Below are 112,952 nucleotides of genomic sequence, written 5' to 3' on the forward strand. Positions count from 1 at the left end.
GGCAATCACCCTCCTCAATCAGGCGGTGGTCGCCGCCGGCGGCCCGGAAAATCTGCTGGTCACCGTGGCGAACCCGGATATCGAAACCGCCCAGCGGTTGTTCAAATATCCCGGTATTGGCCTGCTGGTGGTGACTGGCGGCGAAGCGGTGGTGGACGCGGCGCGTAAACATACTAATAAACGCCTGATCGCCGCCGGTGCCGGCAATCCCCCGGTGGTGGTGGATGAGACCGCCGACCTGCCGCGCGCTGCACAATCCATCGTCAAAGGCGCGTCGTTTGATAACAACATCATCTGTGCCGACGAAAAAGTGCTGATTGTGGTGGATAGCGTCGCCGACGAGCTGATGCGTCTGATGGAAGGTCAGCACGCGGTGAAACTGACCGCCGCTCAGGCCGAACAGCTCCAGCCGGTGCTGCTGAAGAATATTGATGAGCGCGGCAAAGGCACCGTCAGCCGTGACTGGGTCGGTCGTGACGCGGGCAAGATTGCCGCAGCCATCGGCCTGAACGTCCCGGATCAAACGCGCCTGCTGTTTGTTGAAACCTCTGCCAACCATCCGTTCGCGGTGACCGAACTGATGATGCCGGTGCTTCCTGTCGTACGCGTTGCCAACGTTGAAGAAGCCATTGCGCTGGCGGTCCAGCTTGAGGGCGGCTGCCACCACACCGCGGCAATGCACTCGCGCAATATCGACAATATGAACCAGATGGCGAACGCCATTGATACCAGTATTTTCGTCAAAAACGGTCCGTGCATTGCTGGTCTCGGACTGGGCGGTGAAGGCTGGACCACCATGACCATCACCACGCCAACCGGCGAAGGGGTGACCAGCGCGCGTACCTTTGTGCGGCTGCGTCGATGCGTGCTGGTGGATGCGTTTCGCATTGTATAAGGGATGACTCATGGCGCACGACGAACAACTCTGGCTCACCCCAAGACTGCAAAAAGCGGCGGCCCTGTGTAACCAGACGCCCGCCGCCAGCGATACACCGCTGTGGCTGGGCGTCGATTTGGGCACCTGCGACGTGGTGTCGATGGTGGTCGACGGCAACGCCCAGCCGGTGGCGGTATGCCTTGACTGGGCCGACGTTGTGCGTGACGGCATCGTCTGGGATTTCTTCGGCGCCGTCACCCTCGTGCGCCGCCATCTCGACACCCTTGAACAGCAGCTCGGCTGCCGCTTTACCCACGCGGCGACCTCGTTCCCGCCGGGCACCGACCCGCGTATTTCGATCAACGTGCTGGAGTCTGCCGGGTTAGAAGTCAGCCACGTACTGGATGAGCCGACGGCGGTAGCGGATCTGCTGGCGCTTGATAATGCAGGCGTGGTGGATATTGGCGGCGGCACTACCGGCATTGCCATCGTCAAACAGGGCAAGGTGACTTACTCCGCCGATGAAGCCACTGGCGGGCACCATATCTCCCTGACGCTGGCGGGCAACCGCCGTATTCCCCTGGAAGAGGCGGAACAGTACAAGCGCAGCAATGCGCAGGAGATTTGGCCGGTAGTGAAGCCGGTGTACGAAAAGATGGCGGAGATCGTTGCTCGCCACATTGAAGGGCAAGGAATTGCTGATTTATGGCTGGCGGGCGGTTCCTGTATGCAGCCGGGCGTGGAGGCGTTATTTCGCCAGCGTTTCCCGGAGTTACAGGTGCATTTACCGCAGCACAGCCTGTTTATGACCCCGCTGGCGATAGCTAACAGCGGGAGAGCGAAAGCGGAGGGACTCTATGCAAGCTGAACTACAGACGGCGCTGTTTCAGGCATTCGACACCCTGAATCTACAACGGGTGAAAACGTTCAGCGTACCGCCGGTCACGCTATGCGGGCTTGGGGCGCTCGGCGCCTGCGGCCAGGAAGCGCAAGCGCGAGGCGTAAGCCATTTGTTTGTGATGGTCGACAGCTTCCTGCATCAGGCGGGAATGACCGCGCCGCTGGCACGCAGCCTGGCGATGAAAGGCGTGGCGATGACGGTCTGGCCGTGTCCGCCAGGCGAGCCGTGCATCACCGATGTCTGCGCGGCGGTGGCGCAACTGCGTGAGGCGGCGTGCGACGGCGTAGTGGCCTTTGGCGGCGGTTCGGTGCTGGACGCGGCGAAAGCGGTCGCCCTGCTGGTGACTAACCCTGACCAGACGCTGAGCGCCATGACCGAGCGCAGTACATTACGCCCGCGTCTGCCGCTGATTGCGGTGCCGACCACCGCCGGAACCGGTTCAGAAACCACCAACGTGACGGTGATTATCGACGCGGTCAGCGGGCGCAAGCAGGTGCTGGCACACGCGTCACTAATGCCGGATGTGGCGATTCTTGATGCTGCCGTGACCGAAGGCGTTCCGCCAAATGTGACGGCAATGACCGGTATCGATGCGTTGACGCATGCGATTGAGGCCTACAGCGCGCTCAACGCCACGCCGTTTACCGACAGCCTGGCGATTGGCGCGATAGCGATGATTGGCAAATCGCTGCCGAAAGCCGTGGGTTACGGCCACGATCTGGCGGCGCGTGAAAATATGTTACTGGCCTCCTGTATGGCGGGAATGGCCTTTTCCAGCGCCGGTCTGGGGCTGTGTCATGCGATGGCGCACCAGCCAGGGGCGGCGCTGCATATTCCGCACGGCCAGGCCAACGCTATGCTGCTGCCAACGGTCATGGGCTTTAACCGGATGGTATGCCGCGAACGCTTCAGTCAAATCGGCCGGGCGCTAACCAATAAGAAATCGGACGATCGCGATGCGATTGCGGCGGTGAGCGAGCTGATTGCCGAAGTGGGGCAGAGCAAACGGCTGGCTGACGCTGGCGCCAAACCCGAACACTACAGCGCGTGGGCGCAAGCCGCGCTGGAGGATATTTGTCTGCGCAGTAACCCACGCACCGCCACACAGGCACAGATTATCGACCTGTACGTGGCTGCCGGGTAATGCCTGTAGGCCGGATAAGGTGCTCGCACCGCCATCCGGCAATAACACGGCGTTAATGCCGGAGGCGACGTAAACGTCTTATCCGGCCTACAAATCATAAATGGCAGGGAGTAAGGGCTATGGGAATTAACGAAATCATCATGTACATCATGATGTTCTTTATGCTGATTGCCGCCGTGGACAGAATCCTGTCGCAGTTCGGCGGGTCGGCGCGCTTCCTCGGTAAATTCGGCAAGAGTATCGAGGGGTCTGGCGGCCAGTTTGAAGAGGGCTTTATGGCGATGGGCGCGCTGGGACTGGCGATGGTCGGTATGACCGCGCTGGCGCCGGTGCTGGCGCATGTACTGGGGCCGGTTATTATCCCGGTATACGAAATGCTGGGCGCGAACCCATCCATGTTCGCGGGTACGCTACTGGCTTGTGATATGGGCGGGTTCTTCCTCGCCAAAGAGCTGGCCGGCGGTGATATCGCGGCGTGGCTATACTCAGGGTTAATACTTGGGTCGATGATGGGGCCGACCATTGTGTTCTCCATTCCGGTGGCGCTCGGCATTATCGAACCGTCTGACCGCCGCTACCTGGCGCTTGGCGTACTGGCGGGTATCGTCACCATTCCCATTGGCTGCATTGCGGGGGGACTGATCGCCATGTACTCAGGCGTGCAGATCAATGGTCAGCCAGTGGAGTTTACCTTCGCGCTGATCCTGATGAACATGATCCCGGTATTGATTGTCGCGGTGCTGGTAGCGCTGGGGCTGAAGTTCATCCCGGAAAAAATGATCAACGGTTTCCAGATTTTCGCCAAATTTCTGGTGGCGCTGATCACCATCGGTCTGGCGGCTGCGGTGGTTAAATTCCTGTTGGGCTGGGAGTTGATTCCGGGGCTCGACCCGATCTTTATGGCGCCAGGCGACAAACCCGGCGAAGTGATGCGCGCCATTGAAGTGATCGGCTCTATCTCCTGCGTGCTGCTCGGCGCGTATCCGATGGTGCTGTTACTGACCCGCTGGTTTGAAAAACCGTTGATGAATGTCGGTAAACTGCTGAACGTAAATAATATTGCGGCGGCAGGCATGGTAGCGACCCTGGCGAACAATATCCCCATGTTCGGCATGATGAAGCAGATGGATACCCGCGGCAAAGTGATTAACTGCGCATTTGCCGTCTCTGCGGCGTTCGCGCTGGGCGACCATTTAGGCTTCGCCGCTGCCAACATGAACGCCATGATCTTCCCGATGATTGTCGGCAAGCTGATCGGCGGCGTGACGGCGATTGGCGTGGCGATGATGCTGGTGCCGAAAGATGACGCCGCCCAGGTGAAAACCGAAGCGGAGGCGCAATCGTGAACACTCGCCAGCTACTGAGCGTCGGTATCGATATCGGCACCACCACCACGCAGGTGATCTTCTCGCGCCTGGAGTTGGTTAACCGTGCGGCGGTGTCGCAGGTGCCGCGCTACGAATTCATCAAACGCGACATTAGCTGGCAAAGCCCGGTCTTCTTTACGCCCGTGGATAAGCAGGGCGGTCTGAAAGAGGCCGAACTTAAAGCGCTGATTCTGGCCCAGTATCAGGCCGCAGGCATCGCGCCTGAATCGGTGGACTCAGGGGCTATCATTATCACCGGCGAAAGCGCCAAAACCCGCAACGCCCGTCCGGCGGTCATGACGCTCTCGCAGTCGCTGGGCGACTTTGTGGTCGCCAGCGCCGGGCCGCATCTGGAATCAGTCATTGCCGGTCACGGCGCCGGAGCGCAAAGCTTGTCTGAGCAGCGGATGTGTCGGGTGCTGAATATTGATATCGGCGGCGGCACGTCTAACTACGCGCTGTTTGACGCGGGAAAAGTCAGCGGCACCGCCTGCCTTAACGTCGGTGGTCGCCTGCTGGAAACCGACGCTCAGGGGCGCGTGGTTTATGCCCATCAGCCGGGGCAGATGATTATCGATGAGGTATTCGGTTCGGGTACTGATGCTCGCGCCTTAGCTGCCGCACAGTTGGGGCAGGTGGCGCGGCGGATGGCGGATCTCATCGTCGAGGTTATCACCGGCGCGCTTTCGCCGCTGGCGCAATCGCTGATGCAAACCGGGCTGCTGCCCGCCGATATTACGCCGGAGGTGATCACTCTTTCCGGCGGGGTGGGCGAGTGCTATCGCCATCAGCCTGCCGATCCGTTCTGCTTTTCTGACATTGGACCGCTGCTCGCCACGGCGTTGCATGAACACCCGCGTCTGCGCGAGATGAACGTGCAGTTTCCGGCGCAAACCGTGCGTGCCACGGTGATTGGCGCGGGGGCCCATACGCTCTCGCTTTCCGGCAGTACTATCTGGCTGGAAGACGTCCAACTGCCGCTGCGCAACCTGCCGGTGGCGATCCCGCAGGATGACGCCGATCTGGTGAACGCCTGGCGGCAGGCGCTTCTCCAGCTTGATCTCGACCCGCAAACCGACGCTTACGTGCTGGCGCTTCCCGCCACGCTTCCGGTGCGTTACGCCGCATTACTCACGGTCATCAACGCGCTGACGGCTTTTGTCGCGCGTTATCCCAATCCACATCCCCTGCTGGTGGTGGCCGAGCAGGATTTTGGTAAAGCGCTGGGCATGTTATTGCGCCCACAGTTACCGCAACTTCCGCTGGCGGTCATCGATGAGGTGGTCGTGCGGGCGGGAGACTATATCGACATTGGTACGCCTCTTTTTGGCGGATCGGTTGTGCCGGTGACGGTGAAATCACTCGCATTTCCTTCCTGAGGGAACGACTTATGAAACTAAAGACCACATTGTTCGGCAATGTTTATCAGTTTAAGGATGTAAAAGAGGTACTGGCCAAAGCCAACGAACTGCGTTCGGGGGATGTGCTGGCCGGGGTTGCCGCGGCAAGTTCGCAGGAGCGCGTAGCGGCAAAACAGGTACTGTCGGAAATGACGGTGGCGGATATCCGCAACAATCCGGTGATTGCCTATGAAGAGGACTGCGTGACGCGCCTGATTCAGGACGACGTCAACGAAACGGCCTATAACCGGATTAAAAACTGGAGCATCAGCGAACTGCGTGAATACGTGCTGAGCGATGAAACCTCCGTGGACGACATCGCGTTTACCCGCAAAGGCCTGACCTCCGAAGTGGTGGCGGCAGTAGCGAAAATCTGCTCCAACGCTGACCTGATCTACGGCGGCAAGAAAATGCCGGTGATCAAAAAAGCCAATACCACCATCGGTATTCCGGGCACCTTTAGCTGCCGTTTGCAGCCGAACGATACCCGTGACGATGTACAGAGTATCGCCGCGCAAATCTACGAAGGGCTTTCTTTCGGCGCAGGCGATGCGGTGATCGGCGTTAACCCGGTGACCGATGACGTGGAGAACCTGACCCGCGTGCTCGACACCGTTTACGGCGTTATCGATAAATTCAATATTCCGACCCAGGGCTGCGTGCTGGCGCACGTCACCACCCAGATCGAAGCGATTCGTCGCGGCGCGCCGGGCGGACTGATTTTCCAGAGCATTTGCGGCAGCGAGAAGGGCTTAAAAGAGTTCGGCGTGGAACTGGCGATGCTCGACGAAGCGCGGGCTGTGGGGGCGGAGTTCAACCGCATCGCCGGGGAAAACTGCCTGTACTTTGAAACCGGGCAAGGGTCTGCGCTGTCGGCTGGTGCGAACTTTGGTGCCGACCAGGTGACGATGGAAGCGCGTAACTACGGGCTGGCGCGCCACTACGATCCGTTCCTGGTGAACACCGTGGTGGGCTTTATCGGGCCGGAGTATCTCTACAACGACAGGCAGATTATCCGCGCCGGTCTCGAAGATCACTTTATGGGCAAGCTGAGCGGCATCTCGATGGGCTGCGACTGCTGCTATACCAACCATGCCGACGCCGACCAGAACCTTAACGAAAACCTGATGATTCTGCTCGCCACTGCCGGCTGTAACTACATCATGGGGATGCCGCTCGGCGACGACATCATGCTCAACTACCAGACCACCGCTTTCCACGATACCGCCACCGTCCGTCAGTTGCTGAATTTACGGCCATCGCCGGAGTTTGAACGCTGGCTGGAAACGATGGGCATTATGGCAAATGGTCGTCTGACCAAACGGGCGGGCGATCCGTCACTGTTCTTCTGATGACGCGGGGATAACACCATGGATCAAAAACAGATTGAAGAAATTGTACGTAGCGTGATGGCGTCAATGGGACAGGACGTACCGCAGCCCGTCGCGCCGTCAACGCAGGCAGGCGCAAAGCCGCAGTGCGCCGCGCCGACGGTGACCGAAAGCTGCGCGCTGGATTTAGGTTCCGCAGAGGCAAAAGCCTGGATTGGCGTCGAGAACCCACATCGTGCGGACGTGCTGACCGAACTGCGTCGCAGTACCGCTGCTCGTGTATGTACCGGGCGCGCTGGCCCACGTCCACGTACCCAGGCGCTGTTGCGCTTCCTGGCGGATCACTCCCGTTCGAAAGACACCGTGCTCAAAGAAGTGCCGGAAGAGTGGGTAAAAGCGCAAGGGCTGCTGGAAGTGCGTTCGGAGATCAGCGACAAAAACCTGTACCTGACGCGCCCGGATATGGGGCGTCGCCTGAGCCCGGAAGCCATTGACGCGCTGAAGTCGCAGTGCGTGATGAACCCGGATGTGCAGGTAGTGGTCTCCGATGGCCTCTCTACGGATGCGATCACCGCCAACTATGAAGAGATCCTGCCGCCGCTGCTTGCCGGTCTGAAGCAGGCCGGGCTGAACGTCGGCACGCCGTTCTTTGTGCGCTATGGCCGCGTGAAGATTGAAGATCAGATTGGCGAAATTCTCGGCGCGAAGGTCGTCATCCTGCTGGTGGGCGAACGTCCGGGGCTGGGGCAGTCGGAAAGCCTCTCCTGCTACGCCGTCTATTCCCCGCGTGTGGCGACCACCGTCGAGGCCGACAGAACCTGTATTTCAAACATTCATCAGGGCGGCACGCCGCCAGTAGAAGCCGCCGCCGTGATTGTGGATTTGGCCAAACGGATGCTGGAGCAGAAAGCGTCCGGCATCAACATGACCCGTTAAGGAGACATCATGCCTGCATTAGATTTGATTCGACCTTCAGTGACTGCCATGCGCGTGATTGCCTCCGTGAATGACGGCTTTGCGCGGGAACTTAAATTACCGCCACATATACGTAGCCTCGGACTCATCACGGCAGATTCTGATGATGTGACCTATATTGCCGCTGACGAAGCGACAAAACAGGCGATGGTGGAAGTAGTCTATGGCCGCTCCCTCTATGCCGGGGCGGCTCACGGGCCGTCGCCTACCGCCGGTGAGGTGTTGATTATGCTGGGCGGACCGAACCCGGCGGAAGTGCGCGCCGGTCTGGATGCAATGGTCGCCAGCATTGAAAACGGCGCGGCGTTCCAGTGGGCGAACGATGCGGAAAATACCGCGTTCCTGGCGCATGTGGTTTCGCGTACCGGCTCGTACCTCTCGTCTACCGCAGGTATCGCGCTGGGCGATCCAATGGCCTACCTGGTGGCGCCGCCGCTGGAAGCGACATTCGGCATTGACGCGGCGATGAAATCCGCTGACGTTCAACTGGTGACTTACGTGCCGCCGCCGTCGGAAACCAACTATTCGGCCGCGTTCTTAACGGGAAGCCAGGCCGCGTGTAAAGCCGCCTGCAACGCCTTTACCGACGCCGTGCTGGATATTGCTCGTAACCCTGTCCAGCGTGCGTAACGGAGGTTGCCAATGATCAATGCCCTGGGATTACTGGAAGTGGACGGAATGGTCGCCGCCGTCGATGCGGCGGATGCCATGCTGAAAGCGGCCAACGTGCGTTTGCTCAGTCATCAAGTGCTCGACCCTGGCAGGCTCACGCTGGTGGTGGAGGGCGATCTGGCGGCGTGTCGTGCGGCGTTGGATGCCGGAAGCGCCGCCGCGCAGCGCACAGGCCGTGTGATTAGCCGCAAAGAAATTGGTCGTCCGGAAGAGGACACCCAGTGGCTGATTGGCGGGTTTGCGCGTGCGACAACGCCGACTGAGAAAGCGCCCCAGGTACCCGCAACGCCTGAGTTCGCTGAAGCGTTACTGGCGCTGCTGGCATCAGTACGCCAGGGAATGACGGCGGGAGAGGTTGCCGCGCATTTTGGCTGGCCGCTGGAGCAGGCCAGAAACGTGCTGGAACAACTCTTTTCTGACGGAGCGTTGCGTAAACGCAGTAGTCGCTATCGCATCAAAAATTAATCTGTCGGAGGGCCGGGCGTCCTGGCGGGCGTCCGGCATAGAAGATCATGAAAAAGACCCGTACAGCGAATTTGCACCATCTTTATCATGAAGCGTTACCCGAAGACGTTAAACTTACGCCCAGAGTCGAGGTGGACAATGTTCATCAGCGACGGACGACGGATGTCTATGAACATGCTCTGACTATCACCGCCTGGCAGCAGATCTACGATCAGTTACACCCGGGTAAATTTCATGGCGAGTTCACGGAAATCCTGCTTGATGAGATTCAGGTGTTCCGTGAATACACCGGCCTGGCGCTGCGTCAGTCGTGTCTGGTTTGGCCAAACTCTTTCTGGTTTGGTATTCCGGCGACGCGCGGCGAACAGGGATTTATCGGCGCGCAGGGGCTCGGCAGCGCCGAGATTGCCACCCGACCGGGAGGCACCGAGTTTGAACTGAGCACGCCGGATGATTACACTATTCTGGGCGTCGTTATCTCGGAAGATGTTATTTCCCGTCAGGCCACGTTTTTGCATAACCCGGAAAGGGTGCTGCATATGCTACGTAACCAGTTAGCGCTGGAGGTAAAAGAGCAGCATAAAGCGGCGCTGTGGGGCTTTGTGCAGCAGGCGCTGGCCACCTTCAGCGAGAGTCCTGAAACCCTGCATCAACCTGCGGTGCGTAAGGTCTTGAGTGATAATTTATTGCTGGCGATGGGCACGATGCTGGAAGAGGCGAAGCCGATTCATAGCGCTGAGAGCATCAGCCATCAGGGATATCGTAGGCTACTGTCGCGGGCGCGGGAATATGTGCTGGAAAATATGTCGGAGCCGCTGACGGTGCTCGACTTATGTAACCAGCTACACGTAAGCCGTCGCACGCTGCAAAATGCGTTTCACGCCATTTTGGGCATTGGCCCCAATGCGTGGCTGAAACGTATTCGTTTAAACGCAGTACGCCGGGAACTGATTAGCCCGTGGTCGCAGAGCACCACGGTCAAAGATGCCGCGATGCAGTGGGGATTCTGGCATCTGGGGCAATTTGCCACCGATTATCAGCAATTATTTGCTGAAAAACCGTCGTTGACGCTGCATCAACGGATGCGGCAATGGGCTTGATATTGATGGGTAGGCTCTCCGGTTGCTGATAACGTGCGCGTGTCGGGAATTGCCCGGTGGCGGTTGGCACCTTACCGGGCCTACGGATTCGCTGCTGTCTGTGGTTGGTAGCCCGGACAAGGCGCGCCAGCGCCGCCTCCGGGGAACCGCGCGCACAACGTGCAAAACAGTTTTGTCATCAGATCATGAGGATGAGCGTTTATGTTTGCTGATAAGACGTTGCCGTTGTTTGGCAGGAGGGGCAGATAAACCCATAAAGCATTCCTTCCGCATATTCCTCTTCCTCGATATCTTCATAGCTTAGCTGCGCAAGAAACATCATCGTTTGCGCGCACGTTGGGCACGTGGGATAGTCTGCATCCTGAACCCATGCGGGATGGCCGCCGAGCTGTGAGAAGGTGGTGGGTAAAAATATTTCAGCAGCGAATAGCGGCAAACGGGATTCCCCGGGGTGCAGAACATCAAGCGGTAGCGTTATCCAGTCAGAGGAATTCTCCACCGCCAGCGTCGAGAGCGCATTTTTTTCGCACCATCGCGGCTGGCCTTGTGGATCGACGGTGGCGAAAACGGTGTTATATGCCGTACAACACTGACAGGTCAGAATACGAATTTGACCGGGCCAACCCTGCGTGCTGAGGCCGACGGCGCTCGGCGCAACCTCAAACAGATTGATTAGCGGCAGGGAACAGTGTGGGCAGTTTTCACCATATTCTGCGACGGCGCGAAAAACGGCAGGCTGTTCAGGTGCCTGTTTTACCAGATGGGTACATTGCGTAAAGTAAAGATCGCGCCTGCGGCCATTTTCAGTGAGCTCCCATCCCGCCTGGTGAGCATAGCGATGAGGGAGGATATGAAGTGAAGCACTCCACGCAGGTGGTTCCTGGCGCCAGCGGTTAAAATGCTCAACGACAACCTCATCGCCAATCCAGGCCAGGGCGCAAAGAATGCCGTCACGGTTTTCGTCATCGGTTTCCACCTTCTGCAAAAGCGCGTCGCGTACGTCAGGCGGCGCACGGTGAAAAGGTAGGGGTGAAGAGAGCTCCAGTTCCTCTTCATTTATTACCTGGCGCAGGAAATTATCCAGATTGGCCCGGGTAAATGCCGCCAGGCACAGCGCAATTTCCTGAGCTTCCTCCTGCCATCCGGAATCAAATAATTCTTCTGCATAATCGACCATGTCGCGGCTTTCATCATCGGAGAGCTTTTTGTAAAGCTCATCGGTCGGAATGGGACAGGGAATCCACTCGATTAACGGATCGTGTTCCCGGGGTTCATGAACGAGTTTAAGCATTTCAACAGGGTTGGTAATGCCACTGAACGCGTCGATCGTTTTTCTGTTTTTCCGGATATATTCTTCCTGCTCTTGCCGATAGCGCGCCTGGACGCAGGGCATGCAATAGCCCTCCGTGCGGGCAGCCGTTGCTGGCAGGATGAAATGTGAGCATTGCGGGTTTTTACAAGGAATACGCTCGTCCATGCGGTAGTGCTCCACTGCAAATTCTACGAGTGCTTACTGTACTGTTTTACTAATGATAACGGCAGCGGGCGGTTATCCGAATTCTTTATCTACAATGAACTCGTTTATTTCTACGAGCCTGCTTTTATTCAACGGCCAACCGGATAGGCGATAAACAAACCGGCTATCGTCAGAATACATGCCAGTATGCATAGCAAGATACAGTTAACGCTTTTACGCGGAATATGAATAATAAAGCAGAGTAATGCTATCAGGGCCATGACCACAGGGATGGTCACCATATTGATAACCAGAAGCACGATCAGACCGAAGCTCACCCCTCCGCTATGAGGGATGAATATTCTTTCTTCAAAATATATTTCTAGCGTAATGGCAAGCAGGCAGCCAATAAAACTTATACCCAGATGGGGATGCCATTTGGCGTCACTGGTTACTACTTTCCGTGTATTTGTTTGCATTGTTTTACTTTATAAATAAGTTAAATCCAGTCGCGTACCTGAATAAACTCGCTCAGCGCCGCTTCCGGGCTACCCGCTTCCGGCTGCCAGTCGTACTCCCAGCGCACCAGCGGCGGCATCGACATCAGGATAGATTCAGTGCGCCCGCCGGTTTGCAGACCAAACAGGGTGCCTCTGTCCCACACCAGGTTGAACTCCACGTAGCGCCCGCGGCGATAAAGTTGAAAATTACGCTCCCGCTCTCCCCAGACCATCGCTTTGCGTCGTTCGACAATCGGTAAATACGCCTCGGTGTAGCCGTTACCGACCGCCTGCATAAAAGCAAAACAGTGGTCGAAATCCGGCGTATTCAAATCGTCAAAAAACAGGCCGCCGATACCGCGCTGCTCGTTACGATGCTTGAGGAAAAAGTAGTCGTCGCACCACTTTTTATAGCGCGGATACACATCGTCGCCAAACGGCTGACACAGGTCGCGGGCGGTGCGGTGCCAGTGAACGGCATCCTCTTCAAAGCCGTAGTAGGGCGTTAAATCGAACCCGCCGCCAAACCACCACACCGGATCGGCGCCCGGTTTTTCGGCAATAAAAAAGCGCACGTTAGCATGGCTGGTGGGAATATACGGATTGTGCGGATGCACCACCAGCGATACGCCCATCGCTTCAAAGCTACGCCCGGCGAGTTCTGGCCGATGCGCGGTGGCGGACGCGGGCATTGCATCGCCGTGAACGTGAGAGAAATTAACGCCCGCCTGTTCGAAAATCCCGCCGTTGCGTAATACCCGGCTGCGTCCGCCGCCGCCCGCTTCGCGTCGCCAGCTATCTTCGACAAAGTTTGCGCCATCCACAGCGGATAACGTTTGGCAAATATCATCCTGCAGGCGTAGCAGAAACTGTTTTACGTGATGTGCATCGGGTTTCATGATTACCGTTTCTTCGTGTGTGCTTTCTGATTATCAAACCAGTGAAAATAACTGATGATGCCGTTGGCGATCGCCGTAGCGATTTTCTGGCGAAACGCCGTCGTGCCCAGCAGGCGTTCTTCTTCCGGATTGGTAATAAACGAGGTTTCGACCAGTACCGACGGAATTGACGGTGATTTTAGCACCACGAAAGCCGCTTGTTCGGTAGTGCGGCTGTGTAATTTATGTATGGGTTTGATTTTCTTGAGAATATGCGAACCCAGCGTCAGACTGTTTTTAATCGTATCGGTTTGCACCAGATCAAACAAAACTTGTTGTAATAGATGATCCCGGTCAGTGGCTTTTTTACCCGCCACTTCGTCCGCGCGGTTTTCACGCTCGGAGAGATACTTCGCCATGGCGCTACTGGCCCCGCGGTTGGAAAGCGCAAAAACGGAAGCGCCCGCCGCTTTCGGATTGGTAAAACCATCGGCATGAATGGACATAAACAGATCCGCGCCGTGCTTATGGGCGATTTCCACCCGATCGTACAGCGGAATAAAGGTATCCCCTGTCCGGGTTAAACGCGCATCGATTCCGTGATTTCGCAAAATAGCGCGTACGTTTTTGGCAATTGCCAGTACGACGTGTTTTTCCTGAGAACCGTTGCGGCCAATCGCGCCGGTATCGATGCCGCCGTGTCCGGGGTCGAGCATCACCAACCGTTTACTGCCGGTTTTTTTGGTTTTGGGTTTGCTGTGACCATTACTGGTTTTTAGCGTTTCTTCTTTGGCTATTGCGTGCGACATACCTGACAGCGTCAGGGCCGCCAGACCTGTTTTGAGTACCTGGCGGCGCGAAGTGAGAGTTTTTAGGAGTTTAAAAGTGCTCATACGGCCTGAGTTGTGAAAATTAAGTTCAAGATGTTATATCGTATCGCGTAATCCGTTACGACGGTTGGTGATGAGAATTGTTTTACTTTTCATTTCAATACGTGACACATCGCCATTATGCCATTTTTTCCGCTACATCGCGTCAGATATTGGCTGAATCAGATGTTTGCGCCATAATCTTGGTTTTTCCACCCGAAAAGGCAACGAATACCATGGAAATACGCGTTTTTCGCCAGGAAGATTTCGAAGAGGTGATTACCCTCTGGGAGCGTTGCGACCTGCTGCGTCCATGGAACGATCCTGAAATGGATATTGAACGCAAGGTGAATCACGATGTCAGCTTGTTCCTCGTTGCGGAAGTTAGCGGCGAAGTCGTCGGTACGGTAATGGGCGGTTATGACGGGCATCGCGGCTCGGCGTATTACCTGGGCGTTCACCCGGAGTTCCGCGGGCGCGGCATTGCGAATGCGTTGCTTAACCGGCTGGAAAAAAAACTCATCGCCCGCGGGTGTCCGAAAATCCAAATTATGGTGCGCGATGATAACGACGTTGTGCTGGGCATGTATGAACGTCTGGGGTATGAGCATTCTGACGCCCTAAGTTTGGGTAAACGCCTGATTGAAGATGAAGAGTACTGAGTTTCATCCAGCCGATTATGATGTACACGGACGTTTACGCCTGCCGTTTCTGTTCTGGTGCGTACTGCTACTTCAGGCGCGCGCCTGGGTACTCTTTGTCATTGCCGGTTCATCCCGTGGACAGGGTAATACTTTGTTAAACTTTTTTTATCCCGACCATGACAATTTTTGGCTGGGGCTGTTGCCCGGCGTTCCGGCGGTAGTGGCGTTTTTACTCAGCGGGCGGCGTGAAGCGGTTCCTGGTGTGTGGCGCTGGCTGCGCGGACTCCTGATCCTCGCTCAACTGGTGTCGTTGTGCTGGCTGCCGGTGATGTGGCTGGGTGGCGACCCGGTCACCGGCGTCGGGCTGGCGCTGCTGCTGGCGGACATCGTCGCGCTGATCTGGCTGTTAACCAATCAACGTTTGCGTGCCTGTTTTTCCCTTGAGAAAGAATAACGGCACTTTTTGGCGAACCCGTACTCCAACCAACGTTAATTAATAAAAGAAAGGAAGTGAGATGAAATCGCTGCGTTTGACTTTACTCGCACTGCCGCTGGCGCTGACCGGCTGCTCGACGCTCTCCTCGGTCAACTGGTCTGCCGCAAATCCATGGAACTGGTTTGGTTCCTCGACAGAAGTCACTGAGCAAGGCGTGGGAGCGCTGACCGCCGCCACGCCGCTGGAAGAGCCGGCTATTGCAGAGGCATTAGATGGCGATTATCGCCTGCGTAGCGGTATGAAAACCGATAACGGCAACGTGGTGCGCTTTTTCGAAGCGATGAAGGGCGACAGCGTCGCGATGGTGATCAACGGCGAGCAGGGAACCGTGAGCCGTATTGATGTGCTGGACAGCGATATCCCAACCGCCGCGGGGGGCAAAATCGGTACGCCGTTTAGCGACCTTTACAGCAAAGCGTTTGGTCACTGCGAGCCGGTTTCCAGCGATAGCCATACCAGCGTCGAATGTAAAGCCGAGGGAAGTCAGCATATTAGCTATGTTTTCTCCGGCGAGTGGAGCGGACCGGAAGGCTTAATGCCTCCTGATGACGTCTTAAAAAACTGGGACGTGCGCAAAATTATCTGGCGTCGTTAATTTGCGCCTGAACAAACCGCTTCGCTTAAAAACAAGGTAAAATAGCCTCCATTAATGCCACGACTGCGTGGCATTCTCATTTTCAGGAGGAATCATGTCTCAGGTTCAAAGTGGCATTTTGCCGGAACATTGCCGTGCGGCAATTTGGATTGAAGCCAATGTAAAAGGCGACCTGGACGCCCTGCGCGCGGCCAGCAGAACATTTGCCGATAAACTGGCGACCTTCGAAGTCAAATTTCCGGACGCCCATCTTGGGGCCGTTGTGGCGTTTGGCAACAATACCTGGCGTGCCCTGAGTGGCGGCGTCGGGGCGGAAGAACTGAAAGATTTTATTCCTTATGGTAAAGGGCTGGCGCCAGCCACGCAGTATGACGTGCTGATCCATATCCTTTCCCTGCGCCACGATGTGAATTTTTCTGTTGCTCAGGCGGCGATGGAAGCCTTCGGCGACTGTATCGACGTGAAAGAAGAAGTTCACGGCTTCCGTTGGGTGGAAGAACGCGATCTGAGCGGCTTTGTCGACGGGACAGAGAACCCGGCGGGCGAAGAGACGCGTCGTGAAGTGGCGGTGATCAAAGATGGCGTGGATGCCGGCGGCAGTTATGTGTTCGTGCAGCGTTGGGAACACAATCTCAAGCAACTTAACCGGATGAGTATTCACGATCAGGAGATGATGATCGGGCGTACCAAAGAAGCCAATGAAGAGATTGACGGCGATGCGCGTCCGGCAACGTCTCACCTGAGCCGCGTCGATCTCAAAGAAGATGGCAAAGGGCTGAAGATTGTGCGCCAGAGCCTGCCATACGGCACCGCCAGCGGTACTCATGGTCTCTATTTCTGCGCTTACTGCGCACGTCTGCACAATATCGAACAGCAGCTTCTGAGTATGTTCGGCGATACCGACGGTAAACGCGACGCAATGCTGCGCTTCACCAAGCCGGTGACTGGCGGCTACTATTTTGCGCCGTCGCTGGATCGCCTGTTAGCGCTATAAGGTAAAACCCTGTTGGATGGCAGCGCAAACGCTTTATTCGACCTACGATTGGTAGGCCTGATAAGCGCAGCGCCATCAGGCAGAACAGCATAAAAATGCCCATCCCCGCCTCCGCGGGGATTTTTTTACCTAATATTTACCTGAATTAGTGAGCTATTCCTCAGCACTTATTTGTTATTACTGTATTTTCAGTGTTAATGGAGTGTAAGACTCCATATTCAAAAGGAGACATTGAAAATGGGTAAACTCACGGGCAAGACAGCATTGATTACGGGCGCATCGCAGGGCATTGGCGAAGGGATCGCTCGCGTATTCGCACGCCACGGCGCGAACTTAATCTTGCTGGATATCTCCGATGAGATTGAAAAGCTGGCGGATGAGCTGGGCGGGCGCGGGCATCGCTGCACTGCCGTTAAGGCTGACGTCAGAGATTTTGCTTCGGTGCAGGCGGCGGTTGCGCGCGCCAAAGAGACTGAAGGTAGAATTGATATTTTGGTGAATAACGCTGGCGTGTGCCGTCTGGGCAACTTCCTCGATATGAGTGAAGAAGATCGCGATTTCCACATTGATATTAATATTAAAGGTGTCTGGAACGTCACCAAAGCCGTCCTGCCGGAGATGATCAAACGTAAAGATGGCCGCATTGTGATGATGTCTTCCGTCACGGGAGATATGGTGGCGGACCCGGGTGAAACGGCCTATGCGCTGTCAAAAGCCGCCATTGTCGGTTTAACCAAATCGCTGGCGGTAGAGTACGCGCAGTCCGGTATTCGTGTGAATGCCATTTGCCCCGGTTATGTAAGAACGCCGATGGCGGAAAGCATTGCCCGTCAGTCTAACCCTGACGATCCGGAATCGGTATTAACGGAAATGGCAAAAGCCATTCCGCTACGCCGTCTTGCCGATCCGCTGGAAGTAGGGGAACTGGCGGCATTTCTGGCTTCCGATGAGTCCAGCTATCTTACCGGAACGCAAAACGTCATTGATGGCGGCAGTACCCTGCCTGAAAGCGTAAGCGTAGGCGTCTGATTGATGCCGGTCTCCTCCCCGCGCCGCGTGGGGAGGGATTCTCTTATTCCCTTTTCAACTTTCAAATCATCAAACGGTATATAAAACCGTTACTCCTTTAGCGCTGGTTATAAATATGATGACCATAAGAAAGTCATTAAATTTATAAGGGTGCGCAATGGCCGTTAACTTACTGAAAAAGAGACCCCTGACGCTGGCAGCAATGCTGTTACTGGCAGGGCAGGCGCAGGCAACGGAGCTGCTGAACAGCTCATACGATGTCTCCCGCGAGCTGTTTGCCGCCCTTAACCCACCGTTTGAGCAACAATGGGCGAAGGATAACGGCGGCGATAAGCTGACGATTAAGCAGTCTCATGCCGGGTCATCAAAACAGGCGCTGGCGATTTTGCAGGGACTGAAGGCAGACGTCGTCACCTACAATCAGGTGACCGACGTACAGATTCTCCATGATAAAGGCAAACTGATCCCTGCCGACTGGCAAAGCCGTCTGCCGAACAACAGTTCGCCATTCTATTCCACGATGGGCTTCCTGGTGCGCAAGGGGAACCCGAAAAATATTCACGACTGGAGCGATCTTGTACGTTCCGACGTGAAGCTGATTTTCCCTAACCCGAAAACCTCCGGCAACGCCCGTTACACGTATCTGGCGGCATGGGGCGCGGCGGATAACGCTGACGGCGGCGATAAAGCCAAAACCGAACAGTTTATGACCCAGTTCCTGAAAAACGTCGAAGTGTTTGATACCGGCGGTCGCGGCGCTACGACTACGTTTGCCGAGCGTGGTCTGGGCGATGTGTTGATTAGTTTTGAATCGGAAGTGAACAACATCCGCAAACAATATGAAGCCCAGGGATTTGAAGTGGTGATCCCGAAAACGAACATTCTTGCTGAATTCCCGGTTGCCTGGGTGGATAAAAACGTGCAGGCCAACGGCACAGAAAAAGCCGCCAAAGCTTACCTGAACTGGCTGTATAGCCCGCAGGCGCAGACCATCATTACCAATTACTACTACCGCGTGAATAACCCGGAAATCATGGGCAAGCAGACAGATAAATTCCCGCAAACCGAACTGTTCCGCGTGGAAGACAAGTTTGGCACGTGGCCTGAGGTGATGAAAACGCACTTTGCCAGCGGCGGCGAGCTGGACAAACTGTTGGCGGCGGGGCGTAAGTAATGCTTGCCGTTTCTTCCCGACGCGTGCTGCCCGGCTTTACGTTAAGCCTCGGCACCAGTTTGCTGTTTGTCTGCCTGATCCTGCTGTTGCCGTTGAGCGCGCTGGTGATGCAGCTCTCACAGATGAGCTGGTCGCAATACTGGGATGTCGTGACCAACCCACAGGTGGTGGCTGCTTATAAAGTGACGCTGCTGGCGGCATTTGTGGCGTCGATTTTTAATGGCGTGTTTGGCCTGCTGATGGCGTGGATTTTAACCCGCTACCGTTTTCCAGGGCGCACGTTACTGGATGCGCTGATGGATCTGCCATTTGCGCTGCCGACAGCGGTGGCGGGGTTAACGCTGGCCTCGCTGTTCTCAGTGAACGGTTTCTACGGTCAGTTTCTTGCGCAGTTTGATATCAAAGTGACCTATACCTGGCTCGGTATTGCGGTGGCGATGGCCTTTACCAGCATTCCATTTGTGGTGCGCACCGTCCAGCCGGTACTGGAAGAGCTGGGGCCGGAATATGAAGAAGCGGCACAAACGCTGGGGGCCACCCGCCTGCAAAGTTTTCGCAAAGTCGTGCTGCCTGAGCTGTCGCCTGCGCTGATTGCCGGCGTGGCGCTCTCTTTTACCCGTAGCCTGGGCGAGTTTGGCGCGGTGATTTTTATCGCCGGAAATATCGCCTGGAAAACAGAAGTGACCTCGCTGATGATTTTTGTGCGTTTGCAGGAGTTTGATTACCCAGCTGCCAGCGCCATTGCCTCGGTGATCCTTGCGGCATCACTGCTGCTGCTGTTCTCAATTAACACTCTGCAAAGTCGCTTTGGTCGACGTGTGGTAGGTCATTAATGGCGGAAGTGACTCAATTGAAGCGATACGACGTCCCCCGTATTAACTGGGGAAAATGGTTTCTGATTGGCGTCGGGATGCTGGTTTCGGCGTTTATCCTGCTGGTGCCGATGATTTACATCTTCGTGCAGGCGTTCAGCAAAGGGTTAATGCCGGTACTGCAAAATCTGGCCGATCCGGACATGCTGCACGCCATCTGGCTGACGGTGTTGATTGCCTTGATCGCAGTGCCGGTGAATCTGGTGTTCGGCATTCTGCTGGCGTGGCTGGTGACGCGCTTTAACTTCCCCGGACGTCAGCTATTGCTGACCCTGCTGGATATTCCCTTTGCCGTCTCACCGGTGGTGGCCGGTCTGGTTTATCTGCTGTTTTATGGTTCCAACGGCCCGTTGGGCGGCTGGCTGGATGAGCATAATTTGCAAATGATGTTCTCCTGGCCGGGGATGGTACTGGTCACTATTTTTGTCACCTGCCCGTTTGTGGTGCGCGAACTGGTGCCAGTGATGCTCAGCCAGGGCAGTCAGGAAGATGAGGCGGCTATTTTGCTGGGCGCATCCGGCTGGCAAATGTTTCGCCGCGTGACGTTGCCGAATATTCGCTGGGCGCTACTCTACGGCGTGGTGTTAACCAACGCCCGCGCGATTGGCGAGTTTGGCGCGGTGTCGGTGGTGTCCGGCTCGATTCGCGGCGAAACGTTATCGCTACCGTTACAGATTGAATTACTGGAGCAGGACTACAACACCGTCGGCTCCTTTACCGCCGCCGCATTGTTGACGCTAATGGCGATTATTACCCTGTTTTTGAAGAGCATGTTGCAATGGCGTCTGGAGAATCAGGAAAAACGCGCGCAACAGGAGGAAAATCATGAGCATTGAGATCGCCAGAATTAAGAAATCGTTTGGTCGTACTCAGGTACTGAATGATATCTCGCTGGATATTCCTTCCGGCCAGATGGTTGCCTTGTTGGGGCCGTCAGGTTCCGGCAAAACGACGCTGCTGCGCATTATTGCTGGGCTGGAACATCAGTCCAGCGGCCATATTCGTTTCCACGGTACGGACGTTAGCCGCCTGCACGCGCGTGAGCGTAAAGTCGGTTTTGTGTTTCAGCACTATGCGCTGTTTCGCCATATGACGGTGTTTGACAACATCGCTTTTGGCCTGACGGTGCTGCCGCGACGCGACCGCCCAACTGCGGCGGCGATTAAAACGAAAGTGACGCAATTGCTGGAGATGGTGCAACTGGCGCACCTCGCGGATCGCTTCCCCGCCCAGCTTTCCGGCGGACAAAAACAGCGCGTGGCGCTGGCGCGCGCGCTTGCCGTAGAACCGCAAATTCTACTGCTGGATGAACCGTTTGGCGCGCTGGATGCCCAGGTACGTAAAGAGTTACGTCGCTGGTTGCGCCAGCTACATGAAGAACTGAAATTCACCAGCGTCTTTGTCACCCACGATCAGGAAGAAGCGACGGAAGTGGCGGATCGGGTGGTGGTAATGAGTCAGGGCAATATCGAACAGGCTGACGCGCCGGATCGGGTGTGGCGTGAACCGGCAACCCGCTTCGTACTGGAGTTTATGGGCGAGGTGAACCGCCTGACAGGCACCGTCCGCGGCGGGCAGTTTCACGTTGGCGCGCATCGCTGGCCGCTGGGTTATACGCCCGCGTACCAGGGGCCGGTCGATCTGTTCCTGCGTCCGTGGGAGGTGGATATTAGCCGCCGCACCAGCCTGGATTCTCCGCTACCAGTACAGGTCATTGAGGCCAGCCCGAAAGGTCACTATACACAGTTAGTGGTACAGCCGCTGGGGTGGTATCACGATCCGCTGACGGTGGTGATGGCGGGTGAGGATGTTCCGGTTCGCGGCGAGCGTTTATTTGTTGGACTGCAAAAAGCGCGTCTGTATAACGGCGACCAGCGTATTGAAACGCGTGAAGAGGAACTTGCTCTGGCGCAATCGGCCTGATAGGTTAATTTGTATAGTTATCGCCCGGTGGCGCTACGCATACCGGGCTTTTTTACGAGCTGAAAACGTGAATACATTAGAACAAACCATCGGTAATACGCCGCTGGTCAAATTACAACGTCTGGCGCCGGATAACGGCAGTGAAATCTGGGTTAAGCTGGAAGGCAATAATCCGGCAGGATCGGTGAAAGATCGCGCGGCGCTATCGATGATTGTCGAGGCGGAAAAGCGCGGGGAAATTAAACCGGGCGATGTCCTGATTGAAGCGACCAGCGGCAACACTGGCATTGCGCTGGCGATGATCGCCGCGTTGAAAGGTTATCGCATGAAGCTGTTGATGCCGGACAACATGAGCCAGGAGCGTCGGGCGGCAATGCGGGCCTATGGCGCGGAACTGATTCTGGTCACTAAAGAGCAGGGAATGGAAGGGGCGCGCGATTTAGCGCTCGCTATGTCTGAACGAGGCGAGGGCAAACTGCTCGATCAGTTTAATAATCCTGATAATCCCTACGCCCACTACACGACCACCGGCCCGGAAATCTGGCGGCAAACGTCAGGTCGCATCACCCATTTTGTCTCCAGTATGGGGACGACCGGTACCATTACCGGCGTGTCGCGTTTTCTGCGCGAGCAGGAAAAGCCGGTCACTATCGTTGGCCTGCAACCGGAAGAGGGCAGCAGTATTCCGGGCATTCGCCGCTGGCCTGCGGAATATATGCCGGGCATTTTTAACGCCTCGCTGGTAGATGAGGTGCTGGATATTCATCAGAATGATGCCGAAAACACCATGCGTGAACTGGCCGTTCGTGAAGGGATTTTCTGCGGCGTGAGTTCCGGCGGCGCGGTAGCGGGCGCGTTACGCGTCGCACGAGCCACGCCCGGCGCGATAGTGGTGGCGATCATCTGCGATCGCGGCGACCGTTACTTGTCTACCGGCGTGTTTGGTGAAGAGCATTTCAGCCAGGGGGCAGGGATTTAAGCTAACAGGTTTAGCTGGTTGGGATATGCACAGGCAACGGCCGCCTTTGACAAGCGGGAATATCCTGCCGATTTTCTATGTGCGCCAGCGCATCACCGCCGTCTTTTATAATAAAAGCTCGTCTGTTGTTTTTATTGTTGTATTTGTTCCTGGCAAAGCGTCATGTAATGCTTGCTGCTTTCTACCAGCCTGGCTGAACCAGGCCGGTAAAGTGACGGCGCTTTAAACATATAAATCAGTTGTACTTGTTGCTGGCAGGCCATCTCTGTCACTGGTACGTGAAATAACGTTAACGCCGCATTTTTCGTACCGTAAACCGCGTTACCCTGCGAATCCCGGCCATAATACGCTTGCGCCAGCATCATGGCATACAGCTCGTCGTCGCGGTACAGGCTGTCCAACCAGAACACCCAGATCGCGGTCCTGAAATGCCCATCCACGCCAGCTTGGGTATAGAGCAAACTGGCAGTATAAGATTTGGGATGTATTTTGGCCGCAGCGCGGCGCAAAAAACGCGTCTGCGGCGATTCGGACAACCAGAAAGAGGCGCTCTGTAATGCGGTCTGGGCTATGGGACGAATTTCCAGATAATAGTAAACGATTAACCCTACAACAAACGCTAACAGAAGCGCGATAACGCCTTTAAAAAACCACAGTAACACGCCTGGCATTATGATTTTTTCTTACTCAACATTCTTATCCGTTTCCGCAATAAGCGCATGTAAATAAGGCTGCGCGTTTTCATCGCTTTTACCGGGAATTTTAACGATATAGGGCTTTCCGGTGATGGACGACGACGACGCGACTTTATCGATAAACTGTTCGGCGGTGTCGATACGATTGCGCGTGTTGCCCAGTTTTAAGCGCAGGTGCGATACGGCTTCCTCGCAGTTATGCGCATCACCGTTACGAACGAATGTCAGATCCTTTTTCTGCGCCAGCGCATTCAGCATGGCGTTAATGCGCGCTTCTTCATGGGCGTTGAGTTTGGCCCAGGCGGGTAGGGTCAGCAGGAGCGCAACGACGGCGCAGACAATTTTCTTCATGGTAAAATCCTTTTTCATGCGATAATCACTGCACCTCAGACCGTTAGCCGGGTAATAAGTTGCACTCCTGGTGTGGTTATTTCTGTGAGTGCGCCAGCGTGAGTTCATCCAGAAAACGCCACAGCTTTTCATTCATCTGCTGGTAATCCCATGCGCGCATCTCGGCAACCGAGCGGATAAAACGCTTCCCTTGCGCGTCGGCCAGCTCCTGCTGCGAATGTTGGATTAATCCTTCAACCGCCTCGACGGTAAATTCCATATGACACTGGAAGCCGTAGACAAAATTGCCGTACTGCACTATCTGACGTGGACAGCCTTCGCTTTCGGCCAGCACGGTCGCCTGATCGGTGAGTCCTGGCATATCGTTGTGCCAGTGGCCGACGGTTAACGGGGAGCCAAAGTGGGTGATAAGCGGATGCCGCAGACCGGCTTCAGTGAGCGTAATAGGGTAGTGACCAATCTCTTTTTCCGGACTTTGGCACACAGCGGCGCCCAGCGCCTCGCCAATGAGCTGCGAACCAAGACAAATGCCGATAACCATTCGCCGGGCCGTAATCGCCTGATTAATTAAGTGCTGTTCGGCGCGAGAGTCAAAGTACGGGCACTCTTCGCGGGTGGTGCGCGGCGACTGCGGACCGCCAAATACCACAAGCATATCGAACTCATCGGCATTGGGCGGTAGCGCTTCTCCGGCATAGACGCGCGACCATGAAATGGCATAACCGCGATCTTCAGCCCATTTCAGATAAGCGCCAGCGGATTCAAACGACTCATGGACAACAAAATGAACTCGCACGTTATTTTCTCCTGTTAGCGATTTAGCGCCTGATGGATATCAGCCGCCAGCGTGTTGATCTCGCCGTCATTTAATGTCGACAGCGTGATACGTAGACCGTGAGACGGCGCGCTTACGCCAAAGGCTTCTCCTTCACGTACCAGCCAGCCGGATTTTGCCAGCGTAAACGCGGTAGCCTGGCTATGGGTGTCCAGTGGGAGCCAGGCATTCACGCCGTCGCCGGGAGAAATGGCGATGCCATATTGCTGTAGGGCGCGGGCCAGTTTTTGTTGCCGGGCGGCGTAAAACAGCCGCGTTTGCGTCAGCCTGTGCTGATACTCAGGGTCGGTCAGGCAGGCGTAGACCAGATCCTGTAACAGATGGCTGACCCACTGACTACCGGCATTTAGTCGCAGCCGAAGTTTTGCCGAGGTCGCGCTGTCGCTGGCGACAATAGCAAGACGTAAATCGGGGCCGAGGGCTTTGGAAACGGAGCGTATCACCGCCCAGTGTTGCGTTGTCTGCGCAATAACCGGCTGCCAGGGCGACGAAGAAAGCAGGGCGAAGTGATCGTCGATAATGACCACTACCTGAGGGTAACGCGCCAGTATATTTTGCAGCGCAGCGGCACGGCGAGCGCTCAGGCTACAGCCGGTAGGGTTGTGTGCGCGCGGCGTTAAGATCACTGCCCGCGCGCCCTGGTTTAGCGCCTGTTCCAGCTTTTCAGGCTGCATTCCTTCGCTATCCACACTGACCGGGCTGGCGCTAAAACCGGCATAGCGCAGCATATTGATACTGCTTAAAAAACAGGGATCTTCCACCGCGACGCTGTCGCCCGGCAGCAGATGCGCGCAAAGCAGTCTTTCGATAGCGTCGATAGCTCCGCTGGTGATATCAATTTCGCCTGCGACGGGGGTGGCATCCCGTAGCCAGCGCGCCGCCCAGGCGTGTAGTTCAGGGGAAATGGGCGCATCGCCGTAGAGATGCGGCGTGCGGCTGAGACGGGCAAAATAACGGCTAAGGTCAGGCAGACGCTGCGGATCGGGATTGCCGCCGGAAAGGTCGTGCAGAGGCGTATGCGGATCGCCGCCTTCCAGCGCTACGGGAGACGGACTGCCTTTAATCACCGTCCCATTGCGGCCTAAACTTTGCGCCAGTCCCGCCGTTATCAGCCGTTTATACGCCGCTGCGACGGTATTGCGGTTCACCTTTAATTCGCTTGCCAGCTCCCGTACCGGCGGGAGCGAATCCTCCGCCCGTAACGTGCCGGCGATAATGTGTTGACGGATACTGTCAAAAATTTCGTTAGCGGTTTTTCCGTCGATCATTATTGACCTATGACAAAATGAATTTTAGCATATGACAATGATAATGAGGCGGTAGCCTGCTGTCCAGCGAGAGGAAAATTTTATGGGACAAGAGAGTGATATTCAGTCAGTGCTCTTCGACGACAACCATCGGGCGTTACAGACCGATATCGTCGCCGTCCAGTCACAGGTCGTGTACGGCAGCGTAGGCAACAGTATCGCTGTTCCGGCCATTAAAGCGCAGGGATTACGCGTGACGGCGGTCCCGACGGTGCTGTTCAGCAATACGCCGCACTATAAAACCTTTTATGGCGGCATTATTCCCGCCGAGTGGTTTGCAGGCTACCTTACGGCGTTGAATGAGCGCGATGCGCTACGTGAATTAAAAGCGATTACCACCGGTTACATGGGCAGCGCAGACCAAATTGTCTTGCTTTCGAAGTGGCTAATGGCGATCCGGGCTTCGCATCCGGAGGTGTGTATTCTTGTCGATCCGGTCATTGGCGATACCGACAGTGGAATGTATGTGCAGGCGGAAATTCCGCAGGCTTATCGCACATATTTACTGCCGCAGGCGCAGGGGCTAACGCCGAACGTATTTGAGCTGGAGATGCTGAGTGGTAAACCGTGTCGCACGCTGGAAGAGGCGGTGGCGGCGGCGCAATCGCTGCTTTCCGATACGCTGAAATGGGTGGTTATCACCAGCGCGCCGGGTGAATCTCTGGAGACCATAACGGTTGCCGTCGTTACCGCGCAGGTCGTGGAGGTCTTTGCTCATCCGCGGGTGGCGACGGAGTTAAAAGGGACGGGAGATCTCTTCTGCGCCGAGCTGGTCAGCGGTATTGTGCAGGGAAAAAAACTGACGACCGCGGCAAAAGATGCGGCGCAGCGCGTGCTGGAGGTGATGACCTGGACACAGCAGTGTGGCTGTGATGAGTTAATTCTGCCGCCGGCAGGGGAGGCGCGATGAAGAGTTATCGGCTGGTGGTTCGCCAGCAGGGGCGTATCGTGGGGTATTTTGAAACGAGCGGGCTGGACGCGCTGGAAGATATCTGCGTGGCGCGAGCGATGTTTGGCATCACTGGCGGCTATCAGTGCGAGTTGCAAGTGTCCGATTCCGAACGCAGGATGCTGGAGAGTGGCCCGGATGGGATGAAGATCCTGATGCGCGAGAAGTGCTTTCGCCCGGTGACCTCGCAGTTGTAACCCGTGGATTGGCGCTGAAATGTTCGCAACCTTGTAGGCCTGATAAGCGTAGCGCCATCAGGCAGTGCGCTGCACCATCGCCGGATGGCGGCGCAAGTACAGGCAAAAAAAATGGCGCCCAAAGGCGCCATTCTTCACTGCGGCAAGAATTACTTCTTAATGCGGATAACCGGAGTTTCACCCACGGTCACGCTACCGGACAGTTTGATCAGTTCTTTGATTTCATCCATGTTGGAGATAACAACCGGAGTCAGGGTAGACTTGGCTTTTTCTTCCAGCAACGGCAGATCGAACTCGATGACCGGATCGCCAACTTTCACGCGCTGACCTTCTTCAGCAATACGCTTGAAGCCTTCGCCTTTCAGCTCAACGGTGTCGATACCGAAGTGAACGAACAGCTCAATGCCGCTATCGGATTCGATAGAGAACGCATGGTTGGTTTCAAAGATTTTGCCGATGGTACCGTCAACAGGGGCGACCATTTTGTTACCGGTTGGTTTGATAGCGATGCCATCACCAACGATTTTTTCAGCAAAAACTACATCCGGCACGTCTTCGATGTTGACGATCTCGCCAGAGAGCGGGGCAACAATCTCAATAGTTCCGGTGTCTTTCTTATCATCAGAAACCAGAGATTTTAGTTTATCGAACAAACCCATGATCTTCTCCTAAGCAGTAAATTGGGCCGCATCTCGTGGATTAGCAGATTGTTTTTTCTTCAATGAACTTGTTAACCAGCGTCATTAACTCGTCCGTTGTCGGTTGAGCAAGAGCCTGCTCTGCTAACACCTTCGCATCTTCGAAGTTCGTGTTACGGATAATCTTCTTAATGCGCGGGATAGAAATGGCGCTCATAGAGAATTCGTCCAGACCCATCCCCAGCAACAGAAGTGTAGCACGTTCGTCGCCTGCAAGCTCACCACACATGCCAGTCCATTTACCTTCTGCATGAGAAGCATCAATAACTTGCTTGATCAAGTTCAGTACGGACGGTGACATTGGCTGGTAAAGGTGTGAAATCATATCATTACCACGGTCAACTGCCAGGGTGTACTGCGTTAAATCATTGGTGCCGATACTAAAGAAATCAACTTCTTTGGCTAAATGACGCGCAATTGTCGCCGCAGCCGGTGTTTCCACCATCACGCCAATCTCAATGCTTTCGTCAAATGCTTTACCTTCGTCACGCAGTTCCTGTTTGTAGATTTCAATCTCTTTGCGCAGCGCGCGAACTTCTTCAACAGAGATGATCATCGGGAACATAATGCGCAATTTACCGAAAGCGGAGGCACGCAGAATCGCGCGAACCTGGTCACGCAGGATCTCTTTGCGATCCATGGCGATACGCACGGCGCGCCAGCCCAGGAACGGGTTCTCTTCTTTCGGGAAGTTCATGTACGGCAGCTCTTTGTCGCCGCCAATGTCCATGGTACGGACGATAACCGCCTGCGAGCCGCACGCTTCAGCGACCGCTTTATAGGCGGCAAACTGCTCTTCTTCCGTCGGCAGCGCGTCGCGATCCATGAACAGGAATTCAGTACGATACAGACCAACGCCTTCCGCGCCGTTACGCTCAGCGCCTTCAACGTCGCGAACGGTACCGATGTTGGCGCAAACTTCAACCTGATGTCCATCCAGCGTGATTGCCGGCAGATCTTTCAGTTTTGCGAGTTCCGCTTTCTCGGTCGCAACCTGCTCCTGGACGGCGCGCAGTTGCTCAATAACATCGTTGGTCGGGTTGACGTAAACCTGGTTGTTTACGGCATCCAGAATCAGATAGTCGCCGTTTTTCACCTGAGAGGTGACGCTACCGGTACCTACGATCGCCGGCAGTTCCAGAGAACGCGCCATGATGGAGGTATGAGACGTACGTCCGCCCGCGTCGGTGATGAAGCCCAGCACTTTCTGCAGGTTCAGCTGTGCGGTTTCTGACGGCGTCAGGTCAGCGGCAACCAGGATAACTTCTTCCTGAATCGCGCTCAGATCGATAATGGCCAGACCCAGGATGTTGCGCAGCAGGCGCTTACCGATATCACGTACGTCAGCCGCACGCTCTTTCAGGTATTCGTCATCCAGTTCTTCCAGGGCAGTGGCCTGACCTTCGATAACTTCATGTGCGGCTGCGTCAGCCGTCATGTGCTTATCTTTAATCAGGGCTATGATTTCCTGCTCCAGCTCCTCATCTTCGAGCAGCATAATATGCCCTTCAAAGATGGCTTCTTTTTCTTCACCGAACGTTTCACCAGCTTTTGTCTTGATCGCTTCCAGTTGCGCAGATGCCTTGGCACGACCGCTCAGAAAACGTTCAACTTCCTGATCAACCTTGTCGGCAGAAATTTTTTTCCGGTCAATGACGATTTCGTCTTCTTTCAGCAGCAGTGCTTTGCCGAAAGCGATACCCGGGGATGCTAAAATGCCTGAAATCATAACCCTACCTTACTTGTGACTGATTTTTAAAAGAACCCGGAAAAAAACTTACTCGAGTTCCGCCATCAGTTTGACCAGATGTTCAACCGCTTTCTGCTCATCTTCACCTTCTGCGGAGATGGTGACGACGGTGCCTTGAGTCAGGCCCAGAGTCTGCAGTTTAAACAGGCTTTTCGCGCTGGCGCTTTTGCCGTTGGAAGTCACAGTAATCTCAGAAGTGAAGCCTTTTGCTTCTTTAACAAACTGAGCAGCAGGGCGGGTGTGCAGACCGTTCGGAGCGGTAATGGTAACTTCTTGCTGGAACATTGTATTTCCCCAACTTATAGGTTTAGTGTTGTGGAACTAAAGTCTAGCCTGGCGGCTCAACTTTAGCCTGTATTGTTAGCGCCGGCGTAAACGGGACGCGACACAAAAGGTGTTCTACGCAATCCGTTGCTGGCAACTTATGGCCGCTGACGTTTCGCTCGTCATTAAACATTATGCCGCGAAAGGAAGATTTGAACCAAATCATAAAATCGATTCAGCTAACGCTTTTCCTGTAACGATTAATTTCGCGCATCAAAATAATTAGTCTGGTTAAATACCAGTTCCGGCAGGGTGAATCAATGCCAGGTGAGGTGAAAGTTTGAAGCAGGCCACAAAAAAGCACCCAAAAAGGTGCTTTTTTACGCGTTTTTAACATGCTGGCATCACTGTTGCAGTTCTTTCTCAGTAAAGAGATCGGCGAACAACGCGGTGCTCAGATAACGCTCACCTGATGAGGGTAGGATAACCACAATATTCTTATTGGTAAAGCTTTCATCTTCCTGCAGCTTAAGCGCTGCAGCAACTGCGGCGCCGGAAGAAATTCCCGCCAGAATACCTTCCTCTTCCATCAGACGGCGCGCGGTAGAAATGGCTTCTTCATTGGTGATGCCAACCACTTTATCAATCAGTTTCAGATCCAGGTTGCCTGGGATGAAGCCTGCGCCGATGCCCTGAATTTTATGCGGGCCCGGTTTGATCTCTTCACCAGCCAGCGCCTGGGCGATAACCGGGGAGTCAGTGGGTTCTACCGCAACGGTGATAAGATCGGTTTTACCCTTCGTCCCTTTGATATAACGCGTGACGCCGGTTAACGTACCGCCAGTGCCGACGCCGGAGATAAACACATCCACCTGACCATCGGTGTCTTCCCAGATTTCCGGGCCGGTGGTTTTTTCATGGATTTCCGGGTTGGCAGGGTTGCTGAACTGCTGGAGCAGGAGATATTTTTGCGGATCGCTGGCGACAATTTCTTCGGCTTTCTGAATAGCGCCTTTCATCCCTTTCGCCCCTTCGGTCAGCACCAGATTCGCGCCTAATGCTTTGAGTAGCTTGCGGCGTTCAATGCTCATGGTTTCCGGCATGGTCAGGGTGAGTTTGTAACCGCGCGCGGCGGCGACATACGCCAGCGCAATACCGGTGTTGCCGCTGGTCGGCTCGACCAGTTCCACGCCAGGTTTCAGTACGCCACGCTTTTCGGCATCCCAAATCATATTGGCGCCGATACGGCACTTGACGCTGAAGCTCGGGTTGCGCGACTCCACCTTCGCCAGAATGCGTCCATTACCGATACGGTTCAGTCGAACCAGCGGCGTATGACCGATAGTCAGCGAGTTATCTTCATAAATCTTACTCATGGCCTGTCCTTAACTGTATGAAATTGGGATACCTTCCCAGCATACCTTCCAGCCAGATATGGGGAAGTAAGGATTTCGCATATCTATATGCTGATGGGAAATAATGGTTATCAGTATGGAATAAGAGACAGCATAAGCCATCTCTTATTTATACATTTTTACGTTATTTCCATAACGCGTGCTTAGCACGCCAGCAATCAACCCACATTGCCGTCGCGCCACAGACGGCGACAGGCATAATGAACAGGTTAAGCACCGGAATCATCGTAAAGAGGCTGGTGAGCGCGCCAAATTGCATATTCGCCACCTTCTGCGTGCGCAACGCGGCGCGCATCGTTTTAAACGGCACTTTGTGGTTATCAAACGGGTAGTCGCAATACTGGATCGCCAGCATCCAGGCGCTGAACAAAAACCACAGCACCGGCGCGATGGTTTGGCCAATGCCAGGAATAAAATAGAGAACCAGCAGCACGATAGCGCGCGGCAGATACCACGCCAGCTTTTGCCATTCACGTTTCATAATGCGCGGTACATCTTTCATGATGCCGAGTATGCCGGTATCTGGCGGCGTTGCGCCGGTTAACCGCGCCTCAAGCTGTTCGGCTAAAAGGCCGTTAAACGGCGCGGCGATCCAGTTGGCGAGGGTAGAGAAAAAATAGCCAAAGACCAGCAGAACAGAGATAACCGCAATCGGCCACAGCAGATAGCTCAGCCATTGCAGCCAGTCCGGCACATGACTCATCAACGAAGGTATCCAGGCGTCAAGCTGGGTAAACAGCCACCAAAATGCGCCGCCCATCAGCACAATGTTGACCAGCAAAGGTAAAATAACAAAGCGGCGGATTCCCGGTAGGGTGACTAACTTCCATCCTTGCGAGAAATAATAGACGCCGCTACGTGGTACGGTTGTGGATGATGAAACCATATTCAGGACATACTCCTTTTTCTTAAAGCCCTGGGTAAACGTGGGATATCTTACCCGGTTATCAGACGGTGGATAGTTCGGAAATGTTCGAAAAAACAGCAAAAAGCACATTTTCCTTCATCTTTATGCTGCGAAAGCCAACAGTACACTTGCACTTGACGTAATCGGCAAATACTCTTAGTGAGTAAATGTTTGCCGTGGTGGCAAGGTGTTAGAACAACAGAGAATATAATGATGCAGGATTTGCGTCTGATATTAATCATTGTTGGCGCGATCGCCATAATCGCTTTACTGGTACATGGTTTCTGGACCAGCCGTAAAGAACGATCTTCTATGTTCCGCGATCGTCCACTAAAACGCATGAAATCGAAACGCGACGACGACTCGTATGACGACGATGTCGAAGAAGACGAAGGCGTGGGTGAAGTTCGTGTTCACCGCGTAAATCATGCCCCCGGCCAGTCGCAGGAGCATGATGCCCCTCGTCAGTCGCCGCAACACCAGTACCAGCCGCCTTATGCGTCTGCGCAACCGCGTCCAGCGGCGCCGCCGCAGCCGCAAGCGCCGATGCAACAGCCGGTTCAGCAACCGGTCCAACCTGCGTCTCAGCCTCAGCAGGTTCAGCCATCTGCGCCGCCGGTACAGCCGCCGCAACAGCAGTCTGCACCGCCGTCGCAAGCGCCGCAGCCTGTTGCGCAGCCCGCGCCGCCGCCATCAGCGCAAACCTTCCAGCCTGCGGAACCTGTGGTTGAGGCGGAACCGGTAGTGGAAGAAGCGCCGGTTGTGGAAAAACCGCAGCGTAAAGAGGCGGTCATCATTATGAACGTCGCGGCCCATCATGGCAGCGAGCTTAATGGTGAAGTGTTACTGAACAGTATTCAGCAGTCAGGCTTTAAATTTGGCGATATGAATATTTTCCATCGTCATTTGAGCCCGGACGGCAGCGGCCCGGCCTTGTTCAGTCTCGCGAATATGGTCAATCCGGGAACGTTCGATCCTGAAATGACGGACTTCACTACGCCTGGCGTCACTATCTTTATGCAGGTACCGTCTTACGGCGATGCGCTGCAGAATTTCAAGCTGATGCTGCAATCCGCGCAGCATATCGCTGATGAGGTCGGTGGCGTCGTGCTGGATGACCAGCGTCGGATGATGACGCCGCAGAAACTGCGCGAATATCAGGACCGCATCCGCGAGGTGATGGACGCTAACGCCTGAGGTTAACGCAGGTGTGACATTTTTAACGTAACCCCCGCCTGTCGGGGGTTTTTTATCATTGATGGTGTGATATGGAACCAATCGAACAACAACTGACAGAACTGCGAACCACGCTTCGCCATCATGAATATCTGTATCATGTGATGGATGCGCCAGAGATTCCCGACGCCGAATATGACCGCCTGATGCGGGAACTGCGAGAGCTGGAGGCGCAACGTCCGGACCTTATCACGCCGGATTCGCCCACGCAGCGCGTTGGCGCGGCGCCGCTGACGGCATTCAACCAGATTCGCCATGAAGTACCGATGCTGTCGCTCGATAACGTATTTGATGAAGAAAGCTTCCTGGCGTTTAACAAGCGAGTGCAGGATCGTCTAAAAAGCACGGAAAATGTCATCTGGTGCTGCGAGCTAAAACTGGATGGCCTGGCGGTCAGCATTCTGTATGAAAACGGCGTGCTGGTGAGCGCTGCGACGCGTGGCGACGGCACCACCGGTGAAGATATCACTTCAAACGTGCGCACGATTCGCGCCATTCCTTTAAAGCTGCACGGCGATAACATTCCGGCGCGTCTTGAAGTTCGCGGAGAGGTATTTTTACCGCAGGCCGGGTTCGAAAAGATCAATGAAGACGCGCGCCGTACTGGCGGCAAAGTGTTTGCTAACCCGCGTAACGCGGCGGCGGGCTCGCTGCGTCAGCTCGATCCGCGTATTACGGCGAAGCGACCACTAACATTTTTCTGCTACGGCGTCGGTATTCTGGAAGGCGGCGAGTTGCCGGATACGCATCTGGGACGTTTGCTGCAATTTAAAGCGTGGGGGTTACCGGTCAGCGATCGCGTGACGCTGTGCGATTCTCCCCAGGCGGTACTGGATTTTTATCGCAACGTCGAAAAAGATCGCCCCACGCTCGGTTTTGATATCGACGGCGTGGTGATTAAGGTCAACTCGCTGGCTTTGCAGGAACAGCTGGGCTTTGTGGCCCGCGCGCCGCGCTGGGCGGTGGCGTTTAAATTTCCTGCTCAGGAGCAGATGACTTTTGTGCGCGACGTTGAGTTTCAGGTCGGGCGCACCGGGGCGATTACGCCGGTGGCGCGTCTGGAACCGGTTCAGGTGGCTGGTGTGCTGGTCAGCAATGCCACGTTGCATAATGCCGATGAAATTGAGCGGCTTGGCTTGCGCATTGGCGATAAGGTGGTTATCCGTCGGGCAGGAGATGTGATCCCTCAGGTGGTCAACGTGGTTCTGTCCGAACGCCCTGAAGAGACGCGTCCGATTGTGTTTCCAACGCACTGTCCGGTGTGCGGATCGGACGTAGAGCGCGTTGAAGGCGAAGCCGTTACCCGTTGTACCGGCGGGCTGATTTGCGGCGCGCAGCGTAAAGAGTCGCTGAAACATTTTGTGTCGCGCCGGGCGATGGATGTAGACGGGATGGGCGATAAGATCATCGACCAACTGGTGGAAAGGGAGTATGTCCATACGCCAGCGGATCTGTTCCGTCTGACGGCGGGTAAACTGACCGGCCTGGACCGAATGGGGCCAAAGTCCGCGCAAAATGTTGTTAACGCGCTGGAAAAAGCCAAAGCGACGACCTTTGCGCGTTTTCTCTATGCGCTGGGCATCCGTGAAGTGGGTGAAGCGACGGCGGCGGGGCTGGCGGCTTATTTCGGCACGCTGGAGGCGCTACAGGCCGCCACCATTGACGAGTTGCAGAAAGTACCTGACGTGGGGATTGTGGTCGCTACGCACGTCTTTAACTTTTTTGCCGAAGAGAGTAATCGTGACGTGATTGGGCAGCTACTGGCGGAAGGGGTTCACTGGCCCGCGCCGGTAGTCATTAATGTGCAAGAGATCGATAGCCCGTTTGCCGGTAAAACCGTGGTACTAACCGGTAGCCTGAGCCAGATGTCCCGCGATGACGCTAAAGCGCGTTTAGTGGCGCTTGGCGCGAAAGTGGCAGGCAGCGTATCGAAGAAAACCGATCTGGTGATTGCCGGTGAAGCCGCGGGTTCCAAACTTGCCAAAGCGCAGGAACTGGGTATTACCGTGATTGATGAAGCGGAAATGATCCGCTTACTGGATGCCTGAGATGGAAAAAGAGCAGCTGGTTGAAATCGCCAACACCGTGATGCCGTTCGGCAAATATCAGGGACGTCGATTGATCGACCTTCCGGAAGAGTATTTGCTGTGGTTTGCCCGTAAAGATCAATTTCCGGCGGGTAAACTGGGGGAGTTGATGCAAATCACGCTGCTGATTAAAACCGAGGGGCTGACGCAACTGGTGCAGCCCCTGAAACGCCCGCTTTAAGCTTTCGCGGCGCGGCTTTCCTGCTGCGCCTGTAACTTCTCGGTCTGGCGTTTGTAGCGCCGCGCCAGCCCTGCGCAGACCATCAGTTGGATCTGGTGGAAGATCATCAGCGGTAATACCATCATACCCAGCACTGACGTCGGAAACAGAATATTGGCCATCGGGATCCCATTGGCCAGGCTTTTTTTCGAACCGCAGAAAACAATAGTGATTTCGTCGGCTTTATTGAAGCCGCATTTACGGGCGACAAAGACGTTAATGGCGATGACGATCGCCAACAGTATGAGGCTGACCACGACGATAAACAGCAGCGATCCCCAGCCGACTTTGTGCCAGATGCCGTTGACCACCGCTTCGCTGAACGCCGAGTAGACCACCAGCAAAATAGAGGTCTGATCTGTTTTCGCGATCCACTTTTTGTTGCGCGCGACCCAGTTGCCGATCCACGGGCGAGACAGGTGTCCCAGCACAAAAGGCAGCAGCAGTTGCAGCATAATTTTGCCCACCTCTTCCAGACTGCCCTGCGCGCCATGAATATTCATTACCAGACCGACCAGCAGCGGCGACAGGAAAATGCCCAGCAGACTGGACGCAGACGCTGAGCACACCGCGGCCGCGACGTTACCGCCCGCGAGTGAAGTAAATGCAATCGCCGACTGCACGGTGGCGGGCAAAATGCACAGATACAGAAAGCCGCTGTAGAGCATAGGGTCGACATTGACAGGCGCCCACCAGGCAAACAGTACGCCGAGGACAGGAAAGAGCACAAAAGTGCTGCACATGACCCACAGATGCAACCGCCAGTGGCTGCCGCCAGCGATGATCGCTTCACGTGAAAGCTTCGCGCCATGCATAAAAAACAGCAGAGCGATGGCCGCTGTCGTAATGCCTTCAACGACAGGCACAAAGCCGCCTTCCGCCGGGAAAAAAGAGGCCAGTAGTACCACGGTGATAAGTGTCAGCGTGAAAGGGTCAAGGATACGAAAAAGTTTCATAAAAACTCCTGAAAGTCGGTGCAGCTATTTTGCGTTTTTCGCTTTGAGAAATAAAATTGATTTATTGCATCTATATATGAATCTAGTCGATGAACTATTCACTGCGTCAACTGCGGATTTTTATTACCGTCGCCCAGGCCAAAAGTTTTAGTCGGGCAGGGGACAGGATTGGACTGAGCCAGTCTGCGGTCAGTCATAGCGTAAAAGAGCTGGAGCGGCAAACCGGCGTCAGACTGCTGGATCGCACTACGCGTGAGGTGGTGCTGACCGAGGCGGGGCAACAACTGGCGACGCGTCTGGAGCGGGTGCTTGATGAACTGAACAGCATACTGCGCGATGCAGGCAGAGTAGGGACACAATTAACCGGCACCGTGCGCGTTGCCGCGAGCCAAACCATTTCTGCGCATCTTATTCCGCAATGCATTGCCCAAAGTAATTCACTTTATCCCGCTATTGATTTTGTATTGCACGATCGTCCGCAGCAGTGGGTGCTGGAGAGCATCCGCCAGGGTGAAGTGGATTTTGGCATCGTTATCGATCCCGGCGCAGCGGTGGATTTACAGTGTGAAGCCATCTTATCAGAGCCTTTTTTACTGTTGTGTCGCCAGGATCATCCGCTGGCGCATCAGGAATGGGTAAGCTGGCAGGATCTTAAACAGGCCTCGCTGGTCTTACAGGATTATGCTTCCGGCAGTCGACCGCTGATTGATGCGGCGCTGGCCCATTTTGCTATTGAGGCGGATATCGTGCAGGAGATTGGTCACCCGGCCACGCTGTTTCCAATGGTGGAAGCGGGAATCGGCATCAGCGTGCTGCCCGCGCTGGCGTTACCGCTCCCGCAGGGCAGCCACTTACAGGTTAAACGGCTGACGCCCGTAGTTGAAAGGCAGCTCATGCTGGCGCGGCGAAAAAACCGATCGCTCTCCACGGCGGCGCAGGCGTTGTGGGACGTGGTGCGTACTCAGGCCAGCGAATTAACCGCCGCGAGGGCGAAAGATCCGCTGTATCAGCTATAAATATCTATCTGTCCGTGTGTGAGGTGCGGTCTTGCCCTGCCATTTTTGACAGGGCAGTGTGTTAAAACAGGTATTTGATGGAATAAATAATGCCATCCTGCAGGAAGGATTCTCCTAACTTATTATCAGCGTAACGATATTGTACTCCTGCGGTCAGGTGAGGAGTCGCATTCCACCACAGCGCTACTGCGCCATTAATGCCATCTTTCCCGCCATTGCCCGCAGCGTAGGACGCATCGCGGTCAAACTCATACTCATTCCAGTTCGTTACGCTGAATTTCTCACTACCCAACGAGAAGCTATAGCCGGCCACCCAACCTAATACATAACCATTATCGCCTGTGTAGTAGGTCTGATCGGTATAACGTTTGGCAAAGAAGGGTTTAAACCAGTAACCGTTACCTGTGAAGTTATAGCCTAAACCATAGAGAAACATGTCATCATGGAAATTAGCGCGATGAGGTGAACCGTACGTCCCGTAGGCATGGAGATAGAGGTTTAATCCTGTATCGCCCAGATAAATACGGTTGGTATTTTTAAAGGTGTAACGCTGTTCGCTGCCTGGTTTAGCGTGGCGGCCATTGTAAAAATTTTCCCAGTCGAAGAACCCGTACATTTCTCCCCAGCTAAAATTCGCTCCGCCTTCCAGTTCCAGGTATCCAAAATCATCTTTATGGGATTTTTTACTGGTTTTTTCCGTGGTGTCTGATGTCCAGTCGAGGTAATGGAGGCCGATATCGGCGAACCCGCCTTTAAATTCCGCATGGGTGAGTGCGGGAATAATGAGTAAAGAAGAAAGCGTCAGAGTAAGAATTTTTTTCATAGCATATTTCCCTATGCCGATAATTATTAATGGGTTAATTAAAAAGAGGCAATTTATAAATATGAAAGCGGCATATTGTTAATATGAAGTGCAAGCAAAAACCAATACTGTTTTCCCTCTGTATTAATACAGAAGCGATCTAAATCTATCGATATTAAATGGCTATTGATGACACGTGAAAAGTGTATTGGTCAGCAAGGGGCGATGGTCGTTATAAAAAGGAGTCAAATTAAATCCGATAGAACAAGGAAACTTATGCCTCACGCTCTTTTTTCTCATAATCCTGAGTATTGTATTGATATTATTCATGCACATAAACCGGCATTTACCCCGCGAGTCGCGTTTATTTTAGGCTCCGGGTTGGGTGCTCTGGCGGATCAAATCGAAGATGCGGTAGCCATTTCTTACGAGAAATTGCCGGGATTTCCCGTCAGCACCGTACACGGCCATGCTGGTGAACTGGTGCTCGGCCATCTGGCGGGTGTTCCGGTGGCCTGTATGAAAGGCCGCGGACATTTTTATGAAGGGCGTGGAATGGCGGTGATGACCGATGCCATTCGCACGTTGAAATTACTGGGCTGTGAAGTGTTGTTCTGCACCAATGCGGCAGGATCTCTGCGTCCGGAAGTGGGGCCGGGTAGCCTGGTTGCGCTTAGCGATCACATTAATACGATGCCCGGTACGCCGATGGTGGGGCCAAACGATGATCGTTATGGCGATCGCTTCTTCTCGCTGGCTAATGCTTATGACGCAGATTATCGCGCCATGCTTCAGTCCGTTGCGGCAGAGGAGGGATTCCCCCTCACTGAAGGCGTATTTGTTTCTTATCCGGGTCCGAACTTCGAAACGGCGGCAGAAATCCGCATGATGCAGATTATTGGCGGCGATGTGGTCGGAATGTCCGTTGTCCCTGAGGTGATTAGCGCACGTCATTGTGGCCTCAAAGTTGTTGCCGTCTCAGCGATCACCAATCTGGCGGAAGGGTTAGGCGATGTAAAACTCTCCCATGCGCAAACGCTGGCGGCGGCTGAACTTTCCCGGCAGAACTTTATCAATCTGATTTGCGGCTTTTTACGTAAGCTGGCCTAAACACAATGACTACGGCCCCGTATTGGGGCTTTATCTCACGGCAAGGAATAAAAAATGGGTATTACGTCCCGCTTAAAAGTCATGTCGTTCTTGCAATATTTTATCTGGGGGAGCTGGCTGGTTACCCTGGGCTCTTACATGATCAACACTCTGGATTTTACCGGCGCGAATGTCGGTATGGTCTACAGCTCAAAAGGACTGGCAGCGATTATCATGCCGGGCATTATGGGGATCATTGCTGATAAATGGCTGCGCGCTGAGCGAGCCTATATGCTTTGCCATCTGGTTTGCGCGGGGGCGTTATTATACGCCACCACCGTTACCGATCCCCAGACGATGTTTTGGGTGATGTTGGTTAATGCGATGGCGTATATGCCAACGATTGCATTATCCAATAGCGTTTCGTACTCCTGTCTGGCGAAAGCAGGTCAGGATCCGGTAACGTCATTTCCGCCTGTGCGCGTTTTCGGCACAATAGGCTTTATTGTTGCGATGTGGACGGTGAGCCTGATGGGGCTGGAACTGAGCAGTGCGCAATTATACATCGCTTCTGGCGCATCGTTATTGCTGGCCCTGTATGCGCTGACGTTACCGAAAATTCCGGTAGCCGAGAAGAAGGCGAACACCACGCTTGTCAGTAAGCTCGGACTGGATGCTTTTGTTCTGTTTAAAAATCCACGCATGGCAATCTTCTTTTTGTTTGCGATGATGTTGGGGGCGGTGCTGCAAATTACCAATGTCTTCGGTAATCCATTCCTGCATGATTTTGCCCGTAATCCTGAGTTTGCCGACAGCTTTGTGGTGAAGTATCCCTCTATCTTGCTTTCAGTTTCGCAGATGGCGGAAGTGGGCTTTATCCTCACCATTCCGTTTTTCCTTAAACGCTTTGGTATTAAAACAGTAATGCTGATGAGCATGCTGGCGTGGACGCTGCGTTTCGGCTTCTTTGCCTTTGGCGATCCATCCCCGTTTGGCTTTGTGCTACTGCTGCTGTCGATGATTGTTTATGGCTGCGCATTTGATTTCTTCAACATCTCAGGGTCAGTATTTGTAGAGCAGGAGGTGGACTCAAGTATTCGCGCCAGCGCGCAGGGGCTATTTATGACCATGGTTAACGGCGTGGGGGCGTGGATTGGGTCTCTTTTAAGCGGTATGGCCGTGGATTATTTTTCTATTGATGGTGTAAAAGATTGGCAAACCATTTGGCTGGTTTTTGCCGCCTACGCTCTGGCATTGGCCGTTATTTTTGCATTGTTCTTTAAATATCAGCACCATCCAGAAAAACTGTCGACCAAATCATTAGCACATTAATTTTATTTGACTGGCGAGAGGATGTTCGCCAGTCCATTTTTATGAACAAGGACACAGCATGAAAGAAATTATTCTCTCCTCCGGTATTGGATTTGGTATTGGCGCATTTTTTACTTTATGCCGAATACCTATTCCTGCACCAAATGTTTTACCCGGGGTTTTATCTATTGTATTTATGTATATTGGGTATCTTGTCGTTAAATCTATTTTTTACTAAGTAATATGGTAAATTCCAGACGTTATCCTTTATTGCTGGAGTGCGATAGTGATGGAACGAGCCCATCGTATTGATCTAAAGCTATTACGTTATTTCCTCGCTGTTGCAGAAGAATTGCATTTTGGCCGGGCTGCTGCCCGGTTAAATATGTCACAACCTCCCTTGAGTATCCATATCAAAGAACTTGAACAGCAACTGGGTACATTGCTGTTTATTCGTCATTCCCGCAGCGTTGCATTAACCCATGCCGGGAAAGTTTTAATGGAGGAGTCACGTCGCTTGTTAGCCAATGCAAATCAGGCGCTGGCGCGAGTGGAGCAGATTGGTCGCGGTGAAGCGGGGCGCATTGAACTGGGTGTGGTTGGTACGGCGCTGTGGGGAAGAATGCGTCCTGCGATGCGTCACTTTTTGAAAGTAAATCCCAATGTTGAAGTACTTTTTCGCGAAAAGTCTCCAGGTATGCAAATGGCGTTGTTAGAGCGTCGGGAACTTGATGCAGGGATCTGGCGTATGGCTATCGAACCGGCAGTCGGTTTTACCAGCATACGTTTGCATGAATCTGCATTCATGGTTGCAGTTCCGGAAGATCACGATCTGGCATCCAGAGATTCTGTGCCGCTGGCGGCGTTGCGCAATGAATATTTTGTTACGTTGCCTTCCGTACATTCTGATTGGGGATTTTTACAACGTGTATGCCAACAGGCGGGTTTCTCGCCAATGATTATTCGGGAAGTGGTTGAGCCGCAAACGGTGTTGGCGATGATCAGTATGGGGATCGGGATTACGTTGATGGCTGATGGCTATGCGCAAATGAGCTGGCCGGGTGTGGTGTTCCGTCCGTTAGAGGAACGTATTCCGGCGGATTTGTATATTGTGTATGACCAGCAGCAGGCAACGCCAGCACTGGAGAAACTGGTGGCGGCGTTGACGGTATGATGTCTGTGCCGGATGGCGACTAACGTCTTATCCGGCCTACGCGTGCGGTGTCGTCTGTGCCGGATGGCGATTAACGTCTTATCCGGCCTACGCGTGCGGTGTCGTCTGTGCCGGATGGCGACTAACGTCTTATCCGGTCTACGCGTGTGGTGTCGTCTGTAGGCCTGATAAGCGCAGCGCATCAGGCAAGACCCGAACCTGCTGCAGGTTCGAATCTTCCATATCGCAGATAGCAAAAAAGCGCCTTTAGGGCGCTTTTTTACATTGGTGGGTCGTGCAGGATTCGAACCTGCGACCAATTGATTAAAAGTCAACTGCTCTACCAACTGAGCTAACGACCCGAAGTGGTGGGTGATGACGGGATCGAACCGCCGACCCCCTCCTTGTAAGGGAGGTGCTCTCCCAGCTGAGCTAATCACCCACTTCGGTACTTCACAATAAGAAATTTAGCTGGCGAGAAAGTGGTGGGTGATGACGGGATCGAACCGCCGACCCCCTCCTTGTAAGGGAGGTGCTCTCCCAGCTGAGCTAATCACCCACTTCTCAATTTCTTATCTACACGGCGGAGACTACATAAAGTAGTTGGTGGGTGATGACGGGATCGAACCGCCGACCCCCTCCTTGTAAGGGAGGTGCTCTCCCAGCTGAGCTAATCACCCCCGCTGTGTGGAGTCGCATTATAGGGAGAGTTGAAAATGAGTCAACGCATTTTCTAAAGTTTTTGTTTGTTCGTCGTAAAATTAAACAAAACGATCGTGAATTACCCCGCACTGCATGATTTCTATACGGAAATAGCAAAGCGCAGCGTTCTGACCGGATCAACATTGAGGAATCAAGCCACAGTGATAGAATACAAGGCTATTCATCTTTCCAGGATTTGCCGGTTGTCGGCATCTTTATAAACGTAAGGCCATTTCATGAAAATCAAAACTCGCTTCGCGCCTAGCCCGACAGGTTATCTGCACGTCGGCGGCGCGCGTACTGCTCTTTATTCCTGGCTTTTCGCACGTCACCACGGCGGTGAATTCGTGCTGCGTATTGAAGACACCGATCTTGAGCGTTCCACGCCGGAAGCCATTGAAGCCATCATGGATGGTATGAACTGGCTGAACCTGGAATGGGACGAAGGCCCATATTTCCAGACCAAACGTTTTGATCGCTATAACGCGGTGATTGACGAGATGCTGGAGGCGGGAACAGCCTATAAATGCTACTGCTCTAAAGAGCGTCTGGAGCAACTGCGTGAAGATCAGATGGCGAAAGGCGAGAAGCCGCGTTATGACGGGCGTTGCCGTCACAGCCACGAACATCATGCCGACGATGAGCCATGCGTGGTGCGCTTTGCCAACCCGCAGGACGGTTCCGTTATTTTTGATGATCAGATCCGTGGCCCGATCGAATTCAGCAATCAGGAGCTGGACGATCTGATCATTCGTCGTACCGATGGTTCGCCGACCTACAACTTCTGTGTGGTGGTGGACGACTGGGATATGGAAATTACCCATGTGATTCGTGGCGAAGACCATATCAACAATACTCCGCGCCAGATTAACATTCTGAAAGCGTTAAACGCGCCGGTGCCGATGTACGCGCATGTGTCGATGATTAACGGCGACGACGGTAAAAAGCTGTCTAAACGTCACGGTGCGGTGAGCGTGATGCAGTATCGCGATGACGGTTATCTGCCGGAAGCGTTGCTGAACTATCTGGTGCGTCTGGGCTGGTCCAGCGGCGATCAGGAAATCTTCACCCGCGAAGAGATGATCAAGCTGTTCTCCCTCGGTGCGGTGAGCAAGTCTGCGAGCGCGTTCAACACCGATAAACTGCTGTGGCTGAACCACCACTATATCAATACGCTGGCGCCGGAATATGTGGCGACGCATTTGCAGTGGCATATCGAGCAGGAAAATATCGACACCCGTAACGGCCCGCAGCTTGCTGAACTGGTGAAACTGCTGGGCGAGCGCTGCAAAACTCTGAAAGAGATGGCGCAGAGCTGCCGCTACTTCTATGAAGACTTCAGCGAGTTTGACGCCGATGCGGCGAAAAAACACCTCCGCCCGGTGGCGCGTCAGCCGCTGGAAGTGGTGCGCGACAAGCTGTCGGCGATTACGGACTGGTCAGCAGAAAACGTCCACCACGCGATTCAGGCCACGGCGGATGAGCTGGAAGTGGGGATGGGTAAAGTAGGGATGCCGCTGCGTGTGGCTGTGACCGGTGCCGGGCAGTCGCCTGCGCTGGATGTCACCGTACATGCGATTGGTAAAACCCGCAGCATTGAGCGTATCAACAAAGCGCTGGGCTTTATCGCCGAGCGTGAAAGTCAGCAGTAACGCCAGCTGAAACAGAATAAACGGCAGGGCAGACGCCTGCCGTTTATTATTTGTTAGTCCGCCTCATTGATACCTAAACGCGTCAGAAATCCGCGAATACCTTCCCGTGATAAAAACAGCGCCAGTTTTTCCTGTTCCTGAGCAGACATATTTTCAACGGCATCAATAATTTGTCGATAAGCGTGACTGTGCGCCGCGTTCGCATATTCTGCGAAAGCCTCTTCCGCCTGATAAAACGCAGGCAGTTTGCGAAAAGCCGGAATATTGAGAATAAACTCCCGCACGCTGGCATCAATATGGATGAGTCTTGCGCGTCCGCCTTTGACGCCGGGAAATTTTTCGGTTTTCCAGTGTTGTTCTCTGATCCAGCGATTGACGGTTTGTCTGGCCACGCCGAGGCATTCAGCCAGCTCTTCAGTGGTCATTTTACTGCGTAATCTTTTCATATTATTTGCTATCGCGTATCCCTAAGCGTTGTAACAAACCGGTAATCCCTTCACGCACGAGGAGAGAGGTAAACTGTTTCTGCTCGGATGAGGTCATCTCTTTGGCGAGCGTCATAAGCAGCGCTTCAAGCGATGCGTTGCTGGCAGGCGTAAATGTGTCTGCGTGATGGTCAACTGAACGTTCAGCGCTGCGGATATATTCACGAACCTGTTCGTTTACATGAACCAGACGGGCTTTACCGCCCTGGACGCCAGGTTTGGGCGATGTTGCCCAGCCTTCTTTCCGTACCCATTTATTGATGGTTTGTCGGCTGTAACCGGTGAGATTAGCGAGTTCTTCTGGCGTCATCCGTTCCTTGAACATAACGATTCCCTGAATAGTCGTGGGGTTAATTAGTGGTTCATTTTATAGCACCATTTTAGTCGAAACCGTGACGTGTTTAACTACTGAATGCGAGTTGTGCCGCAATGTCCTTTATTTGAATGCTTTTTCAGCGATTGAATTCGGCAAGTTCATTTTGCCGTTGACACATGCCTAGGGAATTCATATGATGCCGCCCGTCAACTCGACAAGCTTTACGTAGTGGGGCTATAGCTCAGCTGGGAGAGCGCTTGCATGGCATGCAAGAGGTCAGCGGTTCGATCCCGCTTAGCTCCACCAAATTTACTCCCGATAAATTTGGCGTATACGTAAAAGCACTATGGGGCTATAGCTCAGCTGGGAGAGCGCTTGCATGGCATGCAAGAGGTCAGCGGTTCGATCCCGCTTAGCTCCACCAATATTCGAACCCTCGCTGAAAAGCGGGGGTTTTTGCTTTTTGTCACAAAATTTATGGCCTCTGATCTGCTCTTCAGGTGCGTTTGTTTGCCGCTGCTTTTGCGGTCAATATGAGCTTTTGTTAGATTGCTTCATAATGCGAATATACTTATTATTCATGCGCCTTATATAATGATGTGAGCATTAAAGCAATGCCGGATAAGTGTAACGTATTAAAAAATATAAAAATATTCTTACTGGCCTTCTGCCTGACCGTTCCGGCTATTCTGCTATCTCGTCTCATTTCTCCCCGCGCCACAATTGATTCCAGCTATATCTTTCTGGCCTGGCTACCGCTCTGCGTCATGTTTTCCGTGCTGTTTTTATTTGGCCGCCGTGGCGTCGCGCCGATGGTAGGCGGAATGATGTTGACTAATGAATGGAATTTTCATTTACCTCTGCCACAGGCGATGGTGCTGCTATTTTGCCAGACGTTTCCCGTGTTGCTGGTTTGCGCTATCGTACGCTGGCAGCTGGGCGCGCGCTGGCGCTACGGAATACCCAACCAAGGCATCTGGCTACGCGTTTTCTGGTTAGGGTTAATGACGCCGTTTGGCATAAAAATCAGTATGCATCTGGCGGGGCACTACCTGGCTTTCCCGGTGACAATCTCTACCTTCTTTGGCACCGGCACCGCTATTTTCTCGATTGTTGATTTATTGAGTCTGATTTCTGCCGCGCTTATTTTTACCCTCTTTTTCTATTATCCGCTGCGGATGATAGTCAGCCCGCACTATATGCGTATTTTCTGGCGGAGGGATGTCGCTCCTTATCTCGCCAAAGAAAAACGCCTGTTTACGCTTCTCTGGTTTGCCACTCTGGCGACGCTATTAGCGGTGCTGTGTACGCCTTTCGAGACAAAGTATATTGCTGGCTATCTGGTGCCAGTTCTGTTTATTGGATTTACCATCGGCGTGGGGAAAATCAGCTATCCGCTGTTGAATTTTAGTTGGGCTCTCACTGCGCTATTCCTGCTTAGCTATAACCGCAATTTTCTGCAGGGCGTGGGCTCAGAATATTCGCTGGCATTTATCCTTTCAGTTCTCATTTCTTTTAGTATTTGTTTGTTGTACATGGCGCGGATTAATCAACGCAGCGAATGGTTGAATCGACAATGGCACTCGCAGGCATTGACCGATCCGTTGACGCAACTGCCTAACCTGCGTGCGCTGGAACAATTTCTTTTACAGGATGCCGGGCAAAGCGTGTGTTATCTACGCATGGAAAACCTGGAATTTCTGAGCCGTCATTACGGTATGCAGATGCGCGTGCATTGCGAACGCGAGGTGTTTCGCGTGTTGCAGCCGCTGCTGCTGGAAAAGGAGAAAATTTTCCATCTGCCGGGCAGTGAATTATTGCTGGTATTGACGGGACCGGAGACGGAAGCCCGCCTGCAATATATGCTCAACGTGCTTAATAACCGCAAAATTTACTGGAACAATACCGGTCTGGACATGGAATACGGCGCATCGTGGGGAACATTCGATGGTCGCCAGGAAACCTTGCAACCGCTGTTGGGGCAATTAAGCTGGCTGGCGGAGCAATCCTGCTCGCACCGTCGGGTGCTTGCGCTGACCCAGAGTATTGAAGCCGCTTCCGGGCAGACGACGGAACGGGTGCTGCGGTTGCAGAAAATCCGTCAGGCGCTGGAGCGCGGCGCGCTGGTTTTGTATGCGCAACCCATTCGCGACGCGCAGGGAAAAGGGTATGACGAGATTCTGACGCGGCTTCGGTGCGACGACGGTATCATGATGCCCAATCAGTTCATTCCGCTTATCGCCCAGTTTAACCTGAGCGTACGGTTTGATATGCAGGTGATGGAAGCGCTATTGCAATGGCTGTCCGCACATCCTTCGGCGGAGCAGGGGGCGCGTTTTTCGGTTAATTTGATGCCGCTGACGCTGCTGCAAAAAGAGACGGCGTCGCGCATTATGCAGCTTTTTAAACGCTATGGCGTCCCGCCTGCTTCGGTCATCATCGAAATTACTGAAGAACAGGCCTTCTCTCATTCCGAAATCAGTATGCACAATATCAACCAGTTGCGTAAGTTTGGCCTAAAAATCGCCATTGATGATTTCGGCACCGGCTATGCAAACTATGAACGGCTAAAACGCCTCAAGGCGGACATCATTAAAATCGACGGCTGTTTCGTAAAAGATATTCTGACGGACTCCCTGGATGCGATGATCGTGAAATCCATCACTGATTTAGCGAAAGCGAAATCGTTGAGCGTCGTGGCTGAGTTTGTTGAAACGCCTGCGCAGCGCGATCTGCTATTGCAGCTTGGCGTACATAGTTTGCAGGGATATCTGATTGGCCGCCCGCGCCCGTTAGGCAAATAAGCGGCATAAAAAAACCGGGGATAGCTCCCCGGTTTCTACATTAAACGCAGACTTACAGTACCAGCGCCGCGATAGAGGCGGACAGTACGCTCACCAGCGTAGAACCGTAAACCAGTTTCAGACCAAAACGGGAAACCACGTTGCCTTGCTCTTCGTTCAGGCCTTTAATCGCGCCCGCAATAATACCGATGGAAGAGAAGTTCGCGAAGGACACCAGGAAGACGGAGATAATGCCTTCAGCGCGTGGAGAGAGGGTAGAGGCGATTTTCTGCAGATCCATCATCGCCACGAATTCGTTGGAAACCAGTTTGGTCGCCATGATACTTCCTACCTGCAGCGCTTCACTGGACGGTACACCCATTACCCATGCGACCGGGTAGAAGATGTAACCCAGAATGCCCTGGAAGGAGATGCTGTAGCCGAACCAACCGGTAACCGTTGCGAACAGCGCGTTCAGCGCCGCGATCAGCGCGATGAAGCCGATCAGCATCGCCGCGACGATAATCGCCACTTTAAAACCTGCCAGAATGTACTCGCCCAGCATTTCGAAGAAACTTTGGCCTTCATGCAGGTTCGACATCTGAATATTTTCTTCGCTGGCATCAACGACATAGGGGTTGATCAGCGACAGAACGATAAAGGTGCTGAACATATTCAGAACCAGCGCTGCGACCACATATTTAGGGTCCAGCATGGTCATATACGCGCCCACAATAGACATGGAAACGGTCGACATCGCCGTTGCAGCCATGGTGTACATGCGGTTACGGGACATTTTGCCGAGGATATCTTTATAAGCGATAAAGTTCTCAGACTGACCGAGGATCAGCGAGCTGACGGCGTTAAAAGATTCCAGTTTGCCCATACCGTTTACTTTGGACAGCAGGAAACCAATAGCGCGGATGACCACTGGCAGAACACGGATATGCTGGAGAATACCGATCAACGCGGAAATAAAGACGATCGGGCACAATACTTTCAGGAAGAAGAACGCCAAACCTTGATCGTTCATACTGCCGAAGACGAAGTTTGTCCCTTCGTTGGCAAATCCGAGCAGTTTTTCAAACATCTCGGAGAAACCTTTTACGAAGCCAAGGCCAACATCAGAGTTCAGGAAGAACCAGGCCAGTAGCACTTCGATAACAAGTAACTGAATGACATAACGAATGCGAATTTTTTTACGGTCACTGCTAACCAGCAGTGCGAGTACCGCAACAACGGCAAGCGCCAGGACAAAATGAAGGACGCGGTCCATATTTGCTCCAAATATGAGGCAGGTTTAATTTTCGTGCACATTCTATGCAACAGCCGTAAAGAAAACGAGATCCAACACACACTATAATAAGGACCTGTGACGAGATTCAAAATTAGTGATCTGTAATACACTTTTACTGTACTGAATATGAAAATGAAAAGTTATATCAGTGTGCTAATCTTGTAATGTTAAGCCAAACTGTTCTGATACAGGTCGTCATCGTATCGGTCTATCGTTTCACACTATCAAAGTAATCACCCGTACCCATTGAAATGCACTTGATAATCATTATCAATAAACATAGCATGAAACATAGCAAAGGCTATGTTTTTGAGGCAAAAGATGACTGACAATCGCGTAGAGAATAGCAGCGGACGGGCGGCGCGCAAGCTAAGGCTCGCATTAATGGGACCTGCGTTCATTGCCGCGATTGGTTATATCGATCCCGGTAACTTCGCGACCAATATTCAGGCCGGCGCCAGCTTTGGCTACCAGCTACTCTGGGTGGTGGTCTGGGCGAACCTGATGGCGATGCTGATTCAAATCCTCTCGGCAAAACTCGGAATCGCCACGGGCAAGAACCTGGCGGAGCAAATTCGCGACCATTATCCGCGCCCGGTAGTCTGGTTTTACTGGGTACAGGCGGAAATCATCGCGATGGCCACCGATTTAGCTGAATTTATCGGCGCGGCAATAGGTTTTAAGCTGATCCTGGGCGTCTCTTTATTACAGGGCGCGGTATTGACCGGTATCGCGACGTTTCTGATTTTAATGTTACAACGCCGCGGTCAAAAACCGCTTGAAAAAGTCATCGGCGGTTTACTGCTTTTTGTCGCCGCTGCTTACATTGTGGAGCTGTTTTTCTCTCAGCCTGATATGGCGCAGCTCGGCAAAGGAATGGTTATCCCGGCGCTACCGAACCCGGAAGCCGTATTCTTAGCCGCCGGCGTGCTTGGCGCGACGATTATGCCGCACGTGATTTATCTGCACTCGTCATTAACACAGCATCTGCACGGCGGAACGCGGCAACAACGGTACTCAGCAACGAAATGGGATGTCGCTATTGCTATGACGATTGCCGGTTTTGTCAATCTGGCAATGATGGCGACCGCCGCGGCGGCGTTTCATTTTAGCGGCCACACCGGCATCGCCGACCTCGATCAGGCATACCTGACGCTGGAACCGTTACTAAGCCATGCGGCGGCAACGGTGTTTGGTCTTAGTCTGGTAGCGGCAGGGCTTTCCTCCACTGTGGTAGGGACTCTGGCGGGGCAGGTGGTGATGCAAGGGTTTGTCCGTTTTCACATTCCGCTGTGGGTACGGCGCACCATTACCATGCTGCCCTCATTTATTGTGATTTTGATGGGGCTGGACCCTACCCGAATTCTGGTGATGAGTCAGGTGCTGCTGAGTTTTGGTATTGCGCTGGCGCTGGTGCCGCTCCTGATTTTCACCAGTAACGCTACGCTAATGGGCGAGCTGGTGAACACGCGGCGGGTAAAACAGATTGGCTGGATAATTGTCGTGCTGGTCGTCGCCCTGAATATCTGGTTGCTGGTTGGAACGGTGATGGGATTGTCATAAAGACAGAAAGATAGCAGGCCCGATGCGTGGGCGTCATCGGGCTGTTATTCAGCAGGAGGCTTAGTGATGATGTTTGTGACCCCGGCCTCGCCCGCGATGATCGTCGCGATCGCGCCAGCCTTCCCGATAACCGCGTTCATACGCTTTACGCTTATCCCAGCCGCGATGATAGCCGTTGTCATGGCGCCACCAGCGATTTTTACGCCATTCATAATGGTTGTGCCAGTAATCACGGTCGCGCCAGCGACCACCGTCCCAGTAGTTACCGTAATCATCGCGATCGCCAATCTGTAATTTTATTGAGGGCAACAGGGTGATTTCGCCCGCATTCGCGGCAAGCGGTGTAAAAGCCAGCAAGGCTGCCGCCAGAATCAGTGACCTGAACATACTTTCTCTCCTTCACGATCGAGCCGTCGCCGGCCTGTTAATGCAATATTACAAAGCAGTAAAGATTTGTTTCATCGCCTTAACTCTTAAATCATGAAGGAGAGCATTTTTTGCTAAAACCGCCCCTCCAGAATAGCGTCAATTTCTGCACATTCCGCCGCTGAAAAACGGCGATTGGCCAGCATTCCTACGGCATCTTCGATTTGCGACGGTTTGCTGGCGCCAATCAGTACCGAGGTAACGTTATCGTTACGCAGCACCCAGGCGAGCGCCATCTGAGACAATTTTTGGCCCCGTCGCGCAGCCAGTTCATTCAACTGGCGAACTTTTTCCAGTTTGTCGGCGGTAATCTGTTCTGGTTTAAGGAAACGGCTTCCGCTCGCCGCACGGGAATCTTCCGGAATGCCATTCAGATAACGGTCAGTGAGCTGCCCGCCCGCCAGCGGCGAGAAGGCAATACTACCGACGCCTTTTTCCTGCAATAGCGCCAGCAGCCCGTCCTCTACCCAACGCTCAAAAAGCGAATATTTAGGCTGATGAATCAGGCAAGGCGTGCCGAGATCCTCCAGAATATCGATAGCTTGTCTGGCCAGATCGGCAGGATAGTTAGAGATCCCCACGTACAACGCTTTGCCCTGGCGCACAAGGTGATCTAACGCTTTCATCGTCTCTTTAAGCGGCGTTTCGGGATCGGGACGATGGTGATAAAAGATATCGACATACTCCAGCCCCATACGTTTCAGGCTTTGATCGAGGCTGGCGATAAGGTATTTCCGTGAACCCCAGTCGCCATAAGGGCCATCCCACATGGTGTAGCCCGCTTTGGTGGAGATGACTAACTCATCGCGCCACGGTAAAAAATCTTCCTGCAGAATGCGGCCAAAATTGCATTCTGCGGAGCCCGGCGGCGGCCCATAATTATTGGCGAGATCAAAGTGGGTAATGCCCAGATCGAACGCGCGTTGCAGCAGCGCCCGGCTATTTTCTATCCGTGTCGCATCGCCGAAGTTGTGCCATAACCCCAGCGAAATAGCGGGAAGTTTGACGCCGCTGCGCCCGCAGCGACGATACTCCATTGTGTGATAACGATTTTCATCGGGCTGATAAATCATGACCTTTCCCCCTGTGGCGTGAATAAATAGTGTATACGGTTACACTCGCCAGGCGGTATCCGGATTTTACTGTTTGCCGCTGTAAACATTGTTTTCCAGGCTTTCATCCCCGTCGTGCTGGACAGCCATCGGCATTCCTTAATACTCAACATAATGTCAACGTCAAAAGGAAAGCTGTCATGCAAAACCCCTATACCGTGGCCGACTATTTGCTGGACAGACTGGCAGGATGCGGCATTGGCCATCTTTTTGGCGTACCGGGCGATTATAACTTGCAGTTTCTTGACCATGTGATTGACCACCCGACCTTGCGTTGGGTGGGATGCGCCAATGAGCTGAACGCCGCTTATGCCGCGGACGGCTATGCGCGCATGTCGGGCGCTGGAGCGCTACTCACCACCTTTGGCGTGGGAGAACTTAGCGCTATTAACGGTATCGCGGGCAGTTACGCGGAATATGTCCCGGTCTTGCATATCGTCGGCGCGCCTTGTAGCGCTGCGCAGCAGCGTGGCGAATTGATGCACCATACCCTCGGCGACGGCGATTTTCGTCATTTTTATCGCATGAGTCAGGCGATATCCGCTGCCAGCGCAATATTGGATGAACAGAACGCCTGCTTCGAGATTGACCGCGTATTGGGTGAAATGCTTGCCGCACGCAGGCCAGGATACATCATGTTGCCCGCCGACGTGGCGAAAAAAACGGCCATCCCGCCTACGCAGGCGCTGGCGTTGCCCGTGCATGAAGCGCAAAGCGGCGTGGAGACGGCTTTTCGTTACCACGCCCGTCAGTGCCTGATGAACAGTCGGCGCATTGCGCTATTGGCCGACTTTCTTGCCGGGCGTTTTGGTTTACGACCACTGTTGCAGCGCTGGATGGCGGAAACGCCCATCGCTCATGCGACACTACTGATGGGGAAGGGGCTTTTTGATGAACAGCACCCGAACTTCGTTGGCACCTATAGCGCTGGCGCCAGCAGCAAAGAAGTGCGTCAGGCCATAGAGGACGCCGATAGGGTTATCTGCGTCGGCACCCGTTTTGTCGATACCCTTACGGCCGGATTTACCCAACAATTGCCGGCGGAACGCACGCTGGAGATTCAGCCTTACGCGTCGCGCATCGGCGAAACCTGGTTCAACCTCCCGATGGCGCAGGCGGTGTCTACGCTGCGCGAACTGTGCCTGGAATGCGCTTTTGCGCCGCCGCCGACGCGTTCCGCCGGACAGCCAGTGCGGATTGATAAAGGAGAACTGACCCAGGAAAGCTTCTGGCAAACCTTACAGCAGTATCTCAAACCCGGCGATATTGTCCTTGTCGACCAGGGGACCGCCGCCTTTGGCGCTGCCGCGCTGTCGCTTCCTGACGGCGCGGAAGTTGTGGTTCAGCCGCTGTGGGGGTCTATCGGCTATTCCTTGCCCGCCGCGTTTGGCGCGCAAACCGCCTGCCCCGATCGGCGGGTAATTCTGATTATTGGCGATGGCGCGGCGCAGCTCACGATTCAGGAGATGGGCTCGATGTTACGCGACGGGCAGGCGCCGGTTATCCTGCTGCTCAACAATGACGGCTATACCGTAGAGCGCGCCATTCACGGCGCGGCCCAGCGGTATAACGACATCGCGAGCTGGAACTGGACGCAGATACCACCGGCGCTAAACGCGGCGCAACAGGCGGAGTGCTGGCGGGTGACGCAGGCTATCCAACTGGCAGAGGTCCTCGAACGGTTGGCGCGCCCACAACGTCTGTCATTTATTGAAGTGATGTTGCCAAAAGCCGATCTGCCGGAATTACTGCGTACCGTGACCCGGGCGCTGGAAGCCCGCAACGGGGGATAATGGCCCCCGCTGCGCCGGATTAGGGTTCGTGACGGTTGGCGGCCAGCAACGGTTTTCCCGCCAGCAATAGCCAGGCGGGGAGCATCACAATGCAGAGCAGCGGCAGCAGATTGGTATCCGGTACGACGACTGCCGCCATAAACAGACTGAGCCAGCCGTCGCGCGTCACTACCAGCACTAAGCCAAGAATCGCGCAGGAGACGGTAATCGCCGCGGGTACGGCCTCAACATGGGCATGGAGCATGAGCCCCAGCGCCGCGCCGATAAACACAGCCGGAAAAATGCGCCCGCCGCGAAAGCCGCTCGCCGCCGCGATGACCAGCGCGGCGAGTTTGACGACGGCTAAGGTAAAATAATCTCCCGCGCCCAACGTCTGGCTAAACGCCATTTGTTGCATTTCGTCCAGGCCTTTAAACAGGGTAAGCGGCCCGCCAATGACGCCCAGAATACCCAGTATAAAACCGCCAATGCCGAGAATCAGGACCGGATTTTTCAGTCGGTGCAGCAACTCATGCAGACGCGGAAGGCACCAGACGGCGACCATCCCTGCGGCAATGGCGATCGCCGCGACGATCGCTCCGCTGGCAATGTCCACCAGCCGCATCTGCGTGTAATGGGCGATGGGTAACGAAAAATGCGGATGAAAGAACAGGCTGGTGGTGAGTGACCCCGCCGCTGCCGCCATTAACGGCGCAAACAGGCGATCCCACATGGGAATATCGTTAGAGCCGCTAAGGGTTTGCGAAAAAATCAGCGCTGCGGCGACGGGCGTGCCGAACAGCGCGCCGATGGTGCCCGCTGAGGCCAGAATCGTCCAGTCTAACGCCGTGATACGCGGAAACAGGCGGGAGCCGAAAGCCGCCGCCAGCGCGATATTTATTGTCATTATCGGATGCTCTGGCCCCAAACTTACCCCACCAGCAAGGCCGATGATTAAGGCGAGAAGCAGCCCGGGCAGCGCAGATGGCGAGACCGGCATACTGATTAACGGTTCGATGGCCGGATCGGGGCCAGCGTGTCCGGGACTGTAACGGATAATCAAACCCACCACGATCCCGGTTAGCGTGAGCATGCCCACTATCCAGAACGGCGAATCATAAGCGATGCCGATGCTGGTGGGCAGTCGTTGCCAAAGAAATTGCTGAAAAACCGACGCGACTTTCATCGCAGCGATTAAAACCAGGCTTGACGCTACGCCAATAATCAGCGCGGGGAGCGACAGCAGCAGCATCGTTCGGGCACGCGGGTGGAACATAATCTCTTCCTTACACGGGGTCGTATACCTATTTTGCACAGCCTGCCCGACGGCATTGCTGCAATTGGTGCTGAAACAAGAAAGTAATTCTGTGATGAAGATCTATATTTATAGGCAGTCAGCCTGATGGCCGTTGTTGTTATGCCCCCATGAATTTACAGTGTGACAAAGACTTATTTTGACTTTAGCGGAGCAGTAGAAGAATGACAAAGTATGCTTTAGTAGGAGATGTAGGCGGCACGAATGCGCGTCTTGCCCTGTGTGATATCGCCAGTGGAGAAATCTCGCAGGCCAAAACGTATTCCGGCCTGGATTATCCCAGTCTTGAGGCCGTGGTGCGCGTTTATCTCGATGAGCATAGCGTCAGCGTGGAAGATGGTTGTATCGCCATAGCCTGTCCGATTACCGGTGACTGGGTAGCGATGACTAACCATACCTGGGCTTTTTCTATTGCGGAAATGAAAAAAAATCTCGGCTTTAGCCATCTGGAAATCATCAACGATTTCACCGCCGTGTCGATGGCGATCCCGATGCTGAAAAAAGAGCATTTAATTCAGTTCGGCGGCGGCGAACCGGTAGACGGCAAACCTATTGCGGTGTATGGCGCGGGAACCGGCTTGGGCGTGGCGCATCTGGTGCATGTGGATAAGCGTTGGATTAGCCTTCCGGGCGAAGGCGGGCATGTCGATTTTGCGCCTAATAGCGAAGAAGAAGCTATGATTCTGGAAATATTGCGCGCCGAAATTGGCCACGTTTCCGCCGAGCGCGTGCTGTCTGGCCCGGGGCTGGTGAATCTTTACCGGGCGATTGTTAAGTCCGACAACCGTCTGCCGGAAAATCTGCGCCCGAAAGATATTACCGAACGCGCCCTGGCGGATAGCTGTATCGATTGTCGCCGCGCGTTGTCGCTCTTTTGCGTCATCATGGGGCGATTTGGCGGCGATCTGGCGTTAACCATGGGGACATTTGGCGGCGTTTATATCGCTGGCGGTATTGTCCCGCGCTTCCTGGAATTTTTTAAAGCGTCCGGCTTCCGTGGTGGCTTTGAAGATAAAGGCCGCTTTAAAGATTATGTACACGGAATTCCGGTCTATCTGATTGTCCATGATAATCCTGGCTTGTTAGGCTCCGGCGCGCATCTGCGCCAGACATTAGGCCATATTCTATAAGTCAGATGGCGGCATAAACGCCTTATCCGGCCTACAAAAGTGTGTCATCTGTAGGCCTGATAAGCGCAGCGTCATCAGGCAATGAAACATTCTCTTGCCAGTCTCAAACCGCGTGCCTCACGCGGTTTTTTTCATTGCCTTTCCTGTGCATGAATACTTCAACTGTCTGAATTATTTCACTTTACTCTTGCTGAGCGAAAGATCAAACACCAGCGCGTTGAGTCATCACGTCATGGCGGTTAGTCAGGCGAAAACAGGGATTTATTTTACTATACGTATCCGGTTCGCTGCCTTATTTACGGTTTTATCGCGGCATCTTGCTGGAAAGGATCCTCATTTTAGGGGAAATGTCCCTGAAAAACACCGCAATATGACATGATTGAATACCATTAGCGTTAGTAAGGGTTTTGATTAAAGAGGAAAAACCACAAAATCAAAAGGGGATTATTTGAGATAAGGTTTATTGACAGGAAATTATCGTCGGCTGTATCACATTAGGTAAATTCAATGATATCAAGTTGTTAATAATATGATTTGTTTGATGCTATAACTGACATGCTTAAAAGGTAAATTTTTACGCTTGTTCCTCTTTTTTCGTCGCTAAAAAATATTTTCATTAGCCTCTCGACAGGAAGAAAATTTTCAGGCTATTTTCTAAAGGAGCCACCATCGTGGCAGCGTCGCTCGGACGGTCCGGGCGCTAACGTTAATCTGAGGATATTATGGCTGACTTCCGCCCTGAACGTCGCTTTACGCGTATCGATCGCCTTCCGCCCTATGTTTTTAACATCACCGCTGAACTCAAAATGGCTGCGCGTCGGCGCGGCGAAGATATTATTGATTTCAGTATGGGTAATCCTGATGGCGCAACCCCTCCCCACATTGTCGAAAAACTTTGCACCGTCGCGCAGCGTCCGGATACGCACGGTTATTCCACGTCTCGCGGCATACCGCGTTTACGTCGCGCGATTTCTCACTGGTATCAGGAACGTTATGATGTCGATATCGATCCGGAAACCGAAGCGATTGTGACCATCGGTTCCAAAGAGGGACTGGCGCATTTAATGCTGGCGACGCTGGATCATGGTGATACGGTACTGGTGCCGAACCCCAGTTACCCGATTCATATCTATGGCGCCGTTATCGCCGGGGCGCAGGTGCGTTCGGTTCCATTGGTAGAGGGAGTGGATTTCTTCAACGAGCTGGAGCGCGCTATTCGCGAAAGTTATCCGAAACCGAAAATGATGATTTTGGGTTTTCCATCTAACCCTACGGCCCAGTGCGTCGAACTGGAATTTTTTGAAAAAGTGGTCGCTCTGGCTAAACGTTATGATGTGCTGGTGGTGCACGATCTGGCGTATGCCGATATCGTGTACGACGGCTGGAAAGCGCCATCCATTATGCAGGTGCCTGGCGCACGCGACGTGGCGGTCGAATTTTTCACGCTGTCGAAAAGCTATAATATGGCGGGCTGGCGTATTGGGTTTATGGTGGGTAATAAAACCCTGGTCAGCGCGCTGGCGCGCATTAAAAGTTATCACGATTATGGCACCTTTACCCCGCTTCAGGTGGCGGCTATCGCCGCTCTGGAAGGCGATCAGCAGTGCGTGCGCGATATCGCCGAGCAGTATAAACGTCGTCGCGATGTGCTGGTGAAGGGGCTGCATGAGGCGGGCTGGATGGTTGAAATGCCGAAAGCCTCAATGTACGTCTGGGCGAAAATCCCGGAGCAATATGCGGCGATGGGATCGCTTGAGTTTGCCAAGAAGCTGCTGAATGAGGCGAAGGTTTGCGTTTCTCCAGGGATAGGCTTTGGTGATTATGGCGACACCCATGTACGCTTTGCATTAATAGAGAATCGCGACCGCATTCGCCAGGCCGTCAGAGGGATTAAAGCGATGTTCCGCGCCGATGGCGTGCTGCCGTCACATCCAAAACCCGTTGAAGCGAGCACGGAGTAGAAAAGCAAACAGGAGCCCCATGGCTCCTGTTTTTCTTTGCATTGTACTTTTAAATCATCAGGGCGAAAGTACCGGCCCAAACGATGACCATAAATGAAATGCCCATAAAGAAATATTTCACGTTTCATCTCTCCGCGTACCTGTCGTACGCCTAAATGAACTTACACTTACCTGATTATAGAGAGTTGATGCCGGACAATACGAAATTGAGAATTATTCGTGTTTCGACCGCCTGCATCACCTCAGAATTCTGCGCGTCATCGCTCCAGACGGCGCTAATGTACGCCTAAAAATGAGGTGAAACAAGAGGCATTTTCTTATTTACTTTTAGTAACTTACGAGTGTCGGGAATCGGCGACAGTTTAATTTCTGACAGTGATGAATCGCTATTGAGCGACGCCGCCGACACAGTAAAAAATCGCCTGTAAACAGGAGACTTATCGCTAAAAGCAGGAATGAGTAATTTACGATATGAATATTATGACAATGCGAAATGCCAAAATAAAAGGCCTTGCGGCCTTTTTCAGATGTAGAGTGACGCTTCCCCCAACGGGCGAGTCTTGAAACGGCGATGGATCCAGAGATATTGCTCCGGGGCGCGCATGATCTCTTTCTCAATAATTTTATTCATATAGGCAGCGGCTTGATTTTCATCTGCCGGGTAACCTTCCATTTCAGGGGTAATATACAGACGATAACCCGAGTTATCGGATTTCCTGACCATTGTAACGGTCAACATGGCGGCGCCAGACAGCCTGGACAGTACATAGGTGCCGTTGGTGGTGGCGACGTTTTCAACCGCGAAGAATGGCGCAAAGGAGCTGCCTTTAGGGCCGTAGTCCTGGTCGGGAGCAAACCAAACGGCTTCCCCTTTTTTTAGCGCGCCCACAATGCCGCGCAGATTGTTTCTGCCGATCATCGCTTTATTTGAGCGCATACGACCGCGCGTCTGCACCCACTCCATGAGCGGATTGTTGTGCGGACGATAGGTCGCCATCATCGGCTGGCAGAGACCCATTACCCGCCCTCCCAATTCCAGCGACATAAAATGCACGCCAACGACCATTACGCCGCGATTTTGCGCCTGCGCACGGGTAAGGTTGTCCAGCCCGTCCACATCAAACCATTTGCGAACCCGGCTATCAGGCCAGAACCAGGCCATGCCCGTTTCAAGCAGCGCCATGCCAAGAGAGTGGAAATTCTCGGCGATCAGTTTTTCCCTTTCTTCCCGGGAGAGGGTCGGAAAACAGAGTTCAATATTTTTCTGGGCGATCGACTCACGTCGCTTCAGGAAGGGGCGCGCCAGCTTACCGGTGCGGGTGCCCAGAAAACGCAAAACCGGGTAGGGAAGCTGCACCAGTAACCAGAGGACGCCAACGCCAAACCACGTCAGCCAGTAGCGCGGGTGCAAAAACGCGCGTGAAAATTTGCTTTGAGGAAACATAAAATACCTTCTGTAGATACGAAAATAATGTATCGCAGAAGAGTCATTATCCGCAGCGGTACACTCTGAAATACGCATCATCCTTCAAGTTGCGTTCGCTTATCCGAAGCACTTACTTGAGTAAGCCCATCAGGGTAACTTGAATGATTTACGTATAGTTAGGCCATCATGTACGACAATGGTTCCCGTAAGGAGTGTAAAACTAAGTCAGTACTAAACCACGAGGGCATGAACGCCAGGCAGGCTAATGTACCACCAGTTATTTACTCGCGCCCAGAAATTCTTTATCAAGAAGCGTAAATATTTCTCCCGTAGCAAAAATAAGCTAATCATTATTTTTAATGCATTGTTTTTACAGTGATAATTTTATTTCAGACGAAGATCATTGAAAAATGATTAGAAAAATAAAATGTGAGATAAATGTTATGGAAATGACGTGCTGATAAGGTTTATCTTAAAGGAGAAGTGAGAGGGACCGTAAGGCTATATGGAAGCCTTGCCATAGACAGGAGGTATTATAGATGATCTATTTATGGACATTTCTTGCAATAAGTATACTTGCCGTGAGTTGCTATATCGGTCAGGTGATGGGGGCTTTTTCTGCGGTTTCTTCTTTTACGGGAATGGTTATCCTTGCCGCGCTGATTTATTTACTCAATGTATGGCTGCAGGATGGCGATGACATCGTTAGCGGATTATTGCTTTTTCTTGCACCGGCATGTGGGTTAATTATTCGCTTTATGGTGGGATACGGTAAGCGTTAGTCAGTAGATACCCTTCATACTTCAAGTGGCTTATGTGTTGGCTACGGATTACCCGGCCCATTCATGGGCCTCGCCCTGACGGGACGTCGCTCACCCCAGTCACATCGTTATCTATGCTCCTGGGGACTCACTCCCTTGCCGCTTTTAAGCAACTCGAATTATTTTGGGTATACACGATGTCAGCGAATAGATAGCGCCGACAATGTCGGCGCTTCTGTTCCCCGGGAAGGCTAATCGTTTATTGCGCGTCCGCAAGCTGCAGCGAGTCCTGATTATGTAACGCATTCTGGCGCTGGCGTTCCAGTTCCAGCGCGCCGCGATGGGAGAGGTAACAGAATAGAATGCAGCACACGATGCCGCCCATCAGAAGATAAAATCCGCCGTACCAGCCCAGTTTATCCACCATGACGCCAAACAGGCTGGTGCCCAACGAGGCGCCGAAAATATAGCTCATGAACCCACGTAATCCGACGGCGGAACCTACGGCAAAGCTGGGGACTATCTCCATTGTCTGTACGGACGCGAGGAATTGCGGAACGTAAATCAGACAACCTACAATGGCGGCGAAAATCGTTACCATTAGCAAAGATTCACTTTTCCAGTATCCGATCAGACAGACAAAAATCAGCGCCATGCAAATCATGGCTAACGGCATTCTGCGGCCCTTAAACAGTTTATCTGACAGCCAGCCTGCCAGTAGCGTGGAGGGAATCGCCGCCCACTCGAAAAAGAGAAACGCGACGCTCATCTGTTCTTTTGAAAAGTGTTTTACTGTCAACAGATAGATAGGCAACCAGCTAATCATGCCAAACCGCACCATATAGACGAAGACATCCACCAGCGAAATATACCAGGCATTTTTATTGCGCAGCACATAAGTACAGAAGATTTGCCATGCGCTCATATTTTCCGGCGCTTTTGCCGTATTCTTCGTTTTCAGTACGACTTTTTCTTCCGGCATCATCTGTTCCAGTGAGGGAAGACCTTCTTCGCGTGGCGAACCTTTTCCCAAGACCAGAACAATTAAGGCAAAAATGACGGCGACGCAGGCCGGAACGATATAACTGGCGCTTTGCCAGTGTTCGTTGCCCAATATCGCAAAAGCCGCACCGACGATAGGCGCGACGATCCCGCCGCCAACGTTATGCGAGATATTCCAGAAGGCGCCTACGCGTCCGCGTTCCCGACGAGGGAACCAGTTTGCAATAGTAATAAACGAGGGGCCGACGCCCATGCCCTGAAAAAGGCCATTGAAGACCACCAGAGCGGCAAATATCCAGAATGCGCTACTGAATCCCAGCCCAACGTTAACAATCGCGCAGAGTACCAGACCGCACGCCATGAAGACTTTTGGGCTGGCTTTATCCGCCAGACTGCTCATTACGCCTTTACTGATTCCGTAAGCAATAAGCATACAGCTACTCAGCAGGCCGATTTGCGTAGCGCTGAGATCCAATTGCTCTTTTAAATAAGGCGTCGATAATGTGAAATTGTTTCTGACTATATAGTAAGCGAGATATCCCAGAAATACGCTTAACAATGCCTGTATACGATATCGACCATATGTGGCCTGGACTTTTTCCGGTGGGACTTTATGCGCCGATTGCCCTGTTTTTAATATTGTTAACATGGAGTCACCTGTATTTTATAGTGAGATGAACATCAGGAGGTTTTGTCGGTAGAGTGAAAGGAGTGACAATAAAAATCAAGTCGAAGAAATGTGTCAAAATTGACTCAATTGGGTGAATTTAAAGGTTATTTTTGACCCATCCTGAAGGGTGTGGTGAAACTTTAATTATTGGCATGGCCGTTTTATCGTTAGCATGTGCGGATATTAACAAATTTGCTGCCAGTGATCTGATACGCTTTATTGATGTTTTCGGGCGACGGACCCGTTATTATTCAAATAACGCTGTTCTGGATGCCAACAGAAATAAAAGGGTAAGTTTTGTCTCAATATTTTCTTTATGTGATATCGATATTTATGAACGGGATCACAAATCGACTTTTCTCATACTGTGGTTGTTTCGCCAGAGTGGGCGCTTTTACGCTATGGCTGGCGGCGATGTTCGGTTCTTGCCAGGCGTACAGCCGCGAGCTGGTGATGGCAACGACCTTTTCACCCAGCGCGACCGCCTGGATTATCCAGCGCTGGCAGACGGAGCCGGGTTCCGTCATGATTCGTACGCTCAACCGTACCAGCGGTTCTTTAGAGCAATTACTTGATACGGCGAATGCGGAAAATGTCGATCTGATCCTGACGTCATCCCCCATGCTGTTGCAACACCTTCAGGAGCACCAAAAGCTGGCGCTATTGGATAGCGCGCCTGCCGCCAGCCAGAAGCTGGTGCCGCGTTCTATCCGCTCAACTTCAGTGGCGGTAGCGGTATCCGGATTTGGGCTATTGATCAATCGTTCAGCGCTCGCTGCGCGCCATCTTCCGCCGCCTGCCGACTGGCAGGATATGGGCCTGCCCAGTTACCAGGGCGCTCTATTAATGAGCAGTCCGTCACGCTCAGACACGAATCATTTGATGGTGGAGTCGCTGTTGCAGCAAAAAGGCTGGACGGCAGGGTGGGCGACGCTGCTGGCAATCTCGGGTAATCTGGTCACGATTTCCTCTCGCAGTTTCGGCGTAGCGGATAAAATTAAAAGCGGGCTTGGCGTTGCCGGGCCGGTCATTGATAACTATGCTAATTTGCTACTTAACGATCCTAATCTTGCTTTTACCTATTTCCCGTATTCTGCGGTGTCGCCCACTTACGTCGCGGTGTTGAAAAACAGCCGTCATGCAGACGAAGCGCGTGCTTTTATTCATTACTTATTAAGTCCGAAAGGGCAAAGGATACTGGCTGACGCGAATACCGGTAAGTATCCCGTCGCACCGCTTAGCGCCGATAATCCTCGCGCCGCGCAACAACAGCGTTTGATGGCCCAGCCGCCGTTGAACTATCGTCTGATCCTGAAGCGTCAGCAACTGGTACAACGCATGTTTGATACCGCGATCAGTTTTCGACTTGCGCAGCTTAAAGATGCATGGCGAGCGTTGCACAGCGCAGAAACGCGGCTTAAACGCCCCTTACCTGAAATCAGAGCTTTATTGACCAGCGTCCCGGTGGATGCGGCAAGCAGTGAGGATGAAACCTGGCTGGCGCAGTTTGATAATAAAAGCTTTGCCGAACAAAAAATGATGGAGTGGCAGATCTGGTTTCTGAACAATCAGCGGCTGGCGATTCACAAACTGGAAGAGCTGAAATGAAGGGGAGATTATTGCAACGGCTTCGTCAGCTCAGTATCAGCAACAGTTTACGGGGTGCATTTTTAACGGGCGCATTACTGACGCTGATTGTCAGTATGGTCAGCCTTTATTCCTGGCATGAGCAAAGTTCGCAGGTTCGCTATTCGCTTGATGAATATTTTCCTCGCATCCACTCCGCTTTTTTAATTGAGGGGAACCTGAATCTGGCCGTGGATCAGCTCAATGAATTTTTGCTGGCGCCGAACACGACGGTACGTTTGCAGTTACGTACGCAGATTATTCAGCATCTGGATAAGATTGAGCGTCTCAGTCAGGGGCTTCAGCTTGCTGAACGCCGGCAACTGGCCGTCATTTTACAGGATAGCCGGACCTTGCTGGCGGAACTGGACAACGCCCTCTACAACATGTTTTTGGTGCGGGAGAAAGTCAGCGAGCTTTCCGCTCGCATTGACTGGCTCCATGATGATTTCACCACGGAGCTAAATTCGCTGGTACAGGATTTTACCTGGCAGCAGGGGACGCTACTCGATCAAATTGAGGCGAATCAGGGCGACGCGGCGCAGTACTTGCAACGTTCGCGCGAGGTGCAGAACGAGCAGCAGCAGGTATATACCCTGGCGCGAATTGAAAATCAGATTGTTGACGACCTGCGCGACAGATTGAATGAGCTCAAGTCTGGCAATAATGACGGGATGCTGGTGGAGACCCATATTCGCTATCTGGAAAACCTAAAAAAAACGGCGGATGAGAATATTCGTGCGCTCGATGACTGGCCCAGTACGATCACGCTGCGGCAAACCATCGACGAACTATTGGAAATCGGGATGGTAAAAAATAAGATGCCCGATACCATGCGCGATTATGTTGCGGCGCAAAAAGCCTTACTGGACGCCAGCCGCGCCAGAGAGGCTACGCTAGGGCGCTTTCGCACGCTGCTTGAGGCGCAGTTAGGTAGTAGTCACCAGCAAATGCAGACGTTCAATCAACGCCTGGAACAGATTGTTCGCGTTAGCGGCGGGCTTATTTTAGTGGCGACGCTCCTGGCGTTGCTGCTGGCCTGGGGACTCAACCACTATTTTATCCGTTCCCGGCTGGTAAAGCGTTTTACCGCGCTTAATCAGGCTGTGGTACAGATAGGGCTGGGGAGAACCGACTCGACTATCCCGGTTTACGGGCGCGATGAGCTAGGACGGATAGCCCGTTTGCTACGTCATACGCTGGGCCAGCTCAATATGCAACGCAGACAGCTTGAACAAGAGGTCGCCGAGCGCAAAGAGATAGAGGCCGACCTGCGCGCCATGCAGGATGAGTTGATTCAGACGGCGAAACTGGCGGTAGTCGGCCAGACCATGACCACGCTGGCGCATGAAATTAACCAGCCGCTGAATGCGCTTTCAATGTATTTATTTACGGCGGGACGCGCGATTGAACAAGGTCAGAGCGGACAGGCGAGAAATACGCTCACCAAAGCGGAAGGGCTCATTAACCGGATTGACGCCATCATCCGTTCGCTGCGGCAGTTTACCCGCCGGGCGGAGCTGGAAACGCCATTGTATCCCGTTGATCTGCGCCAAACCTTCGTGGCGGCATGGGAGTTATTAGCCATGCGCCACCAATCCCGGCAGGGAGCGCTTTCACTGCCAACCGACACCGTATGGGTTAGCGGCGATGAAGTGCGTATTCAGCAGGTTCTGGTGAATGTGCTGGCGAATGCGCTTGACGCCTGTTCGCATGATGCGGTGATCGCGGTGACGTGGCAGACGCAGGGAGAGGCGCTGGAGGTTTATATTGCAGATAATGGCCCTGGCTGGCCTGTGGCGCTGTTGCCCTCTTTACTCAAGCCGTTTACCACTAGTAAAGCTGTCGGGTTGGGTATTGGGCTGTCGATTAGCGTGTCGCTGATGGCGCAAATGAAGGGCGACCTGCGTCTGGCGTCGACGCTGACGCGTAACGCTTGCGTGGTGCTGCAATTCTCGGTAACGGATGTCGATGATGTTGAATGATGAATGTTCTATTTTGCTGATTGATGATGACGTTGATGTACTTGACGCCTATACCCAAATGCTTGAGCAGGCAGGCTACCGCGTGCGTGGCTTTACCCATCCTTTCGAGGCCAAAGAGTGGGTAAAAGCGGATTGGGAGGGGATCGTTTTGAGCGATGTGTGTATGCCGGGGTGTTCCGGTATCGATCTTATGACGCTGTTTCATCAGGATGACGATCAACTGCCAATCTTATTGATTACCGGACATGGCGATGTACCGATGGCGGTTGATGCGGTGAAGAAGGGCGCCTGGGATTTTCTGCAAAAACCCGTCGATCCGGGCAAACTGTTGATATTAATTGAAGACGCGCTACGCCAGCGCCGGTCGGTCATTGCACGGCGGCAATATTGCCAGCAGACGTTACAGGTTGAACTGATTGGGCGCAGCGAGTGGATGAATCAGTTTCGACAACGGTTACAACAACTGGCGGAAACGGACATTGCCGTATGGTTTTACGGTGAGCATGGCACTGGACGTATGACTGGCGCCCGTTATCTCCATCAACTGGGGCGTAACGCGAAAGGGCCGTTTGTACGCTATGAACTGACGCCGGAGAATGCCGGGCAGTTGGAGACATTCATCGACCAGGCGCAAGGAGGTACGCTGGTGTTGAGTCATCCCGAATATCTGACACGCGAACAGCAGCACCATCTGGCGCGTTTACAAAGCCTGGAGCATCGGCCTTTTCGTTTGGTGGGCGTTGGCAGCGCTTCGCTGGTGGAGCAGGCGGCAGCTAACCAGATTGCGGCCGAGCTTTACTACTGTTTCGCCATGACCCAAATCGCCTGCCAGTCTCTTTCTCAGCGACCGGATGATATCGAACCGTTATTTCGCCATTATCTTCGAAAAGCCTGCCTGCGGCTCAATCATCCAGTGCCGGAAATAGCGGGGGAATTACTGAAAGGAATAATGCGACGCGCCTGGCCAAGCAATGTGCGCGAATTGGCTAATGCGGCAGAGCTTTTTGCTGTTGGCGTGCTGCCGCTGGCGGAAACGGTCAACCCGCAGTTGCTTCTGCAGGAGCCGACCCCGCTTGACCGGCGCGTTGAAGAGTATGAGCGACAAATTATTACCGAAGCATTAAATATTCATCAGGGACGAATTAATGAAGTGGCGGAGTACCTGCAAATTCCCCGTAAAAAACTTTATCTGCGCATGAAAAAATATGGTTTAAGTAAAGAGCATTATAAATTCTGATATTACAGTTACTTTCAATCTGGCTGACAACATCAGCAGCGATGTCGTTAGCCAGATAACGTCGCATCACCGTAATGGTAAATCATTCCATCATGATTATAGATTGCTTATTATTCACCTGAGCATCAAATTCTATTTCTTAACTTCAATATAAGGTAAAAATGCGTCAAGTTCTCTGGCGTAATAAATGTACTCTTGTCCGTCGATTTGACAAGATGAAAACTTCATCACCTCTCCAGATTACATCTGAATATGAGGACAAGAGAAATGAAAAAACATGCTATTGCAGTAATGATGATCGCCGTATTTTCTGAGTCGGTTTATGCGGAGTCTACCTTATTTATTCCGGACGTCTCTCCTGATAGCGTCACGACATCCCTTTCCGTGGGTGTGTTAAATGGTAAATCCAGGGAGCTGGTTTATGATACCGACACCGGGCGGAAGCTGAGTCAACTGGACTGGAAAATAAAAAATGTCGCCACGTTGCAGGGGGATTTATCATGGGAACCCTATTCGTTCATGACGCTGGACGCCCGCGGCTGGACGTCTTTGGCGTCGGGATCGGGTCATATGGTTGACCATGACTGGATGAGCAGTGAGCAGCCTGGCTGGACCGATCGTTCAATTCATCCGGACACCAGCGCCAACTATGCTAATGAATACGATTTGAACGTGAAAGGTTGGTTATTGCAGGGCGATAACTACAAGGCGGGCGTAACAGCGGGCTATCAGGAAACCCGTTTTAGCTGGACGGCAAGAGGCGGGTCTTATATTTATGATAATGGTCGATATATTGGTAATTTTCCTCATGGCGTGCGCGGCATAGGTTATAGCCAGCGTTTCGAAATGCCCTATATCGGGCTGGCGGGTGATTATCGTATTAATGACTTTGAGTGTAATGTACTGTTTAAATACAGCGACTGGGTAAATGCGCATGATAATGACGAACACTACATGCGCAAACTTACCTTCCGTGAAAAAACGGAAAATTCACGATATTATGGCGCTTCTATTGACGCCGGATATTATATTACCAGTAATGCAAAAATCTTTGCTGAGTTTGCTTACAGTAAATATGAAGAAGGTAAGGGCGGTACGCAAATCATAGATAAAACCAGCGGTGATACGGCGTATTTTGGTGGCGATGCCGCAGGTATAGCTAATAATAACTATACGGTTACCGCGGGGTTGCAGTACCGCTTCTAGACCACATCAGGATGTCATCGGTCATAACCGGCCGATGACGACTTTTTGCTGAACGTGTGGCATATCCGGTGATGTTGCATAGGGGCAATAAAAGCAACATGAAAGGGGAACCGCTCGAAAGGTTATGCAGCAAGAAGAGAATGTCCTGGGTATCAATGGTGTCCCCTGCAGGAATCGAACCTGCAACTAGCCCTTAGGAGGGGCTCGTTATATCCATTTAACTAAGGGGACAACGCGGCGCCAGTATAGCGTTTTTTATTCGCCGGAGTAAGTGTAGCGCCGCCTGACTGGTTAAACCGTCGCCACTCAGCGCTGTTTTTCCGCTTTTTTTCGCTCCCGTTCCAGGCGCTCGCCGCGTAGCCTCGCTTCTTCCTTACGTTTATTGCTCATATCGTTGCGGATCTGCGCGTGGCTCATTAATGCGAAAATAAAAGTGCCGCCGCAGATATTCCCGGCAAGTGTGGGAAGGGCGAAGGGCCAGAGAAAGTCGCTCCAGGGCAGCGTGCCGTTGAAAACCAAATACAAAATTTCAACGGAACCGACGACAATATGGGTGGTATCGCCCAGCGCGATAAGCCAGGTCATCAAAATAATGACCACAATTTTTGCCCCGCCTGCAGCAGGAAACATCCATACCATTGTGGCGATGATCCAGCCAGAGATAATCGCGTTGGCAAACATCTCCGTTGGGCTATTTTTCATGACCTCCATACCAATTTTGACAAAGGCGTCGCGGGTCTCTTCATCAAATATAGGCATATATTCAAATGCCCACGCCGCAACCCCGGTGCCAATAAGGTTGCCCAATAAGACTACGCCCCATAAGCGCATCAGCAGGCCAACGTTACTCAGAGTGGGATTTTGCATTACCGGCAATACGGCAGTAACGGTATTTTCAGTAAATAATTGCTGGCGGGCCATGATGACAATGATAAAACCAAAGGTATAGCCGAGATTTTCCAGTAAAAAGCCGCCGGGAACGCCTTCAAGCTGCACGTGGAAAATCCCTTTCGCCAGGAGTGATGCCCCCATAGAAAGTCCTGCGGCAATGGCTGACCAGAGCAAAGCCATCGCATCGCGTTCCATCTCTTTTTCACCATCCTGGCGAATATGTTCATGAATCGCCATGGCGCGGGAAGGAAGACGATCTTCATCCACTTCAATCTCTTTACCGCTTTGTTTTTCTTCGCTTTCAACTTCCAGGTCACTGCTGTGCCGGTTAATTTTATCGTCGTTAAGGCTATCCATGATGATCTCTGCTGATTAACACATATTAATAAAGCGTAGCGGTTTTTCATTTACCCAGGCCGGGGCATTCTCCGAAAAAATAAAAATGATCACGCTCGTTTTTATCTGTTTCGTTAGAATAGGGCCGTCACGTTGTTGCGTTACCAGGCTATGCTCAAAGCAATGAGATCGCGCATATAGACATCGTTTGACGTGCTGTTAAAATCGCTCACACCTAAACAGGCGGATACGGTAGCGTTCCGTCATGGATGGCAATCAGCGATAGCCATAATTCACAGGGAGACATCTATGAAGCTTCGCCTGTCGGCGCTGGCGCTGGGAACCACACTGCTGGTCGGGTGTGCGAGTTCCGGTACAGAACAGCAGGGGCGTTCAGACCCATTTGAAGGGTTTAACCGCACCATGTACAACTTCAACTTTAATGTGCTGGACCCGTATGTTGTTCGGCCGGTCGCGGTCGCCTGGCGTGATTATGTTCCACAGCCTGCGCGTAACGGTTTAAGTAATTTCACCGGCAACCTCGAAGAACCGGCGATCATGGTGAACTATTTCCTGCAGGGCGATCCTTATCAGGGTATGGTGCATTTCACACGTTTCTTCCTGAATACCTTATTAGGGATGGGCGGCTTTATTGACGTCGCGGGAATGGCGAATCCTAAGCTGCAGCGCGTTGAACCGCATCGCTTTGGCAGTACGCTGGGCCATTATGGCGTGGGGTATGGGCCTTATATGCAACTTCCGTTCTACGGCAGCTTCACGCTGCGTGAAGATGGCGGGGATATGGCGGATACCTTGTATCCGGTGCTCTCGTGGTTGACCTGGCCAATGTCCATAGGAAAATGGACTATCGAAGGGATAGAAACCCGCGCGCAGTTGCTGGACTCCGATGGTTTGCTGCGCCAGTCTTCCGATCCTTATATTATGGTGCGCGAGGCGTACTTCCAGCGTCATGACTTTATCGCCAATGGCGGAAAACTCAAGCCGCAGGAAAACCCGAACGCGCAGGCGATTCAGGACGAACTCAAAGAGATCGACTCGGAATAAACGGCAGTAAATAAAAAGGTGAGCGCAATGCTCACCTTTTTGATCCGTTTCAGAAAGAGATTAGAACGCGTAGTTAAAGTTAGTACCGAACAGCCAGGCTTTCCCTTCAGATTCAAACTGATAAGGGCCTTCATTAATTTTCACGCTCTGACCATGCATATAAGAGACGCCAACGTCGACAGACGCATCTTTGTTAAAGGCGTAAGTCGTACCGGCGCTCAGCCAGAAACGGTCCTGGTCCGGAATAGAGATAGAACGGTTTTGCGCTGGTACCGGGCTGTCATCGAAGGCGATACCGGTACGGAACGTCCAGTTGTCATCGTAGTAATAGGTGGTGCCCAACGCAATGCGATAAGCGTCTTTAAAGCCTTCATGCTTTTCAAAGAGCGTATCGCCGGCGGTCGATTTTGCCTTCAATTCCTGGAACTGGCTCCAGCTGGTATAGGCCAGGCTATAGTGGATGGCCCACTGTGGCGCCACACGGTTATAACCGGACACTTCCCACATTTCCGGCAGATTCAGCGTCAGGTAGCCTGACTGCGTCGCGCCGCCGGTTGCCGTTGGGATAGGCAGGTTAAATCGGTTTATAGCGATGGGAAGATCGCTACTGTAGTTGCCTTTAAAGTCAATTTTGACTTCCGAGCGGTAGGTCAGTGCGTAGCGGTTATTTTTATCCAGTTCATAAAGGATACCGGCATTCCAGCCAAAGCCCCACTGATTACCGTTCAGGTGGGCAATCTTGGTGTCGCTGGGAATCTGACCCGCGATCGGCGCCAGCGCCGGATTCTGTGCCGCGACCAACTGGCCTAAATCGCCCGCAAAACGTTCGATTTTCGCGCGCGCGTATACCGCATCAAAGCCGAGGCCGAAGCTCCAGGCCTCATTTAAGCGATAAGCGCCGCTTAAATTCAGGTTCATGGTTTCAAGATCGGTCGTACCGCCTACCGAGCCGCCGGCGTATGTGTCGTTAAACTCTGTCGCCAGACCATAGTTAGAGGTAATAGAAGCCCCCCAGCCAAACTGATCGTTAATCGGGGCGACAAAATGGACGTTCGGCACCCAGGCCGTCGGCGCGATGTTATCCGCATCTAACGTCCGACGAGATGGCGATGTCCCGCTAATATTAACATCAGGATCAATATAAACCGCGCCCGCTGAAAACGTCGGGCGGTCAAACATGGTAATTAACGCCGGGTTGCGGCTAACGTTACCCGCATCATCTGCGATTGCGCCTTCACCCGAATAGGCCCGGCCAAGGCCAGAGGAAGAAAATTCGTTTAACTGAAAGCCTGCAGACCAGGCCTGGGTGGAGATGATTGCCACTGCGACTGCGAGAGCAGACTTTGTAAACAGGGTTTTCTGGCTCATGACCATAACCTCATTGATTATTTTTATACAAACTATGTTACATGCTGTAACAGGAGCGCGAAGTGTAGGGTCTGCGGTACGACTTAGAAATCAGACCAGTGGCGAGAGTATAGGTCTGACCAGCTAGAATGTTGCAAGTATGTTTATAAGTTTTTTCAATTGTGATCTTAGAAACGAGATCTGGCTGGCAAAATCGGCGGGCTTAACGGTCACCCGATCGCGCGATTTTTGTTTTAGATCATTTTTAAGTGTGATTTCGGTCACTTAACGCGTTTCCCACCATTAACGACTGGAGAGGCGAATGCCGGGAGCGTAAAATATCCCCATCGTTTATCTGGCACCCTGGGTGCAAATACAGAGGAAATCTACAATGAGTAAATGCAGTGCTGATGAAACCCCGGTTTGCTGCTGTATGGACGTTGGAACCATCATGGACAACTCCGATTGCACCGCGTCATACAGCCGCGTATTCGCTACCCGCGCAGAGGCTGAAGAGACGCTGGCGGCGTTAACCGAAAAAGCGCGTAGCGTGGAGTCTGAACCTTGCCAAATTACGCCAACCTTTACCGAGGAATCCGAAGGCGTTCGTCTGGATATTGATTTTGTTTTCGCCTGCGAAGCAGAAACGCTGATCTTCCAGCTCGGCCTGCGTTAATCCGTTCATTCACGACGCCTCCGTCATCATCTGGCGGAGGCGTTTTCTTTTTTTGTCGTTTCCCTTCACTGTGCCTTAGCTCCCACTTTCTTTTCTCTCTGCTTGGCTAAATGTAAAAAATTGGTTAAGACTGTGATCAGGTCAGACCACTAATTTATTTTTTTACAGGGGAGTACTATGCGTCAGGCTTTACCGTTGGTCACCCGCCAGGGCGATCGCATTGCTATTGTCAGTGGGTTACGAACCCCCTTCGCTCGTCAGGCCACTGCATTTCATGGTATTCCCGCTGTTGATCTCGGCAAGATGGTGGTAGGCGAGCTGCTGGCGCGCAGTGAAATTCCAGCCGATGCCATTGAGCAACTGGTTTTTGGTCAGGTAGTACAAATGCCGGAAGCGCCCAACATTGCGCGCGAAATTGTGCTGGGTACGGGGATGAATGTTCATACCGATGCCTATAGCGTAAGCCGCGCCTGTGCCACCAGTTTTCAGGCGGTAGCGAATGTGGCGGAAAGCCTGATGGCCGGCACGATACGCGCGGGTATCGCTGGCGGCGCGGATTCGTCGTCGGTACTGCCAATAGGCGTGAGTAAAGCCCTGGCGCGGGTACTGGTTGATGTCAATAAAGCCCGGACGACCCGCCAACGGCTGACGCTTTTTTCTCGTCTGCGCTTACGCGACCTGCTGCCCGTTCCTCCCGCCGTTGCTGAGTATTCCACCGGTCTGCGCATGGGCGATACCGCCGAACAGATGGCGAAAACGTATGGTATTACGCGTGAACAGCAGGACGCGCTGGCGCATCGTTCACATCAGCGCGCCGCGCAGGCATGGGCGGAGGGTAAACTGGCGGAAGAAGTGATGACGACCTATGTGCCGCCGTATAAAAACCCCTTTGCAGAAGACAACAACATTCGCGGCGCCTCCACGCTGGCGGACTACGCCAAACTGCGTCCCGCTTTTGACAGAAAACATGGCTCTGTGACCGCCGCCAATAGTACACCGCTGACCGACGGCGCTGCCGCCGTTATTATGATGACCGAATCCCGCGCTAAAGAGCTGGGGCTGCGCCCGCTTGGTTATCTGCGCAGCTACGCCTTTACCGCTATTGATGTCTGGCAGGACATGCTATTGGGGCCGGCCTGGTCAACGCCGCTGGCGCTGGAGCGGGCCGGGTTGACGATGGCCGATCTGACGCTTTTTGACATGCATGAAGCGTTTGCCGCTCAGACTCTGGCGAACTTACAACTGCTGGGCAGCGAACGATTTGCCCGTGAGGTGCTTGGTCGTGCGCAGGCGACAGGGGAGGTGGATGACGCTAAATTCAACGTGCTCGGCGGCTCAATCGCCTACGGGCATCCTTTTGCCGCAACGGGCGCACGGATGATAACCCAAACGTTGCATGAGTTACGGCGTCGGGGCGGAGGTTTTGGCCTGGTCACAGCCTGCGCGGCTGGCGGTCTTGGCGCGGCGATGGTTCTGGAGGCGGAATAATGACTACCACATCAGCTTTTATGCTTAACGTGCGTCTGGATAATGTCGCGGTTGTCGCTATTGATGTCCCTGGAGAAAAGGTGAACACCCTGAAAGCGGAGTTTGCCGCGCAGGTACGCGCCATTCTGAAGCAAATCCGGGAAAACAAAGCGTTGCAGGGCGTTGTTTTTATCTCAGCCAAAGCAGATAACTTTATTGCTGGCGCTGATATCAACATGATAGGTCACTGCCAAAACGCGCAGGAAGCGGAAACGCTGGCGCGTCAGGGGCAACAACTGATGGCGGAGATCCAGGCGTTGCCTGTTCCGGTTATCGCCGCCATTCATGGCGCCTGTCTGGGGGGCGGTCTTGAAATGGCGCTGGCCTGCCATCGGCGTATCTGTACCGACGACGTTAAAACCGTTCTCGGACTGCCGGAGGTACAGTTAGGGCTTTTACCGGGATCGGGCGGAACGCAGCGACTTCCACGGCTGGTGGGGGTCAGTACCGCGCTGGATATGATCCTGACAGGTAAACAGCTTCGCGCCAGACAGGCGCTTAAAGCCGGGCTGGTTGATGATGTGGTGCCGCAAACCATTTTACTGGAAGCGGCTGTCGAGCTGGCTAAAAAAGAACGCCTGGCGCAGCGGACATTACCGGTCCGGGAACGTATCCTGGCGGGGCCGCTGGGGCGCGCGCTGTTATTTCGCCTGGTGCGTAAAAAGACGGCGCAAAAAACGCAGGGTAATTATCCGGCGACGGAGCGGATCATTGATGTGATTGAAACCGGACTGGCGCAGGGCAGCAGTAGCGGCTATGACGCGGAAGCGCGCGCTTTCGGCGAGCTGGCGATGACGCCTCAATCGCAGGCGCTGCGCGCTGTTTTCTTTGCCAGTACCGAGGTGAAAAAAGATCCCGGTAGCGATGCGCCGCCCGGCCCGCTGAACAGCGTGGGCATCTTAGGCGGCGGGTTAATGGGCGGCGGTATCGCCTGGGTTACGGCCTGTAAAGGCGGCTTGCCAGTACGAATTAAGGATATAAATACTCAGGGGATCAATCATGCTCTGAAGTACAGCTGGGATCTGCTTGAAACAAAAGTACGCCGCCGCCATATCAAAGCCAGCGAACGCGATAAACAGTTGGCGTTGATATCAGGTTCTACCGATTACCGTGGTTTCAGTCATCGTGATCTGGTCATTGAAGCGGTGTTTGAAGATCTGCCGTTAAAACAACAGATGGTGGCGGAAGTGGAGCAAAATTGCGCTGCTCACACCATTTTTGCCTCCAATACTTCTTCCCTGCCGATTGGCGATATTGCGGCGAATGCGGCCAGACCGGAACAGGTGATTGGATTGCACTTTTTTAGCCCGGTCGAAAAAATGCCGCTGGTTGAGGTCATTCCTCACGCGTCTACTTCCGCGCAGACCATCGCCACGACCGTTAAGCTGGCGAAAAAACAGGGTAAAACCCCGATAGTCGTCAGCGATAAAGCCGGGTTTTATGTTAACCGAATTCTTGCGCCATATATCAATGAGGCGATTCGGATGCTGACTGAAGGCGAACGCGTCGAACATATTGACGCCGCCCTGGTAAAATTTGGTTTTCCGGTGGGGCCAATCCAACTTTTGGATGAGGTAGGAATCGACACGGGCACTAAAATTATTCCTGTGCTTGAGGCGGCGTATGGAGAACGTTTTAGCGCGCCTGCAAATGTTGTCGCTTCAATTTTGAATGACGATCGCAAAGGTAGAAAAAATGGTCGCGGTTTCTATCTTTATGGCGAAAAAGGGCGTAAAAGCAAAAAACAGGTTGACCCTGCTATTTATAAGCTTATTGGCGTGCAAGGGCAGAGTCGACTGTCTGCGCAGCAGGTGGCAGAGCGCTGTGTCATGTTAATGCTTAACGAAGCGGCGCGCTGTTTCGACGAAAAAGTGATTCGCAGCGCGCGCGATGGCGATATTGGCGCCGTGTTTGGTATCGGTTTTCCGCCGTTTCTCGGTGGCCCGTTCCGCTATATGGATGCTCTCGGGCCGGGTGAAATGGTGGCGACATTACAGCGCCTGGCCGCACTTTACGGTCCTCGTTACGCGCCTTGTGAACAATTAGTGCGCATGGCGGAGCGCAGGGAGCATTTCTGGACGAATGGGGAAACTGACCAGGGAAATTGAGGTCAAAGAGAATATGAATCCGCACTGAATGCCTCCTTAGTGGCGAAATAATAATCAAGGATTGACTATACTTACGCCATTGAGGTAAAAAACAGCGTTTCATTCAGTGAATGGATAAGGCACAATGCCGGCCACCGCATTTTTGCCGCAGCCAATAGGGGCATGTGGTAAGCGTGTTGGTGAAACTGGTTAACAAAAGCGGTGCAATATGCAAGTTTTTATCATGCGTCACGGCGACGCAGCCCTCGATGCCGCCAGTGATTCGGTTCGTCCCTTGACCCCTTGTGGGTGTGACGAGTCTCGCCTGATGGCGAACTGGCTGAAAGGTCAAAAAGTGGATATCGAACGTGTTCTGGTGAGTCCGTTTCTTCGGGCCGAACAGACGTTAGATGTGGTCGGCGATTGTATGAATCTGCCGGCTCAGGTGGATGTCCTGCCGGAGCTAACGCCCTGTGGCGATGTCGGTCTGGTCAGCGCCTACCTCCAGGCGCTGGCCAATGAAGAGATCGGATCGGTGCTGGTGATCTCTCACTTACCTCTGGTCGGATACCTGGTATCTGAGCTTTGTCCGGGCGAAACGCCGCCGATGTTCACGACGTCCGCAATTGCCAACGTTACGCTTGATGTAAGCGGCAAGGGGACATTCAACTGGCAAATGAGTCCCTGCAATCTGAAAATGGCGAAAGCGATTTAATCTTTGCTGCCTGATGGCGCTTCGCTTATCAGGCCTACGACAGCGCTGGCTGTTCGTAGGCTGGATAAGGCGCTTGCGCCGCCATCCGGCAATTCCGCATCAGGGTAATTCGGGCGGTTGCCACTCTTCCACTTCAATCAACACCAGCAGCGCGGCGTCGCCGCCGTACTCTTTCGGCGCCTGATGAAAGGCCATCACATGCGGATGCTGCGCCAGCCATAACGGCGTTTGCTGTTTCAGAATATGTTTACCGTGTCCATGCATGACGCAGGCGCAAAAAATATGTTCCCGACGGCAGGCGGCAATCAGCGCTCCCAGTTCCTGCTTGGCCTGAAGCTGCGTTAAGCCGTGTAAATCCAGAAACAGTTCCGGCGAATAGTCGCCGCGGCGCATTTTTTTTAGCTCGAAATGGCTGACATCTTCACGGACATACTTTACCGGCCCTTCCGTATTGAGCAGCGGCTGGAACTCATCAGAAAAATAGTGGCTGGCGTCCGCCTGTTCCTGAATTAACCTTCGGGTAGGGACTTCCGTGATTTTCTTGCGCAGCGGCCGATGGACGATAGTATCCTGTTTAATCTTTCGGGTGCCGACCATCAGCTGACGGAACAGCGCCTGGTCCTCCTCGCTGAGCGATGTTTTCTTTTTCATTCGTGGGTCTCGTCTGATCTTTTGCCTTAGTTTACCCGACCCGGAGGATATCCGAACGGTCAAAACGGATTTTTCGTATTCTCCCGCCGCGTCAATGCTGATTTATCCCTGTCTTCGTGGCAAACTAGCCGCCGAATTTAATGCGAGCATGCCCTGGAGGAATACGTGGATAAAATTTTCGTCGATGAAGCAGTAAGTGAACTGCATACCATTCAGGACATGTTGCGCTGGGCGGTAAGCCGCTTTAGCGCGGCGAATATCTGGTATGGACACGGTACCGATAACCCGTGGGATGAAGCGGTACAACTGGTGTTGCCGTCTCTTTATCTGCCGCTGGATATTCCGGAAGATATGCGGACCGCGCGGCTGACGTCCAGCGAAAAACACCGCATTGTTGAGCGAGTGATTCGTCGCATTAACGAGCGTATCCCGGTCGCCTACCTGACCAATAAAGCCTGGTTCTGCGGCCACGAATTTTATGTCGATGAGCGCGTGCTGGTGCCGCGTTCGCCTATTGGCGAGCTGATTAATAACCACTTCGCCGGCCTTATTAGCCAACAGCCGAAATATATTCTGGATATGTGTACCGGCAGCGGCTGCATCGCCATCGCCTGTGCTTATGCTTTCCCGGACGCAGAGGTTGATGCGGTCGATATTTCGCCGGATGCGCTGGCTGTCGCCGAGCATAACATTGAAGAACACGGTCTTATCCATCACGTGACGCCAATCCGTTCCGATCTGTTCCGCGATCTGCCGAAAGTTCAGTACGATCTGATTGTCACTAACCCGCCTTATGTCGATGCGGAGGATATGTCCGATCTGCCGAACGAATATCGCCACGAACCTGAGCTGGGGCTGGCGTCCGGCACTGACGGCCTCAAATTGACCCGTCGTATCCTGGGAAATGCGCCGGATTATCTGTCCGATGACGGCGTTCTGATTTGTGAAGTCGGAAACAGCATGGTACATCTGATGGAGCAGTATCCGAATGTGCCGTTCACCTGGCTGGAGTTTGACAACGGCGGCGATGGCGTCTTTATGTTGACCAAAGCGCAGTTGCTCGCGGCCCGTGAACATTTCAACATTTATAAAGATTAAAACACGCAAACGACAACAACGATAACGGAGCCGTGATGGCAGGAAACACAATTGGACAACTCTTTCGCGTAACCACTTTCGGCGAATCACACGGGCTGGCGCTTGGGTGTATCGTCGATGGCGTGCCGCCCGGCATCCCGTTAACGGAGGCCGATCTGCAGCACGATCTCGACAGACGCCGCCCCGGCACCTCGCGCTATACTACCCAGCGCCGCGAACCGGATCAGGTAAAAATTCTCTCCGGCGTGTTTGATGGCGTGACGACCGGCACCAGCATTGGCCTGCTGATTGAAAACACCGATCAGCGCTCGCAGGACTACAGCGCGATTAAAGATGTTTTTCGTCCGGGACACGCGGATTACACCTATGAGCAGAAATACGGCCTGCGTGATTACCGTGGCGGTGGACGTTCTTCCGCGCGTGAAACCGCGATGCGCGTAGCGGCAGGGGCGATTGCCAAGAAATACCTGGCGGAAAAGTTCGGCATCGAAATCCGCGGCTGCCTGACCCAGATGGGCGACATTCCGCTGGAGATTAAAGACTGGCGTCAGGTTGAGCTTAATCCGTTCTTTTGCCCCGATGCAGACAAACTTGACGCGCTGGACGAACTGATGCGCGCGCTGAAAAAAGAGGGTGACTCCATCGGCGCGAAAGTGACGGTGATGGCGAGCGGCGTGCCGGCAGGGCTTGGCGAACCGGTATTTGACCGACTGGATGCGGACATCGCCCATGCGCTGATGAGCATCAATGCGGTGAAAGGCGTGGAGATCGGCGAAGGATTTAACGTGGTGGCGCTGCGTGGCAGCCAGAATCGCGATGAAATCACGGCGCAGGGTTTTCAGAGCAACCACGCTGGCGGCATCCTCGGTGGTATCAGTAGCGGGCAACACATTGTGGCGCATATGGCGCTGAAACCTACCTCCAGCATTACCGTGCCGGGACGTACGATCAACCGGATGGGTGAAGAAGTCGAAATGATCACCAAAGGGCGCCACGATCCGTGTGTGGGGATTCGCGCAGTGCCGATCGCAGAAGCCATGCTGGCGATCGTGCTGATGGATCACCTGCTGCGCCATCGGGCACAGAATGCGGATGTAAAGACAGAGATTCCACGCTGGTAAGAAATGAAAAAAACCGCGATTGCGCTGCTGGCATGGTTTGTCAGTAGCGCCAGCCTGGCGGCGACGCCGTGGCAGAAAATAACCCATCCTGTCCCCGGCGCCGCCCAGTCTATCGGTAGCTTTGCCAACGGATGCATCATTGGCGCCGACACGTTGCCGGTACAGTCCGATAATTATCAGGTGATGCGCACCGATCAGCGTCGTTATTTCGGCCACCCGGATCTGGTTATGTTTATCCAGCGGTTGAGTCATCAGGCGCAGCAACGGGGGCTCGGAACTGTCCTGATAGGCGACATGGGGATGCCTGCCGGAGGCCGCTTTAATGGCGGACACGCCAGTCATCAGACCGGGCTTGATGTGGATATTTTCTTGCAGTTGCCGAAAACGCGCTGGAGCCAGGCGCAGCTATTGCGCCCGCAGGCGTTAGATCTGGTGTCCCGCGACGGTAAACACGTCGTGCCGTCGCGCTGGTCGTCGGATATCGCCAGTCTGATCAAACTGGCGGCACAAGACAATGACGTCACCCGTATTTTCGTCAATCCGGCTATTAAACAACAGCTTTGCCTCGATGCCGGAAACGATCGTGACTGGCTACGTAAAGTACGCCCCTGGTTCCAGCATCGCGCGCATATGCACGTGCGTTTACGCTGCCCTGCCGACAGCCTGGAGTGCGAAGATCAACCTTTACCCCCGCCGGGCGATGGATGCGGCGCTGAACTGCAAAGCTGGTTCGAACCGCCAAAACCTGGCACCACAAAGCCTGAGAAGAAGACACCGCCGCCGTTGCCGCCTTCCTGCCAGGCGCTACTGGATGAGCATGTACTCTGATGGACAATTTTTATGATCTGTTTATGGTCTCCCCGCTGCTGCTGGTGGTGCTGTTTTTTGTCGCCGTACTGGCAGGATTTATCGATTCTATCGCCGGGGGCGGAGGGCTGCTCACTATCCCTGCGCTGATGGCCGCCGGGATGTCGCCGGCAAACGCGCTGGCGACCAATAAATTACAGGCGTGCGGCGGCTCCCTCTCGTCTTCGCTCTATTTTATTCGCCGTAAAGTGGTAAACCTGGCCGAGCAAAAGCTCAATATTCTGATGACGTTCATTGGCTCGATGAGCGGCGCGCTGCTGGTGCAGCACGTGCAGGCGGATATTTTGCGCCAGATCTTGCCTATCCTGGTGATTTTCATCGGCCTCTATTTTTTATTGATGCCGAAGCTGGGCGAGGAAGATCGCCAGCGCCGCCTGTATGGATTACCGTTCGCGCTGATAGCCGGGGGATGCGTCGGGTTTTACGACGGCTTTTTCGGGCCTGCCGCCGGGTCGTTTTACGCTCTGGCGTTTGTCACCTTATGTGGCTATAACCTGGCGAAATCCACGGCACATGCCAAAGTGCTTAACGCTACCTCCAACGTTGGCGGCCTGCTGTTATTTATCATCGGCGGCAAAGTGATCTGGGCGACGGGCTTCGTGATGCTGGTTGGTCAGTTTTTAGGGGCGCGAATGGGGTCGCGTCTGGTATTGAGCAAAGGCCAAAAGCTTATCAGACCGATGATCGTTATTGTCTCGGCGATAATGAGCGCCAGGTTACTTTATGATAGCCACGGACAGGAGATCCTCCACTGGTTGGGGATGAATTAATGAACAATACGCACCATTACGAACAGTTAATTGAGATTTTTAACGGCTGCTTTGCCGAAGAATTTAATACCCGTCTGATTAAAGGCGACGACGAACCGATCTATCTTCCTGCTGACGCGCAGGTACCGTACCACCGCATCGTCTTTGCGCATGGGTTTTACGCCAGCGCGCTGCATGAGATTTCTCACTGGTGTATCGCCGGTAAGGCGCGCCGCGAACTGGTTGACTTTGGTTACTGGTACTGCCCGGATGGACGCGACGCGCAGACCCAAAGTCAATTTGAAGACGTCGAGGTGAAGCCACAGGCTTTCGACTGGTTGTTTTGCGTGGCGGCGGGGTATCCCTTTAACGTCAGTTGCGACAATCTGGAAGGCGATATTGAGCCGGATCGCGTGGCGTTTCAGCGCCGGGTTCATGCGCAGGTAATGGCGTATCTGGAGCAGGGCATTCCTGAACGTCCGGCCCGCTTCATCAAAGCGCTACAGAATTACTATCACACGCCCGAACTTAAGGCGGAACAGTTCCCGTGGCCGGAAGCGCTTAATTAAAGCCAGCGCCACGTTTACAATGAGGAAAGAAGATGATCGCGGAGTTTGAATCACGCATTCTGGCATTAATTGACGATATGGTAGAGCACGCCAGCGACGATGAGCTTTTTGCCAGTGGATACCTGCGTGGCCACCTGACGTTAGCCATTGCCGAGCTGGAGAGCGGTGATGACCACTCCGTTGAGGCGGTCTATGCCAACGTTAGCCAAAGTCTGGAGAAAGCGATCGGCGCCGGCGAACTGTCGCCGCGCGATCAGGCGTTAGTCAAAGCGATGTGGGACAATTTGTTCGACAAGGCAAAACAATAACGCCGTGGGCCGGAAGGCGACGCTTGCCGCCTTCCGCTATTGACTGACCCATTACTTCACCGCTTTTCCCTTCAATAACTTTCTCACCCATAACCGATTTGGATTTAACGCCGCCAGCGTACCGGCATCCAGTGGAATCGGCTCGTTACTCATCTGCGCCGCTAGAATTTCTGCGCATAATGGCGCTGAGCACAAACCGCGCGATCCCAGCGCGCCGAGCATAAATAAACCCGGATAGACAGGCGCAGGCGCCGCCGACGTTTTATTATCGGCTAAATCGGCGTAATGCGTCAGCGTGGCATGGTAATCCGGGACATTGCCCACCATCGGCAGATGGTCGCGGGTGGCGCAACGCACGCCGCAACGGGCTCTGTTGCCGCTAACGTCAACCTCTGTGGCCCATTTCGCATCCGGAAAACAGTCAAGCAGACGCTGTCGGTTCTGACGCTGATCTTCTTCGCGCCAGACGGTGCTTTCGTCGCCCCGGTGATAGCTGGCACCAATACAGTGCTGCTGATTATGCGGATTTTGCGGCGTCAGATAGCCGTCGTAGCATAACACCTGACGCAACGCCGAGAGGGCGGGGGTGGTGGGAATATGACTGACCTGCCCCCCGACGGCATACACCGGCAGCGGCTGGGTCTGATCAAAACGGTTAATCTGATGGCCGTTCGCCAGAACGACGGTCTCATGGCTGGCGGTTTCACCTGACGTAAAGCGCAGTTGCCAGCGCGACTCCTGCGCAACGAGCGACGTGAGCGTATGGCGAAAGCGCGTTTGTAAACCCTGTTCGGTCGCCAGTGCGATGACTGCGCGAGTTAATTGTTCCGGGCACAGCCAGCCGCCTTCCGGATAGGTAATTCCTCCGCAGCGTGTCGTCACGCCAACCGCCTGTTCCGCCTCTTCGGCATTGAGCGCCGAGGCCAGTCCGGCGGGCAGCGCCAGGGACAGCATCTGGGCGATTTTCTGCTGGCTTTTCTCATCCCATCCGAGCTGCGTCACGCCGCACCAGTCATGATCAAAAGAGACGGGCAGGGCATCATACAGGCGACGGGCAAAGGTGAATGCGGTCGGGAAAAAGCGATTAATGGCGGCGTCATGTTTGCTAAGGAGCGGATAAAGCGCGCCCTGTCGATTACCGGAAGCGCCCTGGGCGGGCTGATCATCTGCGCAATAGAGCGTCACCTGCCAGCCGCGACGCAGTAACGCCAGTGATAACAGCGCGCTGGCGATGCCGCCGCCAATGATCGCCGTTTCACGTTTTTCGCTTCCGCTGCGGTAAAACCAGGGCGCGGAAAGGGTCGGCATGAGGTGTTGTTCCATCACTCCGCAAAGCATCTCGCGTTTACGTCCGAAGCCTTTGCGTTTTTGCATGGTAAAACCGGCTTCCTGTAATCCCCGACGGACGAAACCCGCCGAGGTAAACGTCGCCAGCGTTGCGCCGGGCCGCGCCAGCCGCGCCATCGCGTTAAACAGGTTTGGCGTCCACATATCCGGATTTTTCGCCGGGGCAAAACCGTCGAGGAACCAGGCGTCGACTGTTTGATTCAGCGTGGCGTCCAGTTGGTCGGTCAGCTCATTAATATCGCCAAACCACAAATCCAGCGTCACCCGGCCCCGATCCAGCAATAGGCGGTGGCACCCCGGGAGCGGCAGCGGCCATTGCGCCTGCAGCTGCTCTGCCCAGGGCGCGAGCTCCGGCCAGTGTTGGTGCGCCAGCGCCAGATCGTCGCGCGTTAACGGGAATTTCTCAAAACTGATGAAATGTAACCTTTGTAGCGTCGCCTGTGGGTGCGCAGAACGAAAGCTGTCAAACGCCTGCCACAGCGTCAGGAAGTTAAGTCCGGTGCCAAAACCGCTTTCCGCGACTATAAATAATGGATGTGAATGTACGGGAAATCGCTCCGCAAGACGATTGCCGCCAAGAAAAACGTAGCGTGTCTCTTCGAGTCCATTGTCATTAGAAAAATAGACATCATCAAAATCTCGGGAAACAGGTGTACCCTCAGCGTTAAATTCGAGTGTGGCGGGTTGTATGGCGTATTGTTTCACGTAAGTTACTCGTCTGACGGGCGGTATCGCGATCTTAACGATGTGTGCCTGACGGCGCAAATTTCCGTACTAAATGGCTGATCGGACTTGTTCGGCGTACAAGTGTACGCTATTGTGCCAATCGAAACTTAAAAATAGTGCGAATTACAGAGGTATTGAATGAAACGTGCAGTGATTACTGGCCTGGGCATCGTTTCCAGCATCGGTAATAACCAGCAGGAAGTCCTGGCATCTCTGCGTGAAGGACGTTCAGGGATCACTTTCTCTCAGGAGCTGAAGGACGCCGGCATGCGTAGCCAGGTATGGGGCAACGTAAAACTGGATACCACTGGCCTCATTGACCGCAAAGTCGTGCGCTTTATGAGCGACGCCTCCATCTATGCTTATCTGTCTATGGAGCAGGCAGTGGCCGACGCCGGTCTGGCGCCGGAAGTCTATCAGAATAACCCGCGTGTCGGCCTGATTGCAGGTTCCGGCGGCGGCTCCCCGAAATTCCAGGTCTTTGGCGCAGACGCCATGCGTAGCCCGCGTGGTCTGAAAGCCGTGGGCCCGTATGTGGTGACGAAAGCAATGGCATCCGGCGTTTCCGCCTGCCTCGCTACGCCGTTTAAAATTTATGGCGTGAACTACTCCATTAGCTCCGCTTGCGCGACCTCCGCACACTGTATCGGCAATGCGGTTGAACAGATCCAACTGGGCAAACAGGACATCGTTTTTGCTGGCGGCGGCGAAGAGCTGTGCTGGGAAATGGCCTGTGAGTTCGATGCGATGGGCGCACTGTCCACCAAATATAACGATACGCCTGAAAAAGCGTCCCGTACCTATGATGCGCACCGTGATGGGTTTGTCATCGCGGGCGGTGGCGGTATGGTTGTTGTCGAAGAGCTGGAACACGCTCTGGCGCGCGGCGCGCATATCTATGCGGAAATCGTCGGTTACGGCGCAACATCCGATGGCGCAGACATGGTTGCTCCGTCTGGTGAAGGCGCAGTACGTTGCATGCAGATGGCGATGCACGGCGTAGACACGCCGATCGACTACCTGAACTCTCACGGTACCTCTACTCCGGTAGGCGACGTGAAAGAACTCGGTGCAATCCGTGAAGTGTTTGGCGATAACAGCCCGGCAATTTCTGCAACCAAAGCGATGACTGGCCACTCGCTGGGTGCCGCAGGCGTGCAGGAAGCTATCTACTCTCTGCTGATGCTGGAGCACGGTTTTATCGCGCCGAGTATCAACATCGAAGAGCTGGATGAGCAGGCTGCGGGTCTGGACATCGTGACCGAAACGACCGAGCGTGAACTGACTACCGTAATGTCTAACAGCTTCGGTTTTGGCGGCACCAACGCCACGCTGGTGATGCGTAAGTTGTAAGCCTGACTATTACGTTGTAGTATCAATAATGAAACAGGTCGCTAATGCGACCTGTTTTTTCATTCAGGGAACAACAAATTATATGGATATTCTATAAATGCCAACTAATACATTAGATAAAATTAGGCATAGTTTGAGTTGTGTGGCTGTTTTATTTGGTTTGCTTGGTATTTTTGTTTTTGCCTCATTTTCGCCTTCCTATGCCTGGCTTTATTTGGGAGGTCTGGCTGCGCCTTTTATATATAGTATTGTTTTTGTCTATGCGATTGCCGCCTGGAGTATTTATTCAAAGTATTACCCGTTTTTATCATTGGGCCGCTTATCATTTGTGGAATGTTTTTTTCCGGCGCTGGCCCTGGTGTGCCTTACCGTTCTCTACAATGCTTTTAGTGGCCCGGAACCCTGGATGGCCGAGTTATCAAGGCAATTTTTTCTTCATAAATTTCTTAACACGCTGGCGATGTGCTTTCTGGCTCCTGTGGCGGAGGAAATTATATTCAGAGGGTTTTTATTAAACAGCAGTATCGGTTGGGGTCGGTACTCAAGAGTTTCCGGTATTATTATTACCTCACTCGCTTTTGCAATTATGCATACACAATATCTCTTTGCGGTGACTTTTGTTTATCTGTTTGTTTTTTCATCGATATTATGCGTTGTTCGAATGAGAAGTCGAGGGTTAATGATACCGATAATACTTCATATTTTAAATAATGCCTGGGTTATTTTCGGCTTACTGTTTTCAGCGACGGAATAAGCGCCTGATGCAAGAGGCGCTTTAACCTCTCCGGTACGAACAAGAGACCGATGCGGTTCCCTTTTTTAATGCTTCTTATATTCCGGCGCGACTTTCGCTGACCAGGCCTCAGCCTGGGTGATGGCGCCTGCGTCATAAATCGGCTGTTCATAACCCTTATCAGCATCCCGAACGCGGTAAATTTTCCAGCGTCCCTCTTCCCAACGGGTATAAACTTCCAGGTGGATGGGCGTTGACTCTGTAGCCAACAGAACATCCACTTTTTCTCCGCCGAGGAAAGGGTGTGCCTTCCCAACCCGTAACTGTGGAATCCACTCTGGCGCATAGTCCTGCGCATACATAAAATAATCTGCCCCCACAATCTCCTGTTCATAAAGGGACTGTATTAGCGCCAGGCGATGAATAACCTCTTTAGCAACGTAACGTTGCATTAAGGCGGTGGTGTCGTCAGGGGTATTCACATCGTTCGTGAACGTCGTCATCCATGAGGTATAGAACTGCTTCACGGCCTGCGTACTGTCGTGATGAGGCGCAGAGCAACTACAAAGCAACAGGATAAGCGCGACAAGGGAGAACGTTTTCATTAATTCTTCCTGTAGATGGTATATGAGGGCCTGGCTGCCCGGTAGCCCGGGCCGGCCCACATATCGCGTTGTTTAAAATCTGAATACCACTCTGTGCCATCGTATATCGCCATGTGACCGCTCGGGTTTCCGCCAGCGTAAGGTTGAATAATGATGACGTCACCCTCGCGCGGCATTTCATAGGTACCAATAGCGGTGAATCCGGCGCTTCTTAACATTGGGCCATAATCTTTCGCATGATATGTATGCCCCAGCGTGATACCGCCCGCCTGAATTGCCTTTCGGGTAAATTCCGCACACCGGCCTGACGAGAAAGATCTCTGAGCGTAATACCTCTTTTTTCAAGTGCACTTTTAATATCTGCACGATGCCAGTCCTGGCTTTTTGGTTCCATTCTGTAATCCTAAGAAGATGTGTTATCGGCACCGATATTTTTAAGGTAAAAATTAGCACGAGAAAAAGAAAGTTACTTTCTTTTTCACTCTGAGAATAGTGCCGGAAAGAAAGCAAAATTTCGCGAAAAAGAAGAAATATTTTTATTTCATCAGGGGAAAGGAAAGAAACCGATGGCAAAGGAATGGTTCACGGTTAAGGAATGTCTTGGCTTACCGGGGTTTCCGGGAAGCGAGCCTGCGGTTCGCGAACGTTTGTATAAGTACAGCGAAGGGAAAGAGGGTGTCAGGCGTAAGCGTGTTAAATCAAAGGCCGAGGAGTTTCATATATCTGTTTTCCCTCTTTATGTTCATCGTTATCTTGACGACAGCGGAGAGGAACCGACGCCAGAACCCATTTCCTTACAGGAAGCGGAGCCTGAAGATATCCAGGAGATGATGTTCAGGTTACTGACGCCAGAACAGCGCAAGCAGGTGACCGGACGGTTTAAGGTGAGAGGGATGAAAGCGGTCTTTCCCTTTCTGTTTAATGACACGCCGCCACGTTGATACCCTGGCTGCAATTTCAAGGTTGACAAGTTTCGCGTCTCACAGGCAGACTTCACTCTCTACATTATCCTTCCGATAATGCGTAAGCGTTTAACGTTATCCAACGCACCTTAATCCTGACGTTCAGGTAGAGGGGGGCGTGGCCTTTCCCCGCCTTACTCTGCATTCTGGAGTAATGCATGACAGCAGTTAGCCAAAAAACAACGACCCCGTCTGCGAATTTTTCGCTGTTCCGCATCGCCTTTGCGGTTTTCCTGACCTATATGACGGTCGGCCTGCCGTTACCCGTCATCCCGCTTTTTGTCCATCACGAACTGGGCTATAGCAATACGATGGTTGGGATCGCCGTGGGCATTCAGTTTTTTGCGACGGTACTGACGCGCGGCTATGCCGGACGGCTGGCGGATCAATATGGCGCTAAACGATCGGCGTTACAGGGGATGTTTGCCTGCGGGCTGGCGGGCGCCGCCTGGCTCCTGGCCGCGCTGTTGCCGGTTTCCGCGCCGATAAAATTCGCGCTGCTTATTGTCGGGCGTTTGATCCTCGGATTTGGCGAAAGCCAGCTGCTGACCGGAACCCTGACCTGGGGACTGGGGTTGGTTGGCCCAACGCGTTCCGGTAAGGTGATGTCGTGGAACGGAATGGCGATTTACGGCGCGCTGGCGGCCGGTGCGCCGTTGGGCTTGCTGATCCATAGCCACTTTGGCTTCGCGGCGCTGGCGGGGACGACGATGGTTTTACCGCTGCTGGCCTGGGCATTCAACGGCACCGTGCGTAAAGTGCCTGCGTATACGGGGGAGCGACCTTCACTGTGGAGCGTGGTCGGGCTTATCTGGAAACCGGGCCTGGGCCTGGCATTGCAGGGCGTGGGCTTTGCCGTCATCGGTACGTTTATTTCACTTTATTTTGTCAGCAATGGCTGGACGATGGCGGGATTCACCCTGACCGCGTTTGGCGGTGCGTTTGTACTGATGCGCATGTTGTTCGGTTGGATGCCGGACCGCTTTGGTGGCGTGAAGGTCGCCGTTGTCTCATTGCTGGTTGAGACGGCAGGGCTGCTGCTCTTGTGGCTGGCGCCGACGGCCTGGATAGCGCTGGTAGGCGCGGCGCTCACCGGGGCTGGGTGTTCACTGATTTTCCCGGCGCTGGGCGTGGAGGTTGTGAAACGCGTACCTGCACAGGTACGCGGTACGGCGCTGGGCGGCTACGCCGCGTTTCAGGATATCTCCTACGGCGTTACCGGCCCGCTGGCGGGCATGCTGGCCACGTCATGCGGCTATCCTTCCGTATTTCTCGCGGGAGCGATCTCCGCAGTGGTTGGCATCCTGGTGACGATATTATCGTTCCGGCGTGGTTAAGAAACCAGCCAGAAAAGCGCCAGTACAATTATTAGCGCGATAAACAACAGGCCTGGCCGCGCAGACAGATTTTTCACGGTTTCAATCATCGGTGCGAACGGACGGTAGATGGGTTGAATAGAGAGTGGTTCCAGCTCATCCGTCTCCCGCTCTACGCGACGCAGGAAAATATGGTTAAGTAAATCCTGCACCTGGGCGGTGGTCAGCACCGTTTGCGGCTGAATTTGATAAGTGTGTTGGGCATACTCTTTGATCGCTGTGAGTTCGTCCGGTTCCAGCGGTTGTTTTAACGCAGCTTGCAGCGTATGTAGCGTAGGCGCGTGTTGTAGTGACAGCGTCTGCCGCGCCTGTAGCCATGTCGCCAGATGGGTAAACTGCTTTGCCGGAATGAGCTCGCCGCTTTTCACGCCGGAGAGTTCCAGCATTGATTGCCAGATAAGTTTGTTTGACTCGCCGGTCGCGGCTGCCAGCTTCGTCACCAACTGATTCAACGTATTATGTTCAGCAGGCAATAATGGCCGATCCGTTGCCGGACGTTGCTGCGGCTGCGGAATGGAAAGCTGCCCCTGTTGCAGGAGCGTCAGTACGTTTTTGAGTTGATCGGGCGTAAGCTGGCTAAGCGCGGTTTGACCGTATTGCTGACGGATAAAATCGCTGACGGCCTGACGATTATTCCCGACGCCAAGCAGCTCTGTTAGCTGTGAAAGTACCTGACGATTGGCGTGATTTTGCTGCGCTACGCCCAGACGCTGGGTAAGATTCTGTTCAGCGGCGGGGAAGTGGCGCGACAGTAGCGGCGCGTCATTTTTTATCCCCAGATCGTGTTTCATTCCGGCCCATACTTCCGCGCTTTGCTGCTGGGTCAGTGAAATCAGGCGCGTGATCAGCCTTTCCAGTACCGTACGCTGTTGCATGGAAAGCGGCTGCTCGCTCGCAGCGGAAAGAGGATTGCGCCCTTCGCCTGGAGGCTGTGCAGGGGCGCCGGAGATGGGATGCATAATTAATTATCCTTTAACCATAAATCTGAGCAATATATGCCTGGCGGCCAGATTATGGCACACTTGTCCGGTTAACTCTCGTTCTCAAACAGGTACGACAGTCGTGAAAATTCTCGTTGATGAAAATATGCCTTACGCCCGCGAATTATTTAGCCGCCTGGGTGAGGTAAAGGCAGTGCCGGGTCGCCCGATCCCCGTTGAAGAATTGAACCATGCCGATGCGTTAATGGTGCGTTCGGTCACGAAAGTGAATGAATCGCTGCTGAGCGGCACGCCGATTAACTTCGTTGGTACTGCTACGGCAGGCACCGATCATGTGGATGAGGCATGGCTGAAGCAGGCGGGCATCGGTTTTTCAGCCGCGCCCGGCTGTAATGCTATCGCCGTGGTGGAGTATGTGTTTTCCGCGCTGTTGATGCTGGCCGAACGTGACGGCTTTTCGTTACGCGATCGCACTATAGGGATTGTCGGCGTGGGTAACGTCGGAAGCCGGCTACAGACCAGGCTTGAAGCGTTGGGTATCCGCACGTTGCTGTGCGATCCGCCACGCGCCGCACGCGGGGACGAGGGTGATTTTCGTACGCTGGATGAGCTGGTGCAGGAAGCGGATGTCCTGACTTTCCATACGCCGCTCTATAAAGACGGACCGTACAAAACGCTGCATCTGGCCGATGAGACGCTGATCCGTCGACTGAAACCCGGCGCCATTCTCATTAACGCCTGCCGCGGTCCGGTGGTGGATAACGCCGCGTTGCTGGCGCGACTTAATGCCGGGCAGCCGCTGAGCGTGGTGCTTGATGTGTGGGAGGGCGAACCGGATCTTAACGTCGCGCTACTGGAAGCCGTGGATATCGGCACGTCGCATATTGCCGGCTATACGCTGGAAGGCAAAGCGCGCGGCACCACCCAGGTCTTTGAGGCGTATAGCGCGTTTATCGGTCGCGAGCAGCGTGTCGCGCTGGAGACATTACTGCCTGCGCCTGAGTTTGGTCGTATTACGCTTCATGGCCCGCTGGATCAACCGACGCTGAAAAGACTGGCGCATTTGGTGTATGATGTGCGCCGCGACGATGCGCCGCTGCGTAAAGTCGCTGGAATTCCGGGTGAATTTGATAAATTGCGTAAAAATTATCTTGAGCGCCGTGAATGGTCGTCTTTATACGTGATGTGTGACGACGAAACGGCAGCCGCCTTGCTGTGTAAGCTAGGTTTTAACGCTGTTCATCACCCGGCACATTAATGTCTTCTTAATGCTCCCTGTCGAATAATGCGACAGGGACGCTTATGTATTTCTGGAGTAAATCACCATGTCTGAAGGCTGGAACATTGCCATTCTGGGCGCAACGGGCGCCGTAGGCGAAGCCCTGCTTGAAACACTGGCTGAACGCCAGTTCCCGGTCGGTGAAATTTATGCGTTGGCGCGTCATGAAAGCGCCGGCGAGCACCTCCGTTTTGGTGGCAAGTCGGTCATTGTCCAGGATGCGGCGGACTTTGACTGGACGCAGGCACAGTTGGCGTTTTTCGTTGCCGGCGCAGAGGCATCGGCTGCCTGGATAGACGACGCGACCAATGCAGGTTGCCTGGTGATAGATTCCAGCGGTCTGTTCGCGCTGGAGCCTGATGTGCCGCTGGTCGTGCCGGAAGTTAACCCGTATGTACTGGCGGATTACCGCAACCGTAACGTGATTGCGGTCGCCGATAGTCTGACCAGTCAACTGCTGGCGGCGCTCAAGCCGTTAATCGATCAGGGGGGACTGTCGCGTATTGCCGTCACCAGTATGTTATCAGCGTCCGCGCAGGGGAAAAAAGCGGTCGATGCGCTGGCTGGACAGAGTGCGAAGCTGCTTAACGGCATACCGATTGATGAAGATGATTTCTTTGGCCGCCAGTTGGCGTTCAATATGCTGCCGCTGCTGCCGGATCGGGAAGGCAGCGTGCGCCAGGAACGTCGTATCGTCGATGAAGTGCGTAAAATTTTGCAGGACGATGGCGTGATGATCTCCGCCAGTGTCGTGCAGTCGCCGGTGTTCTATGGCCATGCGCAGATGGTGAGCTTTGAAGCGCTCCGTCCGCTGGCGGCGGAAGAGGCGCGCGAGGCATTTTCCCGCGGTGAAGATATCGTACTGTCAGAAGAGACGGATTACCCGACGCAGGTGGGCGACGCTTCCGGCAATCCACAGCTTTCTATTGGCTGTGTGCATAATGATTACGGTATGCCGGAACAAATTCAGTTCTGGTCAGTGGCGGACAACGTGCGTTTCGGCGGCGCGCTGATGGCCGTTAAAATTGCGGAGAAGCTGGTGCAGGAGTATCTGTACTGATGTCCGGACAGCAATCATCGCCGGTCTATAAAATTGCGCTGGGTATTGAGTACGACGGCAGCAAGTATTATGGCTGGCAGCGTCAGAATGAAGTGCGCAGCGTGCAGGAAAAGCTGGAAAAAGCGCTCTCGCAGGTGGCAAATGAACCTATTAACGTGTTCTGCGCCGGGCGTACCGATGCCGGCGTTCACGGCACCGGGCAGGTTGTCCATTTCGAAACGACCGCATTGCGCAAAGATGCGGCATGGACGCTGGGGGTAAATGCGAATTTGCCTGGTGACATTGCCGTGCGCTGGGTGAAAACTGTACCGGATGATTTTCACGCGCGATTTAGCGCTACGGCTCGCCGTTATCGCTATATCATCTACAATCATCGACTGCGTCCTGCGGTGTTAGCAAAAGGCGTGACGCATTACTATGAGCCGCTGGATGCAGAGCGGATGCATCGCGCGGCGCAGTGTCTGCTTGGCGAAAATGATTTTACCTCGTTTCGCGCAGTGCAGTGCCAGTCGCGCACGCCGTGGCGTAATGTGATGCACATCAACGTTACCCGCCACGGCCCTTATGTGGTGGTCGATATCAAAGCGAATGCCTTTGTTCATCATATGGTCAGGAATATTGTCGGCAGCCTGCTGGAAGTAGGCGCTCACAACCAGCCGGAGAGCTGGATCGCAGAGCTGTTAGCGGCCAGGGACAGAACGCTGGCGGCGGCAACGGCGAAGGCGGAGGGGCTATATTTGGTTGCGGTGGATTACCCTGACCGGTTTGACCTTCCAAAACCGCCAATGGGCCCGCTATTTCTGGCGGACTAATCCGAATCGTACACCCGAAACGTGTCGGGTAGAAAGGCAAAGACAAATATGGACCTGATCTACTTTATTATTGATTTTATTCTGCACATCGATGTGCATCTGGCGGAGCTGGTCGCGGAGTACGGCGTCTGGGTGTACGCTATTTTGTTTTTGATTCTGTTTTGTGAAACCGGCCTGGTCGTCACGCCGTTCCTGCCGGGCGACTCGCTGCTGTTTGTCGCCGGGGCGCTGGCTTCGCTGGAAACCAACGATCTCAATGTGCATGTCATGGTGGCGTTAATGCTGATCGCCGCAATTGTTGGCGATGCGGTAAATTACACGATTGGTCGACTGTTCGGCGAAAAACTGTTCAGTAATCCGAATTCGAAAATTTTCCGCCGCAGTTACCTGGATAAAACCCACCAGTTTTATGAAAAACACGGCGGTAAAACTATCATTCTCGCTCGCTTCGTGCCGATCGTCAGAACCTTTGCGCCGTTTGTGGCAGGGATGGGGCACATGTCCTATCGGCATTTTGCCGCTTATAACGTCATCGGCGCGCTGCTGTGGGTGCTGCTCTTTACCTACGCCGGTTATTTCTTCGGTACGATACCGTTGATTCAGGATAACCTTAAGCTGCTGATTGTGGGGATTATCGTGGTTTCGATATTACCTGGCGTCATTGAGATTGTCCGGCATAAGCGCGCTGCGTCGCGTGCCGCAAAATAGAAAGTAACTCAGCGGTTCGACCACTTTTTTATCCAAAGTTTCGGGCTGTTATGTTTTAATGTGCAACATTCATGGTCTGTTGGGGGCAAAAATGGCATTATGCGCCCCTTATAATAAAGCTGACTAAGGTTCAGGCAGAAAGGTCACCAATGAGCTGGATTGAACGAATTAAAAGCAACATTACTCCCACCCGCAAGGCAAGCATTCCTGAAGGGGTGTGGACCAAGTGTGATAGCTGCGGTCAGGTTTTATACCGCGCTGAGCTGGAACGTAATCTTGAGGTCTGTCCTAAGTGTGACCATCATATGCGCATGTCGGCGCGCAATCGCCTGCATAGCCTGTTAGATGAAGGTTCCCTTGTGGAGTTGGGTAGCGAGCTGGAGCCGAAAGACGTGCTCAAGTTCCGCGACTCCAAAAAATATAAAGACAGACTGGCGTCCGCGCAGAAAGAAACCGGCGAGAAAGACGCGCTGGTGGTCATGAAAGGGACGCTTCACGGTATGCCGGTTGTCGCCGCCGCGTTTGAATTCGCGTTCATGGGCGGCTCAATGGGGTCTGTCGTTGGCGCACGCTTCGTTCGCGCCGTTGAACAGGCGCTGGAAGATAACTGTCCGTTAGTGTGTTTCTCTGCTTCCGGCGGTGCGCGTATGCAAGAAGCGCTGATGTCGCTGATGCAGATGGCGAAAACCTCTGCTGCGCTGGCGAAAATGCAGGAACGTGGTCTGCCCTACATTTCGGTATTGACCGATCCGACAATGGGCGGCGTTTCCGCCAGTTTTGCGATGCTGGGCGATCTCAACATCGCCGAGCCAAAAGCCCTGATTGGCTTCGCCGGCCCGCGCGTTATCGAACAAACCGTTCGTGAGAAGCTCCCGCCAGGATTCCAGCGCAGTGAGTTCCTGATCGAAAAAGGCGCTATTGATATGATAGTCCGCCGCCCGGAAATGCGCCTGAAGCTGGCGAGCATTCTGGCGAAGCTGATGAATCTGCCCGCGCCGAACCCGGACGCCCCGCGTGAAGGCGTGGTGGTGCCTCCGGCGCCGGATCAGGAGTCTGAGGCCTGATAACTGAAAAGGGCAGGGCCGCAGGCTCTGCCCTTTTGCTTTTCACCGTAAAGAAGCAGCGGAATCAATGAAAAACAAATCTATACCTCAAGCTGCGTCGCCCCTGGCCTCGTGGCTTTCTTATCTGGAAAACCTGCACAGCAAGAGTATCGATTTAGGCCTTGAGCGCGTAAGCCAGGTGGCAGCGCGTCTGGACATCCTCAAGCCTGCGCCGTTCGTTTTTACCGTTGCGGGAACCAACGGCAAAGGTACGACCTGTCGCACGCTGGAGTCGGTGTTAATCGCGGCGGGATACCGTGTGGGCGTCTATAGTTCGCCTCATCTGGTACGTTACACCGAGCGCGTGCGCGTGCAGGGGAAAGAATTAGCGGAATCCGCGCATACCGCGTCCTTTGCGGAAATAGAAGCGGCGCGCGGCGATATTTCATTGACCTATTTTGAATATGGTACGTTGTCGGCATTGTGGCTGTTTAAACAGGCTAACCTTGACGTGGTGATTCTGGAGGTCGGGTTGGGCGGGCGCCTGGACGCCACGAACATTGTGGATGCCGATGTAGCGGTAATTACCAGCATCGCGCTTGACCATACTGACTGGCTGGGGCCGGATCGCGAAAGTATCGGCCGCGAGAAAGCCGGGATTTTTCGTGCGGAAAAACCCGCTATCGTCGGCGAACCGGAAATGCCGGCAACCATCGCGGATGTCGCGCAGGAGACCGGCGCGCTGTTGCTGCGTCGCGGCGTTGACTGGCGTTATGAGGTGACAGCGACCCACTGGGCGTTTACCGATGGCGACGGCACGCTTGCCGGACTGCCGTTGCCGCAGGTTCCCCAGCCGAATGCCGCCACCGCTCTGGCCGCGCTGCGCGCCAGCGGGTTGAACATTGACGAACAGGCGATTCGCGACGGTATTGCGCAGGCTACCTTGCCGGGACGTTTTCAAATCGTGAGTGAGTCGCCGCGCGTTATCTTTGATGTCGCCCATAATCCCCACGCGGCGGAATACCTGACGGGTCGTCTGAAAATGTTGCCGAAACGCGGGCGCGTGCTTGCGGTGATTGGTATGCTGCATGATAAAGATATCGCCGGCACGTTAGCCTGGTTGAAAAGCGTGGTTGACGACTGGTATTGTGCTCCGTTAGAGGGGCCGCGCGGCGCGACGGCGGAACAACTTCTGGAACATCTGGGGAAAGGGAATGTCTATGATAGCGTCGCGCAGGCATGGCAGGCCGCTATCGACGCGGCGCAGCCAGAAGATACCGTGCTGGTGTGCGGATCATTCCACACCGTCGCACATGTTATGGAAGTGATAGACGCGGGGAGAATCGGTGGCGAGTAAGTTTCAGAATCGTTTAGTCGGCACGATTGTGTTAGTCGCGCTGGGGGTTATTGTGCTTCCCGGTCTGTTGGACGGACAGAAAAAGCATTATCAGGATGAATTTGCTGCGATTCCACTGGTACCGAAGCCTGGCGACCGCGATGAGCCGGATATGATGCCAGCCGCAACGCAGGCGCTGCCGACACAGCCGCCGGAAGGGGCGGCTGAAGAGGTGCGGGCGGGAGATGCGGCAGCGCCATCGCTGGACCCGTCGCGCATGGCGTCTAACAATGTCGAGCTTGATCCGATACCGGTGGAGACGCCTAAACCGAAGCCGGTTGAAAAGCCGAAGCCGCAGCCTAAACCGCAACAGCCGGTTGTCGCCGCTTCCACGCCGACGCCCGCGCCGCAACCAGTTGCCGACGATAAACCTGCGCCGACCGGCAAAGCCTATGTCGTACAGTTGGGCGCGCTGAAAAATGCGGATAAAGTCAACGAGATAGTCGGCAAGCTTCGTTCCGCCGGGTTCCGGGTTTATACTTCCCCCTCAACGCCGGTACAGGGTAAAATAACCCGTATTCTCGTTGGGCCGGATGCGTCGAAAGATAAGATGAAAGGATCGCTTGGCGAGCTCAAGCAGATTTCCGGGTTAAGCGGCGTGGTGATGGGATATAGCCCGAACTAAGGCGCGTTTTGCCTGAGCGCGCAGCGTTAAGGCCTACGGTGTTCACCTGGTAATAGCCGAAGTTCTGTAGGCTGGATAAGGCGTTTACGCCGTCATCCGGCAGAAGGAATAAACCTGGTATCCTGCGCTTATCAGGCCGATGGCAGCTCTTCTGGTCGTGCCCGAAGAGATAAAAAGTGTGATGGCGTTGAATATTTTTTCAGCGCCATTTTTATTTACGCGTGGGAAGGAAATCCCTACGCAAACGTTTTCTTTTTCTGTTAGAATGCGCCCCGAACAGGACGACAGGGCGTAAAATCGTGGGACATCTATGGTCTGGATTGATTACGCCATTATCGCGGTGATTGCTTTTTCCTGTCTGGTTAGCCTGATCCGCGGCTTTGTTCGTGAAGCGTTATCGCTGGTGACGTGGGGTTGTGCTTTCTTTGTCGCCAGTCACTACTACACTTACCTGTCTGTCTGGTTTACGGGCTTTGAAGACGAACTGGTTCGTAATGGGATTGCTATCGCGGTACTGTTTATCGCGACGCTTATCGTCGGCGCTATCGTGAATTTTGTGATAGGTCAGCTAGTAGAAAAGACCGGCCTGTCGGGAACTGACCGGGTGTTGGGGATCTGTTTCGGCGCACTGCGAGGCGCGCTGATTGTCGCCGCCATTCTGTTCTTCCTTGATACCTTTACCGGCTTGTCGAAAAGCGAAGACTGGAGCAAATCGCAGCTCATCCCGCAGTTCAGCTTCATCATCAGATGGTTCTTTGACTATCTGCAAAGCTCGTCGAGTTTCTTGCCCAGGACGTAACAGGTTCTGAGATGTGGCTTAACGAGGAAAATGACGTATGTGCGGTATTGTCGGTATCGCCGGTGTTATGCCGGTCAACCAGTCGATTTATGACGCGTTAACAGTGCTCCAGCATCGTGGTCAGGATGCTGCCGGTATCATCACCATTGATGCTAATAACTGCTTCCGCTTGCGTAAGGCAAACGGGCTGGTGAACGATATTTTTGAAGCTCGCCACATGCAGCGTTTGCAGGGCAACATGGGGATCGGCCATGTGCGCTACCCTACCGCAGGCAGCTCCAGCGCTTCCGAAGCGCAACCTTTTTACGTTAACTCGCCGTATGGCATCACGTTGGCCCATAATGGCAACCTGACTAACGCGCACGAGCTACGTAAAAAGCTGTTTGAAGAAAAGCGCCGTCATATCAACACCACCTCCGATTCCGAAATCCTGCTCAATATTTTCGCCAGCGAGCTCGACAACTTCCGTCACTATCCGCTGGAAGCCGACAATATTTTTGCCGCGATTGCCGCGACTAACCGTCAAATCCGCGGCGCCTATGCCTGCGTGGCGATGATTATCGGTCACGGTATGGTGGCTTTTCGCGATCCGCACGGCATTCGCCCGTTAGTGCTGGGCAAGCGTGACGTTGGCGATGGTCGTACGGAGTATATGGTCGCTTCTGAAAGCGTGGCGCTGGATACGCTGGGCTTTGAATTCCTGCGCGATGTCGCGCCGGGCGAAGCTATCTATATTACCGAAAAGGGGCAACTGTTCACGCGCCAGTGCGCGGATAACCCGGTCAGTAACCCCTGTCTGTTTGAGTACGTTTATTTTGCTCGCCCGGACTCCTTTATCGACAAGATCTCCGTCTACAGCGCTCGTGTGAATATGGGCACCAAACTTGGCGAAAAAATCGCTCGTGAATGGGAAGATCTGGACATCGACGTCGTGATCCCTATCCCGGAAACCTCCTGCGATATCGCACTGGAAATTGCCCGTATTCTCGGCAAGCCGTACCGCCAGGGATTTGTCAAAAATCGTTACGTGGGACGTACCTTTATCATGCCGGGCCAACAGCTACGCCGTAAATCCGTGCGCCGTAAGCTCAATGCTAATCGCGCGGAATTCCGCGATAAGAACGTCCTGCTGGTGGATGATTCCATCGTGCGTGGCACCACATCAGAGCAGATCATCGAGATGGCCCGGGAAGCCGGCGCGAAGAAGGTTTATCTGGCGTCCGCCGCGCCGGAAATTCGTTTCCCCAACGTCTATGGCATTGATATGCCGACCGCCAATGAGCTGATCGCGCATGGTCGCGAGGTGGATGAGATTCGGCAGATCATCGGCGCAGACGGGCTTATCTTCCAGGATCTGAACGATCTGATCGAAGCCGTACGCGCGGAAAATCCGGATATCCAGCAGTTTGAATGTTCGGTATTTAACGGGGTATATGTCACCAAAGACGTAGACCAGCAATACCTCGACTTCCTGGATTCATTACGTAATGACGACGCCAAAGCGGTGCTGTTCCAGAACGAAATGGAAAACCTGGAAATGCATAACGAAGGCTAATGGCTTTGCCAGCGGCGCAATGCCGCTGGCCGATGTCAATTACGCACCACGCCGAAGCGAATAGCGTATTTTTGTACTTTGTACTGTAACGTGGTGCGCGATACGTTAAGGCTGCGGGCCGCGGCGGCAATATTCCCCTGATGCGTATCCAGCGCGGTTTCTATTAAATGCCTTTCGTAGTTGGCAACCCGTGCCTCCAGCGACCCTTCATACTGCGGATCGGGTGACGAGGGAAGGTGATTTTCCGGCGCGGTTTCCGGTACGCCTAAATTTAACTCGTCCTGTTCAAAAATGATGTGTTTCAGCAGTCCGTCTTTTTCCTGCATGATCATGCTGCGGACAATCGCGTTTTCCAGCATCCTGACATTACCCGGCCAGGCGTGATTGAGCAGATCAGCACGCGCCGTCTCGCTTAGTCCGTGAATGTCCTGCGGCACATCATTACGGTATTTATCAATAAAATAATTCGCCAGTAAGGGAATATCTTCCGGGCGGGCGCGCAGCGGCGGTAGCGTCAACATTCCAACGCTCAACCGATAAAAAAGATCTGCCCGCAGACGTTCTTGTTGAATTAATTTGACGGGCGCTTCGTTCATGGCGGCAACGATCCTGACATCAGAATGGAGTTGCTGTTGTCCGCCGAGCCGCCAGAAGGTTTTATCCTGCAAGAATCGCAGCAGCTTACTTTGCATTTCTATCGGCATGGCGTTCAGCTCATCAAGAAAGAGCGTTCCCCCGTTTGCCAGTTCCAGATAGCCCTGGCTATTTTCCGCGCCGGTATAGGCGCCGCGCACGGTGCCGAAAAGCGTACTTTCGATAAGCGTAGGCGGTAGGGCGCCGCAGTTCAGGGCGATAAATGGCTTATTCGCCCGCTTGCTGCATTGATGGATCAGGCGGGAAAATAGCTCCTTACCCGTTCCCGTCTCCCCGACAATCGTCACCGGAATATTACTGGCGGCCAGCCGCTTGGCTTTGGCGATATTACTGAGCATTTCCGGGTTTTCGGTAATAATGGCATGGTGCTTCTCATGGTGATCGGCATACAGCAGTTGGTTCAGTTCTACCACCTGCTCCTGGAGCCGCCTGACGCCGGACATATTCCTGCCGATTTCGATAACGCCGACCATGCCGCCATCGCTTGCATAGAGCGGCGCGGTGGTGTGCTGATAGTCAACGGCCTGGCCTCGCGCATTGTAATAAATTTGATAATGGCCAATGTATTCCACGCCTTTTTTTAACGATGAAAGCATCGTACTTTGCGTCTCTTTCATGCCCGGATAGACATCCAGCATATGTTTTCCCATTGCCCGTTCAATACTGTAGCCGTCCAGATCCGCGCTTTCCTGATTGTAGTAAACGTATTCACCACGCTCATTAATGACGGCCAACGGCTGATGAATCAAATCGAAAAAGCGGGAAAACATCCTGAGCGCCGAGGCCAGTTCCTGATTGGTGGATGCCATACACGCATTCCTCATATCTATTGTTCATGTTGTCATTATAAAAGTGACGAATTTTCGTCGTTGTGATGAATAACAAACTCAATGACGAAAATGAGAAAAAGCTTATTTTTATAAGCAATTGATTATTTTGATAAAAAATAGTGGCATGCCTTTTGCTTTATCCCTGTAAAGAATGCGGATTTTTACCATAAACATTAAGCAGAGGGCGTTATGACTGACTCGATTATGCAGAATTACAACCAGCTACGTGAGCAGGTAATCAACGGCGATCGCCGTTTCCAGCACAAAGACGGTCATTTGTGTTTTGAAGGGGTCGATCTGGACGCTCTGGCGCGCCAGTACCCCACGCCGTTCTATGTGTTTTCTGAGCCGGAGATTATTCGTAACATTCATGAAATCCAGCAGGCATTTGCGGCGCATAAAAATACCAAAACCTTCTTTGCGTCAAAAACCTGCTCGGTCATGGGGGTGTTGAAAGCCATTCGTGACGCCGGAATTTGCGCGGAGGCAAACTCACAATATGAGGTTCGCAAGTGTCTGGAGATAGGCTTTCGCGGCGATCAGATCGTCTTCAACGGCGTGGTGAAAAAGCCTGCCGATCTGGAGTATGCCATCGCTAACGATCTGTATCTTATTAATGTTGATAGCCTGTATGAGCTGGAACATATTGATGCCATCTCTCGCAAGCTGAAGAAAGTCGCCAATGTTTGCGTCCGCGTAGAGCCGAATGTTCCCTCGGCGACGCATGCGGAACTGGTTACCGCTTTCCATGCGAAGTCGGGTCTCGACCTGGAACAGGCGGAAGAAACCTGCCGCCGCATTCTGGCAATGCCTTATGTGCATTTGCGCGGCTTGCATATGCATGTGGGTGATCAGGTGCCGGAGTCAGAGCCTTTCGCAAAAGCGACTAAAGTGCTGGTGGATGAATCCCGTCGTCTGGAAGAGGTGCTCGGTATTAAATTTGATTTGATTAACGTGGGCGGCGGAATTCCGGTTCCCTATAAATATGACGACGAGAATGGCGACCCGTTAAAAGATAATATGTATGCCGGTATTACCGCCCAGGATTTTGCCGATGCGGTCATTCGCGAAGTGCATAAATGGCGTACCGATGTGGAAATATGTATTGAACCTGGACGTAAAGTGACCGGGTCGGCGGCGGTGTTACTGACGGAAGTCTCCTGCGAAAAACGTAAAACAAATTACGATCTTAACGGCAATGTGGAATGCCACGTTGAATGGAAATTTGTCGACGCCGGTTACAGCGTACTTTCTGACAGCCAGCATTTTGACTGGTTCTTTTATGTCTATAACGCCTCTCGCATGACGGCAGCGCACGACGCCTGGATAAAATTAGCCGGGCCGCTGTGTGATGGTGGAGATTATTTCCACATGGGAGTGAAAGGCGAAGAGTTTTTACTGCCGAAGGAGACTCATGTTGGCGATATTGTCGCGTTTCTTGATGCCGGGGCATACACCATTGAAAGTCAAACCGTTTATAACAACCGTCCGCGCACGGGCGTGGTGATGATCGATAAAAATGGTGAGACGCGTCTGATTCGTCGGGAAGACAGTTACGAAGATATGGTCAAGTACGACATTTATTAATACTGTTTTGGGCTTCAGTTTTATGCTGAAGCCCGTCGTCAGATGATAAGAAGAGGGCAGTGATGCCTGAATGCATAACAGGAGATGGCCATGAGTAACACGAATTCTGGCTTACTTGGCATCAAAGACATTGTCTTTATGAATGTCATCGCTATTCTGAGTTTGCGGCAAATCCCTAACGTGGCGCCTTACGGGGCATCGGCCATGTTGTTATGGGTGATAGCCGCATTCTGTTTGTTTTTTCCTTTAGCGATGGTATGCGGCGAGCTGTCAACCGGCTGGCCGAAAGATGGCGGGATATTTGTCTGGATTAAAGAGGCATTTGGTAAACGTATTGCATGGATTGTCGTGGTTTGTTTTCTCTTTTCCTGCGTACTGTTTTTCCCATTAATGCTGCAATTCGGCTTTACCGCGTTGGGCTATATGATCGGCGGCGGCCTGGCGGAAAATAAAGCGTTTATCGGTATTGGTTCCGCGGTAATTTTCTGGCTATTAACGCTGATGAATATCCGCGGGATGGAATGGACAAAAATTATTAATAGCATCAGCGCCTGGTGCGGCGTATTTATTCCCTCCGCCATCCTCATTTTACTGGCGGTGGTATGGCTATGTACCGGACACCAGATGCAGACGGACTACACTACAGCGAAAAACTGGATTCCGGATCTCGGACACTGGGATACGATCGTTTTCTTATCCAGCATGATGTTTGCGTTTGCCGGACTGGAGGTCGCCCCGATGATTGCCGGGCGTACCCGTAATCCACAGCGTGATTTTCCGCGAGCGATGGCCGTCTCCGCCGCCGTTATCGTTGGGATCTATATGGTCGGTACCTGGGCGCTAAACACGCTTTTACCCGCCGGGAAAACCGACATTGTGGCAGGCGTCATGCAGGCTATGCATGCTGCTGCGGACACGCTGCATATGCCGTGGTTAATTCCTGTTATGGCCATCTGTATGTTTTTTGGCGCTCTCGGGCAAATTAACTCCTGGCTGGTGGGGCCGATTTATATGCTCCAGGAAGCCTCGCGTGAAGATAATCTGCTGGGGGACCGAATCGGCAAATTACATCCGGTGTGGAAAACGCCCGCCTTTGCCTTGACTGTACAGGCGATTATTGTCACGGTCCTGTGTTTTTCGACTTTTATTTCGCCAAGCGTTGCGGCGGCTTACTGGATGTTAACGGCGCTAACGACCATCACCTATTTTATTCCTTATCTGGTGATGTTCCCGGCGTTCTGGCGTTTACGTAAGACTCAGCCGGATACGCCAAGAAGTTTTAAAATTCCGGGCAAGGTTTTACCGGCTATTTTACCCGCGCTGGGCTTTCTTTCTATCGCCTTTGCCGTTGCGCTGTTATTTATTCCGCCTTCTCAAATTGATATGGGCGGATATTTCCAGTACGCCGGGAAAATTATTGGCGGAGCCGTGCTGGCGGTTGTCGTCGCGGAGTACATTTACCATCGGGCGCAGAAACGTAATGCCCGTTTAAGCATGGCGGGAGGAAAATAAAATGTATATGCCAGTTCTGGAAATAAATCTACGCAAGCTGGAAGAAAACGCCCGCATGGAAAAAGCTCTGCTGGCAAGCAGCGGTATTGACGTGATGGCTGTCAATAAAGTTTTTGACGGCTGCGTGGAAACTGCACAGGCGGTGTTCAACGGCGGAATTACCGTTATTGCTGAATCACGAACCTATAATTTGAAAAAAATACGCGAGACAGGATGTACGACTTGCCTGTTACGCAGCCCGTGTCTGAGTGAAATCGAAGATGTGGTGCGCTACGCGGATATTAGTTTAAATAGCGAGCCGGTGGTATTACGGGCATTATCGCAAGAAGCCCAACGCCAGGGGAAAACGCATCAGGTATTACTGATGGTGGATATGGGCGATTTACGCGAGGGTATCTGGTTTGGTGAATATCAACGCATTCTTGAGACCGTGACTCTGATTACTGGTCTGCCTGGTCTGGAATTATATGGACTGGGCACCAACTTTAATTGTTACGGCACCGTGTTGCCAACGGTAAAAAATGGCGAGGATTTTCTGGCGCTGGCCGCCCGGCTGGAAGCCGACAGCGGTATTCCTGTCCGGCGGCTTTCTGCGGGAAACTGCACCAGCTATCACCTGCTGGATAAAGGTATCTGGCCGCAGGGGCTGAATCATCTGCGCATCGGCGGACTGCATGAATTCGGCATTGAATATGTGGACATGAAATACCTGAATGAATTTCACCACTCCGCAAAACCGGTCGATAAAGCCTGTTCCGATATGTATATCCTGGAAGCGGAAATCATCGAACTGAACAGTAAACCGACCGTCCCGGTCGGGGAGCTGGGCGTCGATGCCTTTTTGCAAAGTAAAACCTTTGTCGATCGTGGCATACGCCGACGCGCATTGCTGGCGTTTGGTCGCCAGGATGTGCCGTCGGATAACTGTGTGCCATGCGACGACGCTATCACTATCTTAGGGCAAACCAGCGATCATACGCTGGTGGATATTGAAGATTGTCGTCAGTCGCTAAAAGTAGGCGATGTGGTTCGCTTTGAGCTGGATTATACGGGCCTGTTAATGGCCTGCCAGACCAAAGGCGTCGCCTGGAGGTTTACGCGTTAACGCATAACCGCCGCGGCTATGTCGCGGCGGCATCTTTGACCTCACGAAAGACAGGGAGTAACGATGGATACCCTGCAACAATCTCCGCCAGCAGAGCCTGAAGGCGGTCTGCGGCGTAACCTGAAGAAGCGGCACCTGCTGATGATGTCGCTGGGCGGCACGATTGGCACCGGCTTATTTATCGGCATTGCCGAACCGTTAAGCAGCGTCGGGCCGGCGGGAACCTTACTGGCCTATCTGTTTGCCGGAACCATTATGCTGGCGACGATGATGTGTCTTGGCGAATTATCATGCGCCTTTCCTCACTCCGGTTCATTTCAACATTACGCGCTGATGTTTATGCCGTCACCTTGCTGGAGCTATACCATTGGCTGGCTTTACTGGTTTAGCTGGGTCTTTTCCCTGGCGGCCGACCTCACTGCCGCAGGGTTTATTGCTCACCAGTTTTTCCCCGCGGTTCCGGTATATATGTTCTGCCTGGCGATTCTGCTTATCCTGACGGCCATCAATCTTACCTCCGCAAAAAGTTTTGGCGAATGCGAATACTGGCTTTCGGCCATTAAGGTTTTCGCGATCGTGCTGTTTATCTGCGCGGGCGGGGTCATGATCTACTCGCTAATGGGCCATAGTGGCTGGCACCCGACATTAAAAGCAGACGGAATGTGGTTTCCCCACGGTTGGGAGCAAATTGTGGTCTGTATGACGATCGTGATTTACTCCTTCCAGGGGGTGGAACTGGTAGGAAATGCGGCAGGGGAGACCGAATCGCCGCACATTATTTTACCGAAAGTGATCCTGGGGATCGGTCTCAGAATCATTTTGTTTTACGGCCTGGCGATTGCGGTGCTGGCGCTGGTCTATCCGCATGAACTGACGCCAAATGGACAAAGTCCCTTTGTATGGGTATTCTCCCACGCGGGCATTCCGGGGGCGGATACGCTGATGACGCTGGTGATCTTTTCCGCCGCGGTTTCTGCCGCTAACTCGGCCATTTACGCCAGTTCGCGTATGCTGTGGTCTATGGCGGGCGATCGCTTTGCGCCAGCCTGCTTTGGTAAAACGAACGGCGGCGGCGTGCCGGTGTATGCTATTTTAATCACGGCCTTGCTGGCGTTGGTGTCGTTGCTGACCCGCTATATTCCCGCACAGCAATTTTATTTATATCTGATCGCCAGTACCGGGCAGGTGGGTTGCCTGGCATGGATAACCATTGGATGGTGCCAGTATCGCTTCCGACAATCGGTGCGTAATGGAACGTACGCCAGCGATTTGCTACGCTATCGATCGCCGCTTTTCCCCTGGACGGCCCGATTTGTCATTATCACCAATTTTGCCATTATGGTCGGCACCTGGTTTAGTGAGCAAGGGGTAGTGATAATGTTGGTTGAGCTGGCTTTTATGATAGGGATTCTTTTGTCATGGTATCTCTTCAGACCCACTTTGAGCCGATTACGTAACACAGTGGGATGAACGGCGCTCGTAAACGGTAAGAGAACATGAAACGACTCATTGTAGGAATTAGCGGCGCCAGCGGAGCGATTTATGGCGTGCGCTTATTACAAATTTTGCGCGATGTCGATAGCGTGGAAACGCATCTGGTGATGAGCCAGGCGGCCCGGCAAACGCTGGCGCTGGAGACCGATTTTTCGCTGCGCGAGGTGCAGGCGCTGGCCGATGTGACGCACGATGCGCGCGACATTGCCGCCAGCATTTCCTCGGGCTCTTACCCGACGGCGGGAATGGTTATCTTGCCTTGTTCGATTAAAACGCTGTCGGGGATTGTCCACAGTTATACTGACGGACTGCTTACCCGCGCGGCGGATGTGATATTAAAAGAGCGGCGACCTCTGGTGCTGTGTGTGCGCGAAACGCCGCTGCATATCGGGCATTTGCGTTTAATGACCCAGGCCGCTGAGATAGGCGCGGTGATTATGCCGCCGGTTCCGGCTTTTTATCATCTTCCTCAGACGTTAGATGATGTTATAAATCAAACGGTTAACCGAGTTTTGGATCAGTTTGATATCCCCCTTCCGCACGATCTTTTTGTTCGCTGGCAGGGCGCATAGCGTTGTCTGTTTAGCGTGCATTATTGTCCCTGTTGCCCTGTTTCAGGGCAATTTTGTAACCGCGATCATATCCTCAACATTTAATTCGTTAAAAGCCGTCGAAACGCTGCGGTTCAACCGTCATACCTGCTATCTTCAACATCAGGACAATATTGCAACGTTTTATTAACAAATTTAACGTCGAATCGTTTTGCTGACGTGAAAATGGCATAAGACCTGCATGAAAAAGTCTGCAAACACACAACACCACGTAAAACATAAGAAAATGACGCCACTTGAGGGGTATGTATGAAGAAGACCGTTCTCGCTTTGTCTTTGCTGATAGGTCTGGGCGCGACGGCGGCCAGTTACGCCGCGCTCCCGCAAACGGTTCGTATTGGAACAGATACCACCTACGCGCCTTTCTCATCAAAAGATGCCAAAGGCGAGTTTATTGGCTTTGATATCGATCTCGGTAATGAAATGTGTAAGCGTATGCAGGTGAAATGTACCTGGGTCGCCAGCGACTTTGATGCGCTTATTCCCTCACTAAAAGCGAAAAAAATTGATGCCATTATTTCATCGCTCTCTATCACCGATAAACGCCAGCAAGAAATTGCGTTTTCCGACAAACTTTACGCGGCGGATTCACGCCTGATTGCGGCAAAAGGGTCTCCCATTCAGCCGACGCTGGAATCGCTGAAAGGCAAGCATGTCGGCGTGCTGCAAGGGTCCACGCAAGAGGCTTACGCCAATGATAACTGGCGCACTAAAGGTGTGGATGTGGTGGCTTATGCTAACCAGGATCTTATCTATTCCGATTTAACCGCCGGTCGTCTGGATGCCGCATTGCAGGATGAAGTCGCCGCCAGCGAAGGTTTCCTGAAGCAGCCAGCGGGCAAAGAGTATGCGTTTGCCGGTCCTTCCGTGAAGGATAAAAAATATTTTGGCGACGGGACGGGGGTTGGGCTGCGTAAAGACGATACCGAGCTAAAAGCCGCGTTTGATAAAGCGCTGACCGAACTGCGCCAGGACGGAACTTACGACAAAATGGCCAAAAAGTACTTCGATTTTAATGTTTACGGCGATTGAGGGAAGGGGATAACGCGCCGCGCTGGGGAACTATCACGGTGCAAAATAGATGTTTTGCACCTTTTTGGTGCATAAGCCGTTGCGGAACAGGCGCATAAATGCATACTTAATCGATTTTTATGCAAAATAAACCGGCTGACAAGGTAGAATGCTTTGCCTTGTCGGCCTGATTAATGGCACGATAGTCGCATCGGATCTGTAAAGATCTCCTGGAAAGACAGTCTGTTGAGGATAGTTATGAAAAAACTGGCGTTATCCCTTTCTCTGGTGCTGGCATTTTCCAGCGCTACCGCAGCATTTGCCGCTATTCCACAAAAAATTCGTATCGGTACCGATCCTACATACGCACCGTTTGAATCCAAAAATGCACAAGGTGAATTGGTCGGCTTTGATATCGATCTGGCCAAAGAGCTGTGCAAACGTATCAACACACAGTGTACGTTCGTGGAAAACCCGCTGGATGCGCTGATTCCGTCTTTAAAAGCGAAGAAAATTGATGCCATCATGTCCTCGCTGTCCATCACTGAAAAGCGCCAGCAGGAAATCGCGTTTACCGACAAGCTTTACGCCGCTGATTCCCGTCTGGTGGTGGCGAAGAACTCTGATATTCAGCCGACCATCGCGTCGCTGAAAGGCAAGCGCGTCGGCGTGCTACAGGGGACGACGCAGGAGACCTTCGGCAATGAGCACTGGGCGCCGAAAGGGATTGAGATCGTCTCTTACCAGGGGCAGGACAACATTTATTCCGATCTGACGGCTGGTCGTATTGATGCAGCGTTCCAGGACGAGGTCGCGGCCAGCGAAGGTTTCCTTAAACAGCCCGTCGGAAAAGACTATAAATTCGGCGGCCCGGCGGTGAAAGATGAGAAGTTATTCGGCGTAGGAACCGGTATGGGGCTGCGCAAAGAGGATAACGAGCTGCGCGAAGCGCTGAACAAAGCCTTTGCTGAAATGCGTGCTGACGGTACTTACGAAAAGCTGGCGAAAAAGTACTTTGATTTTGATGTTTATGGCGGTTAATCACCGTCGGTGCAGATAAAGCCCAAAGAATGTTGACTGTCTGCATTGCCTGATGGCGCTGTGCATGTCAGGCCTACGGAGCATCGTAGGTCGGGCAAGGCACAGCCGCCATCCGGCGTGATGTGAGGCAAAAATGCAAAAGAGGCTTCTTACTTCACCACACACAACAGGACAGGCTGCATGTTGTACGGGTTTTCAGGCGTAATTTTACAGGGCGCGATCGTCACGCTGGAACTGGCGCTCAGTTCCGTGGTGCTGGCCGTGCTTATTGGTCTTGTCGGCGCGGGGGCGAAGCTTTCGCAAAACCGGATAACGGGGCTTATTTTTGAAGGATACACCACCCTGATTCGCGGGGTGCCGGATCTGGTCTTAATGCTGCTGATATTTTACGGATTGCAAATCGCGCTTAACGTGGTGACCGATTCGCTGGGTATCGACCAGATAGATATTGATCCGATGGTGGCCGGTATTATCACCCTTGGTTTCATCTACGGCGCCTATTTTACCGAAACCTTTCGCGGCGCGTTTATGGCGGTGCCGAAAGGCCATATCGAGGCGGCGACGGCTTTTGGTTTTACCCACGGGCAAACCTTCCGGCGGATTATGTTCCCGGCGATGATGCGTTACGCCCTGCCGGGGATCGGCAATAACTGGCAGGTGATACTCAAAGCGACGGCGCTGGTGTCGCTGCTGGGCCTGGAAGATGTCGTCAAAGCCACGCAGCTTGCCGGTAAAAGCACCTGGGAGCCTTTCTATTTTGCTGTGGTCTGTGGACTTATCTACCTGGTATTCACCACCGTTTCCAATGGTGTGCTGCTCTTACTTGAGCGTCGCTATTCCGTGGGCGTGAAGAGGGCCGATTTGTGATTGAGATCATTCAGGAGTACTGGAAATCCCTGCTGTGGACGGATGGCTATCGTTTTACCGGCGTGGCGATTACGCTGTGGTTGTTAATTTCATCGGTGGTGATGGGCGGTCTTCTGGCAGTGATTCTGGCGGTGGGTCGCGTTTCCAGTAATAAATTCATCCGTTTTCCCATCTGGCTGTTTACGTATATTTTTCGCGGCACGCCGCTGTACGTACAGCTACTGGTGTTCTATTCGGGGATGTATACGCTGGAGATAGTCAAAGGCACCGATCTTCTTAACGCGTTTTTCCGCAGCGGACTGAACTGTACCGTACTGGCGCTGACGCTGAATACCTGCGCGTATACCACGGAGATTTTCGCGGGGGCGATTCGTTCGGTGCCGCACGGTGAAATTGAAGCGGCACGGGCCTATGGCTTCTCGTCATTTAAAATGTATCGCTGCATTATTTTGCCGTCGGCATTACGCATCGCCTTGCCTGCCTACAGCAACGAAGTGATTTTAATGCTGCACTCTACGGCGCTGGCGTTTACCGCGACGGTGCCGGATTTGTTGAAAATCGCCCGCGATATTAACTCAGCGACTTACCAGCCGTTTACCGCGTTTGGCATTGCCGCCGTGTTGTATTTACTCATTTCGTATGTCCTGATAAGCCTGTTCCGTCGGGCGGAAAGACGCTGGTTGCAGCACGTGTCCTCTAAATAATTCGAGTAACATGATGTCAGAAAATAAATTACACGTTATCGATTTGCACAAACGCTACGGCGGTCATGAAGTGCTGAAAGGGGTATCGCTGCAGGCCCGCGCCGGAGATGTGATTAGCATCATCGGCTCGTCCGGCTCCGGTAAAAGCACTTTTTTGCGCTGTATTAACTTCCTCGAAAAACCGAGCGAAGGCGCGATTATCGTGAACGGTCAGAACATTAATCTGGTGCGCGACAAAGACGGGCAGCTCAAAGTGGCGGATAAAAATCAGCTACGCTTGTTGCGTACCCGTCTGACGATGGTGTTTCAGCACTTTAACCTCTGGAGCCACATGACGGTGCTGGAAAATGTGATGGAAGCGCCGATTCAGGTACTGGGATTAAGCAAGCACGACGCGCGCGAGCGGGCGTTGAAATATCTGGCGAAGGTGGGGATTGATGAGCGCGCTCAGGGCAAATATCCCGTCCATCTCTCCGGCGGCCAACAGCAGCGCGTTTCTATTGCGCGCGCGCTGGCGATGGAACCTGACGTTTTACTGTTCGATGAACCCACATCGGCGCTCGATCCTGAACTGGTCGGCGAAGTGTTGCGCATCATGCAACAACTGGCGGAAGAAGGCAAAACGATGGTGGTGGTCACGCATGAAATGGGCTTCGCCCGCCATGTCTCTTCGCACGTTATTTTTCTGCATCAGGGGAAAATTGAAGAAGAGGGCGATCCGGAGCAGGTGTTCGGCAATCCGCAAAGCCCGCGTTTACAGCAATTCCTGAAAGGCTCGCTGAAATAAAAGAAGCCCGGCGGCGCATCGCTTACCGGGCAGGATACGGCGCTTTAGGAACTAGCGAATCACATCCGCCAGCGCCTCTTCTAAATCATACCAGCGAAATGCGAATCCGGCGGCTTCAAGCCGTTTTGGCAGCGCCCGCTGTCCGCCCAATACCAGCACTGACGACTCTCCCATCAATAAGCGAATTGCCGTCGCCGGAATGCGAATAATCGCCGGACGGCGCAGCGCGCGACCCAGCGCATGAGCAAAATGCTCATTATGGACGGGATACGGCGAGACCATATTGAAGGGACCGCGAAGATCGTTATCCAGCAGCCACAGGATGCCGTTGACCATATCGTCGATGTGAATCCAGGCCAGATATTGTCGACCATTACCCACCGGACCGCCGAGCCCGAGGCGAAACGGCGGAACCATTTTCCCCAGAATCCCGCCTTGCGGCGCCAGGACAACGCCGGTACGCAGCAGGCAGACGCGGGTCTGGTCGCTCTGCGCACGACAGGCAATCTGTTCCCAGCGGGCGCAAAGTTTATGCGTAAATTCGTTGTGCGGCGGCTCATCTTCAGTGACGACAACGTCGCCCAGATCGCCGTAATAGCCCGTGGCGGAGCCGGATATCAACACCGAGGGCGGCGTAGCGCTGGCATGAATTAAATCCACCAACTTTTGCGTGATAGCCCAGCGGCTTTGGCACAACCGTTCTTTTTGTTGCGACGTCCAGCGCTTGTCGGCAATCGGTTCGCCCGCCAGATTGATGATGGCATCAATCTCATTGAGGTGCTCACGTTCCGCCAGCCCTTTCCATAATGTCACTCTGGAATCGAGAATCTGACGCGCGTTATCGGGATTGCGCGTAACAACCGTCACCTGATGCCCCAGTGTTAACAGCCGGGGAATGAGATGACGCCCTATCAGGCCCGTACCGCCGGTAATCAGAATCTGCATATGACCTCCAGAGTAGGGAGGATTTCCTCTTCCCTAATGTCAGGTTTTTAATACGAATAAGGGTGCCGGACGCAGGTTTTTTCCGTGTATACACCTCTACATCATACATGATGTATGCTACCGCGTTACGCTTTCGTACTGTTACAGTGCAGTTGCGCTTGTAACAGTGCG

General features: G+C 53.4%; 108 protein-coding genes, 7 tRNA genes and 2 pseudogenes (2 of these 117 running past the window's edge). 77 read left to right on the top strand and 40 right to left on the bottom strand.

Translation table 11 applies throughout. From position 1 onward, the window contains the following. The 10 genes from ACH0WD_RS13410 to eutR form a co-directional block, all read left to right on the top strand. Positions 1–895, top strand: partial view of an aldehyde dehydrogenase family protein gene (locus ACH0WD_RS13410; protein ID WP_001075642.1) — the 3' portion only. It extends 509 nt beyond the left edge of the window; the window shows 895 of its 1,404 coding nt (coding positions 510–1,404); its start codon lies off the left edge, out of view; it ends in the stop codon at positions 893–895. A gap of 10 nt (positions 896–905) precedes the next feature. Continuing rightward, complete coding sequence (gene eutJ, locus ACH0WD_RS13415; RefSeq protein WP_000929675.1) at positions 906–1,745, top strand: ethanolamine utilization protein EutJ; 840 nt, start codon at positions 906–908, stop codon at positions 1,743–1,745. Next, positions 1,735–2,922 carry an ethanolamine utilization ethanol dehydrogenase EutG gene (eutG, locus tag ACH0WD_RS13420; RefSeq protein WP_001147507.1) on the top strand — a complete coding sequence of 396 codons (1,188 nt, stop codon included), beginning with the start codon at positions 1,735–1,737 and terminating at the stop codon, positions 2,920–2,922. The genes eutJ and eutG overlap by 11 nt, the downstream gene beginning before the upstream one ends. A gap of 119 nt (positions 2,923–3,041) precedes the next feature. Then, positions 3,042–4,268, top strand: coding sequence for an ethanolamine utilization protein EutH (eutH, locus tag ACH0WD_RS13425; RefSeq protein ID WP_000512356.1), 1,227 nt, complete (start codon positions 3,042–3,044; stop codon positions 4,266–4,268). Further along, entirely contained in the window at positions 4,265–5,668 is a 1,404-nt protein-coding gene (gene eutA / locus ACH0WD_RS13430) for an ethanolamine ammonia-lyase reactivating factor EutA (protein ID WP_001097525.1), read from the top strand. Before eutH ends, eutA begins: the two co-directional genes overlap by 4 nt. An 11-nt stretch (positions 5,669–5,679) precedes the next feature. Continuing rightward, a complete protein-coding gene (gene eutB, locus ACH0WD_RS13435) occupies positions 5,680–7,041 on the top strand; it encodes an ethanolamine ammonia-lyase subunit alpha (RefSeq protein ID WP_000769990.1) in 1,362 nt (453 codons plus the stop codon). Between the two features lie 18 nt (positions 7,042–7,059). Continuing rightward, on the top strand, positions 7,060–7,956 hold the full coding sequence (gene eutC / locus ACH0WD_RS13440) for an ethanolamine ammonia-lyase subunit EutC (protein ID WP_000372344.1): 897 nt from the start codon (positions 7,060–7,062) through the stop codon (positions 7,954–7,956). A gap of 9 nt (positions 7,957–7,965) precedes the next feature. After that, positions 7,966–8,625, top strand: coding sequence for an ethanolamine utilization microcompartment protein EutL (gene eutL, locus ACH0WD_RS13445; RefSeq protein WP_001111056.1), 660 nt, complete (start codon positions 7,966–7,968; stop codon positions 8,623–8,625). Between the two features lie 12 nt (positions 8,626–8,637). Then, positions 8,638–9,132 (top strand): ethanolamine utilization microcompartment protein EutK, encoded by a 495-nt coding sequence (gene eutK / locus ACH0WD_RS13450; protein WP_000606266.1) that lies wholly within the window; start codon positions 8,638–8,640, stop codon positions 9,130–9,132. A 47-nt stretch (positions 9,133–9,179) separates the two neighbouring features. Then, positions 9,180–10,232: an HTH-type transcriptional regulator EutR gene (gene eutR / locus ACH0WD_RS13455; RefSeq protein WP_000753666.1), complete on the top strand. Its 1,053-nt coding sequence runs from the start codon at positions 9,180–9,182 to the stop codon at positions 10,230–10,232. Positions 10,233–10,431: 199 nt separating this feature from the next. Here the strand turns inward: eutR and ACH0WD_RS13460 are convergent, their stop codons facing one another. The 4 genes from ACH0WD_RS13460 to amiA form a co-directional block, all read right to left on the bottom strand. Beyond that, positions 10,432–11,709: a DUF1963 domain-containing protein gene (locus ACH0WD_RS13460; RefSeq protein ID WP_000344437.1), complete on the bottom strand. Its 1,278-nt coding sequence runs from the start codon at positions 11,707–11,709 to the stop codon at positions 10,432–10,434. A 128-nt stretch (positions 11,710–11,837) separates the two neighbouring features. Continuing rightward, on the bottom strand, positions 11,838–12,167 hold the full coding sequence (locus ACH0WD_RS13465; protein ID WP_001194342.1) for a hypothetical protein: 330 nt from the start codon (positions 12,165–12,167) through the stop codon (positions 11,838–11,840). A 20-nt stretch (positions 12,168–12,187) separates the two neighbouring features. After that, positions 12,188–13,087: an oxygen-dependent coproporphyrinogen oxidase gene (gene hemF / locus ACH0WD_RS13470; protein ID WP_000801339.1), complete on the bottom strand. Its 900-nt coding sequence runs from the start codon at positions 13,085–13,087 to the stop codon at positions 12,188–12,190. 2 nt (positions 13,088–13,089) lie between these two features. After that, positions 13,090–13,959: an N-acetylmuramoyl-L-alanine amidase AmiA gene (gene amiA / locus ACH0WD_RS13475; protein ID WP_000102880.1), complete on the bottom strand. Its 870-nt coding sequence runs from the start codon at positions 13,957–13,959 to the stop codon at positions 13,090–13,092. 212 nt (positions 13,960–14,171) lie between these two features. On the opposite strand from amiA, the gene ACH0WD_RS13480 reads away from it, so the two are divergent. From ACH0WD_RS13480 to cysM, 10 genes are all read left to right on the top strand, one after another. Then, complete coding sequence (locus ACH0WD_RS13480) at positions 14,172–14,597, top strand: GNAT family acetyltransferase (RefSeq protein WP_000406008.1); 426 nt, start codon at positions 14,172–14,174, stop codon at positions 14,595–14,597. Continuing rightward, positions 14,584–15,033, top strand: a complete 450-nt coding sequence (locus tag ACH0WD_RS13485) for a DUF2919 domain-containing protein (protein ID WP_000842941.1) — start codon at positions 14,584–14,586, stop codon at positions 15,031–15,033. The genes ACH0WD_RS13480 and ACH0WD_RS13485 overlap by 14 nt, the downstream gene beginning before the upstream one ends. A 61-nt stretch (positions 15,034–15,094) precedes the next feature. Beyond that, positions 15,095–15,670 carry an RpoE-regulated lipoprotein gene (locus ACH0WD_RS13490; RefSeq protein ID WP_000838971.1) on the top strand — a complete coding sequence of 192 codons (576 nt, stop codon included), beginning with the start codon at positions 15,095–15,097 and terminating at the stop codon, positions 15,668–15,670. Positions 15,671–15,764: 94 nt separating this feature from the next. After that, a complete protein-coding gene (gene yfeX / locus ACH0WD_RS13495; protein WP_000084583.1) occupies positions 15,765–16,664 on the top strand; it encodes a porphyrinogen peroxidase in 900 nt (299 codons plus the stop codon). A 237-nt stretch (positions 16,665–16,901) separates the two neighbouring features. Beyond that, positions 16,902–17,693 (top strand): SDR family oxidoreductase UcpA, encoded by a 792-nt coding sequence (gene ucpA / locus ACH0WD_RS13500; RefSeq protein ID WP_000517460.1) that lies wholly within the window; start codon positions 16,902–16,904, stop codon positions 17,691–17,693. A gap of 157 nt (positions 17,694–17,850) precedes the next feature. Beyond that, positions 17,851–18,867: a thiosulfate/sulfate ABC transporter substrate-binding protein CysP gene (gene cysP, locus ACH0WD_RS13505; RefSeq protein WP_000290277.1), complete on the top strand. Its 1,017-nt coding sequence runs from the start codon at positions 17,851–17,853 to the stop codon at positions 18,865–18,867. Next, the gene (gene cysT, locus ACH0WD_RS13510) at positions 18,867–19,700 is read left to right on the top strand and encodes a sulfate/thiosulfate ABC transporter permease CysT (RefSeq protein ID WP_000881746.1); all 834 of its coding nucleotides are present in this window, start codon (positions 18,867–18,869) and stop codon (positions 19,698–19,700) included. The genes cysP and cysT overlap by 1 nt, the downstream gene beginning before the upstream one ends. Next, positions 19,700–20,575, top strand: coding sequence for a sulfate/thiosulfate ABC transporter permease CysW (gene cysW / locus ACH0WD_RS13515; protein ID WP_000852705.1), 876 nt, complete (start codon positions 19,700–19,702; stop codon positions 20,573–20,575). The genes cysT and cysW overlap by 1 nt, the downstream gene beginning before the upstream one ends. Next, positions 20,565–21,662 (top strand): sulfate/thiosulfate ABC transporter ATP-binding protein CysA, encoded by a 1,098-nt coding sequence (gene cysA, locus ACH0WD_RS13520; RefSeq protein ID WP_000021076.1) that lies wholly within the window; start codon positions 20,565–20,567, stop codon positions 21,660–21,662. The genes cysW and cysA overlap by 11 nt, the downstream gene beginning before the upstream one ends. A gap of 67 nt (positions 21,663–21,729) precedes the next feature. After that, complete coding sequence (gene cysM, locus ACH0WD_RS13525; RefSeq protein WP_001093874.1) at positions 21,730–22,641, top strand: cysteine synthase CysM; 912 nt, start codon at positions 21,730–21,732, stop codon at positions 22,639–22,641. Between the two features lie 131 nt (positions 22,642–22,772). Here cysM and ACH0WD_RS13530 read toward each other — a convergent pair whose 3' ends face one another. Genes ACH0WD_RS13530 through ptsJ form a run of 4 tightly spaced genes read right to left on the bottom strand, consistent with a single transcriptional unit; the run spans position 22,773 to position 25,790 of the window. Continuing rightward, positions 22,773–23,312, bottom strand: a complete 540-nt coding sequence (locus ACH0WD_RS13530) for a transglycosylase domain-containing protein (RefSeq protein ID WP_006649383.1) — start codon at positions 23,310–23,312, stop codon at positions 22,773–22,775. 12 nt (positions 23,313–23,324) lie between these two features. Further along, complete coding sequence (locus tag ACH0WD_RS13535) at positions 23,325–23,705, bottom strand: YfeK family protein (protein ID WP_000710730.1); 381 nt, start codon at positions 23,703–23,705, stop codon at positions 23,325–23,327. A 58-nt stretch (positions 23,706–23,763) separates the two neighbouring features. Continuing rightward, positions 23,764–24,483, bottom strand: a complete 720-nt coding sequence (locus ACH0WD_RS13540) for a GMP synthase (protein WP_001263741.1) — start codon at positions 24,481–24,483, stop codon at positions 23,764–23,766. Positions 24,484–24,497: 14 nt separating this feature from the next. Continuing rightward, entirely contained in the window at positions 24,498–25,790 is a 1,293-nt protein-coding gene (gene ptsJ, locus ACH0WD_RS13545) for a transcriptional regulator PtsJ (protein ID WP_000565106.1), read from the bottom strand. Positions 25,791–25,872: 82 nt separating this feature from the next. Between ptsJ and pdxK the strand changes: the two genes are divergently transcribed. Continuing rightward, positions 25,873–26,739 (top strand): pyridoxine/pyridoxal/pyridoxamine kinase, encoded by an 867-nt coding sequence (gene pdxK / locus ACH0WD_RS13550; protein ID WP_000529623.1) that lies wholly within the window; start codon positions 25,873–25,875, stop codon positions 26,737–26,739. Next, a complete protein-coding gene (locus tag ACH0WD_RS13555) occupies positions 26,736–26,975 on the top strand; it encodes a hypothetical protein (RefSeq protein ID WP_000844547.1) in 240 nt (79 codons plus the stop codon). Before pdxK ends, ACH0WD_RS13555 begins: the two co-directional genes overlap by 4 nt. A gap of 149 nt (positions 26,976–27,124) precedes the next feature. Here the strand turns inward: ACH0WD_RS13555 and crr are convergent, their stop codons facing one another. The 5 genes from crr to cysZ form a co-directional block, all read right to left on the bottom strand. Continuing rightward, positions 27,125–27,634, bottom strand: a complete 510-nt coding sequence (crr, locus tag ACH0WD_RS13560; RefSeq protein WP_000522253.1) for a PTS glucose transporter subunit IIA — start codon at positions 27,632–27,634, stop codon at positions 27,125–27,127. A gap of 40 nt (positions 27,635–27,674) precedes the next feature. Further along, positions 27,675–29,402, bottom strand: a complete 1,728-nt coding sequence (ptsI, locus tag ACH0WD_RS13565) for a phosphoenolpyruvate-protein phosphotransferase PtsI (RefSeq protein ID WP_000623118.1) — start codon at positions 29,400–29,402, stop codon at positions 27,675–27,677. Positions 29,403–29,450: 48 nt separating this feature from the next. Continuing rightward, positions 29,451–29,708 carry a phosphocarrier protein Hpr gene (ptsH, locus tag ACH0WD_RS13570; RefSeq protein ID WP_000487600.1) on the bottom strand — a complete coding sequence of 86 codons (258 nt, stop codon included), beginning with the start codon at positions 29,706–29,708 and terminating at the stop codon, positions 29,451–29,453. Positions 29,709–30,091: 383 nt separating this feature from the next. Further along, entirely contained in the window at positions 30,092–31,063 is a 972-nt protein-coding gene (cysK, locus tag ACH0WD_RS13575) for a cysteine synthase A (RefSeq protein ID WP_000036904.1), read from the bottom strand. A 163-nt stretch (positions 31,064–31,226) separates the two neighbouring features. Continuing rightward, positions 31,227–31,988 carry a sulfate transporter CysZ gene (cysZ, locus tag ACH0WD_RS13580; RefSeq protein WP_000255008.1) on the bottom strand — a complete coding sequence of 254 codons (762 nt, stop codon included), beginning with the start codon at positions 31,986–31,988 and terminating at the stop codon, positions 31,227–31,229. 231 nt (positions 31,989–32,219) lie between these two features. Between cysZ and zipA the strand changes: the two genes are divergently transcribed. The 3 genes from zipA (at position 32,220) to ACH0WD_RS13595 (ending at position 35,513) form a co-directional block, all read left to right on the top strand. Further along, complete coding sequence (gene zipA / locus ACH0WD_RS13585; protein ID WP_000983134.1) at positions 32,220–33,206, top strand: cell division protein ZipA; 987 nt, start codon at positions 32,220–32,222, stop codon at positions 33,204–33,206. Positions 33,207–33,277: 71 nt separating this feature from the next. Further along, on the top strand, positions 33,278–35,293 hold the full coding sequence (gene ligA / locus ACH0WD_RS13590; protein WP_000433280.1) for an NAD-dependent DNA ligase LigA: 2,016 nt from the start codon (positions 33,278–33,280) through the stop codon (positions 35,291–35,293). Position 35,294: 1 nt separating this feature from the next. Beyond that, a complete protein-coding gene (locus ACH0WD_RS13595) occupies positions 35,295–35,513 on the top strand; it encodes a DUF3820 family protein (RefSeq protein ID WP_001519708.1) in 219 nt (72 codons plus the stop codon). Here the strand turns inward: ACH0WD_RS13595 and ACH0WD_RS13600 are convergent. Further along, positions 35,510–36,508: a bile acid:sodium symporter family protein gene (locus ACH0WD_RS13600; RefSeq protein ID WP_000765569.1), complete on the bottom strand. Its 999-nt coding sequence runs from the start codon at positions 36,506–36,508 to the stop codon at positions 35,510–35,512. The genes ACH0WD_RS13595 and ACH0WD_RS13600 overlap by 4 nt on opposite strands. 89 nt (positions 36,509–36,597) lie before the next feature. On the opposite strand from ACH0WD_RS13600, the gene ACH0WD_RS13605 reads away from it, so the two are divergent. Then, complete coding sequence (locus ACH0WD_RS13605; protein WP_001109831.1) at positions 36,598–37,524, top strand: LysR family transcriptional regulator; 927 nt, start codon at positions 36,598–36,600, stop codon at positions 37,522–37,524. 61 nt (positions 37,525–37,585) lie between these two features. On the opposite strand, the gene ACH0WD_RS13610 is transcribed toward ACH0WD_RS13605, so the two are convergent. Then, positions 37,586–38,347 (bottom strand): outer membrane protein, encoded by a 762-nt coding sequence (locus tag ACH0WD_RS13610; RefSeq protein WP_000722926.1) that lies wholly within the window; start codon positions 38,345–38,347, stop codon positions 37,586–37,588. A gap of 255 nt (positions 38,348–38,602) precedes the next feature. On the opposite strand from ACH0WD_RS13610, the gene xapA reads away from it, so the two are divergent. The 4 genes from xapA to ACH0WD_RS13630 are packed head-to-tail and all read left to right on the top strand — an operon-like array spanning position 38,603 to position 41,900. Further along, on the top strand, positions 38,603–39,436 hold the full coding sequence (gene xapA, locus ACH0WD_RS13615; RefSeq protein ID WP_001119748.1) for a xanthosine phosphorylase: 834 nt from the start codon (positions 38,603–38,605) through the stop codon (positions 39,434–39,436). Between the two features lie 54 nt (positions 39,437–39,490). Beyond that, on the top strand, positions 39,491–40,747 hold the full coding sequence (locus ACH0WD_RS13620; RefSeq protein WP_000513243.1) for a nucleoside permease: 1,257 nt from the start codon (positions 39,491–39,493) through the stop codon (positions 40,745–40,747). 58 nt (positions 40,748–40,805) lie between these two features. Continuing rightward, positions 40,806–40,964: a XapX domain-containing protein gene (locus ACH0WD_RS13625; RefSeq protein ID WP_000658727.1), complete on the top strand. Its 159-nt coding sequence runs from the start codon at positions 40,806–40,808 to the stop codon at positions 40,962–40,964. 51 nt (positions 40,965–41,015) lie between these two features. Then, entirely contained in the window at positions 41,016–41,900 is an 885-nt protein-coding gene (locus ACH0WD_RS13630; RefSeq protein WP_000438888.1) for a LysR family transcriptional regulator, read from the top strand. 265 nt (positions 41,901–42,165) lie between these two features. Here ACH0WD_RS13630 and ACH0WD_RS13635 read toward each other — a convergent pair. The 4 genes from ACH0WD_RS13635 to ACH0WD_RS13650 form a co-directional block, all read right to left on the bottom strand. Beyond that, positions 42,166–42,241 (bottom strand) — tRNA-Lys (locus tag ACH0WD_RS13635). 4 nt (positions 42,242–42,245) lie between these two features. Further along, positions 42,246–42,321, bottom strand: a tRNA-Val gene (locus tag ACH0WD_RS13640). 41 nt (positions 42,322–42,362) lie between these two features. Next, positions 42,363–42,438: transfer RNA gene (locus ACH0WD_RS13645), tRNA-Val, on the bottom strand. A gap of 45 nt (positions 42,439–42,483) precedes the next feature. Then, a tRNA-Val gene (locus tag ACH0WD_RS13650) sits at positions 42,484–42,559 on the bottom strand. Positions 42,560–42,817: 258 nt separating this feature from the next. Here ACH0WD_RS13650 and gltX point away from each other — a divergent pair. Next, positions 42,818–44,233 carry a glutamate--tRNA ligase gene (gltX, locus tag ACH0WD_RS13655; protein ID WP_000695623.1) on the top strand — a complete coding sequence of 472 codons (1,416 nt, stop codon included), beginning with the start codon at positions 42,818–42,820 and terminating at the stop codon, positions 44,231–44,233. Positions 44,234–44,286: 53 nt separating this feature from the next. Here the strand turns inward: gltX and ACH0WD_RS13660 are convergent, their stop codons facing one another. Both ACH0WD_RS13660 and ACH0WD_RS13665 read right to left on the bottom strand, forming a co-directional pair. Then, on the bottom strand, positions 44,287–44,679 hold the full coding sequence (locus tag ACH0WD_RS13660; protein ID WP_000826514.1) for a YfeC-like transcriptional regulator: 393 nt from the start codon (positions 44,677–44,679) through the stop codon (positions 44,287–44,289). Position 44,680: 1 nt separating this feature from the next. Beyond that, positions 44,681–45,043, bottom strand: a complete 363-nt coding sequence (locus tag ACH0WD_RS13665) for a YfeC-like transcriptional regulator (protein WP_000472034.1) — start codon at positions 45,041–45,043, stop codon at positions 44,681–44,683. Positions 45,044–45,264: 221 nt separating this feature from the next. On the opposite strand from ACH0WD_RS13665, the gene ACH0WD_RS13670 reads away from it, so the two are divergent. From ACH0WD_RS13670 to ACH0WD_RS13680, 3 genes are all read left to right on the top strand, one after another. Beyond that, positions 45,265–45,340 (top strand) — tRNA-Ala (locus ACH0WD_RS13670). Between the two features lie 42 nt (positions 45,341–45,382). Then, positions 45,383–45,458: transfer RNA gene (locus ACH0WD_RS13675), tRNA-Ala, on the top strand. Positions 45,459–45,648: 190 nt separating this feature from the next. After that, on the top strand, positions 45,649–47,838 hold the full coding sequence (locus ACH0WD_RS13680; RefSeq protein WP_001112948.1) for a sensor domain-containing phosphodiesterase: 2,190 nt from the start codon (positions 45,649–45,651) through the stop codon (positions 47,836–47,838). Positions 47,839–47,890: 52 nt separating this feature from the next. On the opposite strand, the gene nupC is transcribed toward ACH0WD_RS13680, so the two are convergent. Next, complete coding sequence (gene nupC, locus ACH0WD_RS13685) at positions 47,891–49,093, bottom strand: nucleoside permease NupC (protein ID WP_000376347.1); 1,203 nt, start codon at positions 49,091–49,093, stop codon at positions 47,891–47,893. Positions 49,094–49,435: 342 nt separating this feature from the next. Here nupC and ACH0WD_RS13690 point away from each other — a divergent pair, with 342 nt between their 5' ends. Next, positions 49,436–50,677: an Nramp family divalent metal transporter gene (locus ACH0WD_RS13690; RefSeq protein WP_000131734.1), complete on the top strand. Its 1,242-nt coding sequence runs from the start codon at positions 49,436–49,438 to the stop codon at positions 50,675–50,677. 60 nt (positions 50,678–50,737) lie between these two features. Here ACH0WD_RS13690 and ypeC read toward each other — a convergent pair whose 3' ends face one another. Then, on the bottom strand, positions 50,738–51,064 hold the full coding sequence (gene ypeC / locus ACH0WD_RS13695) for a DUF2502 domain-containing protein YpeC (RefSeq protein WP_000490091.1): 327 nt from the start codon (positions 51,062–51,064) through the stop codon (positions 50,738–50,740). Between the two features lie 113 nt (positions 51,065–51,177). Then, on the bottom strand, positions 51,178–52,176 hold the full coding sequence (gene mgrA / locus ACH0WD_RS13700) for an L-glyceraldehyde 3-phosphate reductase (protein ID WP_000640279.1): 999 nt from the start codon (positions 52,174–52,176) through the stop codon (positions 51,178–51,180). 179 nt (positions 52,177–52,355) lie between these two features. Between mgrA and ACH0WD_RS13705 the strand changes: the two genes are divergently transcribed. Next, positions 52,356–54,008, top strand: coding sequence for an alpha-keto acid decarboxylase family protein (locus ACH0WD_RS13705; RefSeq protein WP_001180858.1), 1,653 nt, complete (start codon positions 52,356–52,358; stop codon positions 54,006–54,008). 19 nt (positions 54,009–54,027) lie between these two features. Here the strand turns inward: ACH0WD_RS13705 and ACH0WD_RS13710 are convergent, their stop codons facing one another. Then, positions 54,028–55,263 (bottom strand): ion channel protein, encoded by a 1,236-nt coding sequence (locus tag ACH0WD_RS13710; RefSeq protein WP_000468920.1) that lies wholly within the window; start codon positions 55,261–55,263, stop codon positions 54,028–54,030. Positions 55,264–55,466: 203 nt separating this feature from the next. On the opposite strand from ACH0WD_RS13710, the gene glk reads away from it, so the two are divergent. Beyond that, positions 55,467–56,432 (top strand): glucokinase, encoded by a 966-nt coding sequence (gene glk / locus ACH0WD_RS13715; RefSeq protein WP_000170380.1) that lies wholly within the window; start codon positions 55,467–55,469, stop codon positions 56,430–56,432. A 722-nt stretch (positions 56,433–57,154) separates the two neighbouring features. Continuing rightward, positions 57,155–58,393: an alanine transaminase gene (alaC, locus tag ACH0WD_RS13720; protein WP_000763118.1), complete on the top strand. Its 1,239-nt coding sequence runs from the start codon at positions 57,155–57,157 to the stop codon at positions 58,391–58,393. Positions 58,394–58,442: 49 nt separating this feature from the next. Here alaC and ypdK read toward each other — a convergent pair whose 3' ends face one another. Both ypdK and lpxP read right to left on the bottom strand, forming a co-directional pair. After that, positions 58,443–58,514: a membrane protein YpdK gene (ypdK, locus tag ACH0WD_RS13725; protein WP_010723117.1), complete on the bottom strand. Its 72-nt coding sequence runs from the start codon at positions 58,512–58,514 to the stop codon at positions 58,443–58,445. A gap of 402 nt (positions 58,515–58,916) precedes the next feature. Beyond that, positions 58,917–59,837 carry a kdo(2)-lipid IV(A) palmitoleoyltransferase gene (lpxP, locus tag ACH0WD_RS13730; protein WP_000484431.1) on the bottom strand — a complete coding sequence of 307 codons (921 nt, stop codon included), beginning with the start codon at positions 59,835–59,837 and terminating at the stop codon, positions 58,917–58,919. A 521-nt stretch (positions 59,838–60,358) separates the two neighbouring features. Here lpxP and ACH0WD_RS13735 point away from each other — a divergent pair. Further along, a complete protein-coding gene (locus ACH0WD_RS13735; protein WP_000639886.1) occupies positions 60,359–60,601 on the top strand; it encodes a YfdY family protein in 243 nt (80 codons plus the stop codon). 238 nt (positions 60,602–60,839) lie between these two features. On the opposite strand, the gene pgtP is transcribed toward ACH0WD_RS13735, so the two are convergent. Beyond that, positions 60,840–62,231 carry a phosphoglycerate transporter PgtP gene (pgtP, locus tag ACH0WD_RS13740; protein WP_000955739.1) on the bottom strand — a complete coding sequence of 464 codons (1,392 nt, stop codon included), beginning with the start codon at positions 62,229–62,231 and terminating at the stop codon, positions 60,840–60,842. Positions 62,232–62,666: 435 nt separating this feature from the next. Here pgtP and pgtC point away from each other — a divergent pair, with 435 nt between their 5' ends. The 4 genes from pgtC to pgtE all read left to right on the top strand — a co-directional run bounded on the left by pgtC (position 62,667) and on the right by pgtE (position 68,306). Then, positions 62,667–63,860 (top strand): phosphoglycerate transport regulator PgtC, encoded by a 1,194-nt coding sequence (pgtC, locus tag ACH0WD_RS13745; RefSeq protein WP_000467983.1) that lies wholly within the window; start codon positions 62,667–62,669, stop codon positions 63,858–63,860. Further along, the gene (pgtB, locus tag ACH0WD_RS13750) at positions 63,857–65,863 is read left to right on the top strand and encodes a two-component system sensor histidine kinase PgtB (RefSeq protein WP_000678496.1); all 2,007 of its coding nucleotides are present in this window, start codon (positions 63,857–63,859) and stop codon (positions 65,861–65,863) included. Before pgtC ends, pgtB begins: the two co-directional genes overlap by 4 nt. After that, positions 65,853–67,100: a two-component system response regulator PgtA gene (gene pgtA / locus ACH0WD_RS13755; RefSeq protein ID WP_000930843.1), complete on the top strand. Its 1,248-nt coding sequence runs from the start codon at positions 65,853–65,855 to the stop codon at positions 67,098–67,100. The genes pgtB and pgtA overlap by 11 nt, the downstream gene beginning before the upstream one ends. Positions 67,101–67,367: 267 nt before the next feature. Further along, positions 67,368–68,306 (top strand): omptin family outer membrane protease PgtE, encoded by a 939-nt coding sequence (gene pgtE / locus ACH0WD_RS13760; protein ID WP_000716011.1) that lies wholly within the window; start codon positions 67,368–67,370, stop codon positions 68,304–68,306. A 156-nt stretch (positions 68,307–68,462) separates the two neighbouring features. Here the strand turns inward: pgtE and ACH0WD_RS13765 are convergent. Both ACH0WD_RS13765 and ACH0WD_RS13770 read right to left on the bottom strand, forming a co-directional pair. Next, positions 68,463–68,537 (bottom strand) — tRNA-Arg (locus ACH0WD_RS13765). Positions 68,538–68,612: 75 nt separating this feature from the next. Next, positions 68,613–69,554: a formate/nitrite transporter family protein gene (locus tag ACH0WD_RS13770; RefSeq protein WP_000377772.1), complete on the bottom strand. Its 942-nt coding sequence runs from the start codon at positions 69,552–69,554 to the stop codon at positions 68,613–68,615. Positions 69,555–69,842: 288 nt separating this feature from the next. Between ACH0WD_RS13770 and mlaA the strand changes: the two genes are divergently transcribed. Then, positions 69,843–70,598: a phospholipid-binding lipoprotein MlaA gene (gene mlaA / locus ACH0WD_RS13775; protein WP_000776787.1), complete on the top strand. Its 756-nt coding sequence runs from the start codon at positions 69,843–69,845 to the stop codon at positions 70,596–70,598. Between the two features lie 60 nt (positions 70,599–70,658). On the opposite strand, the gene fadL is transcribed toward mlaA, so the two are convergent. Beyond that, entirely contained in the window at positions 70,659–71,966 is a 1,308-nt protein-coding gene (gene fadL, locus ACH0WD_RS13780; protein WP_001537977.1) for a long-chain fatty acid transporter FadL, read from the bottom strand. A gap of 370 nt (positions 71,967–72,336) precedes the next feature. Between fadL and ACH0WD_RS13785 the strand changes: the two genes are divergently transcribed. The 4 genes from ACH0WD_RS13785 (at position 72,337) to sixA (ending at position 76,950) form a co-directional block, all read left to right on the top strand. Continuing rightward, positions 72,337–72,621, top strand: coding sequence for a YfcZ/YiiS family protein (locus ACH0WD_RS13785; RefSeq protein ID WP_000030904.1), 285 nt, complete (start codon positions 72,337–72,339; stop codon positions 72,619–72,621). A gap of 177 nt (positions 72,622–72,798) precedes the next feature. Beyond that, complete coding sequence (gene fadI, locus ACH0WD_RS13790) at positions 72,799–74,109, top strand: acetyl-CoA C-acyltransferase FadI (protein WP_001248128.1); 1,311 nt, start codon at positions 72,799–72,801, stop codon at positions 74,107–74,109. Further along, positions 74,109–76,256, top strand: a complete 2,148-nt coding sequence (fadJ, locus tag ACH0WD_RS13795) for a fatty acid oxidation complex subunit alpha FadJ (RefSeq protein WP_000214145.1) — start codon at positions 74,109–74,111, stop codon at positions 76,254–76,256. The genes fadI and fadJ overlap by 1 nt, the downstream gene beginning before the upstream one ends. A 208-nt stretch (positions 76,257–76,464) precedes the next feature. Continuing rightward, entirely contained in the window at positions 76,465–76,950 is a 486-nt protein-coding gene (sixA, locus tag ACH0WD_RS13800) for a phosphohistidine phosphatase SixA (protein WP_001195801.1), read from the top strand. 99 nt (positions 76,951–77,049) lie between these two features. On the opposite strand, the gene smrB is transcribed toward sixA, so the two are convergent. Next, positions 77,050–77,601, bottom strand: coding sequence for an endonuclease SmrB (smrB, locus tag ACH0WD_RS13805; protein ID WP_000730794.1), 552 nt, complete (start codon positions 77,599–77,601; stop codon positions 77,050–77,052). Between the two features lie 165 nt (positions 77,602–77,766). Here smrB and prmB point away from each other — a divergent pair, with 165 nt between their 5' ends. The 6 genes from prmB to ACH0WD_RS13835 are packed head-to-tail and all read left to right on the top strand — an operon-like array spanning position 77,767 to position 82,313. Then, on the top strand, positions 77,767–78,699 hold the full coding sequence (gene prmB, locus ACH0WD_RS13810; protein WP_001650203.1) for a 50S ribosomal protein L3 N(5)-glutamine methyltransferase: 933 nt from the start codon (positions 77,767–77,769) through the stop codon (positions 78,697–78,699). Between the two features lie 35 nt (positions 78,700–78,734). Continuing rightward, positions 78,735–79,820, top strand: a complete 1,086-nt coding sequence (aroC, locus tag ACH0WD_RS13815; RefSeq protein ID WP_000918457.1) for a chorismate synthase — start codon at positions 78,735–78,737, stop codon at positions 79,818–79,820. A 3-nt stretch (positions 79,821–79,823) separates the two neighbouring features. After that, on the top strand, positions 79,824–80,648 hold the full coding sequence (gene mepA, locus ACH0WD_RS13820; RefSeq protein WP_000750428.1) for a penicillin-insensitive murein endopeptidase: 825 nt from the start codon (positions 79,824–79,826) through the stop codon (positions 80,646–80,648). Beyond that, positions 80,648–81,457, top strand: a complete 810-nt coding sequence (locus tag ACH0WD_RS13825; RefSeq protein WP_000368598.1) for a sulfite exporter TauE/SafE family protein — start codon at positions 80,648–80,650, stop codon at positions 81,455–81,457. Before mepA ends, ACH0WD_RS13825 begins: the two co-directional genes overlap by 1 nt. Further along, entirely contained in the window at positions 81,457–82,005 is a 549-nt protein-coding gene (locus ACH0WD_RS13830; RefSeq protein ID WP_001066345.1) for an elongation factor P hydroxylase, read from the top strand. The genes ACH0WD_RS13825 and ACH0WD_RS13830 overlap by 1 nt, the downstream gene beginning before the upstream one ends. 32 nt (positions 82,006–82,037) lie before the next feature. Then, complete coding sequence (locus ACH0WD_RS13835) at positions 82,038–82,313, top strand: YfcL family protein (RefSeq protein ID WP_000559749.1); 276 nt, start codon at positions 82,038–82,040, stop codon at positions 82,311–82,313. Positions 82,314–82,364: 51 nt separating this feature from the next. Here ACH0WD_RS13835 and mnmC read toward each other — a convergent pair whose 3' ends face one another. Next, a complete protein-coding gene (gene mnmC / locus ACH0WD_RS13840; RefSeq protein ID WP_000816093.1) occupies positions 82,365–84,365 on the bottom strand; it encodes a bifunctional tRNA (5-methylaminomethyl-2-thiouridine)(34)-methyltransferase MnmD/FAD-dependent 5-carboxymethylaminomethyl-2-thiouridine(34) oxidoreductase MnmC in 2,001 nt (666 codons plus the stop codon). Positions 84,366–84,524: 159 nt separating this feature from the next. Between mnmC and fabB the strand changes: the two genes are divergently transcribed. After that, the gene (gene fabB, locus ACH0WD_RS13845; protein WP_000817159.1) at positions 84,525–85,739 is read left to right on the top strand and encodes a beta-ketoacyl-ACP synthase I; all 1,215 of its coding nucleotides are present in this window, start codon (positions 84,525–84,527) and stop codon (positions 85,737–85,739) included. 97 nt (positions 85,740–85,836) lie between these two features. Continuing rightward, complete coding sequence (locus tag ACH0WD_RS13850) at positions 85,837–86,493, top strand: CPBP family intramembrane glutamic endopeptidase (protein ID WP_001142914.1); 657 nt, start codon at positions 85,837–85,839, stop codon at positions 86,491–86,493. A gap of 65 nt (positions 86,494–86,558) precedes the next feature. On the opposite strand, the gene ACH0WD_RS13855 is transcribed toward ACH0WD_RS13850, so the two are convergent. The 3 genes and pseudogenes from ACH0WD_RS13855 to ACH0WD_RS13865 form a co-directional block, all read right to left on the bottom strand. Next, the gene (locus ACH0WD_RS13855) at positions 86,559–87,077 is read right to left on the bottom strand and encodes a YbjP/YqhG family protein (protein ID WP_000847539.1); all 519 of its coding nucleotides are present in this window, start codon (positions 87,075–87,077) and stop codon (positions 86,559–86,561) included. Further along, positions 87,077–87,394 (bottom strand): annotated as a pseudogene (locus ACH0WD_RS13860) (hypothetical protein); the annotation flags it as partial. The pseudogene ACH0WD_RS13860 and the gene ACH0WD_RS13855, both read right to left, overlap by 1 nt. Further along, positions 87,340–87,471 (bottom strand): annotated as a pseudogene (locus ACH0WD_RS13865) (helix-turn-helix domain-containing protein); the annotation flags it as partial. The pseudogenes ACH0WD_RS13865 and ACH0WD_RS13860, both read right to left, overlap by 55 nt. A 172-nt stretch (positions 87,472–87,643) precedes the next feature. On the opposite strand from ACH0WD_RS13865, the gene ACH0WD_RS13870 reads away from it, so the two are divergent. After that, on the top strand, positions 87,644–88,018 hold the full coding sequence (locus ACH0WD_RS13870) for a hypothetical protein (protein ID WP_001051265.1): 375 nt from the start codon (positions 87,644–87,646) through the stop codon (positions 88,016–88,018). A gap of 179 nt (positions 88,019–88,197) precedes the next feature. Then, positions 88,198–89,376, top strand: coding sequence for an MFS transporter (locus ACH0WD_RS13875; RefSeq protein ID WP_000127722.1), 1,179 nt, complete (start codon positions 88,198–88,200; stop codon positions 89,374–89,376). Here ACH0WD_RS13875 and flk read toward each other — a convergent pair. Further along, the gene (flk, locus tag ACH0WD_RS13880; RefSeq protein WP_000553397.1) at positions 89,373–90,374 is read right to left on the bottom strand and encodes a flagella biosynthesis regulator Flk; all 1,002 of its coding nucleotides are present in this window, start codon (positions 90,372–90,374) and stop codon (positions 89,373–89,375) included. The genes ACH0WD_RS13875 and flk overlap by 4 nt on opposite strands. Positions 90,375–90,477: 103 nt before the next feature. On the opposite strand from flk, the gene pdxB reads away from it, so the two are divergent. From pdxB to purF, 9 genes are all read left to right on the top strand, one after another. Then, positions 90,478–91,614, top strand: a complete 1,137-nt coding sequence (gene pdxB, locus ACH0WD_RS13885) for a 4-phosphoerythronate dehydrogenase PdxB (protein ID WP_000699178.1) — start codon at positions 90,478–90,480, stop codon at positions 91,612–91,614. Positions 91,615–91,681: 67 nt separating this feature from the next. After that, the gene (locus ACH0WD_RS13890) at positions 91,682–92,695 is read left to right on the top strand and encodes an aspartate-semialdehyde dehydrogenase (protein ID WP_001289141.1); all 1,014 of its coding nucleotides are present in this window, start codon (positions 91,682–91,684) and stop codon (positions 92,693–92,695) included. Then, complete coding sequence (gene truA / locus ACH0WD_RS13895) at positions 92,695–93,507, top strand: tRNA pseudouridine(38-40) synthase TruA (protein WP_000016631.1); 813 nt, start codon at positions 92,695–92,697, stop codon at positions 93,505–93,507. The genes ACH0WD_RS13890 and truA overlap by 1 nt, the downstream gene beginning before the upstream one ends. 48 nt (positions 93,508–93,555) lie before the next feature. Then, complete coding sequence (locus ACH0WD_RS13900; protein ID WP_000364318.1) at positions 93,556–94,215, top strand: DedA family protein; 660 nt, start codon at positions 93,556–93,558, stop codon at positions 94,213–94,215. Positions 94,216–94,364: 149 nt separating this feature from the next. Further along, on the top strand, positions 94,365–95,279 hold the full coding sequence (gene accD, locus ACH0WD_RS13905; RefSeq protein ID WP_000118383.1) for an acetyl-CoA carboxylase, carboxyltransferase subunit beta: 915 nt from the start codon (positions 94,365–94,367) through the stop codon (positions 95,277–95,279). Between the two features lie 67 nt (positions 95,280–95,346). Next, positions 95,347–96,615 carry a bifunctional tetrahydrofolate synthase/dihydrofolate synthase gene (gene folC, locus ACH0WD_RS13910; RefSeq protein ID WP_000792271.1) on the top strand — a complete coding sequence of 423 codons (1,269 nt, stop codon included), beginning with the start codon at positions 95,347–95,349 and terminating at the stop codon, positions 96,613–96,615. Continuing rightward, entirely contained in the window at positions 96,605–97,279 is a 675-nt protein-coding gene (dedD, locus tag ACH0WD_RS13915) for a cell division protein DedD (protein WP_000157037.1), read from the top strand. The genes folC and dedD overlap by 11 nt, the downstream gene beginning before the upstream one ends. 310 nt (positions 97,280–97,589) lie before the next feature. Beyond that, positions 97,590–98,078, top strand: a complete 489-nt coding sequence (cvpA, locus tag ACH0WD_RS13920) for a colicin V production protein (RefSeq protein WP_000262102.1) — start codon at positions 97,590–97,592, stop codon at positions 98,076–98,078. Positions 98,079–98,115: 37 nt separating this feature from the next. After that, positions 98,116–99,633 carry an amidophosphoribosyltransferase gene (gene purF, locus ACH0WD_RS13925; protein WP_000334205.1) on the top strand — a complete coding sequence of 506 codons (1,518 nt, stop codon included), beginning with the start codon at positions 98,116–98,118 and terminating at the stop codon, positions 99,631–99,633. 35 nt (positions 99,634–99,668) lie between these two features. Here purF and ACH0WD_RS13930 read toward each other — a convergent pair whose 3' ends face one another. Next, the gene (locus ACH0WD_RS13930; RefSeq protein ID WP_000168922.1) at positions 99,669–101,096 is read right to left on the bottom strand and encodes a sigma-54-dependent Fis family transcriptional regulator; all 1,428 of its coding nucleotides are present in this window, start codon (positions 101,094–101,096) and stop codon (positions 99,669–99,671) included. A gap of 210 nt (positions 101,097–101,306) precedes the next feature. Between ACH0WD_RS13930 and ACH0WD_RS13935 the strand changes: the two genes are divergently transcribed. From ACH0WD_RS13935 to hisP, 10 genes are all read left to right on the top strand, one after another. Further along, on the top strand, positions 101,307–102,704 hold the full coding sequence (locus ACH0WD_RS13935; RefSeq protein WP_000132306.1) for an alanine racemase: 1,398 nt from the start codon (positions 101,307–101,309) through the stop codon (positions 102,702–102,704). Positions 102,705–102,794: 90 nt separating this feature from the next. Further along, the gene (locus ACH0WD_RS13940) at positions 102,795–104,216 is read left to right on the top strand and encodes an APC family permease (RefSeq protein WP_000072512.1); all 1,422 of its coding nucleotides are present in this window, start codon (positions 102,795–102,797) and stop codon (positions 104,214–104,216) included. A gap of 1 nt (position 104,217) precedes the next feature. Further along, positions 104,218–105,321, top strand: coding sequence for an alanine/ornithine racemase family PLP-dependent enzyme (locus ACH0WD_RS13945; RefSeq protein WP_000281901.1), 1,104 nt, complete (start codon positions 104,218–104,220; stop codon positions 105,319–105,321). Positions 105,322–105,384: 63 nt separating this feature from the next. Beyond that, the gene (locus ACH0WD_RS13950; RefSeq protein WP_000380358.1) at positions 105,385–106,791 is read left to right on the top strand and encodes an amino acid permease; all 1,407 of its coding nucleotides are present in this window, start codon (positions 105,385–105,387) and stop codon (positions 106,789–106,791) included. A gap of 26 nt (positions 106,792–106,817) precedes the next feature. Continuing rightward, entirely contained in the window at positions 106,818–107,387 is a 570-nt protein-coding gene (locus ACH0WD_RS13955; protein WP_000825677.1) for a UbiX family flavin prenyltransferase, read from the top strand. 288 nt (positions 107,388–107,675) lie between these two features. Beyond that, on the top strand, positions 107,676–108,458 hold the full coding sequence (gene argT, locus ACH0WD_RS13960; RefSeq protein ID WP_000754423.1) for a lysine/arginine/ornithine ABC transporter substrate-binding protein ArgT: 783 nt from the start codon (positions 107,676–107,678) through the stop codon (positions 108,456–108,458). Positions 108,459–108,695: 237 nt separating this feature from the next. Next, positions 108,696–109,478 carry a histidine ABC transporter substrate-binding protein HisJ gene (gene hisJ / locus ACH0WD_RS13965; RefSeq protein ID WP_000731865.1) on the top strand — a complete coding sequence of 261 codons (783 nt, stop codon included), beginning with the start codon at positions 108,696–108,698 and terminating at the stop codon, positions 109,476–109,478. 180 nt (positions 109,479–109,658) lie between these two features. After that, positions 109,659–110,345, top strand: a complete 687-nt coding sequence (locus ACH0WD_RS13970) for a histidine ABC transporter permease HisQ (protein ID WP_000965495.1) — start codon at positions 109,659–109,661, stop codon at positions 110,343–110,345. Then, the gene (gene hisM / locus ACH0WD_RS13975; RefSeq protein WP_000569771.1) at positions 110,342–111,049 is read left to right on the top strand and encodes a histidine ABC transporter permease HisM; all 708 of its coding nucleotides are present in this window, start codon (positions 110,342–110,344) and stop codon (positions 111,047–111,049) included. Before ACH0WD_RS13970 ends, hisM begins: the two co-directional genes overlap by 4 nt. A gap of 13 nt (positions 111,050–111,062) precedes the next feature. Continuing rightward, positions 111,063–111,836 (top strand): histidine ABC transporter ATP-binding protein HisP, encoded by a 774-nt coding sequence (gene hisP, locus ACH0WD_RS13980; RefSeq protein WP_001293591.1) that lies wholly within the window; start codon positions 111,063–111,065, stop codon positions 111,834–111,836. 51 nt (positions 111,837–111,887) lie between these two features. Here hisP and ACH0WD_RS13985 read toward each other — a convergent pair whose 3' ends face one another. Together ACH0WD_RS13985 and yfcG are read right to left on the bottom strand one after the other, a co-directional pair. Beyond that, on the bottom strand, positions 111,888–112,781 hold the full coding sequence (locus ACH0WD_RS13985) for a TIGR01777 family oxidoreductase (RefSeq protein ID WP_001166274.1): 894 nt from the start codon (positions 112,779–112,781) through the stop codon (positions 111,888–111,890). A 125-nt stretch (positions 112,782–112,906) separates the two neighbouring features. Beyond that, positions 112,907–112,952: the final stretch of a GSH-dependent disulfide bond oxidoreductase gene (gene yfcG, locus ACH0WD_RS13990; RefSeq protein ID WP_000566563.1), read on the bottom strand. 602 nt of this gene lie beyond the right edge of the window; 46 of the gene's 648 nt are visible here — the last part of the coding sequence; the start codon falls outside the window, past its right edge; the stop codon is at positions 112,907–112,909.

Source organism: Salmonella sp. 2020_1395 (genome assembly GCF_043848115.1).
Lineage (GTDB): Bacteria > Pseudomonadota > Gammaproteobacteria > Enterobacterales > Enterobacteriaceae > Salmonella > Salmonella enterica.

Excerpts from the sequence above, each read along its gene's own strand:
- eutJ (WP_000929675.1), top strand. The coding sequence starts at position 906 with ATGGCGCACGACGAACAACTCTGGCTCACCCCAAGACTGCAAAAAGCG.
- eutG (WP_001147507.1), top strand. The coding sequence starts at position 1,735 with ATGCAAGCTGAACTACAGACGGCGCTGTTTCAGGCATTCGACACCCTG.
- eutH (WP_000512356.1), top strand. The coding sequence starts at position 3,042 with ATGGGAATTAACGAAATCATCATGTACATCATGATGTTCTTTATGCTG.
- eutB (WP_000769990.1), top strand. The coding sequence starts at position 5,680 with ATGAAACTAAAGACCACATTGTTCGGCAATGTTTATCAGTTTAAGGAT.
- eutC (WP_000372344.1), top strand. The coding sequence starts at position 7,060 with ATGGATCAAAAACAGATTGAAGAAATTGTACGTAGCGTGATGGCGTCA.
- eutL (WP_001111056.1), top strand. The coding sequence starts at position 7,966 with ATGCCTGCATTAGATTTGATTCGACCTTCAGTGACTGCCATGCGCGTG.
- eutK (WP_000606266.1), top strand. The coding sequence starts at position 8,638 with ATGATCAATGCCCTGGGATTACTGGAAGTGGACGGAATGGTCGCCGCC.
- eutR (WP_000753666.1), top strand. The coding sequence starts at position 9,180 with ATGAAAAAGACCCGTACAGCGAATTTGCACCATCTTTATCATGAAGCG.
- ACH0WD_RS13460 (WP_000344437.1), bottom strand. The coding sequence starts at position 11,709 with ATGGACGAGCGTATTCCTTGTAAAAACCCGCAATGCTCACATTTCATC.
- ACH0WD_RS13465 (WP_001194342.1), bottom strand. The coding sequence starts at position 12,167 with ATGCAAACAAATACACGGAAAGTAGTAACCAGTGACGCCAAATGGCAT.
- hemF (WP_000801339.1), bottom strand. The coding sequence starts at position 13,087 with ATGAAACCCGATGCACATCACGTAAAACAGTTTCTGCTACGCCTGCAG.
- amiA (WP_000102880.1), bottom strand. The coding sequence starts at position 13,959 with ATGAGCACTTTTAAACTCCTAAAAACTCTCACTTCGCGCCGCCAGGTA.
- ACH0WD_RS13480 (WP_000406008.1), top strand. The coding sequence starts at position 14,172 with ATGGAAATACGCGTTTTTCGCCAGGAAGATTTCGAAGAGGTGATTACC.
- ACH0WD_RS13485 (WP_000842941.1), top strand. The coding sequence starts at position 14,584 with ATGAAGAGTACTGAGTTTCATCCAGCCGATTATGATGTACACGGACGT.
- ACH0WD_RS13490 (WP_000838971.1), top strand. The coding sequence starts at position 15,095 with ATGAAATCGCTGCGTTTGACTTTACTCGCACTGCCGCTGGCGCTGACC.
- yfeX (WP_000084583.1), top strand. The coding sequence starts at position 15,765 with ATGTCTCAGGTTCAAAGTGGCATTTTGCCGGAACATTGCCGTGCGGCA.
- ucpA (WP_000517460.1), top strand. The coding sequence starts at position 16,902 with ATGGGTAAACTCACGGGCAAGACAGCATTGATTACGGGCGCATCGCAG.
- cysP (WP_000290277.1), top strand. The coding sequence starts at position 17,851 with ATGGCCGTTAACTTACTGAAAAAGAGACCCCTGACGCTGGCAGCAATG.
- cysT (WP_000881746.1), top strand. The coding sequence starts at position 18,867 with ATGCTTGCCGTTTCTTCCCGACGCGTGCTGCCCGGCTTTACGTTAAGC.
- cysW (WP_000852705.1), top strand. The coding sequence starts at position 19,700 with ATGGCGGAAGTGACTCAATTGAAGCGATACGACGTCCCCCGTATTAAC.
- cysA (WP_000021076.1), top strand. The coding sequence starts at position 20,565 with ATGAGCATTGAGATCGCCAGAATTAAGAAATCGTTTGGTCGTACTCAG.
- ACH0WD_RS13530 (WP_006649383.1), bottom strand. The coding sequence starts at position 23,312 with ATGCCAGGCGTGTTACTGTGGTTTTTTAAAGGCGTTATCGCGCTTCTG.
- ACH0WD_RS13535 (WP_000710730.1), bottom strand. The coding sequence starts at position 23,705 with ATGAAAAAGGATTTTACCATGAAGAAAATTGTCTGCGCCGTCGTTGCG.
- ptsJ (WP_000565106.1), bottom strand. The coding sequence starts at position 25,790 with ATGATCGACGGAAAAACCGCTAACGAAATTTTTGACAGTATCCGTCAA.
- pdxK (WP_000529623.1), top strand. The coding sequence starts at position 25,873 with ATGGGACAAGAGAGTGATATTCAGTCAGTGCTCTTCGACGACAACCAT.
- ACH0WD_RS13555 (WP_000844547.1), top strand. The coding sequence starts at position 26,736 with ATGAAGAGTTATCGGCTGGTGGTTCGCCAGCAGGGGCGTATCGTGGGG.
- crr (WP_000522253.1), bottom strand. The coding sequence starts at position 27,634 with ATGGGTTTGTTCGATAAACTAAAATCTCTGGTTTCTGATGATAAGAAA.
- ptsI (WP_000623118.1), bottom strand. The coding sequence starts at position 29,402 with ATGATTTCAGGCATTTTAGCATCCCCGGGTATCGCTTTCGGCAAAGCA.
- ptsH (WP_000487600.1), bottom strand. The coding sequence starts at position 29,708 with ATGTTCCAGCAAGAAGTTACCATTACCGCTCCGAACGGTCTGCACACC.
- cysK (WP_000036904.1), bottom strand. The coding sequence starts at position 31,063 with ATGAGTAAGATTTATGAAGATAACTCGCTGACTATCGGTCATACGCCG.
- cysZ (WP_000255008.1), bottom strand. The coding sequence starts at position 31,988 with ATGGTTTCATCATCCACAACCGTACCACGTAGCGGCGTCTATTATTTC.
- zipA (WP_000983134.1), top strand. The coding sequence starts at position 32,220 with ATGATGCAGGATTTGCGTCTGATATTAATCATTGTTGGCGCGATCGCC.
- ligA (WP_000433280.1), top strand. The coding sequence starts at position 33,278 with ATGGAACCAATCGAACAACAACTGACAGAACTGCGAACCACGCTTCGC.
- ACH0WD_RS13595 (WP_001519708.1), top strand. The coding sequence starts at position 35,295 with ATGGAAAAAGAGCAGCTGGTTGAAATCGCCAACACCGTGATGCCGTTC.
- ACH0WD_RS13600 (WP_000765569.1), bottom strand. The coding sequence starts at position 36,508 with ATGAAACTTTTTCGTATCCTTGACCCTTTCACGCTGACACTTATCACC.
- ACH0WD_RS13605 (WP_001109831.1), top strand. The coding sequence starts at position 36,598 with ATGAACTATTCACTGCGTCAACTGCGGATTTTTATTACCGTCGCCCAG.
- ACH0WD_RS13610 (WP_000722926.1), bottom strand. The coding sequence starts at position 38,347 with ATGAAAAAAATTCTTACTCTGACGCTTTCTTCTTTACTCATTATTCCC.
- xapA (WP_001119748.1), top strand. The coding sequence starts at position 38,603 with ATGCCTCACGCTCTTTTTTCTCATAATCCTGAGTATTGTATTGATATT.
- ACH0WD_RS13620 (WP_000513243.1), top strand. The coding sequence starts at position 39,491 with ATGGGTATTACGTCCCGCTTAAAAGTCATGTCGTTCTTGCAATATTTT.
- ACH0WD_RS13625 (WP_000658727.1), top strand. The coding sequence starts at position 40,806 with ATGAAAGAAATTATTCTCTCCTCCGGTATTGGATTTGGTATTGGCGCA.
- ACH0WD_RS13630 (WP_000438888.1), top strand. The coding sequence starts at position 41,016 with ATGGAACGAGCCCATCGTATTGATCTAAAGCTATTACGTTATTTCCTC.
- gltX (WP_000695623.1), top strand. The coding sequence starts at position 42,818 with ATGAAAATCAAAACTCGCTTCGCGCCTAGCCCGACAGGTTATCTGCAC.
- ACH0WD_RS13660 (WP_000826514.1), bottom strand. The coding sequence starts at position 44,679 with ATGAAAAGATTACGCAGTAAAATGACCACTGAAGAGCTGGCTGAATGC.
- ACH0WD_RS13665 (WP_000472034.1), bottom strand. The coding sequence starts at position 45,043 with ATGTTCAAGGAACGGATGACGCCAGAAGAACTCGCTAATCTCACCGGT.
- ACH0WD_RS13680 (WP_001112948.1), top strand. The coding sequence starts at position 45,649 with ATGCCGGATAAGTGTAACGTATTAAAAAATATAAAAATATTCTTACTG.
- nupC (WP_000376347.1), bottom strand. The coding sequence starts at position 49,093 with ATGGACCGCGTCCTTCATTTTGTCCTGGCGCTTGCCGTTGTTGCGGTA.
- ACH0WD_RS13690 (WP_000131734.1), top strand. The coding sequence starts at position 49,436 with ATGACTGACAATCGCGTAGAGAATAGCAGCGGACGGGCGGCGCGCAAG.
- ypeC (WP_000490091.1), bottom strand. The coding sequence starts at position 51,064 with ATGTTCAGGTCACTGATTCTGGCGGCAGCCTTGCTGGCTTTTACACCG.
- mgrA (WP_000640279.1), bottom strand. The coding sequence starts at position 52,176 with ATGATTTATCAGCCCGATGAAAATCGTTATCACACAATGGAGTATCGT.
- ACH0WD_RS13705 (WP_001180858.1), top strand. The coding sequence starts at position 52,356 with ATGCAAAACCCCTATACCGTGGCCGACTATTTGCTGGACAGACTGGCA.
- ACH0WD_RS13710 (WP_000468920.1), bottom strand. The coding sequence starts at position 55,263 with ATGTTCCACCCGCGTGCCCGAACGATGCTGCTGCTGTCGCTCCCCGCG.
- glk (WP_000170380.1), top strand. The coding sequence starts at position 55,467 with ATGACAAAGTATGCTTTAGTAGGAGATGTAGGCGGCACGAATGCGCGT.
- alaC (WP_000763118.1), top strand. The coding sequence starts at position 57,155 with ATGGCTGACTTCCGCCCTGAACGTCGCTTTACGCGTATCGATCGCCTT.
- lpxP (WP_000484431.1), bottom strand. The coding sequence starts at position 59,837 with ATGTTTCCTCAAAGCAAATTTTCACGCGCGTTTTTGCACCCGCGCTAC.
- ACH0WD_RS13735 (WP_000639886.1), top strand. The coding sequence starts at position 60,359 with ATGATCTATTTATGGACATTTCTTGCAATAAGTATACTTGCCGTGAGT.
- pgtP (WP_000955739.1), bottom strand. The coding sequence starts at position 62,231 with ATGTTAACAATATTAAAAACAGGGCAATCGGCGCATAAAGTCCCACCG.
- pgtC (WP_000467983.1), top strand. The coding sequence starts at position 62,667 with ATGTTCGGTTCTTGCCAGGCGTACAGCCGCGAGCTGGTGATGGCAACG.
- pgtB (WP_000678496.1), top strand. The coding sequence starts at position 63,857 with ATGAAGGGGAGATTATTGCAACGGCTTCGTCAGCTCAGTATCAGCAAC.
- pgtA (WP_000930843.1), top strand. The coding sequence starts at position 65,853 with ATGTTGAATGATGAATGTTCTATTTTGCTGATTGATGATGACGTTGAT.
- pgtE (WP_000716011.1), top strand. The coding sequence starts at position 67,368 with ATGAAAAAACATGCTATTGCAGTAATGATGATCGCCGTATTTTCTGAG.
- ACH0WD_RS13770 (WP_000377772.1), bottom strand. The coding sequence starts at position 69,554 with ATGGATAGCCTTAACGACGATAAAATTAACCGGCACAGCAGTGACCTG.
- mlaA (WP_000776787.1), top strand. The coding sequence starts at position 69,843 with ATGAAGCTTCGCCTGTCGGCGCTGGCGCTGGGAACCACACTGCTGGTC.
- fadL (WP_001537977.1), bottom strand. The coding sequence starts at position 71,966 with ATGAGCCAGAAAACCCTGTTTACAAAGTCTGCTCTCGCAGTCGCAGTG.
- ACH0WD_RS13785 (WP_000030904.1), top strand. The coding sequence starts at position 72,337 with ATGAGTAAATGCAGTGCTGATGAAACCCCGGTTTGCTGCTGTATGGAC.
- fadI (WP_001248128.1), top strand. The coding sequence starts at position 72,799 with ATGCGTCAGGCTTTACCGTTGGTCACCCGCCAGGGCGATCGCATTGCT.
- fadJ (WP_000214145.1), top strand. The coding sequence starts at position 74,109 with ATGACTACCACATCAGCTTTTATGCTTAACGTGCGTCTGGATAATGTC.
- sixA (WP_001195801.1), top strand. The coding sequence starts at position 76,465 with ATGCAAGTTTTTATCATGCGTCACGGCGACGCAGCCCTCGATGCCGCC.
- smrB (WP_000730794.1), bottom strand. The coding sequence starts at position 77,601 with ATGAAAAAGAAAACATCGCTCAGCGAGGAGGACCAGGCGCTGTTCCGT.
- aroC (WP_000918457.1), top strand. The coding sequence starts at position 78,735 with ATGGCAGGAAACACAATTGGACAACTCTTTCGCGTAACCACTTTCGGC.
- mepA (WP_000750428.1), top strand. The coding sequence starts at position 79,824 with ATGAAAAAAACCGCGATTGCGCTGCTGGCATGGTTTGTCAGTAGCGCC.
- ACH0WD_RS13825 (WP_000368598.1), top strand. The coding sequence starts at position 80,648 with ATGGACAATTTTTATGATCTGTTTATGGTCTCCCCGCTGCTGCTGGTG.
- ACH0WD_RS13830 (WP_001066345.1), top strand. The coding sequence starts at position 81,457 with ATGAACAATACGCACCATTACGAACAGTTAATTGAGATTTTTAACGGC.
- ACH0WD_RS13835 (WP_000559749.1), top strand. The coding sequence starts at position 82,038 with ATGATCGCGGAGTTTGAATCACGCATTCTGGCATTAATTGACGATATG.
- fabB (WP_000817159.1), top strand. The coding sequence starts at position 84,525 with ATGAAACGTGCAGTGATTACTGGCCTGGGCATCGTTTCCAGCATCGGT.
- ACH0WD_RS13850 (WP_001142914.1), top strand. The coding sequence starts at position 85,837 with ATGCCAACTAATACATTAGATAAAATTAGGCATAGTTTGAGTTGTGTG.
- ACH0WD_RS13855 (WP_000847539.1), bottom strand. The coding sequence starts at position 87,077 with ATGAAAACGTTCTCCCTTGTCGCGCTTATCCTGTTGCTTTGTAGTTGC.
- ACH0WD_RS13870 (WP_001051265.1), top strand. The coding sequence starts at position 87,644 with ATGGCAAAGGAATGGTTCACGGTTAAGGAATGTCTTGGCTTACCGGGG.
- ACH0WD_RS13875 (WP_000127722.1), top strand. The coding sequence starts at position 88,198 with ATGACAGCAGTTAGCCAAAAAACAACGACCCCGTCTGCGAATTTTTCG.
- flk (WP_000553397.1), bottom strand. The coding sequence starts at position 90,374 with ATGCATCCCATCTCCGGCGCCCCTGCACAGCCTCCAGGCGAAGGGCGC.
- ACH0WD_RS13890 (WP_001289141.1), top strand. The coding sequence starts at position 91,682 with ATGTCTGAAGGCTGGAACATTGCCATTCTGGGCGCAACGGGCGCCGTA.
- truA (WP_000016631.1), top strand. The coding sequence starts at position 92,695 with ATGTCCGGACAGCAATCATCGCCGGTCTATAAAATTGCGCTGGGTATT.
- ACH0WD_RS13900 (WP_000364318.1), top strand. The coding sequence starts at position 93,556 with ATGGACCTGATCTACTTTATTATTGATTTTATTCTGCACATCGATGTG.
- accD (WP_000118383.1), top strand. The coding sequence starts at position 94,365 with ATGAGCTGGATTGAACGAATTAAAAGCAACATTACTCCCACCCGCAAG.
- folC (WP_000792271.1), top strand. The coding sequence starts at position 95,347 with ATGAAAAACAAATCTATACCTCAAGCTGCGTCGCCCCTGGCCTCGTGG.
- cvpA (WP_000262102.1), top strand. The coding sequence starts at position 97,590 with ATGGTCTGGATTGATTACGCCATTATCGCGGTGATTGCTTTTTCCTGT.
- purF (WP_000334205.1), top strand. The coding sequence starts at position 98,116 with ATGTGCGGTATTGTCGGTATCGCCGGTGTTATGCCGGTCAACCAGTCG.
- ACH0WD_RS13930 (WP_000168922.1), bottom strand. The coding sequence starts at position 101,096 with ATGGCATCCACCAATCAGGAACTGGCCTCGGCGCTCAGGATGTTTTCC.
- ACH0WD_RS13935 (WP_000132306.1), top strand. The coding sequence starts at position 101,307 with ATGACTGACTCGATTATGCAGAATTACAACCAGCTACGTGAGCAGGTA.
- ACH0WD_RS13940 (WP_000072512.1), top strand. The coding sequence starts at position 102,795 with ATGAGTAACACGAATTCTGGCTTACTTGGCATCAAAGACATTGTCTTT.
- ACH0WD_RS13945 (WP_000281901.1), top strand. The coding sequence starts at position 104,218 with ATGTATATGCCAGTTCTGGAAATAAATCTACGCAAGCTGGAAGAAAAC.
- ACH0WD_RS13950 (WP_000380358.1), top strand. The coding sequence starts at position 105,385 with ATGGATACCCTGCAACAATCTCCGCCAGCAGAGCCTGAAGGCGGTCTG.
- ACH0WD_RS13955 (WP_000825677.1), top strand. The coding sequence starts at position 106,818 with ATGAAACGACTCATTGTAGGAATTAGCGGCGCCAGCGGAGCGATTTAT.
- argT (WP_000754423.1), top strand. The coding sequence starts at position 107,676 with ATGAAGAAGACCGTTCTCGCTTTGTCTTTGCTGATAGGTCTGGGCGCG.
- hisJ (WP_000731865.1), top strand. The coding sequence starts at position 108,696 with ATGAAAAAACTGGCGTTATCCCTTTCTCTGGTGCTGGCATTTTCCAGC.
- ACH0WD_RS13970 (WP_000965495.1), top strand. The coding sequence starts at position 109,659 with ATGTTGTACGGGTTTTCAGGCGTAATTTTACAGGGCGCGATCGTCACG.
- hisP (WP_001293591.1), top strand. The coding sequence starts at position 111,063 with ATGTCAGAAAATAAATTACACGTTATCGATTTGCACAAACGCTACGGC.
- ACH0WD_RS13985 (WP_001166274.1), bottom strand. The coding sequence starts at position 112,781 with ATGCAGATTCTGATTACCGGCGGTACGGGCCTGATAGGGCGTCATCTC.